The sequence below is a fragment of the Bradyrhizobium sp. Bra64 genome (assembly GCF_024519875.1).
In the GTDB taxonomy this organism is placed as follows: domain Bacteria; phylum Pseudomonadota; class Alphaproteobacteria; order Rhizobiales; family Xanthobacteraceae; genus Bradyrhizobium; species Bradyrhizobium japonicum_G.
Map to the genome: position 1 here is coordinate 115344 of NZ_JALJRD010000001.1, position 113091 is coordinate 228434.

Annotated in this window: 109 protein-coding genes and 1 tRNA gene (2 of these 110 running past the window's edge); 59 read left to right on the top strand and 51 right to left on the bottom strand. The window is 64.2% G+C overall.

The genetic code is table 11. The features are described from left to right. The 4 genes in view from NR187_RS00515 to NR187_RS00530 are tightly spaced (at most 6 nt apart) and all read left to right on the top strand, a layout consistent with a single transcriptional unit that may run on beyond the window. A protein-coding gene (locus tag NR187_RS00515) for a substrate-binding protein (protein ID WP_211386133.1) crosses the window boundary here: on the top strand, positions 1–508 show its end. 710 nt of this gene lie to the left of the window's left edge; 508 of the gene's 1218 nt are visible here — the last part of the coding sequence; its start codon lies off the left edge, out of view; its stop codon occupies positions 506–508. Positions 509–514: 6 nt separating this feature from the next. Continuing rightward, positions 515–1621, top strand: a complete 1107-nt coding sequence (locus NR187_RS00520) for a branched-chain amino acid ABC transporter permease (protein ID WP_211386134.1) — start codon at positions 515–517, stop codon at positions 1619–1621. Continuing rightward, the gene (locus NR187_RS00525; RefSeq protein ID WP_256805465.1) at positions 1608–2342 is read left to right on the top strand and encodes an ATP-binding cassette domain-containing protein; all 735 of its coding nucleotides are present in this window, start codon (positions 1608–1610) and stop codon (positions 2340–2342) included. Before NR187_RS00520 ends, NR187_RS00525 begins: the two co-directional genes overlap by 14 nt. After that, positions 2335–3030 carry an ABC transporter ATP-binding protein gene (locus NR187_RS00530; RefSeq protein ID WP_211386136.1) on the top strand — a complete coding sequence of 232 codons (696 nt, stop codon included), beginning with the start codon at positions 2335–2337 and terminating at the stop codon, positions 3028–3030. The genes NR187_RS00525 and NR187_RS00530 overlap by 8 nt, the downstream gene beginning before the upstream one ends. A 248-nt stretch (positions 3031–3278) precedes the next feature. On the opposite strand, the gene NR187_RS00535 is transcribed toward NR187_RS00530, so the two are convergent. The 4 genes from NR187_RS00535 to NR187_RS00550 form a co-directional block, all read right to left on the bottom strand. Beyond that, on the bottom strand, positions 3279–4802 hold the full coding sequence (locus tag NR187_RS00535) for a murein L,D-transpeptidase family protein (RefSeq protein ID WP_256805466.1): 1524 nt from the start codon (positions 4800–4802) through the stop codon (positions 3279–3281). Positions 4803–5177: 375 nt separating this feature from the next. Next, complete coding sequence (locus NR187_RS00540) at positions 5178–6140, bottom strand: acetyl-CoA carboxylase carboxyltransferase subunit alpha (protein WP_211386138.1); 963 nt, start codon at positions 6138–6140, stop codon at positions 5178–5180. Positions 6141–6449: 309 nt separating this feature from the next. Continuing rightward, positions 6450–7421, bottom strand: a complete 972-nt coding sequence (gene xerD / locus NR187_RS00545; protein ID WP_256805467.1) for a site-specific tyrosine recombinase XerD — start codon at positions 7419–7421, stop codon at positions 6450–6452. A gap of 17 nt (positions 7422–7438) precedes the next feature. Then, positions 7439–7585: a histidine kinase gene (locus tag NR187_RS00550; RefSeq protein ID WP_211386140.1), complete on the bottom strand. Its 147-nt coding sequence runs from the start codon at positions 7583–7585 to the stop codon at positions 7439–7441. 170 nt (positions 7586–7755) lie between these two features. Here NR187_RS00550 and NR187_RS00555 point away from each other — a divergent pair, with 170 nt between their 5' ends. Genes NR187_RS00555 through NR187_RS00565 form a run of 3 tightly spaced genes read left to right on the top strand, consistent with a single transcriptional unit; the run spans position 7756 to position 10873 of the window. Then, a complete protein-coding gene (locus tag NR187_RS00555) occupies positions 7756–8379 on the top strand; it encodes a shikimate kinase (RefSeq protein ID WP_256805468.1) in 624 nt (207 codons plus the stop codon). Next, positions 8376–9524, top strand: coding sequence for a 3-dehydroquinate synthase (gene aroB / locus NR187_RS00560; RefSeq protein ID WP_256805469.1), 1149 nt, complete (start codon positions 8376–8378; stop codon positions 9522–9524). Before NR187_RS00555 ends, aroB begins: the two co-directional genes overlap by 4 nt. 44 nt (positions 9525–9568) lie before the next feature. Next, positions 9569–10873: an HlyC/CorC family transporter gene (locus tag NR187_RS00565; RefSeq protein ID WP_211386143.1), complete on the top strand. Its 1305-nt coding sequence runs from the start codon at positions 9569–9571 to the stop codon at positions 10871–10873. Between the two features lie 29 nt (positions 10874–10902). Here NR187_RS00565 and NR187_RS00570 read toward each other — a convergent pair whose 3' ends face one another. Then, complete coding sequence (locus tag NR187_RS00570; protein ID WP_372702950.1) at positions 10903–11181, bottom strand: BolA family protein; 279 nt, start codon at positions 11179–11181, stop codon at positions 10903–10905. Positions 11182–11361: 180 nt separating this feature from the next. On the opposite strand from NR187_RS00570, the gene NR187_RS00575 reads away from it, so the two are divergent. Next, positions 11362–11997: a J domain-containing protein gene (locus tag NR187_RS00575; RefSeq protein WP_211386145.1), complete on the top strand. Its 636-nt coding sequence runs from the start codon at positions 11362–11364 to the stop codon at positions 11995–11997. 454 nt (positions 11998–12451) lie between these two features. Here the strand turns inward: NR187_RS00575 and NR187_RS00580 are convergent, their stop codons facing one another. Continuing rightward, entirely contained in the window at positions 12452–13546 is a 1095-nt protein-coding gene (locus tag NR187_RS00580; RefSeq protein ID WP_256805471.1) for a citrate synthase/methylcitrate synthase, read from the bottom strand. A gap of 78 nt (positions 13547–13624) precedes the next feature. Between NR187_RS00580 and NR187_RS00585 the strand changes: the two genes are divergently transcribed. After that, positions 13625–14851: a citrate synthase family protein gene (locus tag NR187_RS00585; RefSeq protein ID WP_211386147.1), complete on the top strand. Its 1227-nt coding sequence runs from the start codon at positions 13625–13627 to the stop codon at positions 14849–14851. A 141-nt stretch (positions 14852–14992) separates the two neighbouring features. On the opposite strand, the gene NR187_RS00590 is transcribed toward NR187_RS00585, so the two are convergent. Continuing rightward, positions 14993–15652, bottom strand: coding sequence for a DedA family protein (locus tag NR187_RS00590; RefSeq protein ID WP_256805472.1), 660 nt, complete (start codon positions 15650–15652; stop codon positions 14993–14995). A 322-nt stretch (positions 15653–15974) separates the two neighbouring features. Here NR187_RS00590 and cobS point away from each other — a divergent pair, with 322 nt between their 5' ends. The 6 genes from cobS to NR187_RS00620 all read left to right on the top strand — a co-directional run bounded on the left by cobS (position 15975) and on the right by NR187_RS00620 (position 22229). After that, the gene (gene cobS / locus NR187_RS00595; protein WP_372702951.1) at positions 15975–16958 is read left to right on the top strand and encodes a cobaltochelatase subunit CobS; all 984 of its coding nucleotides are present in this window, start codon (positions 15975–15977) and stop codon (positions 16956–16958) included. Between the two features lie 4 nt (positions 16959–16962). Further along, positions 16963–17373 carry a GNAT family N-acetyltransferase gene (locus tag NR187_RS00600; RefSeq protein WP_211386150.1) on the top strand — a complete coding sequence of 137 codons (411 nt, stop codon included), beginning with the start codon at positions 16963–16965 and terminating at the stop codon, positions 17371–17373. Further along, positions 17370–19277 carry a cobaltochelatase subunit CobT gene (cobT, locus tag NR187_RS00605; RefSeq protein ID WP_211386151.1) on the top strand — a complete coding sequence of 636 codons (1908 nt, stop codon included), beginning with the start codon at positions 17370–17372 and terminating at the stop codon, positions 19275–19277. The genes NR187_RS00600 and cobT overlap by 4 nt, the downstream gene beginning before the upstream one ends. After that, positions 19274–20347: an esterase-like activity of phytase family protein gene (locus tag NR187_RS00610; protein WP_256805473.1), complete on the top strand. Its 1074-nt coding sequence runs from the start codon at positions 19274–19276 to the stop codon at positions 20345–20347. Before cobT ends, NR187_RS00610 begins: the two co-directional genes overlap by 4 nt. A gap of 229 nt (positions 20348–20576) precedes the next feature. Continuing rightward, on the top strand, positions 20577–21689 hold the full coding sequence (locus tag NR187_RS00615; RefSeq protein WP_211386153.1) for an NADH:flavin oxidoreductase/NADH oxidase: 1113 nt from the start codon (positions 20577–20579) through the stop codon (positions 21687–21689). Positions 21690–21821: 132 nt separating this feature from the next. Next, positions 21822–22229: a hypothetical protein gene (locus NR187_RS00620; protein ID WP_211386154.1), complete on the top strand. Its 408-nt coding sequence runs from the start codon at positions 21822–21824 to the stop codon at positions 22227–22229. A 186-nt stretch (positions 22230–22415) separates the two neighbouring features. Here the strand turns inward: NR187_RS00620 and NR187_RS00625 are convergent, their stop codons facing one another. The 3 genes from NR187_RS00625 to NR187_RS00635 form a co-directional block, all read right to left on the bottom strand. Continuing rightward, positions 22416–22661 (bottom strand): PilZ domain-containing protein, encoded by a 246-nt coding sequence (locus NR187_RS00625; RefSeq protein ID WP_211386155.1) that lies wholly within the window; start codon positions 22659–22661, stop codon positions 22416–22418. A gap of 169 nt (positions 22662–22830) precedes the next feature. Next, positions 22831–24192: a DUF2235 domain-containing protein gene (locus NR187_RS00630; RefSeq protein WP_372702952.1), complete on the bottom strand. Its 1362-nt coding sequence runs from the start codon at positions 24190–24192 to the stop codon at positions 22831–22833. A 264-nt stretch (positions 24193–24456) separates the two neighbouring features. Next, complete coding sequence (locus tag NR187_RS00635; RefSeq protein ID WP_256805474.1) at positions 24457–24798, bottom strand: hypothetical protein; 342 nt, start codon at positions 24796–24798, stop codon at positions 24457–24459. 326 nt (positions 24799–25124) lie between these two features. Here NR187_RS00635 and NR187_RS00640 point away from each other — a divergent pair, with 326 nt between their 5' ends. The 3 genes from NR187_RS00640 to NR187_RS00650 all read left to right on the top strand — a co-directional run bounded on the left by NR187_RS00640 (position 25125) and on the right by NR187_RS00650 (position 26160). Continuing rightward, a complete protein-coding gene (locus tag NR187_RS00640) occupies positions 25125–25388 on the top strand; it encodes a hypothetical protein (RefSeq protein WP_256805475.1) in 264 nt (87 codons plus the stop codon). Then, entirely contained in the window at positions 25385–25681 is a 297-nt protein-coding gene (locus NR187_RS00645; protein ID WP_211386158.1) for a hypothetical protein, read from the top strand. The genes NR187_RS00640 and NR187_RS00645 overlap by 4 nt, the downstream gene beginning before the upstream one ends. A 200-nt stretch (positions 25682–25881) precedes the next feature. Beyond that, on the top strand, positions 25882–26160 hold the full coding sequence (locus tag NR187_RS00650) for a DUF1488 family protein (RefSeq protein ID WP_256805476.1): 279 nt from the start codon (positions 25882–25884) through the stop codon (positions 26158–26160). 232 nt (positions 26161–26392) lie between these two features. On the opposite strand, the gene NR187_RS00655 is transcribed toward NR187_RS00650, so the two are convergent. The 6 genes from NR187_RS00655 to rpmB form a co-directional block, all read right to left on the bottom strand. Continuing rightward, positions 26393–27562 carry a hypothetical protein gene (locus NR187_RS00655; RefSeq protein WP_256805477.1) on the bottom strand — a complete coding sequence of 390 codons (1170 nt, stop codon included), beginning with the start codon at positions 27560–27562 and terminating at the stop codon, positions 26393–26395. Next, a complete protein-coding gene (locus tag NR187_RS00660) occupies positions 27563–29482 on the bottom strand; it encodes a hypothetical protein (RefSeq protein ID WP_256805478.1) in 1920 nt (639 codons plus the stop codon). Continuing rightward, a complete protein-coding gene (locus NR187_RS00665) occupies positions 29482–30600 on the bottom strand; it encodes a hypothetical protein (protein WP_256805479.1) in 1119 nt (372 codons plus the stop codon). The genes NR187_RS00660 and NR187_RS00665 overlap by 1 nt, the downstream gene beginning before the upstream one ends. Next, positions 30587–32530 carry an HAD-IIB family hydrolase gene (locus NR187_RS00670; RefSeq protein WP_256805480.1) on the bottom strand — a complete coding sequence of 648 codons (1944 nt, stop codon included), beginning with the start codon at positions 32528–32530 and terminating at the stop codon, positions 30587–30589. The genes NR187_RS00665 and NR187_RS00670 overlap by 14 nt, the downstream gene beginning before the upstream one ends. A gap of 6 nt (positions 32531–32536) precedes the next feature. Beyond that, positions 32537–33136 carry an NADAR family protein gene (locus NR187_RS00675; RefSeq protein ID WP_256805481.1) on the bottom strand — a complete coding sequence of 200 codons (600 nt, stop codon included), beginning with the start codon at positions 33134–33136 and terminating at the stop codon, positions 32537–32539. A gap of 251 nt (positions 33137–33387) precedes the next feature. Continuing rightward, entirely contained in the window at positions 33388–33699 is a 312-nt protein-coding gene (gene rpmB, locus NR187_RS00680) for a 50S ribosomal protein L28 (RefSeq protein ID WP_211386162.1), read from the bottom strand. A gap of 435 nt (positions 33700–34134) precedes the next feature. Between rpmB and NR187_RS00685 the strand changes: the two genes are divergently transcribed. From NR187_RS00685 to NR187_RS00705, 5 genes are all read left to right on the top strand, one after another. Continuing rightward, positions 34135–34998, top strand: a complete 864-nt coding sequence (locus NR187_RS00685) for a DUF3108 domain-containing protein (RefSeq protein WP_211386294.1) — start codon at positions 34135–34137, stop codon at positions 34996–34998. 611 nt (positions 34999–35609) lie between these two features. Continuing rightward, on the top strand, positions 35610–39011 hold the full coding sequence (locus NR187_RS00690; RefSeq protein ID WP_256805482.1) for a helicase-related protein: 3402 nt from the start codon (positions 35610–35612) through the stop codon (positions 39009–39011). Between the two features lie 21 nt (positions 39012–39032). Continuing rightward, positions 39033–39302, top strand: coding sequence for an RNA-binding S4 domain-containing protein (locus tag NR187_RS00695; protein WP_256806189.1), 270 nt, complete (start codon positions 39033–39035; stop codon positions 39300–39302). A 132-nt stretch (positions 39303–39434) separates the two neighbouring features. Further along, entirely contained in the window at positions 39435–39773 is a 339-nt protein-coding gene (fdxA, locus tag NR187_RS00700) for a ferredoxin FdxA (RefSeq protein WP_211386164.1), read from the top strand. Positions 39774–40117: 344 nt separating this feature from the next. Beyond that, positions 40118–40951 carry a CarD family transcriptional regulator gene (locus NR187_RS00705; RefSeq protein WP_256805483.1) on the top strand — a complete coding sequence of 278 codons (834 nt, stop codon included), beginning with the start codon at positions 40118–40120 and terminating at the stop codon, positions 40949–40951. Positions 40952–41255: 304 nt separating this feature from the next. On the opposite strand, the gene NR187_RS00710 is transcribed toward NR187_RS00705, so the two are convergent. From NR187_RS00710 to cyoA, 7 genes are read right to left on the bottom strand one after another with little or no spacing between them, the layout of a single operon-like run. Beyond that, positions 41256–41789, bottom strand: a complete 534-nt coding sequence (locus tag NR187_RS00710; RefSeq protein ID WP_211386166.1) for a response regulator transcription factor — start codon at positions 41787–41789, stop codon at positions 41256–41258. Further along, on the bottom strand, positions 41779–43158 hold the full coding sequence (locus NR187_RS00715; RefSeq protein WP_256805484.1) for an ATP-binding protein: 1380 nt from the start codon (positions 43156–43158) through the stop codon (positions 41779–41781). The genes NR187_RS00710 and NR187_RS00715 overlap by 11 nt, the downstream gene beginning before the upstream one ends. Continuing rightward, a complete protein-coding gene (locus NR187_RS00720) occupies positions 43130–43978 on the bottom strand; it encodes an SURF1 family protein (protein WP_256805485.1) in 849 nt (282 codons plus the stop codon). Before NR187_RS00720 ends, NR187_RS00715 begins: the two co-directional genes overlap by 29 nt. Continuing rightward, positions 43975–44355: a cytochrome o ubiquinol oxidase subunit IV gene (gene cyoD, locus NR187_RS00725; RefSeq protein ID WP_211386169.1), complete on the bottom strand. Its 381-nt coding sequence runs from the start codon at positions 44353–44355 to the stop codon at positions 43975–43977. Before cyoD ends, NR187_RS00720 begins: the two co-directional genes overlap by 4 nt. Further along, positions 44352–44981 carry a cytochrome o ubiquinol oxidase subunit III gene (gene cyoC, locus NR187_RS00730; RefSeq protein WP_256805486.1) on the bottom strand — a complete coding sequence of 210 codons (630 nt, stop codon included), beginning with the start codon at positions 44979–44981 and terminating at the stop codon, positions 44352–44354. Before cyoC ends, cyoD begins: the two co-directional genes overlap by 4 nt. Then, positions 44982–46979 carry a cytochrome o ubiquinol oxidase subunit I gene (gene cyoB, locus NR187_RS00735; protein ID WP_256805487.1) on the bottom strand — a complete coding sequence of 666 codons (1998 nt, stop codon included), beginning with the start codon at positions 46977–46979 and terminating at the stop codon, positions 44982–44984. It abuts the gene before it with no gap. A gap of 39 nt (positions 46980–47018) precedes the next feature. Next, positions 47019–48179 carry a ubiquinol oxidase subunit II gene (cyoA, locus tag NR187_RS00740; protein ID WP_211386172.1) on the bottom strand — a complete coding sequence of 387 codons (1161 nt, stop codon included), beginning with the start codon at positions 48177–48179 and terminating at the stop codon, positions 47019–47021. A gap of 180 nt (positions 48180–48359) precedes the next feature. Between cyoA and NR187_RS00745 the strand changes: the two genes are divergently transcribed. Continuing rightward, the gene (locus tag NR187_RS00745) at positions 48360–49688 is read left to right on the top strand and encodes an MFS transporter (RefSeq protein ID WP_256805488.1); all 1329 of its coding nucleotides are present in this window, start codon (positions 48360–48362) and stop codon (positions 49686–49688) included. A 45-nt stretch (positions 49689–49733) separates the two neighbouring features. Here NR187_RS00745 and NR187_RS00750 read toward each other — a convergent pair whose 3' ends face one another. Further along, entirely contained in the window at positions 49734–50630 is an 897-nt protein-coding gene (locus NR187_RS00750; RefSeq protein WP_211386174.1) for a LysR family transcriptional regulator, read from the bottom strand. Between the two features lie 243 nt (positions 50631–50873). Between NR187_RS00750 and NR187_RS00755 the strand changes: the two genes are divergently transcribed. The 3 genes from NR187_RS00755 to NR187_RS00765 all read left to right on the top strand — a co-directional run bounded on the left by NR187_RS00755 (position 50874) and on the right by NR187_RS00765 (position 54797). Beyond that, entirely contained in the window at positions 50874–51284 is a 411-nt protein-coding gene (locus NR187_RS00755; RefSeq protein ID WP_256805489.1) for a TadE/TadG family type IV pilus assembly protein, read from the top strand. 1 nt (position 51285) lies between these two features. Beyond that, a complete protein-coding gene (locus tag NR187_RS00760; RefSeq protein WP_256805490.1) occupies positions 51286–52947 on the top strand; it encodes a pilus assembly protein TadG-related protein in 1662 nt (553 codons plus the stop codon). 182 nt (positions 52948–53129) lie between these two features. Beyond that, a complete protein-coding gene (locus NR187_RS00765) occupies positions 53130–54797 on the top strand; it encodes a PAS domain-containing methyl-accepting chemotaxis protein (RefSeq protein ID WP_211386177.1) in 1668 nt (555 codons plus the stop codon). 30 nt (positions 54798–54827) lie between these two features. On the opposite strand, the gene NR187_RS00770 is transcribed toward NR187_RS00765, so the two are convergent. Next, the gene (locus NR187_RS00770; RefSeq protein WP_256806190.1) at positions 54828–56219 is read right to left on the bottom strand and encodes a M48 family metalloprotease; all 1392 of its coding nucleotides are present in this window, start codon (positions 56217–56219) and stop codon (positions 54828–54830) included. Between the two features lie 134 nt (positions 56220–56353). After that, on the bottom strand, positions 56354–57205 hold the full coding sequence (locus tag NR187_RS00775) for a thermonuclease family protein (RefSeq protein WP_256805491.1): 852 nt from the start codon (positions 57203–57205) through the stop codon (positions 56354–56356). 251 nt (positions 57206–57456) lie between these two features. Between NR187_RS00775 and NR187_RS00780 the strand changes: the two genes are divergently transcribed. The 4 genes from NR187_RS00780 to NR187_RS00795 all read left to right on the top strand — a co-directional run bounded on the left by NR187_RS00780 (position 57457) and on the right by NR187_RS00795 (position 62549). Further along, positions 57457–58662, top strand: a complete 1206-nt coding sequence (locus NR187_RS00780) for an ABC transporter substrate-binding protein (protein WP_211386179.1) — start codon at positions 57457–57459, stop codon at positions 58660–58662. A gap of 167 nt (positions 58663–58829) precedes the next feature. Further along, positions 58830–59621 carry an enoyl-CoA hydratase gene (locus NR187_RS00785; RefSeq protein WP_211386180.1) on the top strand — a complete coding sequence of 264 codons (792 nt, stop codon included), beginning with the start codon at positions 58830–58832 and terminating at the stop codon, positions 59619–59621. Between the two features lie 2 nt (positions 59622–59623). Continuing rightward, entirely contained in the window at positions 59624–60376 is a 753-nt protein-coding gene (locus NR187_RS00790; RefSeq protein ID WP_256805492.1) for a hypothetical protein, read from the top strand. Between the two features lie 58 nt (positions 60377–60434). Continuing rightward, positions 60435–62549, top strand: a complete 2115-nt coding sequence (locus NR187_RS00795; protein WP_256805493.1) for an acetate--CoA ligase family protein — start codon at positions 60435–60437, stop codon at positions 62547–62549. A 93-nt stretch (positions 62550–62642) separates the two neighbouring features. Here NR187_RS00795 and NR187_RS00800 read toward each other — a convergent pair whose 3' ends face one another. From NR187_RS00800 to NR187_RS00810, 3 genes are read right to left on the bottom strand one after another with little or no spacing between them, the layout of a single operon-like run. Further along, the gene (locus NR187_RS00800) at positions 62643–63455 is read right to left on the bottom strand and encodes an enoyl-CoA hydratase/isomerase family protein (RefSeq protein WP_211386183.1); all 813 of its coding nucleotides are present in this window, start codon (positions 63453–63455) and stop codon (positions 62643–62645) included. 16 nt (positions 63456–63471) lie between these two features. Then, on the bottom strand, positions 63472–64632 hold the full coding sequence (locus NR187_RS00805; protein ID WP_211386184.1) for an acyl-CoA dehydrogenase family protein: 1161 nt from the start codon (positions 64630–64632) through the stop codon (positions 63472–63474). 18 nt (positions 64633–64650) lie between these two features. Continuing rightward, positions 64651–65715, bottom strand: a complete 1065-nt coding sequence (locus tag NR187_RS00810; RefSeq protein WP_256805494.1) for an acyl-CoA dehydrogenase family protein — start codon at positions 65713–65715, stop codon at positions 64651–64653. Positions 65716–65962: 247 nt separating this feature from the next. Here NR187_RS00810 and NR187_RS00815 point away from each other — a divergent pair, with 247 nt between their 5' ends. Then, positions 65963–66748 carry an SDR family NAD(P)-dependent oxidoreductase gene (locus NR187_RS00815; RefSeq protein WP_256805495.1) on the top strand — a complete coding sequence of 262 codons (786 nt, stop codon included), beginning with the start codon at positions 65963–65965 and terminating at the stop codon, positions 66746–66748. Between the two features lie 143 nt (positions 66749–66891). Here the strand turns inward: NR187_RS00815 and NR187_RS00820 are convergent, their stop codons facing one another. Next, positions 66892–67164, bottom strand: coding sequence for a GlsB/YeaQ/YmgE family stress response membrane protein (locus NR187_RS00820; protein WP_211386187.1), 273 nt, complete (start codon positions 67162–67164; stop codon positions 66892–66894). A 42-nt stretch (positions 67165–67206) separates the two neighbouring features. After that, positions 67207–67809 carry a YidB family protein gene (locus NR187_RS00825; RefSeq protein WP_256805496.1) on the bottom strand — a complete coding sequence of 201 codons (603 nt, stop codon included), beginning with the start codon at positions 67807–67809 and terminating at the stop codon, positions 67207–67209. Positions 67810–67953: 144 nt separating this feature from the next. On the opposite strand from NR187_RS00825, the gene NR187_RS00830 reads away from it, so the two are divergent. Then, positions 67954–68955, top strand: coding sequence for a 2-dehydropantoate 2-reductase (locus NR187_RS00830; RefSeq protein ID WP_256805497.1), 1002 nt, complete (start codon positions 67954–67956; stop codon positions 68953–68955). 25 nt (positions 68956–68980) lie between these two features. Beyond that, the gene (locus NR187_RS00835; RefSeq protein WP_211386190.1) at positions 68981–69193 is read left to right on the top strand and encodes a hypothetical protein; all 213 of its coding nucleotides are present in this window, start codon (positions 68981–68983) and stop codon (positions 69191–69193) included. Positions 69194–69313: 120 nt separating this feature from the next. Here the strand turns inward: NR187_RS00835 and NR187_RS00840 are convergent, their stop codons facing one another. Further along, on the bottom strand, positions 69314–69946 hold the full coding sequence (locus NR187_RS00840) for a hypothetical protein (RefSeq protein WP_211386191.1): 633 nt from the start codon (positions 69944–69946) through the stop codon (positions 69314–69316). Between the two features lie 209 nt (positions 69947–70155). On the opposite strand from NR187_RS00840, the gene NR187_RS00845 reads away from it, so the two are divergent. The 7 genes from NR187_RS00845 (at position 70156) to NR187_RS00875 (ending at position 75570) form a co-directional block, all read left to right on the top strand. Continuing rightward, on the top strand, positions 70156–71184 hold the full coding sequence (locus NR187_RS00845; RefSeq protein WP_256805498.1) for an alpha/beta hydrolase: 1029 nt from the start codon (positions 70156–70158) through the stop codon (positions 71182–71184). 156 nt (positions 71185–71340) lie between these two features. Beyond that, the gene (locus NR187_RS00850) at positions 71341–72066 is read left to right on the top strand and encodes an AMP-binding protein (protein ID WP_256805499.1); all 726 of its coding nucleotides are present in this window, start codon (positions 71341–71343) and stop codon (positions 72064–72066) included. A gap of 15 nt (positions 72067–72081) precedes the next feature. Further along, positions 72082–72720, top strand: a complete 639-nt coding sequence (locus NR187_RS00855; protein WP_211386193.1) for an RraA family protein — start codon at positions 72082–72084, stop codon at positions 72718–72720. Between the two features lie 27 nt (positions 72721–72747). Then, entirely contained in the window at positions 72748–73119 is a 372-nt protein-coding gene (locus tag NR187_RS00860) for a dimethylsulfonioproprionate lyase family protein (RefSeq protein WP_211386194.1), read from the top strand. A 47-nt stretch (positions 73120–73166) separates the two neighbouring features. Further along, on the top strand, positions 73167–74123 hold the full coding sequence (locus NR187_RS00865) for a tripartite tricarboxylate transporter substrate-binding protein (protein WP_256805500.1): 957 nt from the start codon (positions 73167–73169) through the stop codon (positions 74121–74123). A 104-nt stretch (positions 74124–74227) separates the two neighbouring features. Further along, positions 74228–74304, top strand: a tRNA-Arg gene (locus NR187_RS00870). A gap of 126 nt (positions 74305–74430) precedes the next feature. Further along, positions 74431–75570, top strand: a complete 1140-nt coding sequence (locus tag NR187_RS00875; RefSeq protein WP_211386196.1) for an amidohydrolase/deacetylase family metallohydrolase — start codon at positions 74431–74433, stop codon at positions 75568–75570. 5 nt (positions 75571–75575) lie between these two features. Here the strand turns inward: NR187_RS00875 and NR187_RS00880 are convergent, their stop codons facing one another. The 3 genes from NR187_RS00880 to NR187_RS00890 are packed head-to-tail and all read right to left on the bottom strand — an operon-like array spanning position 75576 to position 77083. Further along, entirely contained in the window at positions 75576–76154 is a 579-nt protein-coding gene (locus tag NR187_RS00880; RefSeq protein WP_256805501.1) for a TlpA disulfide reductase family protein, read from the bottom strand. Between the two features lie 19 nt (positions 76155–76173). Then, positions 76174–76635 carry a DsrE family protein gene (locus NR187_RS00885; protein ID WP_256805502.1) on the bottom strand — a complete coding sequence of 154 codons (462 nt, stop codon included), beginning with the start codon at positions 76633–76635 and terminating at the stop codon, positions 76174–76176. A 19-nt stretch (positions 76636–76654) separates the two neighbouring features. Beyond that, on the bottom strand, positions 76655–77083 hold the full coding sequence (locus NR187_RS00890; RefSeq protein WP_256805503.1) for a DoxX family protein: 429 nt from the start codon (positions 77081–77083) through the stop codon (positions 76655–76657). A 103-nt stretch (positions 77084–77186) separates the two neighbouring features. On the opposite strand from NR187_RS00890, the gene NR187_RS00895 reads away from it, so the two are divergent. Continuing rightward, on the top strand, positions 77187–78071 hold the full coding sequence (locus tag NR187_RS00895) for a LysR family transcriptional regulator (protein ID WP_256805504.1): 885 nt from the start codon (positions 77187–77189) through the stop codon (positions 78069–78071). Positions 78072–78110: 39 nt separating this feature from the next. On the opposite strand, the gene NR187_RS00900 is transcribed toward NR187_RS00895, so the two are convergent. Further along, complete coding sequence (locus NR187_RS00900) at positions 78111–78836, bottom strand: alpha/beta hydrolase (protein WP_211386201.1); 726 nt, start codon at positions 78834–78836, stop codon at positions 78111–78113. A gap of 145 nt (positions 78837–78981) precedes the next feature. Between NR187_RS00900 and NR187_RS00905 the strand changes: the two genes are divergently transcribed. Then, the gene (locus NR187_RS00905; RefSeq protein ID WP_256805505.1) at positions 78982–79962 is read left to right on the top strand and encodes a helix-turn-helix domain-containing protein; all 981 of its coding nucleotides are present in this window, start codon (positions 78982–78984) and stop codon (positions 79960–79962) included. 21 nt (positions 79963–79983) lie between these two features. Here NR187_RS00905 and NR187_RS00910 read toward each other — a convergent pair whose 3' ends face one another. Further along, positions 79984–81129 carry an acyl-CoA dehydrogenase family protein gene (locus NR187_RS00910; protein ID WP_211386203.1) on the bottom strand — a complete coding sequence of 382 codons (1146 nt, stop codon included), beginning with the start codon at positions 81127–81129 and terminating at the stop codon, positions 79984–79986. Between the two features lie 126 nt (positions 81130–81255). Between NR187_RS00910 and NR187_RS00915 the strand changes: the two genes are divergently transcribed. Continuing rightward, positions 81256–81933 (top strand): alpha/beta family hydrolase, encoded by a 678-nt coding sequence (locus tag NR187_RS00915; RefSeq protein ID WP_256805506.1) that lies wholly within the window; start codon positions 81256–81258, stop codon positions 81931–81933. 58 nt (positions 81934–81991) lie between these two features. Here the strand turns inward: NR187_RS00915 and NR187_RS00920 are convergent, their stop codons facing one another. Next, on the bottom strand, positions 81992–82966 hold the full coding sequence (locus NR187_RS00920) for a ketopantoate reductase family protein (protein WP_256805507.1): 975 nt from the start codon (positions 82964–82966) through the stop codon (positions 81992–81994). 156 nt (positions 82967–83122) lie between these two features. On the opposite strand from NR187_RS00920, the gene NR187_RS00925 reads away from it, so the two are divergent. Beyond that, positions 83123–83926, top strand: a complete 804-nt coding sequence (locus NR187_RS00925; protein WP_211386206.1) for an enoyl-CoA hydratase-related protein — start codon at positions 83123–83125, stop codon at positions 83924–83926. A gap of 3 nt (positions 83927–83929) precedes the next feature. Here the strand turns inward: NR187_RS00925 and NR187_RS00930 are convergent, their stop codons facing one another. Then, positions 83930–84202: a hypothetical protein gene (locus NR187_RS00930; protein ID WP_256805508.1), complete on the bottom strand. Its 273-nt coding sequence runs from the start codon at positions 84200–84202 to the stop codon at positions 83930–83932. 51 nt (positions 84203–84253) lie between these two features. Beyond that, entirely contained in the window at positions 84254–85138 is an 885-nt protein-coding gene (locus NR187_RS00935) for a LysR family transcriptional regulator (protein ID WP_256805509.1), read from the bottom strand. A gap of 112 nt (positions 85139–85250) precedes the next feature. Between NR187_RS00935 and NR187_RS00940 the strand changes: the two genes are divergently transcribed. From NR187_RS00940 to NR187_RS00955, 4 genes are read left to right on the top strand one after another with little or no spacing between them, the layout of a single operon-like run. Next, a complete protein-coding gene (locus NR187_RS00940; protein ID WP_211386209.1) occupies positions 85251–86618 on the top strand; it encodes an FAD-dependent oxidoreductase in 1368 nt (455 codons plus the stop codon). Positions 86619–86660: 42 nt separating this feature from the next. After that, complete coding sequence (locus NR187_RS00945) at positions 86661–87665, top strand: ABC transporter substrate-binding protein (RefSeq protein ID WP_211386210.1); 1005 nt, start codon at positions 86661–86663, stop codon at positions 87663–87665. A 16-nt stretch (positions 87666–87681) separates the two neighbouring features. Then, positions 87682–88455 carry an ABC transporter ATP-binding protein gene (locus NR187_RS00950; RefSeq protein ID WP_211386211.1) on the top strand — a complete coding sequence of 258 codons (774 nt, stop codon included), beginning with the start codon at positions 87682–87684 and terminating at the stop codon, positions 88453–88455. Beyond that, the gene (locus NR187_RS00955; protein WP_211386212.1) at positions 88448–89272 is read left to right on the top strand and encodes an ABC transporter permease; all 825 of its coding nucleotides are present in this window, start codon (positions 88448–88450) and stop codon (positions 89270–89272) included. Before NR187_RS00950 ends, NR187_RS00955 begins: the two co-directional genes overlap by 8 nt. 121 nt (positions 89273–89393) lie before the next feature. Here NR187_RS00955 and gtdA read toward each other — a convergent pair whose 3' ends face one another. After that, complete coding sequence (gene gtdA, locus NR187_RS00960) at positions 89394–90434, bottom strand: gentisate 1,2-dioxygenase (RefSeq protein ID WP_256805510.1); 1041 nt, start codon at positions 90432–90434, stop codon at positions 89394–89396. Positions 90435–90525: 91 nt separating this feature from the next. Between gtdA and maiA the strand changes: the two genes are divergently transcribed. Further along, positions 90526–91158, top strand: coding sequence for a maleylacetoacetate isomerase (gene maiA / locus NR187_RS00965; RefSeq protein WP_256805511.1), 633 nt, complete (start codon positions 90526–90528; stop codon positions 91156–91158). After that, positions 91148–91660: a MarR family winged helix-turn-helix transcriptional regulator gene (locus NR187_RS00970; RefSeq protein WP_211386215.1), complete on the top strand. Its 513-nt coding sequence runs from the start codon at positions 91148–91150 to the stop codon at positions 91658–91660. The genes maiA and NR187_RS00970 overlap by 11 nt, the downstream gene beginning before the upstream one ends. Positions 91661–91690: 30 nt before the next feature. Here the strand turns inward: NR187_RS00970 and NR187_RS00975 are convergent, their stop codons facing one another. From NR187_RS00975 to NR187_RS00995, 5 genes are all read right to left on the bottom strand, one after another. Next, entirely contained in the window at positions 91691–93304 is a 1614-nt protein-coding gene (locus NR187_RS00975) for a benzoate-CoA ligase family protein (protein ID WP_256805512.1), read from the bottom strand. Beyond that, positions 93301–94440, bottom strand: coding sequence for an FAD-dependent monooxygenase (locus NR187_RS00980; protein ID WP_211386217.1), 1140 nt, complete (start codon positions 94438–94440; stop codon positions 93301–93303). Before NR187_RS00980 ends, NR187_RS00975 begins: the two co-directional genes overlap by 4 nt. Positions 94441–94629: 189 nt before the next feature. Next, positions 94630–94845: a hypothetical protein gene (locus NR187_RS00985; RefSeq protein WP_211386218.1), complete on the bottom strand. Its 216-nt coding sequence runs from the start codon at positions 94843–94845 to the stop codon at positions 94630–94632. A gap of 136 nt (positions 94846–94981) precedes the next feature. Continuing rightward, positions 94982–95851: a hypothetical protein gene (locus NR187_RS00990; protein ID WP_256805514.1), complete on the bottom strand. Its 870-nt coding sequence runs from the start codon at positions 95849–95851 to the stop codon at positions 94982–94984. A gap of 155 nt (positions 95852–96006) precedes the next feature. Continuing rightward, positions 96007–97008 (bottom strand): NADP-dependent oxidoreductase, encoded by a 1002-nt coding sequence (locus tag NR187_RS00995; RefSeq protein WP_211386220.1) that lies wholly within the window; start codon positions 97006–97008, stop codon positions 96007–96009. 209 nt (positions 97009–97217) lie between these two features. On the opposite strand from NR187_RS00995, the gene NR187_RS01000 reads away from it, so the two are divergent. Both NR187_RS01000 and NR187_RS01005 read left to right on the top strand, forming a co-directional pair. After that, complete coding sequence (locus tag NR187_RS01000) at positions 97218–98513, top strand: dicarboxylate/amino acid:cation symporter (RefSeq protein WP_211386221.1); 1296 nt, start codon at positions 97218–97220, stop codon at positions 98511–98513. A 12-nt stretch (positions 98514–98525) separates the two neighbouring features. Further along, positions 98526–99446, top strand: coding sequence for an amino acid ABC transporter substrate-binding protein (locus NR187_RS01005; RefSeq protein WP_211386222.1), 921 nt, complete (start codon positions 98526–98528; stop codon positions 99444–99446). A gap of 101 nt (positions 99447–99547) precedes the next feature. Here the strand turns inward: NR187_RS01005 and NR187_RS01010 are convergent, their stop codons facing one another. After that, positions 99548–100351: a RimK family alpha-L-glutamate ligase gene (locus NR187_RS01010; protein WP_256805515.1), complete on the bottom strand. Its 804-nt coding sequence runs from the start codon at positions 100349–100351 to the stop codon at positions 99548–99550. Positions 100352–100738: 387 nt separating this feature from the next. On the opposite strand from NR187_RS01010, the gene NR187_RS01015 reads away from it, so the two are divergent. The 3 genes from NR187_RS01015 to NR187_RS01025 all read left to right on the top strand — a co-directional run bounded on the left by NR187_RS01015 (position 100739) and on the right by NR187_RS01025 (position 103790). Beyond that, positions 100739–101512, top strand: coding sequence for a ferredoxin--NADP reductase (locus tag NR187_RS01015; protein ID WP_256805516.1), 774 nt, complete (start codon positions 100739–100741; stop codon positions 101510–101512). Between the two features lie 224 nt (positions 101513–101736). Beyond that, on the top strand, positions 101737–103449 hold the full coding sequence (locus NR187_RS01020; protein ID WP_211386225.1) for an FMN-binding glutamate synthase family protein: 1713 nt from the start codon (positions 101737–101739) through the stop codon (positions 103447–103449). Positions 103450–103550: 101 nt separating this feature from the next. Then, complete coding sequence (locus NR187_RS01025) at positions 103551–103790, top strand: PilZ domain-containing protein (RefSeq protein ID WP_256805517.1); 240 nt, start codon at positions 103551–103553, stop codon at positions 103788–103790. Positions 103791–103971: 181 nt separating this feature from the next. Here the strand turns inward: NR187_RS01025 and NR187_RS01030 are convergent, their stop codons facing one another. Continuing rightward, on the bottom strand, positions 103972–105267 hold the full coding sequence (locus tag NR187_RS01030) for a hemolysin family protein (protein WP_256805518.1): 1296 nt from the start codon (positions 105265–105267) through the stop codon (positions 103972–103974). A gap of 242 nt (positions 105268–105509) precedes the next feature. On the opposite strand from NR187_RS01030, the gene NR187_RS01035 reads away from it, so the two are divergent. Next, positions 105510–107585, top strand: coding sequence for a methyl-accepting chemotaxis protein (locus NR187_RS01035; protein ID WP_256805519.1), 2076 nt, complete (start codon positions 105510–105512; stop codon positions 107583–107585). A 9-nt stretch (positions 107586–107594) separates the two neighbouring features. Here NR187_RS01035 and NR187_RS01040 read toward each other — a convergent pair whose 3' ends face one another. The 3 genes from NR187_RS01040 to NR187_RS01050 form a co-directional block, all read right to left on the bottom strand. Beyond that, the gene (locus NR187_RS01040; protein ID WP_256805520.1) at positions 107595–109559 is read right to left on the bottom strand and encodes a carbohydrate porin; all 1965 of its coding nucleotides are present in this window, start codon (positions 109557–109559) and stop codon (positions 107595–107597) included. Between the two features lie 399 nt (positions 109560–109958). After that, positions 109959–110222 (bottom strand): hypothetical protein, encoded by a 264-nt coding sequence (locus tag NR187_RS01045; RefSeq protein ID WP_256805521.1) that lies wholly within the window; start codon positions 110220–110222, stop codon positions 109959–109961. A 139-nt stretch (positions 110223–110361) separates the two neighbouring features. After that, positions 110362–111168 carry a creatininase family protein gene (locus NR187_RS01050; protein ID WP_211386231.1) on the bottom strand — a complete coding sequence of 269 codons (807 nt, stop codon included), beginning with the start codon at positions 111166–111168 and terminating at the stop codon, positions 110362–110364. A gap of 162 nt (positions 111169–111330) precedes the next feature. On the opposite strand from NR187_RS01050, the gene NR187_RS01055 reads away from it, so the two are divergent. Both NR187_RS01055 and NR187_RS01060 read left to right on the top strand, forming a co-directional pair. Next, positions 111331–112353, top strand: coding sequence for an ABC transporter substrate-binding protein (locus tag NR187_RS01055; protein ID WP_256805522.1), 1023 nt, complete (start codon positions 111331–111333; stop codon positions 112351–112353). Positions 112354–112363: 10 nt separating this feature from the next. Beyond that, positions 112364–113091: the 5' portion of an ABC transporter ATP-binding protein gene (locus NR187_RS01060; protein ID WP_211386233.1), read on the top strand. It continues 88 nt past the right edge of the window; the window shows 728 of its 816 coding nt (coding positions 1–728); its start codon is at positions 112364–112366; its stop codon lies beyond the right edge, outside the window.

Below are 113091 nucleotides of genomic sequence, written 5' to 3' on the forward strand. Positions count from 1 at the left end.
CAACACCGTCATTCCGCCCGGTGTCGGCCCGTTCTTCAAGCAGCTCTATGAAGCGGGCTTCCTCAAGAACGGCGGCCGGCTCGCCTGCGTCTACTATGACGAGAACACGCTCAACATCAACCAAGCCGCCGAGATCGAGGGCCTCGCCAGCTGCCTCGACTATTTCAAGGTGCTGACCAAGGAGAACCCGTTCGACGCGAAAATCCAGGCGGCCTACGAAAAGGATTTCCCCGGCAACTTCCTGTTCGCCGCCGGCAGTGCTGCGACCGGCACTTACCGCGGCCTCAAGCTGTGGGAAGCCGCGGTGAAAGAAGCCGGCAAGATCGATCGCGAGTCAGTTGCCGCCGCGCTCGACCACGCCAAGATCGCCGAAGGCCCGGGCGGACCCGCCGAGATGGTGCCGGGCAAGCGGCACTGCAAGATGAAAATGTACACCGCGGTCGCCAAGGGCGGGAACTACGAGATCGTCGGCCGCAGCGACGGCCTCGTCGATCCCAAGGAATGCTAGAGTCGAATGCCGAAAGCGATGGGCGTAGTGAATCAGGCCGTCCCCGCCGAGATCGGCGGGGAGCAGAACGTCGTCATGGTTGAACACGGATCAGCAGAGCGAGCCGGTTCGGGGCGAAAAATCCTGCCGATCGTGGAGGGCGTCGTGCTTGTCGCTGCGCTGCTCGCGCCGCTGGTGCTGCAGGACTATCTCACGGTGTTCGCGACGCGCGTGATCATCCTGGCGTTGTTCGCGCTGTCGTTCGACCTGGTGTGGGGCTATGCCGGCATCATGAGCTTCGGCCAGGCCCTGTTCTTCGGCTCGGCCGGCTATGGCGTCGCGCTGCTCGCGCGCGACCTCGACATCACCAACATTTTCCTGGTGCTGCCGGCGGGCACGATCATCGGTCTCACCTTCGCGCTCTTGCTCGGCGGCTTCCTGCTGCTGGGCCGGCATCCCTCCAGCGTGATCTTCGTCTCGCTGGGTACCTTGACCGGCTCCTATGCCGCCGATCGGCTCGCCCGCGGCTGGTATTATCTCGGCGGCCAGAACGGCATCCCCTCGATCGCGCCGATGACGCTCGGCGGCTACGAGTTCACGGAAGGACCGGCGTTCTACTATCTCGTGCTCGGCATCCTCGTCGTGGTCTACCTGCTCTGCCGTTTCCTGGTGCGATCGCAATTCGGGCTGGCGCTCGCGGGCCTGCGCGAGAACGAGCAGCGCATCGCCTTCTTCGGCTACAAGGCGCAGCATCTGAAAGCGATCATCTTCGCGATCGGCGGCGCCGTCGCGGGGATGGCGGGTAGCCTCTATGCCTTCCACGAGGGCTTCGTCTGGCCCAACATGGTCGGCGTCGTCGTTTCGACGCAAGTGGTGCTCTATGTGCTGTTCGGCGGCTCCGGCACGCTGATCGGCGCCGTGATCGGCGCCGTCATCGTCGAGGGTGTCAGCTTCTGGCTGTCGGACAATTATCGCGACATCTGGCCGATCATTCTGGGCTTGCTGCTGCTGCTGGTGATCCTGTTCCGGCCGCTCGGCCTGATCAGCTTCGTGCTCGGCGAGCGCGAGCGGGTCGGAAGCTTCGGTGCGGAGCCAGGGGACACCAACAAGGAGAAGCGCAATGCCGCTCCTTGAAGCCACCGACGTCAAGAAGATCTTCGGCAAGCTCACCGCGCTCGACGGTGCGGCGCTCACCGTCGGCGAGAACGAGTTTCACGGCCTGATCGGGCCGAACGGCTCCGGCAAGAGCACGCTGATGAAGTGCATCGCCGGCGCCGAGGTGCCGACCCAGGGCAAGGTCTCCTTCATCAACACCGACATCACCGCGTTCACGCCGACCGAGCGCGCCCGCGCCGGCATGAGCCTGAAATTCCAGATCACCAGCGTTCTGCCGACGCTGACGCTCTACGACAACATCCTGCTCGCGCTGCAGGCGCAGTCCTCGCTGGTCGACCTCGTGTTCTCGCGGACGCGCAGGCTGCTGCACGACCAGGTCATGACCATGCTGACGCAGTTCCGCCTCGCCGATCGCGCCTTCGATGCGGCAGCGGCCCTGTCGCACGGCCAGCAGCAATGGCTGGAGATCGCGATGGCGCTCGCCGCCAAGCCGAAACTGCTGCTGCTGGACGAGCCGACCGGCGGCATGAGCCTGGAGGAGCGCCGCGTCACCGGCGAATTGCTGCAGCCGATCAAAAAGCATTGCTCGCTGGTCATCGTCGAGCACGACCTCGATTTCATCCGCGACATCTGCGATCGCCTCACCGTGCTCGACCAGGGCAAGGTGCTGGCGTCGGGCACGGTGTCGGAGATCCAGGCCAACAAGGCCGTTCAGGAGATTTATCTGCGCCGTGCCTGAATTTTTGGACATCAAGCATCTCGACGCCGGCTATGGCCGCAGCCAGGTCCTGTTCGACGTCAACCTCGGCATTCCCTGGCGCGGCGGCGTCGCCGTGCTCGGGCGCAACGGTGCCGGCAAGACCACGCTGATGAAGACCATCGTCGGCGAGCTGCCGGCGTGGAAGGGCGAGGTCGCCTTCGACGGCCGCGACATCAGCCGCCGCGCGACCCAAGAGCGTGTCCGCGCCGGCATCGGCTACGTCCCGCAGGAGCATTCGGTGTTCGCGCGCCTGTCGGTGCGCGACAATCTCGCCGTCGGCTCGCTCGCGAGCAAGAAGGCCGACGCCGTCGACCACGTGCTGACCATCTTCCCGAAACTCGGCCAGCGTCTCGATCAGCCCGCCGGCACCCTCTCCGGCGGCGAGCGCAAGATGCTCGCGATCGGCCGCGCCATGCTGGGCGATCCCAAGCTGTTGCTGCTGGACGAGCCGACGGAGGGCGTCTGGATCGGCGTCATCGAGGAGATCACCGAGCGCCTGATCGAGCTCGCGAAGAACATTGCGGTGATCATCGTCGAGCAGCATCTCGATCTCGCGCTGCGTGTTGCGGACTATGCCTATGTGCTGGACCGCGGCCGCGTCGCGCTGCAGGGGGAAGCGGGCCAGGTGCGAGGCAATCCGGAACTGCTGCGATATCTGGCGCCGTAGGGGCGTGTGTCACTACCGCGTGTTTTCCTCGCAGCCTACACGCTTCAGCCCTGTCATCCTGAGGTGCTCGTGGCGCGATGCATAGCATCGCGCCACGAGCCTCGAACGATGCCCGGCCGAGCCGGCCAGCCGGGCCGTCGCCCTTCGAGGGCCGCTCAAGAAGCGGCCGCCTCAGGGTGACGGTGATACGCTGTTGCGAGAAACTACAGCTTCGAACTTGAATTGAATGGGGCGACCGCAGTCGCCCTTTACTTCACCGCCCCAAACCGGCTGTCGAACGAGTTCGACTGCACCACCGGCGCGGCGCCCATGATCTGGGTGGCTTCACTGGCGCCATCCGATACTGACGGCTTCAGTGCGGGGCGCGTCGCGGCAAGCCGCGTATCGGGCTTCGCCGGCTCGACCGGCTTCGCTGCAACGGCCTGCTTCGGGGCATCCTTGGACTTGTCATGGCCCGGCACGAACCGGGTCACCGCAGCCTTCAGCCTCGACGCTGCGGTCGGCGGTGTCGTGGCGGGAGCAACGGACGCCGTGGCTTGCGGCGGCGGCGGCGTGGTTGCCGTGGTGTCGGCGCTGCCCAGGCCCATCTTGCGGCCGAGGTTGGAGAAGAAGCCGGATTTCTCGGCGGGAGCGGCGGTGGCGACGCGGGCGTTGGCGGCGGGCGCGCTGACGGCGACGACGGGCTCTTCCTGCGGCGAGGGCGCGGCCGCATCGAGGTTCGGCTTGGGCGGATTGACGTGGCCGGGGATCGTGCCCGGCGCCTTCGCCATCGCCAGCATCTGCAGGGTCGTGCCTTCGGCGCCCTCCGACAGGCCGGTCGATCCTTCCGGAATCTTCGCGGCGAAGATCTTGTTCATGCCGCCGTCGATGCCGGTGTTCATGCGCGCAACCGGCGTGCCGCGCGAGACCAGCTTGGCGTACTCGGCCTGGTCGCGGGCCTCCTTCTCGCGCACGGCGCTGGCGATGTCCTCGGGGATCACATAGGCCGGGCATTTTGCGGACGCGTCGAACACCGGATCGCGCTTCGCGTCGGGCGCCTTGGCCGCATCGAACACGTACTTCTTCTCGCAGAAATCGACCTTCGGCTCCTGCCGCGTCACCTCGAAATGATCATAGCCTTCCTTGATCATCTTCCAGAACGGCATGTTCGGATTGTTCCGGTGCTTGGCCATGTTCACCGGCGTCATCCTGAACGGATAGGCCTGGAGCTGGAACGCCTTCTGGCCGCCGAAGAAGGATTCGCGCCCGAGCGAATAGATCTCGGCGATCTGCTCGTCCGTCATCGCGTAGCAGCCGCGCGAGGAGCAATCGCCGTGCACCATCAGCTGCGAGCCGCTGCGCCCCAGAGCCTTGTCGAACGCGTTGGGATAGCCGGTGTTGAAGGACAGGTAATAGGCCGATTGCGGATTCATCTGGCTCGGATTGATCGAGTAGAATCCCTCCGGCGCCTGCCGGTCGCCTTCGCGCACTTTCGGTCCGAGGTCGCCCGACCAGCGGCAGATCGGATAGGTCTTGAGCAGCGCAAACTGGCCGTTGCGGGTCTGCTTCCAGACCTCGAGCTCGGCCTCCTGCTTGAACAGGCGGATCAGGATCGGCGATTGCAGGTCCATGTCCTTCTCGACCATCGCGGCGAGAAGCTTTGGCGGCACCGGCTGGTTGGCCTTGGCATTGGTCGCAAGCGAAACCTGGTCGGTGTCGCAGCCGGCCAGCAGAATGCTGGCGGCGAGCGCAACCGGAGCCAAAAGCGCGCGAACAAGCGAACGAGAAATCAAGATGGACCCCACACCGTGCCGGGCAAGCAGCGCGAACCCCAATTCCTTGAAGCATGATCCGACCGGAGAACCGGACCCGTCGTGACGGGCTTTTTCGCAATCACGCTCCAGCGCTTATGCCCTGAAGCCATTGATTAAAATTCTAACCTCTGGGTCATGTGGTCGCAACCCGAGCGGGGATCACGAGCCCGTTGGCCCAGTAGCATGGTCAACAGAGACTAAACTTCAGGCTTTACTTGGGCCCTCGGGCCAAACCACCACTGAGATCGCCGATTTGGGCAAAAAAAGGGTTAACGCGGGGTTACCGGGGGCTCTTCGCCTCCCCCGCCTGCGGGGAGGGGGCGTGCCGCCGTTACGGCACCAAAACCGGTCGAATCAGCTCAGTTTCCGGCCGATATCGAGAAATTTCTGCCGACGATGCTTGCGGACGGCATCCCCGTCGAGGCCCCGGAGCTCGTCAAAAGCCTTGGCGATGGCATCGCCCGTGGTGGCGATCATGGCGGCGGGGTCGCGATGGGCACCGCCGACCGGCTCCTTCAGGATGCTGTCGATCACCCCGAAGCGCAGCATGTCCTGGGCGGTGATCTTCATGTTGTTGGCGGCTTCCTGCGCCTTGGTGCCGTCGCGCCAGAGGATCGAGGAGGCGGCCTCGGGCGAGATCACGCTGTAGATCGCGTGCTCCAGCATCAGGACCTTGTTGGCGGTGGTGATGGCGATGGCGCCGCCCGACATGCCCTCGCCGGTGATGATGGCGACGTTCGGCACGGTCAGCGCCAGGCAGGCATCGGTCGAGCGCGCGATCGCCTCGGCCTGGCCGCGCTCTTCCGCGCCGATGCCGGGATAGGCGCCGGCGGAATCGGCGAGCGACAGCACCGGCAGGCCGAAGCGCTCGGCCATCTCCATCAGCCGCACGCATTTGCGATAGCCCTCGGGCCGCGCCATGCCGAAATTGTGCTTGATGCGGCTCTCCGTGGAATCGCCCTTTTCCTGGCCCATGACGCAGATGGCCTCGCCGCGGAAACGGCCGAAGCCCGCGACCAGCGCCTCGTCCTCGCCGAACTTGCGGTCGCCGGCGAGCGGGGTGAACTCGGTGATCAGGCCCTTGATGAAGTCGTTGAAATGCGGCCGCTGCGGATGCCGCGCGACCAGCGTCTTCTGCCACGGCGTCAGGTTCAGATAGAGGTCGGCCAGCGCCTGCGCTGCCTTGTCCTCGATCCGCCCGATCTCATCACTGATGTCGGTGCCGGAAGCGGCGAGCGTCCGCAGCTCGTCGACCTTGGAATCGAGCTCGGCGACCGGCTTTTCGAAGTCGAGATAGCTGCGCATCTGGTCTGGCATCAACTCAATATAGGGAGGACGGGGCGAAGCGGCGAAGCGGATTTGGACCTGCAAAAAGAAGTGTAGCTTCTTCAATGGGTTGGCTTGTGGGCTCCTGGGCAACCCGCCAAATCATCCGTGAGGCCCCGGCTCTTTCTGCGGAGATGTGGTCGAAGTCAAGGCGGTTGGTTCACCTCTCCCGCTTGCGGGAGAGGTCGGGGGGAAGCGCCGGGTGAGGGTTCTATCCTTTGGGGGATTGTCCCGTTGCGAAGACGCCATCTCCCCGACCCTCTCCCGCAAGCGGGAGAGGGAGCGCACCGTTCGCAAAATCTACTTCTCCGCGAGCGGGTGCAGGTCGCGCACCAGGCTCTTCAGGCGCTCCTCCACCACATGGGTGTAGATCTGGGTGGTCGAGATGTCGGTGTGGCCAAGCAGGGTCTGCACGATGCGCAAGTCGGCGCCGTTGTGCAGCAGGTGGCTGGCAAATGCGTGGCGCAGCACGTGGGGGGAGACCAGCCGGGCCTGCAGCCCGGAGGCAATTGCGAGCTCCTTGAGGTCGCGGGCAAAATGCTGCCGCGTCAGATGCCCGCTCTCGCCGAACGAGGGGAACAGCCATTTCGAGGCGGCGACACTGTTCTTCTTGTCGGCCTTTGCCGCTTCCGTTGCGCTGAGATAATCCGCCATCGCCTGTCGCGAGGCCTCGTTGAGCGGCACCAGCCGCTCCTTGTTGCCCTTGCCGCGCACCAAGATCATGCGGGCGTCGCGCTTGGCCGCCGAACGCGGCAGCGCCACCAGCTCGGAGACGCGCAGGCCCGTGGCGTAGAGCACCTCGAGCAGGCAATAGAGCCGCAAGGCGCGCAGCCCCCTGGCGGGCGAGGCATCCTGCGCTTCGCTCAATTCCTTGGCGCGGCGGAGCATGCGGTCGACGTCCGCGATCGACAGCACCTTCGGCAGGCCGCGGCCGCGCTTGGGGCCGGACAGGATCGCCGCGGGATCGTCGGTTCTGATCCGCTCGTTCAGGAGGAAGCGATAGAGGTGCCGCATCGCCGACAGCCGCCGCGCAACGCTGGTGGATTTGAAACCGCGGGTGTCGAGATCGGCGAGATAGTCGCGCAGGATCTGCGTCTCCGCGTCCGCAAAAGTATGGCCGACGCGGCCGAGGAACTCGGAGAAATCGGTGAGGTCGCGGCGGTAGGCATCGAGCGTGTTGGGTCCGGCGCCCTGTTCCGCCGCGAGCATGTCGAGGAACAGGCCGGCGAGCTTGGCATCCGAGGGCTTGCTGGCGGAAGGTCTGGCGCGCATGCCCCGCAGCCTAGCTCCTATTTCTTGAGAAATTTATCCGCCGGGATCGTCACCGTCATCTCCCGCGGCTTGGGATTGACGAAATTCGCCAGTGCGAAGATCACGCCATAGACGATGCCGGCGATCACGGCGACGACCGTCAGGAAGCGGAACAGGCTGGGCATCGGCAAGATCTCGGAGAGGGTCTCGGTAAGGGGACTTGGCGGGCAAATTAACCAATGAAATCATCCAACATGTTCGCCGTTTCGTGGCAAGAGTCCTCTGGCGAGGGCCCCTGCGGGGTCGTATAGGTGGCCAAAGCATGCCGCCTTTGGCGGCAGATCGAGCGAGATCCATGTCCGACGCCGCGTTGCCGATACAAGCTTCGCCTGAGGCCGACATCCTGTCGGCGCTCGGTGCGCGCTCGATCGTGCTCGTCGGCATGATGGGGGTGGGCAAATCCACCATCGGCCGCCGCATGGCGGCCCGGCTCAAGCTGCCCTTCGTCGACGCCGACACCGAGATCGAGGCCGCGGCCGGCATGACCATACCGGAAATCTTCGAGCGCCACGGCGAGCCGCATTTCCGCGACGGCGAGGCCCGCGTGATCGCGCGTCTGCTCGACGGCGGTCCCATCGTGCTGGCGACCGGCGGCGGCGCCTTCATGCGCGAGGAGACGCGCAGCCGCATCGCGGCGAAGGCGATCTCGATCTGGCTCAAGGCCGACCACGACGTCATCATGCGCCGCGTGCGCCGCCGTGCCGACCGTCCGCTGCTGCAGACCGCCGATCCCGAAGGGACCGTGACGCGCCTCCTCACCGAGCGCGAGCCGGTCTATGGCAGTGCCGACCTCACCATCGCCTCGCGCGAGGTGCCGCACGACAAGATCGTCGAGGAGGCCATCGAGACGCTGCGCGCCCATCTCTGCGGCGACCAGGCATCCCAACCTCCCGCCGACGTCGCGAGTGCCGTACGATGACCGCGCCACTGAAACATTCCGACCCCGTCAATGTCGACGTCGCGCTCGGCGATCGCGCCTATGACATCGTCATCGGCCGCGGCGTGCTGGCCTCGCTCGGCGCGCGGGTCGCAGCTTTGCGGCCCGGCGTGCGCACCGCGATCGTGACCGACCGCACCGTCGCAAAGTACTGGCTCGAGCCGGCCGAGGCCTCGCTCGCGGCCGCCGGCATTCCGACCTCGCGAATCGTGGTCGAGGAAGGCGAGATCTCCAAGACCTATGCGGGCCTCGAAAAGGTCAGCGAAGCCCTGATCGCCGCCAGGATCGAGCGCAACGATCTCGTCATCGCGCTCGGCGGCGGCGTGGTCGGCGATCTCGCCGGCTTTGCCGCCGCGATCCTGCGCCGCGGCGTCGATTTCGTGCAGGTGCCGACCTCGCTGCTGGCGCAGGTCGATTCCAGCGTCGGCGGCAAGACCGGCATCAACTCGCCGCAGGGCAAGAACCTGCTCGGCGCCTTCCACCAGCCGGTGCTGGTCATCGCCGATACCGCCGTGCTCGACACGCTGTCGCCGCGCCAATTCCACGCCGGCTATGCCGAGGTCGCCAAATACGGCGTGCTCGGCGACGAGGCCTTCTTCACCTGGCTGGAAAAGAACCATTCCGACATCTTCAAGGGCGGCTCGGCGCGCGAACACGCGATCGCGACCTCGTGCCGCGCCAAGGCCGGCGTCGTCTCGCGCGACGAGCGCGAGACCGGAGAGCGCGCGCTGCTCAATCTCGGCCACACCTTCGGCCACGCGCTGGAGGCGGCGACCGGTTTCTCCGACCGCCTGTTCCACGGCGAGGGCGTTGCGATCGGCATGACGCTGGCGGCGCAGTTTTCCGCGACGCTCGGCATGATCGGCGAGGCGGACGCGGCGCGCGTCGAGCGTCACCTCATCGAAGCGGGCTTGCCGACGCGCCTGCAGGACATCGCTGGCTTCACGCAGGAAGGTCTTGCCGACGCTGACGCGCTGATGACGCTGATGGCGCAGGACAAGAAGGTCAAGCGCGGCAAGCTCACCTTCATCCTGCTGGAGGCCGTCGGGCGCGCCGTGATCGCGAAGGACGTCGAGCCGGCGCCGGTGCGTGATTTCCTCAAGGACAAGCTCGCGCAAAAGGCCTGACGCGGGGCTGAACGTCGCATCAAATCGAGAAACCAGAGTGGTGCATGGACTGGCTCGGATTCACCATCGTCATTCTCTGCCTGCTCGTCTCGGGCTTCTTTGCCGCGAGCGAGACCGCGCTGACCGGCGCCTCGCGCGCCAGCATGCTGCGGCTCTCCAAGCAGGGTAATCGCGACGCCGACGTGGTCTCGCAGTTGCTCGACATGCGCGAGCGCCTGATCGGCGCGCTGCTGCTCGGCAACAACATCGCCAATATCAGTGCATCCGCGCTGGCCACCAGCATCTTCACCGCATGGTTCGGCGATGTCGGCGTGCTCTATGCCACCGGCGTGATGACCGCGCTGGTCGTGATCTTCGCCGAGGTGCTGCCGAAGACCATCGCCATCAACGCGCCCGATCGCATGGCGCTTGCGGTCGCGCGCCCGATGCGGCTGACGATGTACGTGCTGGGGCCGCTGCTCAAGATCGTGGAAGTCATCGTGCGCCTGCTGATGCGCCTGTTCGGTCTTGCCGGCGAGCACCAGGCGATCCTGTCGCCGACCGAGCGCCTGCGCGGCGCGGTCGACCTGCTGCATCACGAGGGCAAGTTCGAGAAGCAGGACCGCGACATGCTCGGAGGCCTGCTCGACCTGCGCGAGCTCCAGGTCTCCGACGTCATGATCCATCGCACCGAGATGATGATGATCAACGCCGACCTGCCGCCGGAGGAACTGGTGCGCGAGGTGCTGGCGACCGAATACACCCGCATTCCGCTGTGGCGCGAGAAGCCGGAGAACATCATCGGCGTGCTCCATGCCAAGGATCTGCTGCGCGCGATCCGCGCCTCCGACGGCGACACCTCGCGCATCGACGTGTCCACCATCGCGCTGCCGCCCTGGTTCGTGCCGGAGATGCGCCCCGTCTCCGAGCAGCTGAAGGCGTTCCGCCGCCGCAAGACTCATTTCGCGCTCGTCGTCGACGAGTACGGCGAAGTCGAAGGTCTTGTGACGCTGGAAGACATCCTGGAAGAGATCGTCGGCGACATCTCCGACGAGCACGACGTCGTGGTCGCCGGCGTGCGTGCCCAGCCGGACGGCTCGGTCGTGGTTGACGGCTCGGTGCCGATCCGCGACCTCAACCGCGCCATGGACTGGCATCTGCCCGATGAAGAGGCAACCACGGTCGCCGGCCTCGTCATTCACGAGGCGCGCTCGATCCCCGATCGCGGCCAGAGCTTCACCTTCCACGGCTTCCGCTTCCGCGTCCTCCGCCGCGAGCGCAACCGCATCACCGCACTCCGTATTTCACCGGTGCCGCGCGAGGCGGAAATGGAGGAAGCCAAGCCGAGGCGGGCCGGGACGTCGTTTTGATTCCTACCCTCCAGGGGAGGGCAAGTGCATCACCCTTCCCTCGGCGCCTGCGCGTGGATCGCGAGTGCATGCACACCACCCGCAAGTTCCGCGGCCAGCGCAGAATTTATCATGCGGTGGCGGTCGACCCGGCTCTTCCCTTTGAAGGCTTGCGACACGATATAAACGCGAAAGTGCGTCTCGCCGCTCGGCCGATGGCCGGAATGGCCCTCATGCAAATGGGACTCGTCGACGACCTGCAGGCTTTCCGGCGTGAAAGCTTCCTGCAACTTGTTGCTGATAATGTCTTTGGTAGCCATGTGAGCCATTAAGGTACCCGATCGCACTCCGTCAATGCATAGGCCACCTTTAGGTGGCCGTTCTTGAGGACGCCGAAGCGGAGCTTCGGCCGATCTTAAGGACGCCGAAGCGGAGCTTCGGCTATGGGTTCTCACCAAATTGCAATGTCAAGACTTGAAGGTTTTTGCATTGCGTAGTCAAAGTTGGCCATGCCGATCGATTCATCAAAATTCTTCGACTCCATCCGGGTCAAGCCGAAAGGCAAGCAGCCGGACGTGAAGCCGCGCGACACCGTGGTCAATTGCGAATGGACCGGGTGTCAGAACAAGGGCGCCCACCGCGCGCCCAAGGGTCGCGAGAATTCGCGCGAGTACTGGCACTTCTGTCTGAATCACGTGCGCGAGTACAACCAGAACTACAATTTCTTCTCCGGCATGAATGCCGACGCCGTGGCGCGCTACCAGAAGGATGCGCTGACCGGCCACCGTCCGACCTGGAAGATGGGCGCCAATGGCGGCGTCAAGAAGGGTGCGGAGGCCGAGATCGACAGCGCCTTCGATCCGTTCAGCATGTTCGCGGAGCTCAACGGCCGCTCCGGCTGGCGGAAGGGCCCGGAGGCGGCGCCCAAGGCCGAAACGCGCAAGGTGATGAATGCCGAGCGCAAGGCGCTTCAGGTCATGGGTCTCGGCCCCGATTCCACGCTCGCCGACGTCAAGACCAAGTACAAGGCGCTGGTGAAGCAGCACCACCCCGACGCCAATGGCGGCGACCGCTCCACCGAAGACCGCCTGATCGAGATCATCAAGGCGTATAATTATCTGAAGACGGTGGTGCGGGAGGCGTAGGGCCTCACCGCGCGACGATTGGATGCCGCCCGCTCGGAAGCGGACGGCACCTTCAACGTTACCTTCCCCGACAGACACGGACGCGCTTGACGATGCGGCGTCCATGATAGCCGCGCGTGATGACGGTGCGTACGGTGCAGACTCTTCGCGGAGCGTAATGATAGCGTGCGTTCACGACGTCCCCGGAAACCGTTGCGCTGGGGAGAGGGTGAACCGGCAGCGCATTGGCTGGTGCTGCGAGTGACGATAGAGCGAGCAGCGTTCCTGCAGCGAGGGCGTAGGAGAGCTTCTTCATTATCATTCCTTTTCTTGTCCGCCCCCGATGACTTTCGTGGGGGCGAGCTTGAATGCGTGGCCAATACTTTTGTTCCCGCTTGTCGCTGGGTCGCTGGGTCGCATGGGCAAAAAGCCCCACCAAATCCAGCTCTAGCGAGCGCGGCTAGCCCGCACGTGTTCAATCTGCGGGCATGGCCCCCACATACGACGAACTCGGCCGGATCAACCGACCGGTCCGCTGCTGCTCGCGCGCATGTGCGGTCCAGCCCGCGGCGCGCGCGGCAGCGAAGATCGGCGTGAAGGCCTGGCGCGGAATCGCCAGCGCATCGAGCAGGATCGCGGTGAAGAACTCGACATTCGTCTCCAGCGGCCGCTCCGGATTCTTCTTGCGCAGGGCGCTGCGGATATAGGCCTCGACCTCGCCGGCAAACGGCAGGCCGGCGCCGTCTGAGGCCAGCGCCTCGATGGCGGTCTTGAGCACGTCGGCGCGCGGATCGCGCACGCGGTAGACGCGGTGACCAAACCCCATCATCCGCTCGCCGCGCGCCAGCGCCGCGTCCACCCAGGGCTCGATGCGCTCGCGCGAGCCGATCGCATCGAGCATCTCCAGCACCGGCTCCGGCGCGCCGCCATGCAAGGGACCCGTGAGTGCGCAATAGCCGGCAGTGACGGCGGCGAACAGATCGGCCTGCGTCGAGGCGACCACGCGCGTGGTGAAGGTCGAGGCGTTCATGCCGTGGTCGCAGACGGTGACGAGATAGGCGTCGAGCGCGCTGACCTCGCGTGCTTCAGGCGCGCGCCCGTGCAGCATGCGCAGCGTATCGGCGGCGTGGCTCGCGCTCGGATCGGGCGCAACCGGATCGAGCCCCTTGGCGCGGCGGACCAGCGCGCCTGCGATCACCGGAAAGGCGCCGACGATGGTCGCCTCGTGCTCCAGCCCGTGCTCCGCGCGAAGCCCGGCGACCGCCGCGCGAAACCCGTCGACGATGCCCATGCCGCTCGTCACCGGCAGAAGGCCCGGCAATCGCGCGAAGGCGCGCTCGCGCGCCGCCCCCAGGCTCGCCCGCACATTGGCTTCGCTCAAGCTGGTCTGGCTAGCGCCGTTCCAGAGCCGGGCGGTGACGCCTTCGAAGCTCGACTGGCTGGCCAGTCGGCCGACATGCTCGCCGGCGATGATCAGTTCGCCGCGCTCGCCGTCGACATGGCTCAGCACGGTCTCGGCCGCGGCAACGCCGTCCAGCCCGATCTGGCTCTTGGTGAGGTGGATGTTCATGGCCCAAATCTCCTGTTCTACGCAGGGGAAAGGTCGGGCCTCTCGACAGATTGATCAATCTTGATTACATAAATCAATATGAAAAATTCGGAAGGCCTGTACCTGTCCGCGCGGGAGGCCGCCGCCGAGCTCGCGATCTCGCCGGCCACGCTCTACGCCTATGTCAGCCGAGGCCTGATCCGCTCCGAGCCGACGCCGGACTCGCGAAAGAACCGCTACCGCGCCGAGGATGTCCGCTCCCTCAAGGAGCGCCGGGTGCCGTCGCCGGAGCCGCGCGGCCTGCGCAGCTTCGACGCCGATTTGCCCGTGATGGACACGGAAATCTCGACCATCACCGAGGACGGCGCGATCTATCGCGGCGTCAATTGCGTCGATCTCGCCGAGAACGACACGCTGGAGCACACAGCGACGCTGCTGTGGGACGTCTCCGGCGTCGATCCATTCGATCCGGACAATCAGCCCGCGATCTCCGAGGAGATGCGCATGATCGCGGATGCCGCGCGCCGGGCGGCGCCGATCGACCGCGCCATCGCCGTGCTCGCGCTGGCCGCGAGCGCCGACCCCCGCGCTTTCACCCGGGCGCCCGATGGCCGCGCCATGGTTGGCGCGCGCATCGTCCGGTTGCTGGTTGCCACCATGCTCAATGCCGAGCCGTCGGCCGGGGCGCTGCATCAGGAGATCGCAAGAGCCTGGGCGCCCGACAACAAGCACGCGCCCGATCTGATCCGCCGCGCGCTCGTTCTGCTCGCCGATCATGAATTGAACGCCTCGACCTTCACCGCGCGCTGCGCGGCCTCGACCGGCCTCAACCTCTACGACGCCGTCATCGCCGGCCTCGCCGCGCTGAAAGGCCCCAAGCACGGCGGCGCCGGCGTGCTGGCCTCGCAGCTCGTCAAGACGCTGGTCGATCGCGATGTCGCGCCCATGGTCCGCGAGCGCGTCGCGCTCGGCGAGCGCTTTGCCGGCTTCGGCCACGGCGTCTACAAGCGCGGCGATCCCCGCGCGCAGTCGCTGCTGAATGCGCTGGCGCGCGCCGGCGCGCCGCGAAAATTCACGCGCGAAGTGCCGGAGCGGATCGCGGAGGCGACCGGCGAGTTCGTCAACATCGACTATGCGCTCGCCGTGCTCGTGCATGCGTTGCGCTTGCCCGCGGGCAGCGAGCTCGCACTGTTCGCGATGGCCCGCAGCGTCGGCTGGATCGCGCATGCCAGCGAGCAATTGCAGTTCGGCAAGCTGATCCGCCCGCGGGCGCGCTATGTGGGGCCGGCGCCGGGGCGGAGAACGGGGGCTGAGCCGAAGAGCTAAATTTACACCCTCATGGTGAGGAGCGCGCCCTTCGCGCGCGTCTCGAACCATGCAGGCCCGGCTCTCGCCCGCGGCCATCCTTCGAGACGCCCGCCGTTGGCGGGCCCTCAGGATGAGGGCGGTGTGCTCTGATGCAGCCGATCAGACCGGCGGCTTTGCCGCAGCGACACCACCGCTATTCCGGCGGCGGACGAGCCACACGGCCGCGCCCAGCACGATCGCGACCGCGATCACGGTCAGGATCCAGATGTGCTTGCCGACGTGCCCATGGTGGTGCAGGCCGGCATATTCGTGCAGGGCCGACACCGCCAGCACGCCAGGCAGCACGTGCGCCGGCGCCCAGACCAGGATCGCGGGGATGTTGATCGCGTAAAACTTCGCAGGCGCCATCCCGAGCGCACCGGCGGTCACCGGCACGAAGGCGCGGATTGGTGGCACGAAGCGGGCGAAGAACACGGCCCAGGTGCCGAAGCGGTGGAAGAAGCTTTCGCTCTCCTCGACCAGGCGCGGATAATTGGTCAGCGGCCAGGTGTTGAGGATCTCGCGTTGCTGCCGGTGCCCGATCCAGTAGGCGGACCCGTCGCCGAGTACCGCACCGACCACTGCCGCCAGCAGCACCCATTGCAGCTTCAATTCCCCGCCCGGGACCAGGGCGCTCAGTGCCAGGATGATGGTCGAGCCAGGCACCACCGAGCCAACCACCGGAACGGCTTCCAGCAGCGCCGCCAGGAACAGGGTCAGGTAGGCCAGCCACGCATGGGCCGAAACGAACGCGATGAAGGGATCGAGAAAGGACGTCACATGGTCTCTGTGGTGGGTGGGGCCAGGCGGGTTCAGAGCGGGTTCAGACCCTACATAAGTAAGCAGAGGCGGTAAAAGTGCCACTCAGGTGGGCAGGCCGTAGGTCCCGCACGAAATTCGGGCGCGATTCGCAGAGCAGCCTTCCAAAAATCGCGTTCCTTGCCTATCTAAATGAAAAGACAACGGAACTTTGATTGGGGGGCGGGCTTCTGCCGGCACGTTGTCTCTGATAGGTTCGCAGGTGCACCCAGCCGCAGCCACCGTGCAAATAACTGGTCTCGGGATCGCCCGGGACCTCGGAGGATTGATGACGACCGCCGCCATGTCCAAAGTTGAGGAAGTTTCCGGTTTGCCCGACATGAAGGTGTCGGTGCGCCAGGTCTTTGGGATCGACAGCGATCTCGAAGTGCCGGCCTATTCCGCCGTCGATCCTCACGTGCCTGAAGTCGATTCCGATTACCGCTTCGACCGTGCCACCACGCTTGCCATTCTCGCCGGTTTCGCCAGGAACCGCCGCGTGATGGTGACCGGCTATCACGGTACCGGCAAATCCACCCATATCGAGCAGGTCGCCGCCCGCCTGAACTGGCCCTGCGTGCGCGTCAATCTCGACAGCCACATCAGCCGTATCGACCTCGTCGGCAAGGACTCGATCGTGGTCCGCGACGGCAAGCAGGTCACCGAATTCCGCGACGGCATCCTGCCCTGGGCGCTCCAGCACAACGTCGCGCTGGTGTTCGACGAATACGACGCCGGCCGCCCGGACGTGATGTTCGTGATCCAGCGCGTGCTGGAGGTCTCTGGCCGCCTGACGCTGCTCGACCAGAACAAGGTGATCAAGCCGCATCCGTGCTTCCGCCTGTTCGCGACGGCCAACACGGTCGGCCTCGGCGACACTTCGGGCCTCTATCACGGCACCCAGCAGATCAATCAGGGCCAGATGGACCGCTGGTCGATCGTCACCACGCTGAACTATCTCAGCCATGACGAGGAAGTGGAGATCGTGCTGGCGAAGGCCAAGCATTATCGCACCCAGGAGGGCCGCGACATCGTCAACAAGATGGTGCGCCTTGCCGATCTCACCCGTAACGCGTTCGCCAACGGCGATCTGTCGACGGTGATGAGCCCGCGCACGGTGATCACCTGGGCTGAGAACGCCGACATCTTCGGCGATATCGGATTTGCTTTCCGTGTCACCTTCCTCAACAAATGCGACGAGCTCGAGCGTCCCCTGGTCGCCGAGTTCTACCAGCGCTGCTTCAACGCGGAGCTGCCGGAATCCTCGGTGAACGTGGCGCTCAGCTGACCCCATGGCCAACATCACCGTCGAGCGCACCATTGGGACGACCAAGAAGGCTGTGCTCGCCGGGCTCGGCGCCTACAACGACGAGCATTTTGGGAAGCAGAAGTTCAAGAGTGTCGCGGTCTCGCTGAAGGACCGCGGCAAGATCGTCGGCGGCATCGTCGGGCACCTCTGGGCCACGGTTCTGTTCATCCAGTATTTCTGGATCGACCAGAAGCAGCGCGGCAAGGGTTTGGGGACGAAGCTGATCGCGGCGATCGAGGACGAGGCAAGACGGCAGGGCGCGGTCCAGGCCCATGTCGACACCATGAGTTTCCAGGCGCCGGGCTTCTATCGTTCCTGCGGGTACGAGGAATTCGGCACCCTCAAAGGCTATCCCGGCGGCGTGACGCGCCATTCGTTTACGAAGTCGCTATGAGCACATCATCATCCAACTCCAAATTCCGTAACACCAAGGAAGCGCCGACCGAGCCGTTCAAGCGCTCGGTCGCGTCCTGCCTGAAGGCGATCGCGAAATCGCCCGAGCTCGACGTTAGCTTCGCCGCCGAGCGGCCCGGTCTCGCGCCCGGCAAGGCCCGGCTGCCGGAGCCCGCGCGAAAAATGACCAAGCGCGATGCCGCGATCGTGCGCGGCCACGCCGATTCCATCGCGCTCAAGATCGCCTGTCACGATGCCAAGCTGCATCGCAAGCTGATGCCCGGCAATCCGCAGGCGCGCGGCGTGTTCGAGGCGGTGGAGCAGGCGAGGGTCGAGGCGATCGGCGCGCGCCGCATGGCGGGCGTTGCCAAGAACCTCACCGCGATGCTCGACGACCACTTTCACCGCGGCAAGTTCGACGAGATCACCGACCGCGCTGATGCGCCGCTCGCCGACGCGCTGGCGATGCTGGTGCGCGAGCGTCTCACCGGCATGGCGCCGCCGACGGCCGCCAAGAAGATGGTCGATCTCTGGCGTCCCATACTCGAAGACAAGATCGGCAAGCGGCTCGACCGGCTCGATACGCTGGTCGAGGACCAGACCCGGTTCGGCGACGCCGTGCATGATCTGCTGACCGCGCTCGAGCTCGGCGACGAGCGCAGCGCCGACAGCGAAGACAATGACGACGACGAGGAAAATCGCGACGGCGACAACGACCAGTCCGGCGCCGAAGGCTCGCCCGATTCCGATGCCGCGCAGGAGATGAGCGCCGACCAGGCGCAGGCGAGCTCGGAGGAGATGAGCGAGAGCGCGATGGAAAGCGCGCAGGCCTCGACCTCCGACACGTTCGACGATGGCGAGCTCGGCGACGACGAGACGCCGGGCGAGGCGACGCGTCCGAATTCGCACGGCAAGAACGAGCCGCGCGGGCCGGAATATCACGCGTTCGCCCCGAAATTCGACGAAATCATCGCCGCCGAAGACCTCTGCGACCACGACGAGCTGGAGCGCCTGCGCGCCTATCTCGACAAGCAGCTCGCGCATCTGCAGGGCATCGTCGCCCGCCTCGCCAACCGGCTTCAAAGGCGCTTGATGGCGCAGCAGAACCGCGCCTGGGAGTTCGACCTCGAAGAGGGCATTCTCGACCCCGCGCGCCTGTCGCGCGTCGTCACCGATCCCCATCACCCGCTGTCCTTCATGCACGAGAAGGAGGCGACGTTCCGCGACACCGTGGTGACGCTGCTGCTCGACAATTCCGGCTCGATGCGCGGACGCCCCATCACGGTGGCGGCGACCTGCGCCGACATCCTCGCCCGCACGCTGGAGCGTTGCGGCGTCAAGGTCGAGATCCTCGGCTTCACCACGCGCGCCTGGAAGGGCGGGCAGTCGCGCGAGGCGTGGCTTGCCGCCGGCAAGCCGGCCAGTCCCGGCCGCCTCAACGATCTCAGGCACATCATCTACAAGTCGGCGGATGCGCCCTGGCGCCGTGCGCGAAAGAATCTCGGCCTGATGATGCGCGAGGGGCTGCTGAAGGAGAACATCGACGGCGAGGCGCTCGACTGGGCGCACAAGCGCCTGCTCGGACGGCCCGAGCAGCGCAAGATCCTGATGATGATCTCGGACGGTGCGCCGGTCGACGATTCCACGCTGTCGGTCAATCCCGGCAACTATCTCGAGCGGCATCTGCGCCACATCATCGAGGAGATCGAGACCCGCTCGCCGGTCGAGCTGATCGCGATCGGCATCGGCCATGACGTCACCCGCTACTATCGCCGCGCGGTGACGATCGTGGACGCCGAGGAGCTCGGCGGCGCGATCACCGAAAAGCTCGCCGAGCTGTTCAGCGAGACCAACACCGCGCCGACGCAGCCGGCCGGTCGCCCGCGACGCAAATTGCATTCGTGAGCGCACCTCTATCCCGCCGCGGCTTTATCGGCCACGCGGCGGCGGGATTTTCCACTCTCGCGATCCCTCGCCTGGCAAACGCGCAAGGCACGCCCGCGCCGCCGCGACGTGCGGCGCAGATCGAGCACGGCGTCGCCGCGCCGGTCGGCATCGAGGTCAACGCGCGGCCGATTCCGGATTTCGAGCCGCGCGACCGTTCGCGCACGCGCTTCGGCTCGCTGGAATATCGCAGCGGCCTCGTGCTGACCTCGCCGCATCGGCGTTTTGGTGGCCTGTCCGGCTTCCGCTTCCTCGACAGCAAGGGCGAGCGCTTCCTGACGCTGTCCGACCAGGGCACGTGGTTCACCGGCAGCATCCGCTATTCCGGCGGCAAGATGGTCGGCCTCGACGATGTCGAGGCGGCGCCGGTCCTCAATGCGGAGGGACGGCCGATCACCGAGAAGCGGCTGTGGTACGACACCGAGTCGATCGCGCGTGACGGCAACCTCGTCTATGTCGGGCTCGAGCGCGTCAACCAGATCATGCGGTTCGATTTCACCGGCGACGGCACCCGCGCCCGCGGCGAGGTGCTCGCCGTGCCGCCCGCGCTGCGCAAGCTGCCCTACAACAAGGGGCTCGAGGCGCTCGTGTTCGTGCCGAAAGGCGTGCCGCTGGCGGGCACCCTGATCGCGTTCTCCGAGGAGGGGCTGGATGCGAACGGCAATCTGGTGGCGTTCCTGATCGGCGGCCCCACGCCCGGCCAGTTCAGCGTCCGCCGCACCGAAAAATTCGACATCAGCGATGCGGTGCTGCTGCCCTCGGGCGATCTCTTGATCCTCGAACGCAAGTTCTCCTGGTTCACCGGCGTCGACATCCGTATCCGCGCGATCCCGCTGAAGTCGATCGCGCCGAACGCGGTGGTCGACGGCCCCGCGCTGTTCAAGGCCGATCTCGGCCAGGAGATCGACAACATGGAAGGCATCGACGCCCACGTCACCGCCGAGGGCGAGACCGTGCTGACGCTGGTGTCGGACGACAATTTCTCGATGCTCCAGCGCACGCTGCTGCTGCAGTTCGCGCTGGTGGAGTGAGGTACTGTCATCGCGGCGAGATTCTGGATTGCTTCGCTTCCGCCGTCGCTCTTCGAGCTATGGCGGACAAGCCGCTCGCAATGACGAATGGAGACGGATTTCCACTAAACCCTGACCGCAATGCATGCCGTCCCGGTCGGCCATGTCCCTCGCGCAGCTGGCAATTCGCCATCGAGCTACTAAACTTCATGCAATCGCTTCCATCCCTCCATCCCCCGGAACTCCCCGCATGAGCGCCCTGTTTTCCCCGATCAAGCTGCGCGGCCTGACGTTGAAGAACCGCATCGTGGTGTCGCCGATGTGCCAGTATTCGGCCGAGGACGGCGTTCCCACCGACTGGCACTTCACCCACATCAACAATCTCAGCCTGTCGGGCGCGGCGATGTTCTGCATCGAGGCGACCCATGTCGAGGCGATCGGCCGCATCACGCCGGGATGCCTCGGGCTCTACAGCGATGCCGCCGAAGCCGCGCTGAAGCAGATCCTCGCCTCGGTGCGCAAGCATTCCTCGACCGCAGTGGCGATGCAGCTCGCGCATGCGGGCCGGAAAGCGAGCAGCGCGCGGCCCTGGGACGGCGGCCAGTTGATTCCGCTCGACCAGGGCGGCTGGCAGACGGTGGCGCCGTCGGCGCTGCCGCACAAGGAGGGTGAGGCGGCGCCGCTGGCGCTGGATGGCGCCGGCCTCAAGCGCATCCGCGAGGCCTTCGTCGACAGCGCCAGGCGCGCGGCCCGCATCGGCATCGACGCGATCGAGCTGCACGGCGCGCACGGCTATCTCATGCATCAGTTCCTGTCGCCGATCTCCAACAGGCGCACCGACGAATATGGCGGGTCGTTGCAGAACCGCATGCGCTTCCCGTTGGAAGTCTACGACGCGGTGCGCGCCGTGTTCCCGCACGACAAGCCGGTCGGCATGCGGGTGTCGTCGACCGACTGGGTCGAGGGCGGCTGGGACCTGGCGCAGACCATCGAATTCGCGAACGCGCTGAAGGCGCGCGGCGTCGACTGGATCGACGCGTCCTCCGGCGGCGTCTCGCCGCTGCAGAAGATCCCGCTCGGCCCCGGCTACCAGGTGCAGTTCGCGGAGGCCATCAAGCGCGAAACGGGATTGCCCACCATCGCGGTCGGCCTGATCACGGAAGGCAAGCAGGCCGAGGAGATCGTCGCCTCCGGCAAGGCCGACATGGTCGCGCTCGCCCGCGGCATGCTCTACGACCCGCGCTGGGCCTGGCATGCCGCCGCCGAGCTCGGCGGCGAGGTCGAGGCCCCGCCGCAATATTGGCGCTCGCAGCCCTCGACGCAGAAGGCGCTGTTCGGCAAGACGACGTTCGGGGCGCGGTAGGCTTTTGACCTCGCCCGCCTGCGGGGAGAGGGAGGCGACGCGCCGCCCCACGCATCCGTAAATCTCCTCAGCTTCCACCCCCCGCAAATCTGGCCTAACCTCTGCCGCATTAACTCCTCGCGGAGGCCCGCCATGCGATTTCGTGTCCGGAAGGCTGCCCACGTCATCGAGCGCGTGGGACTTGCGATGGCAGGCGCGGCGTGCGGGCTGTTCGTCGGCGCCTATGTGGGATCGGCGATTCCCACGCTGACCACGCAGGGCTTCCTGCTGCTGATGATGGTGCTCGGCTTCGCCGGCTTCTATCTCGGCATCGACACGCCGCAGCTGCCCTTCGACGAGGCCCATGGCGAAATCGACGCCGCGGAGCTGCTGAGCTCGGCCGGTACGCTCTGCGCCACGCTCACGGCGTTTGCCTCCGTCGCCGTCATCGTGCTCCGCCTGGAGCCGCACATGGCCTGGACCTGGCTCGCCTTGTTCGGCTGGATCGCCGGTGTGGCGATGCAGATCGTCGCGGGCGCGAAAGCGCGGATGCGGAAGTAGCTCGCTTCCTTCTCCCCTTGTGGGAGAAGGTGGCGCGAAGCGCCGGATGAGGGGTGTGCCACCGCGAATTCAGCTGTGAAAGATGAGATTGCGGAGGCACACCCCTCACCCGTCTCGCCGCTAAGCGGCGAGCCACCCTCTCCCACAAGGCCCACAACGGGAGAGGGTAAGCAAGCTAACCCATTTCTAGAACACCACGCCGACCCGCGTGCCGCGCTTCCAGGCGATGCGGCAGCGCTTCCTGGTGTTGACGTGCAGCAGCTCGAACCTGTCGGGGATATTCACCTGGCCGCCGAGATCGACGCAGGCGCCGCCGGGCGAATAGTCGATCAGCGTGCAGACGATCACCGGCGCGCTCTTGTCGGTGATGATCTTGGCCTGGCGGGACACCAGGCCTGCAGGCTTCACGCGGGCATGTCGGCGCGGATGCATTGGCACTCTCCTCCAATTCCGCAGGTCTCGCGGCGGGCTTGCCGGCCATGATGAACGGGAGAGGATGCGAACCGGCTAAGGCCAGGCCGAGAATTTTAACGAAAAGTGGCGGCGAATGGAGAAAGCGGCGGTAACGGGGTGCCCCCTCCAGGGGAGGGTGGCAGTGGGTTCACCCCGTCACGATCTCCCCCGACGCCTCCACCCCCGTATGCGGCTGTACCGGCATCGGCACCGTCTCGTACGCTTTCGGCAGGTTCACCGGCCGGTAGCCCGGCTCCACCGCCATCCGCTTCAGCACGCTCTCGTGCACATGCGCGCCTTCGGGGATCGGGCGCGGCTCGCTATCGGGGATGTAGAAGCCGAGGAACACCTTCCGCTCCGGCCATTCCTTGTACTTCGCGCTCTTCGGCAGATATTCCAGCACGCGCCAGAGCGCGGTCATGGAATCGTGCAGCATGCCCGTCTTGCCGGTATAGGCGGGCGCGACGTACTGGAACGGCGAGTTCTTGCGCTGGATGCCCCAGGCGAGCTGGTTCACGGTGCGCGGGTTGAAGTTCAGCCCGGCCTTCGCGGCTTCCTCGATCATCCAGATCAGCGGATATTTGGACTCGCCGCTCTCGGCCTCCGCATAGCCGCCGCCGACGTCGCTGTGCACGCCGGCGAACCACACCTGCATGATGTCCTGCGGCTCCTTCTTCTCGTCGGGCACGTAGCGGTTGCGCCAATAATCCTGCGGCTCCTCATACTGCTTGAGGCGGAACATGCAGCGACGCTCGTCGATGGCGATCGCCTGGCGGAAGATGTTGACGCTGGGATTGCGCAGCGTGAAGGCGAGCTCCTCCAGGCTGAACACGAAGAAGAAATTGTCGCGCCGCGGCACGATCACGCTCGCCACCGTGTCCCAGACGCCGATGAAGTGGATGGTCGCCCAGCGCGTCGAGGTGATGCGCGCGAACTGCGCGGCGAGGTCGAATTCGTCCTTCGGCAGCGGCCCGCTCTCGTCGGTCGCGACGTCCTTGAGATCCTCGAAATCGTTGCCGCGCCCGGTGCCGGAATATTGCTTGTAGGCGACCAGGCCACTGCCTGCGAGGTTGGCCTGCTCCGGCGAGATCAGCCCGATCTTGTGGATCAGCCCCGCCAGCACGCGGACCGTGTAGGCACCGCGCGAAAAACCGAACAGATGGATATTGTCGCCCGGCGCGTAGTGCTCGACCAGGAAGCAATAGGCCGACAGCACGTTGTCATCGAGCCCGTAGCCGGTGGCGAGCCCCAGCACCAGATTGACGTCGGCCTTGATGCGGTGCCACGTCGACGGCTCCGTCACCGTGCCGACCCCGGGATCGTAGAACACCATCTGCCGCGGCCGCGTTTTGTCGGTCTTGCGCAGGCAGCGATACAGCTTCAGGACGTTGGAGATGTTCTCCGAGATCTCGTTGCCGGTGCCGTCGCAGCAGATGACGAGGTTTTTCGGCTCGGCCTTGGGTTCGGCCTTGGGCTCGGCCTTGTGGTCGGTGTTGCGCTCGGACTCCACAGGTCGGCCCCTCCCGGTGATGCTACCGGGACGAGTATAGCAAGAAAGCGCGACGGCGAGGAGACGATGGTGCTTCTCACCCTCTCCCCTTGTGGGAGAGGTGGATCAATCGCGCTAAGCGCGACTGAGACGGGTGAGGGGTTTCTCTCTGCGCGCTAATCTGTCGCGTGGGAATTCCCGGACACAACCCCTCATCCGCCTTGCCTTCGGCAAGGCACCTTCTCCCACAAGGGGAGAAGGGAAGGTAGTGCTCGTCTCCGCCCGCTACTTCTTCTTCGCGGGCCCGAAATCCGGCTGCCAGTTGGCGTCCTTGCGGGTCGGTGCCGCGGCGATCACCTTGGTCTTGTCCTTCTTCGGCTTCTTGATCTCGCGATTGCTGCGTTGCTGGCCCTTGCTCATGTCGCTCTCCGGTGGTTTGAGGTCGTCGAGTTCGTCCGATTGCAGCACGCGGCCGCGCGGGGTGCAGACGCGCACGTCCATGTAGCCGTCGCGCAGCAGTTTTCGCGCGAGGCGCAGTGCGACCGCGGCGCTGCCGCGGCCGAGATTGGCGCTGCCATATTCGTTGGTCCCGCTGACCAGATAAGGCACGCGCATGGCCCTAGCCATTGAGGATCGCGGCTCCACGCAGCAGAAGAAGCAGGAACAGCGGCATGACCGCCAGCGGCACGATCCATTCCAGGATGCGACGGCGCGACATCGAACGTTCCCTGCGGGTCTGTCGGCGGGAGCGCAACTGACCCCAGTCACCGGTCGAAGCCGTCGGATGTCGCGGTGATGCGGCGAGCCTACGCCTGCGGCCCGCCAATAGCGAGACCTAAAGCGCGCCGCGCTGCAGCGCGGCCGCGATAATGCTGGCTATTGCCGCGCAACAAGCGCATGGTCTGGCTACGTCGGCGTCGGTTGGGGCCCCTCTTTGCGAAAGGCAGGCGCGCATGACCATCCGCTCGCGGCGAGAAACAATCACCTTCAGGCATCCGTTCCACATCCGCGGCGTCGAGCGCGAATTGCCCGCTGGCGCCTATGAGGTCGTCACCGACGAGGAGATGATCGAGGGCCTGTCGTTCGCGTCATATCGCCGCGTCGCCACCATGATCACGGTGCCGTCCGAACGCGTGCAAGGCGCGACGGAGTTGCTGTCGATCGGCTCGGTCGACCTTGCCGATGCGCAGCGCCTCGATGCGAGTGCCGCCCCATGAGCGACTACCCCGTGGATCTCGACAAGCATCGCGGCATGGCCGCACAGAAGGCGACCGATCTGCGCCGCGCGCTGGCCGACGTCGAATCCCAGGTTCGGGAGCTGCGCGAGCGCGAGGCCGATCTCGAACACCGCATGATGACGGTGCCGGCGATGTCGTGGCCCGAGGCCGCGGTGAAGGCGCGCCATCTGCTCAACCTCTACGCCGCCAGCCTGCCCGTCGAGGACACCAAGCACCGCGCGCTGGTGACGGCGCTGCTGGACGATTTCGTGCGGCTCGGCGGCGAAGGCTGAAACTGGCCGCGGTCGCGGTCTCGCTCCACCTCTCCCGCGAGCGGGAGAGGTCGGCGCGTCCGGGCGATGCGAAGCATCGTCCCCGCGCGCCGGGAGAGGGCTCTCTCCTCGTTGGGGCTCTCGCCTGCGGAGACACCCTCACCCCAACCCTCTCCCGCAAGCGGGAGAGGGAGCACACCCATCTCGCAAAGGAACGCCCCATGACCCTCACCACCAGCCGCTTCATCGGCCACGACCAGGACCGCGGCATCGTCCAGTTCTCAATGCAGGACGGACCGAAGGAGATCGCCTGCGCGATCTCGACCTCCGCCATGGACGACCTCGAGCGCGGCCCGCGCGCCAGGCCCAACGAGCGCGAAGCCCAGTTCACCCGCCTGCGCGAGCGCATAGAAGCCTGCACCGGACGCAAATATCAGGCGACGGAGTTCGAGGGCACCCCGCCGGGGATCGTGCTGCGGAGCATTGATTTTCGGGGGTAGGGGGAGGGAGACCGACGTTGACGAACGCCATCCGCTGCGGCGATGTTCTGCTCGTTTTGTGTAAGTAACGAAAGAACCGACAAAACGCTTCAGACGTTCTTGCTGATCTCGTCGCCGATACCTCACGTCAGATTATAAGCCTCGGAGTTCAGTCCTTGTGGTTGAGGTGTGCTACTTCTCGATGATTCCACCAGTGTGAATACACCGGAATCAATGCCACAGCCTTAGTGAGCTACCCATATGCGTCGCCAGTAAGCAACAGAGCTGAAATCTCCGGACGCGACGCTAGCAACGAATCGATGTTGGCAACGTATCGTCTTGGCTCCGCATAAGGGATAGCTACGCTGGATACTCGATCCGCAGAGATCATCTTCATCTCAAAGCACGCAAGCGCGCTTCCAATGGTCATCAATTTGCTCGCCAAGGGCGTGACAACTAAGCGACAACCTCCGACTATCTTTAGCGTGTTTCTATACCGTTCCATCGCTCCAAGCAGTTGCCTATACATTTGGAAAGGATGGGCCTCGTTAGCATACATGATGTTCGATAACGGCGTTTCTCGTCGTGCAAAGAGTATGCTGTCATATTCTACCAACAGCATATCGCCCCTTCTTGGATTCTTCGATGGATAAGGCAGTACTGGACATATTTCCGCGTCAGACGGAATCACTTCTTCAATCTTTCGAACCTGAGCTAGGCGATTCTCACCAAGAATGGGTAACCACACCAGCGGTAGATCTCGTAGAGCTTCCGATTGCAGTGCTTCGGAGTATCCAGGGATCAAGACAAGGTCGTTGCTTGGATCCTCAGAACTTATAAGGCTGTCGAGCGCGGCGTCTTCGCCCACGAGGACTTGAAGCGAGGTGCCGTTCGCAGCCAACTCGGATCCGTCCTTGAAGGTAGGCAATAATTTTGCAAGGAGACTGAGTAGAACGGTGAGATATGCGATACGAGGTAGAGAGCTTACATCAAGGACAATATCTGTTTGGCTGTCCACGAACCTTAGAACGTCGTCAGCTACTTGTCTCAAGCTGATCGTCGCACTGACTTCATCTTCTCCTAAGGAGGACCGACCGAAAGTTATCGAATGGCAGCTCCCGATTTCCGAAAAGCATTCTTCCAGCTCGGACTTATTTTTTCTAGTTTGGGCCTTCAACTCCTCGGACATCTGATAGCTTGAAAAGCCAATTAGAAGAAGTTGGGCATTCTGAACTTCGCACCCGGATTCGCGAATTCTTTCGACATATTTGGACATCACAATAGCCGCCCTAGCATCAAAGCCGGCGCCCGAGATATAGAGTAGGTTGAACTTCCTGCTGCTCTTCTTTCGGTCCGCGAGAACTTGGTCCCAAAGATCTTCCACTTCAGGTCCGCGCCTAAACACGTAGTTTTTCCAGATCATTTAGGCGACCTCTAAACCGAGACCACGTGAAGGCTGCAGGCCAAACTCCATCCATTCAACTAAGGCCTGAGCTGATGTGTCTTGCCAACCGCCATACTGGAGCGGCAGGTCGTAGTGCGCACATAGCGTTCTGTTTAAGTAAAAGACTGTGCCCCCTTCACGAGATGTGCTCGCGCTGCTCTCGCGCGGTACGAGAAGATTTTCGGCAACGCATTCAAATAAGACTTGGCGGAGTGTGCCAAATAGAAAATCCGAAGAATCTGGAGTTCGTTTGAGTCTGGAAATCTCGCTATTGGAGAGGCGAACGCCCGTGACGCCCGGCGCGTAAGGGGCATTGATGGAATAAGTCTTCTCTCGGCAAAAAACCCCAATCGCGTCAAGGAGCCGTTGAGCTAAAGTGCCTTCACTGTGGCTTTGTGGAATGAAATCTCTCTTCTTGCTCGCCGCGTCTCTCAGCCTCTTTTCTTGCTCTCGGGGTTGCAACTGAGGCTGAGTCTGGCGTCTCAAAACTTGCTTCGCTTTCATGCCCTCATACAGCGCAGCTGCCAAGTTGAGAAGTTCCTCAGGATTGTTCGTTGCCATGGCACAGAGTCGGTCTACGCCGTAATAGTAGGGAAGCTTGACTTCTCGGTGAATGAATATCTCGGCGGCGGATTGCACTGACGAACTGTCGCGCTCGTCTAGTTCATCTTCAGATAAGGGGACCAGTTCGAAGGAAAGCTGCTTATTGGCTTCGTCCCGAGCCACTAGAATCCGCGTAATGTAAAGATCCGTCAAAGCTTGTGGGTTGATGGAGCTCGGCCGTTGCGAAGCTCTTGCCAGCCATTCCCTATAGCGGAGATTGTCACGCAGTCGATTCATGTTCGATTCGAAAATCGCTTTGGCTTGAGCGTAGGCTTCTTCAATCTCCGACGAATTAAGGTTGTCCGATAGATACTGAGCAAACGAGCCGGCGGGCACGGTCGTTTGCTGGGCGAATCTTCGATCAAGAATGTTTTGTGCGAAGGCCGCGAACTGTTGGCCGCTTCGTCCTCCCCAAAGTTCCTCCAGGGGATAGTCACGTATGTCGCGGCCTTCGCGCGCGCCTTGGGAAAGAAACGAATCGACGAACGCTATGCTTCTGCTCGCAACCCAGATCGGAATGGACGGTCTGATGTTTACTAGTTCATCCAGCAAGAGCGTGCGTTGGCTCTTCCGCAGCTTCTGTGTGTCGTCGATCATTAATAAGCGCTTTGGCGCAATTGTTCTTCCATTATGGATGAACTGAACTGCCTGGAGCCACAAGACGGCTTCAAAGCGAACCTGGGACGGAGTTCTGATGTTGGGCGATGAGATTATCGAATCTAGCAAGCTGTAGATCTCGCGCTCGCGCTGCTCGGCCCAAGCGATCATCTCAAGCGCAGTACCATGGAGTGGAATTGAACTAAGTTCGATTGCTGAATGCTGGTATTCGAGGCGGATGTCCTGCAAGACGTCGCCTGCTACTCCCTCGATGAGATCAGGTAAGCTACGCAGAGTTCTCAAAACAATGCGCGTGTCGAGTAGTGCTCGAAACATGCCTTCTTTGACAGAGGAGACACCAGGCGGAATATCTGCATAACCCGCGGCGCAGGAGAGATAGACGCCAAGCAGTTGAGGGCCCCTTTCTTCATCTAGGACCCCCCATTCAATCAGTTGGCGATAGGACTCGGCTTGCGTGGGGCGCGCATGCCAAAAGGCTCTCAGCGCGTTTGGAGTGAATGCTCTTAGAATCGTAGTCTTCCCGCCCCCCGGCGGACTTCTGAAAACGTGGACGGCGCCCTCTAGACAATCCTCCTCAAGCTTCTCAAGGACTTTGGGGGAAAAAAGATGCACGAATTCCTGATCCGAGGTCGTCCGCTCGGACATTCGCTCTAGAAAAGGGTTTGCGCGATATGCCATTAGGTTTGCCGATGGCGGCTTACTCTGGGAAACAATCCAAAGAATTGGTAGTCTTCTGGACCCCAGAGAGCATAGACTGAATTGTTTGGCGTATTGTGTGACAAGACTAGAGGAAGAGAGCAGTTAGCGAATCCAAGCCGCGCGCTCTCTGTCCCTCCGACTGAGATGTGCCGATCCGACGCCCTGTCGTCATAGTACTTAGATTTCGAAAGCATGCTCATTAAAGCTGGATCGGTTGATTGGGAAAGAGCGATACTCTTCTCAATAGGGCAAAGGACGTGAAGCTTTAGCGGCTTGAACCCTTGTTCAGACGTGAAACGTTCGGACCAATATTCGATATGATCGATTGCTTGGCGGGTCGCGACGTATAGTAACAGATACACTTCGTAGTAATCGGGATCTATCAGGTCTCCGCTATAAATGCGTTCGTAGATTTTCTTGATTTTGCCCTTGAATCTTCTGTCTTTGGTGTCGAAGCGAATGTAGGTATTGCCGCTTCCGGAGAAGTCATCCACTAGCCAAATCAAACTGAAACGCGGTGGGATATGGGCACCGGGATGAAAGACCGAGGATGATTTTAAGGAGGCCTTTAGTTCCTCCAACATATCTTCGGCTTTGGCTTCTCCCAACTCGTATGCCTGCCAGATCTGTTCATTGCTAATCGCTCCGTTGCTGGCACGGCGCAGATCGTTGGTGTGCGCTCCGTCACTCAGACCAAGATACAGTGATTGTATGCGCAATTGCTCGAAACGTGGCAGGCTCATTAGCTGCCCAACACGGTAGGGTGGAATGCCGCTCTCTTCGGCGATTAGCTTCAGGCGCTCCTGGACAATTACGTCGGGGTAGGCAAGCTGAACGAGATGCGCAATTTCTTGTTCGGATATGAACACTAACCGATCGCGGACAAATGAGAGTGCTTCGGCGCGATCCTCATGGTCGAATTGCTGAAGCCAAAGCGCGAGGCTTTCAATAAACTGCTTTCCCGGGCCAAATTGTTGATACTGATTGTACTTGTGGTCGGCGAGTAGTTGCAATACGGGGACATTGCGTCCGACCTCTTCTGGGTCGCTCCAGCGCATGATCTGCGCGAGGAGAACTTGGGCGTTAACGTCTTTCAACGTCGTTCTCCAAAAAGTCAAAACGAAACGTTTGGTCGTTGTTCAGTTTTAGCCGGTCAAGATACCAAAGTGTTGCGTCTAGATCGCGCTTATAACGAGGCGCGAGTTTCCAGCCTCGATCAATGCGTCTTGATGGCAGGTCCACACTCAGTGAAAAGCGATGTTGTAGCAATGAAGAGTCGTTGCCTGGCCAAGCTCCAAGGTCGCCCATTGTTACGACTTCGTACGGGTCCATCCGATGGGTTTGGACTATGTGCGCGACTATGTGAGATTTACTTACGCCTCGCGATAGGATGTCAACCGAGTGCTTGCTTTTCAAAATCGTGCCAGATTCTAATCCCGCCTGCTTCAATGCATCGGCAATAACGAACCACATGTTGTCCGCGCTGACGCCGTTTTCGAAGCGAATGCTGAGTTGATGCGGCGCATTAGCTCTGATTCGTGATATAGGAACGCCTTGAGACCGCAAATTGAGTACGATACGTCTGGCATGGATCAAGAACTCGCTCAGTTCTGTAACGCGCTGTATCTCATCCGATAAAGCTCCAATCCAGCCGCCGTTATATAGAGCCAGCCGAAACATTGGCCATAGCTCTTCATCAACCGTGTCTCTCAGGTGATCTCGAACTGAGTCGCCTCGGCCAGATGCGATACCCACAATCATACCCGCCTTAGTGATGCGGCTCAGGTGTTGCAAAATTTCCGGCCCCGGAGGGAGATCAACCTTATTGGAGCTACAGAGTGTGCCATCATAATCGAAAACTATTGCCCGGAAGTCCCTCGTAGAAAATTCTTGTTCAATCTCTTCCAACGCCCTTCGAATCTTGCCGCTGCTACGGGGCGAAGGCCAATGCGCGCCAAGGACTTCATACTTTGATTGCTCACCTCTAATTCCAGTTTCTTGCGGCGGCGGGATTAGCGATGATAACTCAGCATAGTAGAGTTGGCGGCCCAGGGGGGAAACGTTGGGCTTCGCAATGTTTCTCTTCGCCTCATTTGCTATTCTTGAAACTAGATGCATTCCCGCAACGAGACCCGCAATCAGATCATTGGGAGTCGAACCGGGCATTGGAATCGTGAAGATGGGCACTGCGTCTGGTATTTGCGGTTTCATATCGAGCCAGAGGGCTTCGGTGCTCGGTTCAGTTAGGACAAGCAGAGCACAGTCTTGCGTTCTCTCAGTCAACCAAAGGTGTCTGCCATGCGCGAAGGAACGGAAGTCGGCTAGCTGCGAAAATAGCAGCGCAGATTCAGAAAACTTTGATTCCAGATCTTCCGCGATTGGGCGAAGCTTGGGCGAAAATACGATGATGAGGCCGCGCTTATTTGCCGTCTTCGTAACAAACTCCTTGGCGGTATAAAGAAATTTATCGAGAGGCTGGCCCGAGTAGTGAATGCTTTGTAGGTCCAAAGAGGCAGGCTTTTGTCGGTCTAATTCTGAAAAAGCGCGAGCGACTAACGATGCGTCCAAGATCAAGCTGTTAGTTGCTAGGTATCCGTCCTTGTCACTTAGCTCAAAGACGTGTGACGTCACGTCGTTCAGCGTAGCCGCGAGCTCCATCAGGGGGCTGGTGTGTCGATTGGTAATGACGTGGACTGCTCGCGAGCTGTGTTCGCGGGCTCGTTTCAATGCTTCTAATATGTCGGGATTTTTGCCCTCTGCGGAGATAATGAATATAGGGCTCGTCGCTGCCAAGGTCGGATTGCAAATCAATTCGAGCGGGGTAATCGAACGAGAAACCCGGCCGGTATAGGCTTCGTGTAAACTGCATAGCAGTGAAGCGACTGTAAACGAGCCGCCTGAGCCGACCGCGATTAGGCTAAACTGACTAGCTCCCGCGATAGCGGACTTGAGCTTTGTGAGTTCAGCTGATGCCGATCGATTTAGACTGGTTTGTAGTTTGGATAACTCTTCCTCGTAGGGTGTCATGATGTTTTATTTTGTTTTGCGCTGTTGACCTGAACCCCGTTTATTCTTCCGCTTGTTATCTGCAGCCTTTGTTTCTTTCGATCGAACCTTCGAGGGGGTGCCTCGTGCCGAGAGTTCGGCCCTTAACTCCATCAGCATTAAGCCGAGCATATTCTGCCCCTGTCCGTTGACCTCGCCCCACAGCCGATTGACGGCGTTGTTTACACGCCCGGCCTCGACCAGCCGAGCAGAACCAGTCGAGAGGAGGACTGAGGCAATATCCGGATGTTGAAGGAATTTGGCCCGTAGGACTGCTCTCATTCGATCAAACTTAATCGACTGCCAATTGGGCACGACATCCCAAACGTATAAGCCGTGAGCAGCCATTGCTGCCAACGACGGTGTTGGTGCAGCCAGAATCCAATCGCGAACTGCCGGCTTCAGAGCCTTGCCGGCTTGATAAGCGTGTTCAGCGGTTGGGTATGTCTTCCCTTCGAATTCTATCTCGCAACGAAACAAATTGCTGAAAATTCCATAGGGACGTTCGTTGGCGCGATAGAACTTTATCGCTTCTTCGTTCGTAGCCGATGTAACCTTCGATTTCTTTCCAGAAGACAGGCTTCGCACTTCGAATCTCTACTCAGCTGTGAGTTTGCAACTATACAGCAGCGATCGTGGCGACGGAGGGCAGGCCTCTGAGATACTCGTCGATGTTGTGGATACCGCGAACCGGCATTTTTTTGGGGGGCTGGCGTAGTCGAAGTGTGGCTGCCCCAAAACAAAAACGGCCGGATCTTCCGATCCGGCCGTCGCGCAAAACTTGATCCGGCCAAGCCTACGCCGCCCGACGCAAGCCCTTGCCCTATTCGAAAACTCGCTTAGCTCGCCTTCTTCTCCGGCGCGGGGGTCGGGCCGACCTTCTTCTGGATGGCGCGCTTCAGCTCGAGGGCGCGCGGCGACAGCACGTCGGCCTTGGCCTTGAGCAGATAGGGGTCGAGGCCGCCATTGTGGTCGACGCTCTTGACCGCGTTGGTGGAGACGCGCAGGCGCACGTTGCGGCCGAGCGCTTCGCTGATGAAGGTCACGTTGACCAGGTTCGGCAGGAAGCGGCGCTTGGTCTTGATGTTGGAGTGGCTGACCTTGTGGCCGACGAGGGGGCCCTTGGCCGTCAGTTCGCAGCGGCGAGACATGGCAAAAATCCTTGGTTCGAGCCCCCAACGAGTGCGGCCGCCATCCGGGGCGCCACGGGGGCTAATTCTTTCGTCCTTGCAGGGAGCGGCGGACGTATAGGGGGGAAGGGACGGGCCGTCAAGGTTTTGGGGCGGGTTTTGGCGGCCCGAGCCGGCGGCGGTGTGCCTCCTCTCGCGCGTCCGCCTTCGCCGAAACTTCGGCGGACGAGAGCGGGAGAGGTGTTCGCGCCCGCGGCGCCCGCCGATCACCAAAACGGCAATGTTTAAAACCCCTTACCATCACATAAAGGGCGTATTCGCACCCGAAATATCAGGTGGAGTTCCGCGCCTGACATGCCCGGATACATTGTGTGCCGCGGTTTTTGGCTTAAGTAACAACCGTTCGCGCCTCGATTGGATTGTTTCGTGCTCACAACGCCCCATCCTGCGCCCGGCCTGCGCTCAACGGAGCCGCGCGCGGCCGGTCCGCGCTCTGCCGGCCGGCTGGCCACGGCCGCCCTTTGCGGGCTGGCGCTGGCGTGGGTGGCCGATCCCGTGGCGGCGCAGGGCAAGCTCGAGGCGCAGTACGAGGCGACGCTGGCGGGCATTCCCGTCGGCAAGGGCGCCTGGAACATCGACATCCAGGACGACGTGTTCGCGGCCGCGGCCAGCGGCGGCACCACGGGGCTTTTGAAATCGTTCGCGGGCGGGTCCGGCACCGGCGCCTCGCAGGGGCGCGTCGTCAACGGCGCGCTGGTCGCGACCGGCTACCAGGCCTCCACCACCACCTCGAAGAAGACGGAAAATATCCACATCACCCTCGACAAGGGCAATGTGAAGGAGTTCGGCATCGAGCCGGAGCCGCCGGTCGATCCCGACCGCATCCTCGTCACCGACGCGCATCGCCGCGGCGTCTGGGACCCGATGACGGCCTCGCTGCTGCGCGTGCCCGGCACCGGCGATCCCGTGGGGCCGGATGCCTGCCACAATTCCGCGCCGGTGTTCGACGGCCGCATGCGCTACGAGCTGAAGCTCGATTTCAAGCGCATGGAGACCGTGAAGGCGGAGAAGGGCTATCGCGGCCCCGTCGTGGTCTGCTCGATGTATTTCGTGCCCGTCGCCGGCTACATCCCCGACCGCCCCGTGATCAAATACCTCGCCGCCCAGCGCAACATCGAGGTCGCCTTCGCGCCGATCGCGGGCACGCGCATCCTGGTGCCGTTCTGGCTGAAGGTGCCGACACCGCTTGGCCCGGCCATGCTGGAAGCCACCAGCTTCATCACCTCGGCGCAGCCGCCCAGGGTCGCCAAGACGCAGTGACTTTAACCTCCCTCTCCAAGGGATGGTAAAAAAGACATCTACATCAATACGTTATACAAGATCGCCCGGTCCCCCGCGGCGGACCCGTTTCTACTGTGCATGGGGTTGTTTTCGCAGTTTTGTCTTGGAGGGGCCCGGTGCCGGGAATCCATTTGACTCCTCCCCGATTCTGATTCGACTCCGCGCCGTCCCCAGCTTTAACGAATCCGCCATCGAAACGTCGCTTGTGCGGCAGCCCAAAACTCCATCTAGTGCACACCCAATAAGCCTCCCGCGACATGTTGAGTGAACGGAACAGGACTCTGGCCGGAGTCAGCGATTCGGCCGCGATTCGTTCTAGAGTCGTTCCGAAGTTTAAGGACACAGGGAAAAGCGTCGCAAAGTGAGACAGTTGCGCGGGATTTGGGGAGCGGCGCCACGCACTCCGCTGTTTGATCCCCTCACCCCGAGGAGGCCGCGCAAGCGGCTGTCTCGAAGGGCGAGGGGCCCGGCTCCCTCCATGGCACCATCCGGGCCTTCATCCTTCGAGACGCGCTGACGCGCTCCTCAGGATGAGGGTCGGCACAACGGCACTGACATTCGCCCCAATCCGCCATTACCTAATCTCCCAGATGCCCTTTTCTTCCTCCCCCTTCGCTTCCGAGCGGCTCCCCGGCGCCGGCGTCACTGCGGTGCTCGGCCCCACCAACACCGGCAAGACCCATCTCGCCATCGAGCGGATGCTCGCGCATCCCTCCGGCATGATCGGCCTGCCGCTGCGCCTGCTCGCGCGCGAGGTCTACAACAAGATCGCCGCGCGGGTCGGCAGCGAAGCCGTCGCGCTTGTGACCGGCGAGGAGAAGATCAAGCCGAAGAGCCCGCGCTATTGGGTCTCGACCGTCGAGGCGATGCCTAGGGATCTCGACGTCTCGTTCCTCGCCGTCGACGAGGTCCAGATCGCCTCCGATCTCGAACGCGGCCACGTCTTCACCGACCGCATCCTCAACCGCCGCGGCCGCGACGAGACGCTGCTGCTGGGCGCCGCCACGATGCGCCCGATCATCGAGCGGCTGCTGCCCGGCGTGTCCATGATCACGCGGCCGCGGCTGTCGCAGCTCGAATTCGCCGGCGACCGAAAGATCACGCGGCAGCCGCGCCGCACCGCCATCGTCGCCTTCTCCGCCGACGAGGTCTACGCCATCGCCGAGCTGATCCGCCGCCAGCACGGCGGCGCCGCCGTGGTGCTGGGCTCGCTCTCGCCGCGCACGCGCAACGCGCAGGTCGAGATGTTCCAGAACGGCGAGGTCGACTATCTCGTCGCCACCGACGCCGTCGGCATGGGCCTCAATCTCGACGTCGACCACGTCGCCTTCGCCTCCGACCGCAAGTTCGACGGCTACCAGTTCCGCCGGCTGACGCCGTCCGAATTCGCGCAGATCGCCGGCCGCGCCGGCCGCGCCACCCGCAACGGCACCTTCGGCACCACCGGCCGCTGCGCGCCGTTCGAGCCCGAGCTCGTCAACGCGCTGCAGAACCACACCTTCGATCCCGTGAAGATGCTGCAATGGCGCAATTCGAGGCTGGATTTCACCTCGCTGGGCGCGCTCCAGGTCTCGCTGAACCAGTCGCCCGGCCACGAGGCGCTGACGCGCGCGCCGATCGCCGAGGACATGCGCGTGCTCGACCACGCCGCCCGCGACGTCGAGGTGCGCGACACCGCACATGGCAAGGAAGCGGTGGAACGGCTGTGGGAGGCCTGCCAGGTCCCCGACTACCGAAAACTGTCGCCGGCGGCCCATGCCGAGCTGGTGACGACGCTCTACGGCTTCCTGATGAAGAAGGGATGCATTCCCGATGCCTGGTTCGCGGCCCAGATCGACCAGGCCGACCGCGTCGACGGCGACATCGACACGCTGTCGGCCCGGATCGCGCAGATTCGCACCTGGACCTTCGTTGCCAACCGCCCGGACTGGCTCAAAGACCCCGAACGCTGGCAGGGGATCGCGCGGGAGGTCGAAAATAAATTATCGGATGCGCTCCATGAACGCTTGACTGAGCGTTTCGTTGATCGCCGGACCAGTGTATTGATGCGCCGCCTGCGGGAGAACACGAGCTTGAATACGGAAATCGGCAAGACCGGCGAAGTCATCGTCGAAGGCCATGTCATCGGCCGTCTCGATGGCTTCACCTTTGCACCGGATGCGGCGGAAGCCGGCTCCGATGCGAAAGCCTTGCAGGCTGCCGCGCAAGCGGTGCTCGCCGGCGAAATCAACGCGCGCGCCGAAAAACTGGGCAACGCGCCGGACGATCAGTTCGTGCTGACCTCAGAAGGCACCATCCGCTGGACCGGCGATGCCGTGGCGCGGCTGTCCGCCGCAGAGGATGCGCTGCATCCGCGTATCCGCATCATCTCGGACGAGCGTCTCACGGGCGGCCCACGCGACAAGGTGCAGGCCCGGCTCGAGCTCTGGCTCAAGACGCATATCGAAAAGCTGCTCGGTCCGATGTTCGAGCTGTCCAAGGCCGAGGACGTCACCGGCATCGCCCGCGGCATCGCCTATCAGCTCGTCGAGGCGCTCGGCGTGCTCGAACGGCCCAAGATCGCCAACGAGCTGAAGGATCTCGACCAGCCCTCGCGCGCGACCTTGCGCAAATACGGCGTCCGCTTCGGCGCCTATCACCTCTATTTCCCCGGCCTCTTGAAGCCCGCCGCGCGTGCGCTGGCCGCGCTGCTCTGGGCGCTGAAGCAGGACAATGTCGATCTGTCGTCGCTGTCGGGCGCGCAGCATCTGGCATCTTCCGGCCGCACCTCGTTCCCGGTCGACAAGCAGCTGCCGCGCGATGCCTATCGCGTGCTCGGCTACAAGCAGGCCGGCGAGCGCGCCGTGCGCGTCGACATTCTGGAGCGCCTGGCCGATCTGATCCGCCCGGCGCTGGCCTGGCGCGACAATTCGCCCGGCGAAAAGCCCGCCGGCGCGTTCGACGGCCGCTGCTTTGTCGTGACGCAGGCGATGACCTCGCTCACGGGCTCGGCCGGCGAGGATTTCGCCTCCGTGCTGCGCGCACTCGGCTACCGCATGGAGAAGCGTCCGCCGCTGCCGCAGAAGCCGGTCGTGGCCGAGACGGTCGCCGCAGAGACGCCGCCCGCGGAGGGCAGCGCCGACGCATCGAGCGAGACCGCGGCCGAGGCCGTTGCCGGCCTGCCTGAAGAGGCAGCCGCATCGATCGAAGCCGCATCAGCAGAGCCGGTCACCGTCGAAGACGCGCCCGGCATGGAGCTGCACGACGAGCCCGCGCATGAGGAGCCGGTCCTCGAAGCGTCGGCCGAAGCTCCCGTCACGCCGGAAGATGCCCCCGGCATCGCACCGCCGGCAGAAGAAGTTGCGGCCCCCGTTGAAGCTGCCGAAGAGATCGCGCCCGCCGAGACCGCTGCTACGGAAGCTGCCGCATCCGCCGATGCCGCTGCGCCTGCGGAGGCTGCAGCTGCGCTCGCCGAGCCTGAGCTCGTCGAGGTCTGGCGTCCCGGCGGCCGTCACGAGGACCGCAAGCCGCGCCACGAGCGCCATCGCCACCAGCGTCATCACCAGCGTCCGCAGACCGGTGCCGAAGCCGGCGCCGCGCCCGCCGAGGCTGCGCCCGGCGAAGCTGCCGAAGGCGCGAAGCCGGGCGAGCGCCATCGTCATGGTGGTCATCGCAGAGATGGCGGCAGGGATTTCCGCAAGCCGCGCGAAGGTGGTGGCGAAGCTGCGCCGCGTCCCGAGGGACGTGACGACAAGAACCGCCGCTTCGAGGGCAAGGACCGCGACAACAAGGATCGCGATCGCAACAAGGGCAAGTTTGGCGGCGATCGCGACAAGGGCCGCGACAATCGCGGCCGCGACCGCGACAAGGGCCGCGACCGCCAGGGCGGGCCGTCGCTGCGGCCCTACGCCTCGAGCGCGACCCCGCGCGAGCGCGATCGTCCGGTCGATCCGAACTCGCCCTTCGCAAAACTCGCTGCGCTGAAAGAGCAGCTGTCCGGTCGTAAGGAGTGACCCACGACCGAGCGGCAGCGCATCGACAAATGGCTGTGGCACGCGCGGGTGGTGAAGGCGCGCACCTCCGCCGCTGAACTCGTCGAATCCGGCCACGTCCGCGTCAACGGCGCGCGCGAGAGATCGCCGGGACATGCGATCAAGATCGGTGACGTCCTCACCATCGCGCTCGATCGCACCGTGCGGGTCCTGAAAGTCACCGCCTTCAACGAGCGCCGCGGCGATGCAGCCTCGGCGCGCGTGCTCTACGAAGAGGTCGGCGACGGTGATCCAAACTCTCGGCGCAATTAATTGCGCTTTGAGTTCATTTCTTGGTCGATCGAGCACATAAAGCCGTCATGATCGACCGTTCCCGACCTTGCAGCGCCGGGCCATCCGCGCTACGCAAGCCGCGACTTTTGAAAGAGCTTTTCGGAGCGTTGGATGACTTACGTCGTCACTGAAGCCTGCATCAAGTGCAAGTACACCGACTGCGTCGAGGTCTGCCCGGTCGACTGTTTCTACGAGGGCGAGAACATGCTCGTCATCCATCCTGACGAGTGCATCGACTGTGGTGTGTGCGAGCCGGAATGTCCCGCCGACGCCATCAAGCCGGACACGGAACCTGGCCTGGAAAAATGGCTCACCGTCAATGCCGACTACGCCAAGAGCTGGCCGAACATCACCCAGAAGAAAGAATCACCTGCCGACGCGAAGGATTTCGACGGCCAGGAAGGCAAGTTCGAGAAATATTTTTCTCCGAACCCCGGCTCAGGCGACTAATTCGGGCTTAAACTTAACCCTAATAGCGGCGTTGCCGCCGAAAACCAGCCCTCATCACCCCTAAATCATTGATTTTTGCGGGAAATGTGCTATATTGGGCACATTAAGCCGAACCCTGTCAGCCCCGTTGGCCCCGCTGGGTTCCCGTGAAACCAAATGTCGAACAGGGGCGTGGCAGTTTCCGCGCGCAGGCTGTGTCACAGAAAACGCGTAAAAAGAGTACTTCAGCGAGGGCCTCCCATAAGGAGCCCAAAAAAGTCGCCGCGGCCAGCCGTAGCGCATCCAAGGGTCGGACCGCGACGAAGGCACCGGCTGCAAAGTCCTCGAAGAACAAAAGAAGCGCAATGCCTAACAAGACTGCCAAACCGGCCGCGAAAGCGACCGTTGCCAAGCCTGCTGCTGCCAGGCCTGCTGCTGCCAAGCCTGCCGTTGCCAAGGCCCCTGCTGCCAAGCCCGCTGCGCCGAAGGCCCCTGTTGCTGCTGCTCCTGCCAAAGCCCCCGTTGCCGCCGCCAAGCCGGCCGTGAAGCCCGCCGCTGCTGCGCCGAAGGTCGAGGAAAAGAAGGTCGTGACCCAGCGTCAGGGCTTCAAGGCCAACGAATTCGTCGTCTATCCCGCTCACGGTGTCGGCCAGATCCTGGCCATCGAGGAGCAGGAGATCGCCGGCGCGAAGCTCGAGCTGTTCGTCATCAACTTCATCAAGGACAAGATGACCCTGCGCGTGCCGACCGCCAAGGTCGCCAATGTCGGCATGCGCAAGCTGTCCGAGCCTGCGCTGGTGAAGAAGGCGCTCGAGACGCTCAAGGGCCGCGCCCGGGTCAAGCGCACCATGTGGTCGCGCCGCGCCCAGGAATACGAAGCGAAGATCAATTCGGGCGACATCGTCGCGATCGCGGAAGTCGTGCGCGACCTCTATCGTTCCGAGTCGCAGCCCGAGCAGTCCTACAGCGAACGCCAGCTCTACGAAGCGGCGCTCGACCGTCTCTCCCGCGAGATCGCGGTGGTGCAGCACTCGACCGAGACCGAAGCGGTCAAGGAGATCGAAGCCCAGCTCGCCAAGAGCCCGCGCCGCACCGGTGCCAAGTCCGAAGCCGCCGAAGGCGAGGGTGACACGGATGCCGAGGGCGATAGCGACGATACCGAGGGCGACGGCACCACGGTCGCCGACGAGGCGGCGTAAGCGTCTCGCGCGTCGATCGCAACAGATCAAAAGCCCGGCCTTGCGGCCGGGCTTTTTGTTTTCGGATCAGCTATGGCCGTGGTCGATTGTTTGACGAGCTGGTCTCGGTTCTGCCCTGGCTGCTGCCGGCCTATACCAAGCGATATTTGCCGGAGACGGTCACCACCCGACCTGTGCGCGGAGAGGCACCCACGCTCGACCTCGTTGTCGCCCACCACAAGGCGAACAAGTCTCCGGTCCGGAAGCTGCTGAGCATGATCTTTTCGGAAAACCGCTTCGCACTTTTCCGGATCATGCTCCAGGCCTACTTCACCGGCCTCTTTTCCAGTTTCCGTGCCAGCGTGCGGCGGTGCATCCCGAGCCGCCGCGCGGCTTCCGAGATGTTGAAATCCGTCTCGATCAGCGTCTGGTGGATACGTTCCCATTCCAGCGTCTTGATCGAGGTCGGCCGCGCATCGAGCGCGACTTCGGTGTTGCCTTCGGCCTTGTTGAAGGCGGCTTCGATGTCGTCTGTGTTCGACGGCTTTGCCAGATAGTGGCAGGCGCCGAGCTTGATCGCTTCGACGGCGGTCGAGATGCTGGCAAAGCCCGTCAGCACCACGATCAGCATGTCGGGATCGTGCGTGTGCAAAAGCTCGACGCAGGCGAGGCCCGAGGCGCCGCCAAGCTTGAGGTCGACCACGGCATGTCCGAACGAGCGCTCCTCCAGCACCTTGCGGACGTCCTCGATCGAGGCGGCCAGCACGACGTCGTAGCCGCGGCGTTCGAACGAGCGTTTCAGCGTGCGCGCGAAGCCGGCATCGTCCTCGACGACGATGAGCGAACGGTCAGGCGTCAAAGCTGCCTCCGATCGCAAGCGTAGCCAGTGGCAGCGTGAGGCGGACCGTGGCGCCGCGCTTCCTGTGGTTCTCGGCGGTCACGCTGCCGCCCAGCTTGCGCACCACGTTCACCACCAGGAACAGGCCAAGCCCGCCGCCGGTGCGGCCCTTGCTCGACTGATAGGGCTTTCCGAGCTGCGCCAGCATTTCCGGCGCAAAGCCGGGACCGCGGTCGCTGATCGACAGCACGAGGTTGTCGCCCTCGCGCTCGGCAACGAGCTCGACCCAGTCGCGCGATACCTCGTAGGCGTTGTCGAGCACGTTGAAGATCACCTGCTTCAGCGCGACGTCGGAGACGATCGCGACGTCCTCGCCGAAGGTGTTGACGAAATAGAGCGTGCGGGCCGAGCGCGCGTCGCGCCACTCTTCCACCAGCGCGATGACGAAGGCCGTCACCGTCGTCGGCGATGAGCCCTCGCCGCGCGCTTCGCCGGCCGACACCAGGATGCCCGTGACGATGGACTTGCAGCGTTGCAGCGAGGTCTCCATCTCGGCGAGATCCTCGGCGAGCTCCTGGTCGGCGGCGAGATCCGGCATGCGGCGCCAGTCGCTCAGGATCACCGAGAGCGAAGCGAGCGGCGTGCCGAGCTCATGCGCCGCACCGGAGGCGAGCAGGCCCATGCGCACGATATGGTCCTGCTCGGCGGCATGCTGGCGCAGCGCCGCCAGATGCGCATCCCGTTCGCGCAGGTTGCGATTGATGCGGGTGACGAACACCACCAGCAGCACGGCGTTGAGCATGAAGCCCAGCAGCATGCCGGCCACGGTGAGGCTGTAAGTCTCGCTCAGCGGATTCGGCGGCAGCTCGAGCGGCCGGTGGGCCAGGGTCAGCCAGATGAAGCTCGCGCAGGTCAACGCGACCAGCGACCAGGTCGAGCGACCATCGAGCAGCACCGCGCCCAGCGTCACCTGAAGCAGGAACAGCGAGGTGAAAGGATTGGTGGCGCCGCCGCTGAGGTAGAGCTGCGCAGTCAGCGCCGCGACGTCCAGCATCAGGGCGACCAGCAGCTCGTTGTTGGTGATCGCGGCGCGATGACGCACCCAGACGAGGCTGGAGACGTTGAGAAAGACCAGCGCGCCGATCACCGCGCCCATGCGGGTGAGGGGCAGGGGAATGCCGAGCCAGAAATGCACGCCGCCGATGGTCACGATCTGGCCGACCACCGCGGTCCAGCGCAGCTGGATCAGCAGCGCCATGTTCTTGCGGTTGGTCTCGTCGTCGGTGGGCGCGGCGCCGATCAGCTCGCTGCGCGCGTCCGCCTGCGATTGCAGCGTGACGACGCCGTGCGTTCTTCCGTCGTCAGGTCGGCTCGACGATCGTTCCAGCATCTGATCCCGTCCTGCGGGCGACGGTATCGGACCCGCCGGCCGGTTCGTGGACGAAGCGCCTGCGACGGAACAGCCCGCCGCCGAAGGTGACGAAGAGTCTACCCGCCAGCATGAATGCCAGGGCAAACCACGTCAGCGCGTAGATCAGGTGGTTATTGGGAAAGCGGACCACGGTCAATCCGCCGATTGGCCCGCCGCCGGATTGTGATCCGGCGTCGGCATCGACGAAGAAGGGCGCGACGTGATCGAGGCCGCGTGCCGCAGCAATCGCGGCGACATCCCGCGAGTACCAGCGGTTGTGCTGAGGCACGTTGTTCCGGAGGAATCCGCCCTTCGGCTCCGTGATGCGCAAGAGCCCGGTGATTGCGACCGCACCTTCGGGATTGCCGTCCCGGCGGGTCGATGCGTCGCGTCGCTCGGACGGCACGAAGCCGCGATTGACCAGGACCATCGTGCCGTCGCTGCGCTGAAGTGGGGTTAGGACCCAATAGCCGGCGCCTTCCTCGGTGACGGCCTGAACCAGCGTCTCGCGGTCATGCAGGAAGCGGCCTGCGGCGCTGACGTGCCTGTACTCGTCATTCGCGGAGGAGACGGCAAGCCATGACGTGGGCGAGGGGACCGGCTGGGCCCGTGCATGAATGCGCTGCTCGACGCGGTCGATCAGCGCCAGCTTCCAGGCGCGGCGCTCGATCTGCCAGACGCCGAGCGCGATCAGAAGCACGAAGGCCGTGAGCGAGAGGACCGTGAGCCACAAGGACGGACGCCCGGCCTTGCGGCCAGCGCCCGTTGCCTTGCCTGTCACGGTCCCCAACTCGCTCATTTCATCCCGGTCATTTCGTGCATCGGCATCATGTTGCTGTTGAGGTGGTTCATTACCCACAGCGAACCGGACAGCGCGATCACCACCATGACGATGGTGAAGATCAGCGCCATCATGCTCCAGCCGTTCTCGGACGTCGTGTTCATGTGCAGGAAGTAGATCATGTGCACGACGATCTGCACGACCGCGAAGGCCATGATGACCAGCGCGGTGATCTGCTTGCTCGGAAGCGCGCCGCTCATCACAAGCCAGAACGGGATCGCGGTCAGCACGACCGAGAGCACGAAGCCGAGCATATAGGTCGAGAACGAGCCGTGGGCGTGGCCGTCGCCGTGGTGATGGTCGTCCGCGTGGGCGGCATGGGTGTCGGTGTTCATCGCAGAACTCCCAGGAGATAGACGAAGGTGAAGACGCCGATCCAGACCACGTCGAGGAAGTGCCAGAACATCGACAGGCACATCAGGCGGCGGCGGTTGGCCTCGATCAGGCCGAATTTCCCGACCTGCACCATCAGGGTCACCAGCCAGATCAGGCCGCAGGAGACGTGCAGGCCATGGGTGCCGACCAGGGTGAAGAAGGCGGACAGGAAGGCGCTGCGCTGCGGCGTGGCGCCTTCATGGATCATGTGGGCGAACTCGGTGAGCTCGATGCCGATGAAGGCGAGGCCGAACAGGCCGGTGATCGCCAGCCACATCTGGGTCTGGGCGATCTTGTTCTGCTGCATCGTCAACATGGCGAAGCCATAGGTGATCGAGGATAGCAGCAGCATAGAGGTGTTCACCGCGACCAGGTCGAGGTCGAACAGGTCCTTCGGCGCGGGGCCGGCGGCGTAATTGGCGCCGAGCACGCCGAACGTGGCGAACAGCATCGCGAAGATGAGACAGTCGCTCATCAGGTAGATCCAGAAGCCGAGCGAGGTGCTGTAGCCTTCCGGATGCGGGTGTTCGTCGGCGAGATAGAAGACCGGCTCGCCGGTTTGCGAGGGATTGACAGCGACAGTCATTTACTTGGCTCCGGCGAGCAGTTTGGTGCGCGCGTCCTCGGTCCGGATGACGTCGTCAGCCGGAATGTGGAAGTCGCGGTGATAGTTGAAGGTGTGGCCGATACCGACGACGAGCATCGCGATGAAGCTCGCAGCCGCCAGCCACCAGATGTACCAGATCAGGCCGAACCCCATCGCGGTGGCGAAGCCGGCGAGGATGATGCCGGTGCCGGTGCTGCTCGGCATGTGGATCGGCTTGAACCCGGTGAGCGGACGCTGGTAGCCCCGGCGCTTCATGTCCCACCACGCGTCATTGTCGTGAACGACGGGCGTGAAGGCGAAGTTGTAGTCCGGCGGCGGCGAAGAGGTCGCCCATTCCAGCGTGCGCGCATCCCAGGGATCGCCGGTGACGTCCTCGAGCTGCTCGCGCTTGAGGAACGAGACCGCGAACTGCATCAGCATGCTGAGAATGCCGAGGAAGACCAAGCCAGCCCCGATCGCGGCGATGACGAACCAGATCTGCAGGCTCGGGTCATCGAACACGCGCAGGCGGCGGGTCACGCCCATCAGACCGAGCACGTAGAGCGGCATGAAGGCGAGGTAGAAGCCGGTGACCCAGAACCAGAACGACAGCTTGCCCCAGAACGGATCGAGCTTGAAGCCGAACGCCTTCGGGAACCAGTAGTTGATGCCGGCGAACGCGCCGAACACCACGCCGCCGATGATCACGTTGTGGAAGTGCGCGATCAGGAACAGGCTGTTGTGCAGGACGAAATCGGCCGGCGGCACTGCGAGCAGCACGCCGGTCATGCCGCCGAGCACGAAGGTCAGCATGAACGCGATGGTCCACATCATCGGCAGCTCGAAGCGGATGCGGCCGCGATACATCGTGAACAGCCAGTTGAACATCTTCGCGCCCGTCGGGATCGAGATGATCATCGTGGTGATGCCGAAGAACGAGTTGACGCTGGCGCCCGAGCCCATCGTGAAGAAGTGGTGCAGCCAGACCAGGTACGACAGGATGGTGATGACGACGGTGGCGTAGACCATCGAGGTGTAGCCGAACAGGCGCTTGCCGGAGAAGGTCGAGGTGACTTCCGAGAAGATGCCGAAGGCGGGGAGAACCAGGATGTAGACCTCGGGATGGCCCCAGATCCAGATCAGGTTCACATACATCATCGGGCTGCCGCCGAAATCGTTCGTGAAGAAGTTGGTGCCGACGTAGCGGTCGAGCGAGAGCAGCGCGAGCACGACGGTCAGGACCGGGAAGGAGGCGACGATCAGGATGTTGGTGCAGAGCGAGGTCCAGGTGAAGACCGGCATCCGCATCATGGTCATGCCGGGGCACCGCAGCTTGACGATGGTACAGATCAGGTTGATGCCGGACAGCGTCGTGCCGACGCCCGCGACCTGCAGCGCCCAGATGTAATAGTCGACGCCGACATCGGGACTGTAACCGATGTTCGACAGCGGCGGGTAAGCCAGCCAGCCGGTGCGGGCGAATTCGCCGATGAACAGCGAAGCCATCACCAGCACCGCGCCGCCGACCGTCATCCAGAAGCTGAAATTGTTCAGGAACGGGAACGACACGTCGCGCGCGCCGATCTGGAGCGGCACGACATAGTTCATCAGGCCGGTGACCAGCGGCATCGCCACGAAGAAGATCATGATCACGCCGTGGGCGGTGAAGACCTGGTCGTAGTGATGGGCGGGCAGAAAACCCTCGGAGCCACCGAATGCGAGCGCCTGTTGCGCGCGCATCATCAGTGCGTCGGCGAAGCCGCGCAGCAGCATCACGATGCCGAGGATCATGTACATGATGCCGATGCGCTTGTGGTCGACGGTGGTGAACCACTCGCGCCACAGATAGCCCCAGAGGCGGAAATAGGTCACGCCGGCGAACAGCGTGATGCCGCCGAGCGCGACCATCACGAAGGTACCGACGAGGATCGGCTCGTGCAGCGGCAGCGAATCGATGCCGAGACGGCCGAAGATGAGCTTGAGAAGATCAGGAGACATGCGAGCTCTCTTTAGGAGGCTGACTTCAGGAGTCTGACTTCAGGAGTCTGACTTGGGACGTTGTCCGAGGAAGAAGGACGAGGCCTTCAGCGGCGTGAAGGTCGGCCGCTTCAGGCCGGCGCCGAGCAGTGGCGTGGTGTCGATGGGCGCCGTGATGGACGCGGTGGTCTTGCCCTGCGGGGCCTCAGGCGTGCAGGTGCCGGCGACGAAGGTCGGCTCGGGCCCAAGCGCGGTGCCGCGGCGGGCATACTTGTCGTAGGCCAGCGGCAGGGTGTTGTTCAGGCCCTCATGGCCGCGCCCGCCCTTGGCGTCGATCGCCATCATCTCGCTCTGACACATCTTGCCGGTCTCGACGCACATGTTGAGGATCAGGCGGTAGAGATCGGAGTCGATCGTGCCGTAGCGGCGCACCGGCTCGTTCTGGCTCGGCTTCTCGAGCTGGAGGTATTCGGCGCGGCCAAGCGAGCCGCCCGCGGATTTGGCGCTGGCGATCCAGGCATCGAAGCCCTTGTCGTCGAGCCCCTGGAAGTTGAAGTGCATGCCGGAGAAGCCGGCGCCGCTGTAGTTCGCCGAGAAGCCCTTGTAGGTGCCGGCGTGGTTCACGACGGCGTGGAGCTTGGTTTCCATGCCCGGCATCGCGTAGATCTGGCCGGCCAGCGCCGGGATGTAGAACGAGTTCATCACCGAGGACGCCGTGATGCGGAAATTGATCGGACGATCGACCGGAGCCGCGAGGTCGTTGACGGTGGCGATGCCGTAGTCCGGATAGATAAAGAGCCACTTCCAGTCGAGCGCGACGACGTCGACCTCGAGCGGTGCCTTGGACTGGTCCACGGCACGATCGGCATGGATGCGGCCGAGCGTGCGATAGGGATCGAGCAGATGCGTGCCCATCCAGGTCAGCGCGCCCAGGCAAACGATGATCAAAAGCGGCGCCGACCAGATCACCAGCTCGAGGCTGGTCGAGTGGTCCCATTCCGGCTCGTAGCGGGCTTCGGTGTTGGACTGGCGATAGCGCCAGGCGAACAGCACCGTCAGCGCCATCACGGGGACGACGATCAGGAGCATCAGGACGGTGGAGATGATGACGAGGTCGCGCTGCTGCGCGGCGATATCGCCGGCCGGCGCCAGCACGACGTAGTTGCAGCCACTGAGCGCAACCGCCAGGGGTAGCAGCGCCAGGATCTTGAGACGGGACACGGGCCGAGCCTTTGAGAATGAGTTTCCTTTGCGAGGCCAACGGGTAGCTGCGGCGCAGCAATCCGGACATTGGACAATTTGTCCAATGTTGCAGTGCGGAATGTTGGGCCAGACAGGTCGAGATTGCCTGGCGCCCGCCGGGCGGTCGGCTTTGGTTTTCAGGACGTTAAGGGCACACGAATGGCGACGGCACAGACCCCCGCAATGGCAGACCTCCACTCGGGCGAGCACGGCCACGACCAGGCCAGTCCCGGCGAGATCGCCATCGGCGTCATCATCGGCCGCACCTCGGAATTCTTCGACTTCTTCGTCTTCGCGATCGCCTCGGTGATCGTGTTCCCGCGCCTGGTGTTCCCGTTCGCGAGCGAACTGACCGGCACCCTGTATTCCTTCATGATCTTCGCGCTGGCCTTCATGGCCCGGCCGATCGGCACCGTCATTTTCATGACGGTCGACCGCGAGTACGGCAAGACGGCCAAGCTGATCTCGGCGCTGTTCCTGCTCGGCACCGCCACCGTCGCGATTGCGTTCCTGCCCGGCTATCACGAGATCGGCGTTGCCGCGATCTGGCTGCTGGCGCTGGCGCGCGTTGCGCAGGGTCTGGCCTGGGGCGGCGCCTGGGACGGCATGGCTTCGCTGCTGGCGCTGAATGCGCCGTCCTCCAAGCGCGGCTGGTACGCGATGGTGCCGCAACTCGGCGCCCCGCTCGGGCTGATCGTGGCGAGCGCGCTGTTCGCCTATTTCGCCGGCAATTTGTCGGCCGACGATTTCTTCGACTGGGGCTGGCGCTATCCGTTCTTCGTCGCCTTCGCCATCAACGTCGTGGCGCTGTTCGCCCGCCTGCGCATGGTGACGACGGAGGAATATGCCTCGCTGTTCGAGACCCGCGAATTGCAGCCCTCGCGCATCTCCGAGACGGTCGCGCGCGAAGGCCAGAACATCATGCTCGGCGCGTTCGCGCCGCTGGCCAGCTTCGCGCTGTTCCACATGGTCACGGTGTTTCCGCTGTCCTGGGTGTTCCTGTTCACCCGCGAAAGCCCGGTGCGCTTCCTGATCATCGAGATCGTCGCCGCCGTGTTCGGTGTCGTTGCGATCGTGCTCTCCGGCGTCATCGCCGACCGCGTCGGCCGCAAGTCGCTGCTGATGGGATCGGCGATCGCGATCGCGATCTACAGCGGCTTCGCCCCGCAACTGCTCGACGCCGGCGCGTTCGGCGAGACCATCTACATGGTGATCGGCTTCATCCTGCTCGGCCTGTCGTTCGGCCAGTCGTCGGGCGCGATCGCCTCCAACTTCAGGCAGACGTATCGCTACACCGCCTCGGCGCTGACCTCGGACATGGCCTGGCTGTTCGGTGCCGGCTTTGCGCCGCTCGTCGCTCTGTTGCTTGCGACCAATCTCGGCGTCATCGCCTCGGGTGCGTACCTGCTCTCCGGCGCGTTCTGGACCCTGCTCGCGCTCTGGCTCAGCGGCCAGCGCGAGGCCGGCGACATGGACGCGGGCGGTTGAGCCCATTCGCCGGCGGTCGACTGGCGTGCAGCCGGTTGGGAAGACTCATCCGCTTGAGCTGGCCTGATGCCCAGCTGCAGGTGAGTTGCCACTCAGGCCCACGAGAAGCGAGGAAAGTCGTCTGGCCAGCTGCTTGACGTCGGTGGTCGTCAAACCTTCGCGAACGCACACGACGCCACGAGACGGTGCGAGAGCGGGAAGATAGTAATCTCTCGATTTTACTATGCCTGAAGGCGCCAGCACGCCAGGCATGGCCGATATGCCCAAGCCGGCCATGATGGCTCTTTCGCGAACCGCCGAATCGGAACTTCGAAGCACGATGCGGTATGCAATTCCGCTCCGATCCAGCGGGCCAAGCATCCAGCTGTCCTCCGGGGGACTGACGATCGGCACCGGCGCGCCGGGCCTCGTGACGAAGTCCTGAGACTTGACCCAGGTTGTTTCGAACACGACTTCGTCGACGATTAAGCGTTCGATGTCCGGGTCGGAGCCGTCATGCAGGAACAGGCACGCGACGTCGATAAATCCCTCGCAGAGACCCCGTCGGATCTCGCTGGAATGCTCCGCCAGAACGAAGACGGTAGAGAGATCCTCCCGGTTGAAGTCATCGAAGAGCGCCTTTGCAAATAGCTGGCTCACGCCGAGGCGGCGCGCGGAGGCCTTGTCCGATCCCCCCAGCCTGAGGAGCTGGTCATTGGCGTCGATGATTCGACGGGCCTGCAGAAGTGCGAGCTTGCCGAGTTCGGTCAGGACCGTTCCGTTTGCGGTCCGCGTGAACAGTTCGCCGCCGACGAGCCCCTGGAGCCGCTTCACCTGAGCGCTGATCGCGGGCTGGCTGAGATACAGCCTCTCGGCCGCCTTCGACATGCTGCCCGTTTCAGCAATGGCGACGACCGTCCGCACAATTTCCATGGGGATATTGAGGGGCTGGTGTCGAAGCATCCGGTCTCCTGCAATCGAGCTTGATCGCGACTTGTCTCTCAACTCGATGGTGCGCTGTCCATTTTGTACAATTTTCGTAGCTCTTTGGTTAAACTTGCTGCGCTCGCCGATGGCGCCGCCTGAGCCGAATCTATGGCTCTATAAGTATCTATACATCCCTCAACCTCCGCGTGCTTCAATTATACGCTTCGTAAAAACGCCTTCCGTCAAGCTGCGGAGAATTCGAGCAGAGAGGCGGGTCGAATGCGTTTTCTTTCAAATCAGAGCGGTGCATCGGCTGTCGAGTTCGCCATTTTGCTTCCGGCGTTTTTGACAATCATCTTCGGTATCGTGGTATTCGGATCCTATCTCACGATGGTCCACGGTGTTCAGCAGCTCGCAGCCGAGGCGGCGAGAACATCGATAGCAGGCTTGACCAACAGCGAGCGCAATAACCTTGCGACTTCCTACGTCACGACCAACGTCGCCGGCTATCCTCTGCTTGAACCTGCGAAAGTCAATGTGATTGCTGCCCCATCCGGGTCGGACCCGAATGTCTATGTCGTGACGGTCCAATACGACGCGTCGTCCAACTTTATATTCACGCTACCGTTCACACCGCCGATGCCCTTCCCGATCACACGGTCGGCGGTAATTCCTTACGGAGGGTTCTAGAATGAGACGCGAGTCGGTCGTTCGTCGCTTTGGTGCCGATAGCTCGGGCAACTTCACGATCATGGCTGCGGGGCTCATGACACTCGTCATCGGCTGCACCGCCCTCGGCGTCGACGTTGGCGCAATCTTCGCCGACAGGCGAAAGGCGCAGAGTGCGGCCGATCTCGCCGCGATCGTTGCGGCCAGCAATCTCAGCAATGCCTATAATGCGGCATCCGCAACCGTCGTGAAGAACAAATATTCGGCCAGTTCGCTCGTTGCCGTGGACCTCGGCACCTATACTCCGAATTCTGCCGCATTACCGCAGGCTCGCTTCGTGACGCCCGCGACCGGATCGGCAAACGCAGCGCGGGTCACGCTGAAGACCCAGACGCCGCTCTATTTTGCGCGCTATTTCACCGGCCGTGACCAATTCACGATCAATACGACGGCGACAGCTTCCAGCACTGCGCTGGCCTCATTCGCAATCGGCTCGCGGCTGGCCTCGATCAATGGCGGTCTTCTGAACGCCATGCTTGGCAGCATGCTCGGTACCAGCCTCTCGCTGTCGGCGATGGACTACCAGTCGTTGATCAATGCCAGGGTCGACGCCTTCGACTTCATGTCCGCGCTGGCGACACGCTTGAGCCTGACGGGCGTGACGTACAACAGCATTCTATCGGACAACATCAGGATGTCTGACGCGATCGCAGCAGCGCTTGCCGCGCAGCAGAACACGAATGGGGCGAGCCAGGCGACGATTGCGCTATCGACCATATCGCAGGCTGTGTCCAGCCTCTCGACCAAGGTCAACCTCGCCTCGCTGATCGATCTCGGCCCCTATAGCGGCCTCACCGTCGGCCAGAAGCCGAAGGTCGGCGTCAGCGTCTCGGTGTACAGCCTGCTGTCAGCGATCGCGGAAGTGGCCAATGGCACGCATCAGATCGCAACATCGGTCAATCTCGGACTGCCCGGGATCTTGAACGCCAGCCTGGTTGCGACGATCGGGGAAAGGCCCGTCGGGTCGGGGTGGGTTGCGGTCGGCGCCCAAGGCGCGAGCGTTCACACCGCCCAGACCAGAATCCTGCTCACGGTGCAGGTCGGAGGAAGCGGCATCGTTCCGGCGGTCAATCTTCCGCTCTACGTCGAGATTGCCCAGGGAACGGCCACGCTGAACAATATTTCCTGCAGTCATCCGGACGTCAGCAATTCGACGGTCACGCTCGGCGTGACGCCCGGCATTGTCGATGCCTGGATCGGGAATGTATCCATGGCCGACATGACGAACTTCACCAGCAAGCCGAACCCGCCGGCTGCGGTTCTGGTCAGCGTAGGTGGACTGAACGTATCCGGCCGCGCGCATGCGGCGATGGGCAATACGTCGGCGACGCCGGTGACCTTCACCTATGTCGACATCCAGTCTCAGTTGGCGAAGACGGTCTCGACGCAAAACTTCACGTCGTCGTTGACGTCCAGCCTGTTGGGCGACCTCTCGCTCAGCGTCAATGGCGTCGGCCTTCCGATTCCGGGCCTGACGTCGGCGGTCAGCGGCACCCTGGCCGGAGCCACCGGTTCGATCGATCAACTCATCGTCTCCACCTTGTCGACGCTCGGCGTCGGAGTCGGTCAAGCCGATGTCTGGGTTTCCGGAATCCGTTGCGACGGCGCGGTGCTCGTCAACTAGCTCGTTCGCAGGGCTGTGCTCGACCTGGTCGCGCGCCATGTTGATGCGGCGCACCTCACGGTCGACGATTTCACGCGATCTGAATGGGGCATAACGGATGATGATGAAGCCCTGCGCATAGTCGTTAGCTTCTGTTTGCAACGATGATTGCAATGACATGACGGCCATGGGGGATAAGTCGGATGCTGGGAATGCGCAAGCGGAGCGACGTCGATCATGCGTTCGCGCAGGTCGAAGCCATCAACAAGTCGCAGGCAGTGATCGAATTCAAGCTCGACGGGACGATCATCACCGCAAACGAGAACTTCCTCCAGGCGACGGGGTACGGTCTCGACGAGATCCGGGGGAAGCATCACAGCATCTTCTTGCCTGCAGCGGAGCGTGACACGGCGGAGTATCGCGAGTTCTGGTCGCGGCTGAAGCGGGGCGAATTCCAGTCGGCGCAATACAGGCGTGTCAGGAAGGACGGCACGCCGATCTGGATCCAGGCGAGCTACAATCCCGTTTTCGATAAGTCCGGAAAGCCGGTCTCCGTGATCAAATTTGCCACAAACATCACGGCGGGAAAGATCAAGGCGATGGAGGACGCCGGAAAAATTGCGGCCATCGACCGTGCCCAGGCCGTGATCGAGTTCAACCTCGACGGAACGATCATTGCGGCAAACGGCAATTTCCTGAAGACGATGGGATATGGCCTCGACGAAATCATCGGCAAGCATCACAGCATCTTCGTCGACGCGGGCCAGGCTGCAAGCCCCGCCTATCGCGAATTCTGGGCGACGCTGAACAGGGGTGAACACCTTTCGGCCGAATACAAGCGATTCGGCAAGGGTGGGAGGGAGATATGGATCCTCGCATCCTACAACCCGATCCTCGACGAGACCGGCAAGCCCTTCAAGGTGGTCAAGTTCGCGACCGATATTACCGAGCAGAAGTTGAGAGCGGCCGATACCAACGGCCAGATCGAAGCCATCAAGAAATCCCAGGCGGTGATCGAATTCGATATCGACGGCACCATTCGCTGGGCGAACCAGAATTTCCTCGCCGCGATGGGGTATGGGCTGTCCGAGATTCAGGGACGGCATCACGGCATGTTTGTCGAAGCCGCCTACCGCAACTCGCCCGAGTACGCGGAATTCTGGCGGAAGCTCAATAGCGGCGAGTTCCAGGCCGCCGAGTACAAGAGACTTGCCAAGGGAGAGCGGGAGATCTGGATCCAGGCGTCTTACAATCCCATCATGGATCTCAATGGAAAGCCCTTCAAAATCGTGAAGTATGCAAGCGATGTCACCGCGCAGGCGGTCGCACGAATGAAGGCCGAGCGGGCGCGAGAACTGATCGACTCGGTTGCTGCGGGTAGCGAGGAAATGAACGCGTCCATCCGGGAGATATCGGAGACCATGGTGAAGTCGCGGCAGACCACGACGAACGTCGTCAATCAGGTGGAGGCGGCCGACACGCAGGCGAGGCGGCTGAGTTCCGCCGCCGAATCGATGAGCGGTATCGTCGACCTGATCGGCAACATCACCGGGCAGATCAACCTGCTGGCGCTGAATGCCACGATCGAATCGGCAAGGGCCGGCGATGCGGGCAGGGGTTTTGCGGTCGTCGCGTCCGAGGTGAAGGGATTGGCCAGCCAGGCCAAGCAGGCCACCGAGAAGATCACGAGCGAGATCGAGGCTCTGAACGCCGTCTCCGGCGACGTTGCGGGCTCGCTGGCGGCGATCCGCTCCGCCATCGGGCATGTGAGCGAGTATGTCGCGAATACCGCGGCGGCGGTCGAGGAGCAGAGTGCGGTCACCAACGACATCGCGTCGAACATGCAGCGAGCTGCGGCCGAGTTGGCGTGAGATCGTGCGGGCGGGCGGTGCGCTACATCGTCAATCCGCCACGACCTTCACGCGATCGCGCACCTTCACCTGCGCGTTGCGATCGAGGCCGTTGAGCACGCGGAAACGCTCGGCGGGGTGATCAACGCCAGCCATGCGGTGGGAGAGCGATTCCACGGTGTCGCCGGGCTGCACGGTGATGACCTTGATGCGCAGCGGGCGCGCGGCCTGGATCTCGTCGAGGGTCAGGCGGCGGAACGAGTTGACGGTCTCGCGCGCGTTGCGCTCGCTTTCGGTCGACTTCTGCCGTGTCGCGAAGATGAAGCGGTAGACGTCGCTGCCGAAGCGCAGCGCATAGACCTTGAACTGCCACTGGTCGCCCTTGGCGGTCGCGGACGCTGCCGGGAAGCCGTTGATGGTGATGTCTTCGGTGGACGCCTTCTCGACGCCTTCCATCCAGCCGGAGTTGAGGTAGTCGCCGAGCGACTGCTCGGCCGGCACCCGCACCACGTCGAAGCGCATCGCCTGCGAGCCGCCGTCGCGCACGCCGATCACCGCCTGCGCGGTATTGTCGAGCGTGAAATTGTCCGGCGCCTGGAAGGTGAAGCCGAGCTTGGGGTGCAGGAAACGCCGGCCGCGGACAAAACCTTCGCTGGGGTCTTCGCCATAGACGAGGTTGTCGACCGCGGCGAGATAGCTCTCGCGATCGCGCTCGCCACCTTCCGGGGCGACGTACTGCCGCGCGATGGTCTGCGCGTTCTGCACGCGCTCCGGGGTTGCCGGATGCGACGAGGTGAAATCCTGCGCGCGCGGATCGAGCGAGGACTTGCCGACCTTCAGCTCGGCATTGCGCTCCATCGCCGAAAGGAAGCGGGCGGCGCCATACGGGTCGAAATGCGCGCGCGCGGAAATGGCGACGCCGATGCCGTCGGCCTCGAACTCCTGGTTGCGCGAAAAGCTCGCCATGGTGAGCTTGGTCTTGGCGAGCGCGAGCGCGGTGAGGTCGGGGTCGTTGCTCATGTCGGTGACGACACGGGTGACGATAGCGGCCTGGCGCGCCTGATCCTCGCGCATCGCGGCGTGCTTGGACAGCACGTGCGCCATCTCGTGGCTGAGCACGGAGGACAATTCCGAGGTGTCGCTCGCAAGCGCAAGAAGTCCGCGCGTGACATAGAGCTGGCCGTTCGGTAGCGCGAAAGCGTTCACCGCGCCGGAATTGAGGATCGTGACCCTGTAGCCCTGGTCGGGACGGTCCGAGGCGGCAACCAGCCGGTCGACGGTTTTGCTGACGAGCGATTCGAGCCGGGGATCGTCATAGGTGCCGCCATAGCTCGCCAGGATGCGCTCGTGCTCCTTCTCGGTCGCGGGGGTCTGCGCCACGGCCGGCTTCGGCTTCGGCATGGCGACGGTCGGCGGGGTCGCCGCGGCCTGGAACCGGCCCATATCGCCGCAACCGGCAAGGGCTGAACCCAGCACGAGGCATAGCACGGCCGACGCAGCCCGCAGGCGGCGACCTTCACCCTTCCAGTGCTGTTCTGGCACCCCATTCACGTCGCTTAACCCGTGCCCAGCCTGCTTTAAGGCCTTACCCCAATAGGCTCGTTTGCGCCCAGCAATTCAACCTGTCCCAAGAGACGCAGGTCGATTCGCGGCCCCGTGTTCCCCTCAACCCAGCCCCGAACACGAATACGTCTATTTTCCAGGGACTTAAGGTTGATGCCCACGCTTTCGAACGCCGGTAACGTGCGTCTTGAAATAGTCACGGCAAAGCCGCGTGTCCAGTTCCGTCCGAAGTTGAGGTAGGTCATTGCCCCAGCTTGCCGGACCGACAGGACTTTACCCTCGACCACCGTAAAACGCCCGATCCCCGCCAAAATATCGTCCGGACTTTCCGCGTTTTTTATGGCCGACGGGTCAGCCCAGTTGCCCTTTTTTTGACGCCGTGCCTCGGCCTCCGACGACATCAGGGCGGCCGCACAGTCCTTGTCGGTGACTTCGGCGGAGACGATGGCGTCGCCTTGGGCCAACAGCATCGCCTGTACCGAAGTCTCGCTTTCGCCGATGAAGACCAGCGCCCCCTGCCGGCCGTAGCGGTCTGGTGTGTCGTCAGCGCTCCTCAGAATCACGTCGCGGCCGCCGAGCAGCAAGGTCAGTGCCGGCTTCGTCCCCGCCGTGGACTCGATGCCGGTGAGGCGGATTTCGCGGCCGTCGTCGAGACGGACACTGCGTGCGTCGACGATGGCTGCGACACGGCCTTCGCCTTGGGACTCGAACTGGCACGGGCTCGCGAAGGCGCTGTGCCCCGCGACGAGAAAAATTGCGATGATGAGGTGAGGCCGTTGCGTCACGTGACCCGGAGAGGTTGCGTTGAGCGTCACTTTTAACTCAAGCGTGGCTGCGCGCGAAGGGGCTTCGTCGCACTCCGTCATTGCGAGTGCAGCGAAAGACCGTCTCCGTGGAAGGACTCTGGATTGTTTCGCTGCGCTCGCAATGACGTGGAAACATTTATCCGCACCAAGCCATTCCGTTTTGCGGAAAACGCGTGATGCAAGGGCGACCTGCGTCGCAGCTCGCGCTTGCTGCCCTCCCGCGCATGCGGCATGATCGCGGCAACAAGTTCAACCAAGAGCAATAACCAAGCCGCCATCAGAGTACGGCGCGATAAGGGAGGTCTTTTTCGATGAAGCATATTTTGTCGGGCATTTTTGCCGCAGCGTTTGCCCTGAGTGCGAGCGCCGTGCAGGCCCAGGACAAGCCGCCGCTGAAGATCGGCGGCATCCTCGACATGTCGAGCCTCTATGCCGACATCACCGGCCCCGGCAGCGAGACCGCCGCCAAGATGGCCGTTGAAGACTTTGGCGGCGAGGTGCTCGGCCGCAAGATCCAGGTGCTGGCCGCCGACCATCAGAACAAGGCCGATCTCTCCGCCAACATCGCCCGCGACATGCTCGATAACCAGGGCGTCGAGATGATCTACGACGTCGCGGCTTCCGCGACGGCGCTGGCCGCCGGCGAGATCGCGAAGGCGCGCAACAAGATCATCATGTTCAACGGCCCGGGCTCGATCCGTCTCACCAACGAGGCCTGCGGTCCCTACACCGTCCACTACGTGTTCGACACCTACGGCCAGGCCAACGTGACCGGCCTTGCCGCCGTGAAGTCGGGCCTCGACACCTGGTTCTTCCTCACCGCCGACTACGCCTTCGGCCAGGATCTGGAGAAGGACACCAGCGCCGTCGTCACCAAGACCGGCGGCAAGGTGCTCGGCAGCGTGCGCCATCCGCTCAACACGTCGGACTTCTCGTCGTTCCTGCTTCAGGCCCAGGCCTCCAAGGCCAAGGTGATCGGGCTGGCCAACGCCGGCGGCGACACCGTCAACGCCATCAAGCAGGCGGCCGAGTTCGGCATCACCAAGGGCGGCCAGAAGGTCTCGCCGCTGCTCGCCTTCGTCACCGACATCGACTCGATCGGGCTGGAGACGGCGCAGGGCCTGTTGCTGGCGGAAGCCTTCTACTGGGATCTCAATGACGACACCCGCGCATTCTCGAAGCGCTTTCAGGAGCGCATGAAGCGGCCGCCGACCTCCGCGCAGGCCGGCGTCTACTCCTCCGTGACTCATTACCTGAAGGCGGTGAAGGCGGCCGGCACGACGGACTCCGCAGCCGTCATGAAAGTGATGAAGGAGACGCCGATCAACGACTTCTTCGCCAAGAACGGCAAGATCCGCGAGGACGGCCGCATGGTCCACGACATGTACCTGTTCGAGGTGAAGAAGCCGTCGGAATCCAAGGGCCGCTGGGACGATTACAAGCTTCTCGCCACTGTGCCCGGCAGCGAAGCGTTCCAGTCGCTGGAGCAGTCGCGCTGTCCGCTGGTGAAGAAATAAAGACCGTCATTGCGAGCAGCGAAGCGACGAAGCAATCCGGACTGTCTCCGCGGAAACATCTCTGGATTGTTCGCTTCCGCCTCCGCTCTTCGAGCTTCGGCGGACAAGTCGCTCGCAATGACCAGTGTGGCGATAGACCGAACAAAACAACGAAGGGAGACGCCTCCATGAGTAACGACATGGTCCTGCAAAAGCTCGAAGGCGGGCTGCTTACCATCACCATGAATCGCCCGGAGCGGAAGAACGCGCTCAACCCCGAGATGGTCGCCGGATTGGTCGAGGCGGCGCGGCGCGCCGCAGACGATCCGGAGGTGCGCGCGGTGCTGTTCAAGGGCGCCGGCGGCTCCTTCTGCGTCGGCGGCGACGTCAAGTCGATGGCGGCAGGGCGCGCGCCGCTGCCGTTCGAGCAGAAGCTTGCGAATTTGCGCCGCGGCATGGAGGTCTCGCGCATCCTGCACCAGATGCCGAAACCCGTGGTGGCGCAGCTCGACGGCGCGGCGGCCGGCGCCGGCCTCTCTATGGCGCTGTCCTGTGACCTGCGCATCGCCTCCGAATCCTGCAAGATCACGACCGCCTTCGCCAAAGTCGGCTTCTCAGGCGATTACGGCGGCACCTATTTCCTCACCCAGCTGCTCGGCAGCGCGCGGGCACGCGAGCTCTATCTGATGTCGCCGGTGCTCACGGCGAAGGAGGCCCATGCGATCGGCATGGTGACGAAGGTCGTACCCGACGCCGAGATCGACGCCGCCGCGCACGAGCTCGCGCTGTCGCTGGCGCAGGGGCCCTCGATCGCGCTCGGCTTCATCAAGCGCAACATCAACAATGCCGAGCATCTGGCGCTGGAGGATTGCTTCGACGGCGAGGCGATCCACCACACCCGCTGCAGCGACACCGAGGACCACAAGGAGGCTGCAAAAGCCTTCGTCGAGAAACGCAAGCCGGCCTTCAAGGGCGCATGACGATGGCGCCCTATATCCGGCTGCGGCAGATCTGTCTGGTCGCGCCGCAGCTCGCACCCGTGATCTCCGATATCGCGGAAATCATGGGCCTCGCCGTCTGCTACCGCGACGGCAACGTTGCGAAATACGGCCTGGAGAACGCGCTGCTCCCGGTCGACACGATCCTGCTGGAGGTGGTGGCACCGTTCAAGGACGGCACCACGGCCGGCCGCTTCATCGAGAAGTCCGGCGGCCGCGGCGGTTACATAGCGATCTTCTGCTGCAATGATCCTGACGAACGCGGCCGCAACGCCAATGCGATGGGCGTGCGCACCGCGAACGTCGTCGACCACGCGCCCTATCACGGCGTGCAGCTCCACCCCCGTGACTGCCGCGCCGCCTTCATCGAGTTCAACCACACCGAAGGCAGTGACGACATTCTGGGTGCTTATCCTCCTGCGGGACCCGATTGGCAGAAGTTCATTCGCAAGGACGTGACGCAGGCGCTGATCTGCGTTGAGATGCAGAGTCCGGATCCGCAAGGGCTGGCTGAGCATTGGGGCAGGATCATCGGCGTTGCGCCGAGCCACGATGCCGAATTGAAGCTGCCCAACGCGACCTTCCGTTTCGTCAAGGGCGCCAGCGAGATCATGAGCGCGCTTGAGTTTCGGGTGGCCGATGTCGCGCGCGTGCTGCATGCGGCGAGGGCGAAGGGGCTCGCGGTTGCGGGGAGCGAGTTCCTGCTCGGCGGTGTGACGTTCCGGATCGCGGCTTGAGCTCTTGACTTCGTCGCTGCGCAGGGATGGCGGATAAACATAAGAGCAGGGATTCAACATGCCGCATCCGCTCGACAGCTTCTTCGCACCCGCCAGCATCGCGTTGATCGGCGCCTCGCGCGATCACGAGAAGATTCCGGGCCGGCTGCTCGCGATGCTGCGAAAGAACGAATATCCCGGCAGAATCTACCCGGTAAACCCCAACTACGCGGAGATCGACGGGCTCACCTGCTTCAAGTCGGTCGCCGAGATCGGCGTGCCGATCGATCTCGCCGTCATCGTCATCCCCGCCCGCGCGGTCCTTCCCGCGCTCGAGCAATGCGCCGCCGCCCGCGTGAAGAACGCCGTGATCATCTCCTCCGGCTTTGCCGAGGAGGGCGGCGACAGCGCAGCGATGCAGGATTCGATCGCAACGCTGGCCAAACGCACGGGCATGCGAATTTCCGGTCCGAACGCCGAGGGCTTTTTCAGCCAGATGCAGCGCGTGGCGGCAACGTTCAGTCCTGCCGTGGACGTCAAGCCGGGCGTGGTGCCGCTCGTCGCGACGGCGAAGCGGATCGGCATCGTCGCGCAGAGCGGCGGCATCGGCTTTGCTTATTATCACCGTGCGAGGGCGATCGGCGTCGCCGTGAGCTATGTCGTCAGCACCGGCAATGAATCCGATCTCGGCGCCGGCGAATTTCTGGATTATCTGGTGCAGGACGCTTCGACGGATGTGATCCTGCTCTTCATCGAAGGCATCCGCGACGTCGACAAATTCCTTGCCGCTGCACGGCGGGCAGCTGAGCTGAAGAAGCCTGTCATCGTCACCAAGGTCGGGCGCTCCGGCGCAGGTCAGCGCGCGGCGGCGTCGCACACCGCTAGCATGGCCGGCTGGTCGGCGGCCTATGATGCGGTGTTTGCCAAATATGGCCTGATTGTTTCCAACGATCTCGACGAAGCGCTGACGATCGCCGCGGTGCTCGCCAGCAATCCCCTGCCGAAGGGCGATCGCGTTGCCGTCGTCACGGTCTCCGGCGGTGCGGGCATCTGGGGCGCGGATGCTGTGGCCCTTCAAGGCTTGCGGGTGCCGGAGCTCTCAGAGCCGATCCAGGCGGGGATCAAGCAGCTGATGCCGTCCTACGGCACCGCGCGCAATCCGATCGACGTGACCGCACAGGGCGTGACCTCGGGTGGCCTGCAGAAGAGCGTCGATCTGCTCACCGCCTGCGACGAAGTCGACGCGATCCTGGTCGTGCTGTCGCTCTCGAGCGAGGTGCGCAAGCCGTTCAAAGAGGAAGAGCTGACGCCGGCGCTGGCAGCGCAGCACAAGCCGGTGGTGTTCTATTCCTACACCGTGCCGTCCGATTTCGCGCGGCGCGAGCTCGCCAGATCCGGCGTGTTGGTGCTCACGGGCCTGACTCATGTCGGAGTCGCGATGCGGCAACTCGTCGATTATGCCAGCTTCAAGCTGCCGAGGCCCGCGGACGAGGCGCGGCCGCCGGCGCACGATCTTTCGGCATATTTCAAGTCGCCCGCGCTGTCCGAGGCCGACAGCAAGGCGTTGCTCCGCACCGCCGGCATCACGCTGCCGGATGAGGTGCTGGTGGAGGACAAGGGCGGGCTCGACGAAGCCGTCGCCCGCGTCGGCTTTCCGCTGGTGATGAAGATCCAGTCGCCGGATATCGCGCACAAGAGCGAGGTAGGCGGCGTGCGCGTCAACATCACGACGAAGGGCGAGGTGTTCCTGGCCTTTGAGGCCCTGCTCGACAATGCGCGCAAGCATCGGCCGGAGGCCGCGATCCAGGGCGTGCTGGTCGGTCCGATGGCGAGGCGGGGTGTCGAGATCATCGTCGGCACGATGACGGACGGGACGTTCGGGCCGATGGTGATGGTTGGCCTCGGCGGCATCACCACGGAACTGTTCCGCGATGTCGTCTACCGCCCGGCGCCGGTAAGCGCGGAGGAGGCGGACGCGATGCTAAACGCCTTGAAGGCCGCGCCGCTGCTGAGCGGCTTTCGCGGGGCGGCCAAGGCGGATGTCGCGGCACTGGCGCAACTGATCGCCGACGTCTCGGTGCTGGCAGCCCGCCATGCGGCCGAGATCGCGGAGATCGAGCTCAATCCAGTGCTGGTGCATCCGGAGGGGCAGGGTGTGACGATCGTGGATGCGCTGGTGGTGGGGCGGAAATAGCGAGCAACAAGCAAAACTGTCAACCCGGCGAAGGCCGGGACGACCCCAGAGTATGCGGCGATGGCGGAGCCACGCGGCGAAGCGCAAACTAAATCACCGTCCCTTGAAATTCGCCGCGCGCCGCTCTTCCGTGGCTTTCACGCCTTCCTTGAAATCTTCCGTCGCGCGCAGGCGGGTCTGTTCGGCGAGCTCGTGGTTGGTTGCTGCCATGACGCGGTCGGCGAGGCCGGCGCGCATCGTGGCACGGGTGGAGAGGAGGCCGAGCGGGGAGCATTCGGCGATCTCGCCCGCGAGCTTCATCGCGGCTGATTTCACCTGGTCCTGCGGCACCAGCTCGTTGGCGAGGCCCCATTTGACGGCTTCTTCGCCGGTGACGCGGCGGCTTGTGTAGAACATCAGCTCGGCGTTGTTCTTGCCGATCAGTTCCGGCAGCGTCGTCGTCAGGCCGAAGCCGGGATGAAAGCCGAGCTTGGTGAAATTCGCGGAGAAGCGCGCTTCTGGGCAGGTGACGCGGAAGTCCGCGGAGACCGCAAGCCCGAGGCCACCGCCGATGGCCGCGCCCTGCACGGCGGCGACGATCGGCTTCTTGGCGCGGAAGATACGCACGGCCTGGATGTAGAGATGGTTGATCGGGCCGAGATTGTCGGCTGGATCGCCCTTCTTCTCGGCTTCGCGCGCCTCCTGCGCCTGCCGCGCCGGATCACCGAAATTGGCGCCGGCGCAGAACGCCTTGCCTTGTGCCGAAAGCACTGAGCTGCGGATCTCGATGTCGCGGTCGAATTCGTCGAGCGCGTCCGCGATCTGGTTGATCAGCGAGATGTCGAAGAAGTTGAGCGGCGGGCGACGGATCTCGATGGTGCCGACGTGGCCGACTTTCTCGACGCCGATATCTTGATAGGTGCTCATGATGTCCTCGATTGAATTAGCGCAAACCAAGCCCGCGGGCGATGATACCGCGCAGCACTTCGGTGGTGCCGCCCTGGATCGTGAGTTTAGGCGCGGTCTTGATGGCGAAATCGAGCTGCCGCTCCAGCGTCTCGCGGTTGGTCGCGGTCTCCTCGACGAACGCCGCCAGATCGCGGACGCGGTGCGGAAGCTGCTGCTCCCAGACCGTGCCGATGTCCTTGACGATGGAGGCTTCCACCACCGGCTCCTTGCCGGCCTGCAGCATGCCGGCGACCGAGACCGACATGCGGCGCATGGTGTGGAGCTGCGCGACCAGGCGGCCGATGCCTTCGGCGCTGCGCGTGTCCGGATTGGGGCCGACCGCGCGGACCAGCTCGGTCAGCACGTAATAGGTCTCCAGAAAACGCTCGGGACCCGAACGCTCATAGGCAAGCTCGCTCGTCGCCTGCTTCCAGGCGCCGTCGACCTCGCCGAGCACGTGATCGTCGGGCACGAAGAAGTCGGTGAAGACGACCTCGTTGAACTCGTACTGGCCGGTGATCTGGCCGATCGGGTTCACCTGGATGCCCGGCTGCTTCATCTTGACCAGGAACTGCGTCAGGCCGTGACGGCGGTTCTCCTTGGTCGGCGGCGAGGTGCGGAAGATCGCGATCATGTAGTCGGCGATGTGCGCCGACGACGTCCAGATCTTGGTGCCGTTGATGAGATAGCCGCCGTCGGTCTTGGTCGCGCGCGTTTTTGCCGCGAACAGGTCCGAGCCGGAGTTCGGCTCGCTCATGCCGATCGCAAAGCAGATCTCGCCGCGGCAGATGCGCGGCAGGATGTCCATCTTGATGTGCTCAGGCGCGTATTTGATCAGCACCGGTCCGCTCTGGCGGTCGGCGACGAAGAACCGTCGCGTCGGTGCATTGGCGACGCGCATCTCCTCGGTCACGACGTAACGCTCGAGGAACGAGCGCTCCTGGCCGCCATACTTCTTCGGCCAGGTCATGCCGAGCCAGCCCTTGGCGCCGACCCGGCGGGAAAATTCCGGCGCGTCGGTGTCCTCGCGGTTGGGCTTGTGCGGATCGAAGGTGCCGGCGGCGATCTCCTCGGCAAGGAACGCGCGCACCTCCTTGCGCAATTGCTCGCACTTCTCGGGCAGGCGGATCGGATCGAAACGAAGGGCAGCGGTCATTGTTGTCTCGTCCCCTGATCAGCGCGAAGCCACGAGCGGCCACAATTCGTCGGCGCCGCGATTGGCAATGAGCTTGCCGAGCTCGACGGCCCAGTGGCTCTCCGAACCGAAATCGTCGCGCCAGGCCAGCGCCCGCAACGAATAGCGGTGCAGGATGTGCTCCAAGGTGAAGCCGATCGCGCCATGCACCTGATGCGCGATGGCGCCGCCTTTTTCGGCCGCTTCCGCGCAGCGGATCTTGGCCGAAGCGGCTTCGAGATAGACCTCGTCGTCGAACGTCCTTGCGTTGGCAATGGCGTCGGCGGCGGAGGTCGCGGCGGCAAGCGCGGCGGCGGACTCACCGGCAAGACGGGCGAGATTGTGCTGCACCGCCTGGAACTTCGAGATCTTCTTCTCGAACGCGACGCGCTCGTTGGAGTAGCGCACGGAGATGTCGAGCATCGCTTCCAGCGCGCCCGCGATCTGAAGGCTGCGCGCGACGCCGCCCATCAGCATCATTGTGGTCTGGTCAAAACCCTTCGGCGCGGGCCTGAGGGTGACGGGCTGGACCTTGTCGAGCGTGACGGTGTCGCTGTGGTCGTAGCCGACATTGAGTCCGGATTCGATCCGGCCCTTGCTCGCGTCGACCAGTGCGATCGAGGCGCCGTCCCTGCCGTGCGCCAGCACAGCAAAGTGCTTGGCCGCTTTCGCAAACGGCACGCCGCGGGCGCGGCCGGAGAGCGAGCCGTCGGCGGCGAGCGTGATGCGATCCTTCGGGGATGCCGGCAGCACCGTCATCTCGCACTCGGGAGAAGCAATTTTCGCCTGCGCCAGCAGCCAGCCCGCTAGCATGGTCTCGGCCAGGGGAACCGCGACCGCGAAGCGGCCGGCGGCGTTGAGAAGCGCAAAGCCGTCGGCAAGGCTCGCGCCGGAGCCGCCGAGATCGTCGGGCACCCAGGACAATGGCAGGCCGGCTTCGCTCAGCGCCTGCCACAACGGCGCCTGCCACGAATCCTTCCTGTCGTTGTTGATGGTTTGCGGATCGGCGAGATCGGCGAAGATTTTCTCCGCGGTCTCGACGACGATATTGTCACTCTCCGCCACAGCGTTCCCCGTGTTTTGCCATTGGCGCGTCCGGCCCGGCGGGCGAGGCGCGCAGGTTCTTCTTGCGCCCGATGATCCGAAAAAGCCATGGCCCTGACAAGCGTTGATCGCAGGTCAACCTGCGGCGCGGGCATGGGCGCAACAACCGATCTGGACTAATTCCGCTTAGCGGAGTTTGCTCGATTTGCAGGGCGCGGCAAACTCGCTAAACAGGGCCAGCAACTTAATAACGGGGAAGGAAATCCGGATGGCAAAAGACAGTCTGTGCGCAATCGTGACGGGGTCCGCCTCCGGCCTGGGCGCTGCGACCGCGGAAATTCTCGCACGAAGCGGGGCGCGGCTCGTGATCAACTATTCGTCCAGCCAGAAGGAGGCCGAGGCGACGGCAGAGCTCTGCCGCAAGGCGGGCGCGGCCGAGGTGCTGGTCGCCCAGGGCGACGTCTCGAAGGATGACGATTGCCGCAGGATCGTTGCGGCCGCAAGCGGCTGGGGCAGGCTCGACGTGCTCGTCAACAATGCCGGTACGACCAAGCATGTCGCTCATGCCGATCTCGACGGATTGTCGGCAGACGATTTCCAGCGTCTCTACGGCGTCAACACCATCGGCCCGTTTCAGATGGTGCGCGCCGCCCGCAGCCTGCTCGAGGCGGGTGCGAAGGCTTCGGAGCGGCCGTCCGCCGTGGTCAACATATCCTCGGTTGCCGGCATCAGCGGCGTCGGCTCGTCGATCGCCTATGCCGCTAGCAAGGGCGCGCTCAACACCATGACGCTGTCGCTGTCGCGCGCGCTGGCGCCGCTGATCCGCGTCAACACCGTGTGTCCCGGCTATATCGATACGCCCTGGTTCACCAAGGGCCGCGGCGAGGCACAGGCCAAGCAGGTCCGCGACAGCGTGGTGGCGAAGGTGCCGCTGAAGGTTGCGTCATCCGCTGGAGACATCGCCCAGCTGGTCTGCTTCCTGGCGATGCCGGCCTCCAGCAACATGACCGGCGAGGTCGTGCGCATGGACGCGGGGATGCATTTGGTTACGTGAACTCGTCATTGCGAGCAAAGCGAAGCAATCCAGGCTGCCTCCAAGGCAACATTCAAGGCAACATTCTGGATCGCTTCGTCGCTTCGCTCCTCGCGATGACGATGAGGAGGCAGATGAGCCTCCTCACGCGACGGTTAGCGCCGTCACCCCTTGATCACGCCGCTGGCCACCAGGCGGTGCCAGATGAACAGCACCACCACCGCGCCGATCGTGGCCATGATGAAACCGGCGCCCTGGTCCGGGCCGTAATGCCCGATCGCCTGGCCGATGAAAGTTGCGAGAAACGCCCCGCCGATGCCGAGGATGGTGGTGAGGATGAAGCCGCTCGGGTTGTTCGGTCCCGGCGCGAGCCAGCGCGCGATGAGGCCGGCGATGAAGCCGACGACGATGATCCACAACAGGCCGCCGAAACTCATGACAGTGCTTCCCTTCCCGAGAACGCGTAGATCACAATTTGACTAGATTCTGCCCGAGATCTCGTTCTCGGTCGGCAGCCGCCCGTCCGGCGTCAGATGGTCGACCACCTGCGGCAGGTACTGGCTGAGGCCGGAGAGCAGCTCCTCGCGCGACAGGCCGCTCTGGGCGGACAGGCTCTCGATCTGGTCGGCGCCGAGCGCCTTGGCGAGATCGCCGGGCGCGATCGCCTTGTTCTCACCCTTGCCGACCCAGGTGCTTGCGGTCTCGCCATGGCCGCCCTGCTGGAGCTGGTTGAGGAGATCACCGAGCCCGCCGCTGAGCACGCTGCCGGCCGCGCCGCCCGCGAGCAGGCCGCCAAGGCCGCCCTTCAAGAGGTCACCGAGGCCGCCGCTTCCGCCAAGTGCTCCTCCGAGGTCACCACCTGGGCCTGCATTCACCGGCGGGGGGAGCTGCGTCGGCGTCGGGGACGGCTGTGGCGCGCTGCCGGACTGGTTGGCTGTCAGATGCTTGAAAGCCTTCCAGGCGAGCAGGCCGAGGAGCGCCATGGTCATCGGCGACATGCCGCTGGAGGATTTCTCAGAACTTGGCGTGCTCGGGCCGCGCGGGCCGTTCTGCATTCCGTTGAGGACGTCGAGCAAACCCATGGCGTTCTCCTGCCGATAACAAGCCCCGTTCAAAAACATATGAGGCTCTCATGACGGTTACAAGGCGATTGCACCGCAACCGTTCCATGGGCAGGCGGCCTCGCCTCTGCTATCGAAGGCGGGTCGTTCAGGGAGCAAGGTCTGGTGGTTACGGATCGATCGATCGTGGTGGCCGGCGCGGGCGCCATCGGCTGTTTCGCCGGCGGCATGCTGGCGGCCGGCGGCCGCCGCGTCGCGCTGCTGGTGCGGCCGCGGGTCAAGACCGAGATCGAGCGGTTCGGCCTGCTTCTGACCGATTTCGACGGCTCCGGGAAGAAGCTGGAGGCGGGCCAGTTCGCGCTGTCGGAAGATCCCGCGATCTTCCACAGCGCCGGCATCGTGCTGGTCACGGTGAAGAGCGCCGACACCGCCGAAGTGGCGGATCAGATCGCGCAGCATGCGCCGCAGGACGCCGTCATCGTCTCCCTGCAAAACGGTGTCGGCAATGTCGCGGTGCTGCGCGAACGCCTCGGCGACCGGCGCGTGCTCGCCGGCATGGTGCCTTTCAACGTCATCGCGATGGGCGAGGGCCGTTTCCACCGTTCGACCTCCGGCGACATCCATATTGGCGAGGACGCGGACAATACGGCTGCCGCGCTGTCGGTGCCGGGGCTCACCCTGCGCGCGAGCCGCGACATCGCCGGCGTGCAATGGGGCAAGCTGATCATCAACCTGAACAACGCGCTCAGCGCCTTGTCCGACATGCCGCTCGCCGCGCAACTGGCGAACCGCGACTGGCGAAAGCTGTTCGCCGACCAGATGGCGGAGGGGCTGGCTGCGATGAAGGCCGCCGGCATCAATCCGGTTTCGGCGACGCCGATCCCGATGAGGTGGACGCCGACCTTGCTGCGGCTGCCCGACATGATCTTCAACGCGATCCTGGGACGCACGATGAAGATCGATCCGGAGGCGCGCTCCTCGATGTGGCAGGATCTGAAGCAGGGCCGCAGGACCGAAATCGACTATCTCCAGGGCGCAGTCATCGCGCTCGCGGAGCAGAACAACATCGACGTGCCGCTGATGCGCCGCATTGTTGCGCTGATCAAGGAAGCTGAAGTCGCGGGCAAGGGTCCGCCCGGGCTGACACCGCAACAGATACGCGGGTAGCGCATGAGTGCGAGGGAGGAACGCGATGAGGCGTTGTTTGATGATCGGGCTCGCGCTGGCCGGGCTCTGCTGCGGATCGACGCTCGCCTTTGCGAGGCCGCCGACGGTCATGAATTCTCCCGGCTATGACAGGCGATTGCAGGAGAGCAGGTCGCAGTTGGGCAGTTCACCGGCGACGGCGCCAACGAATGCGCCGGTCGTGACTCCCAAGCGCAGCAAGAAGAAGCATCCGAACTGAGAATGTAGGTGCGAATCTACATCCAACCCGTCATTGCGAGCGCAGCGACGCAATCCAGAATCCCTCCGCGGAAAAAATCTGGATTGCTTCGCTGCGCTCGCAATGACGGTTGTGGCTGGCTCAGCCCTTCTTCGCGGGCTTGCTCGGCGTCGGGTTGAACAGCTTCTTCAGCTCGTTCAATCCATCCGAAAGCCGCGGCCATTCGCAGGAGAACGAGCCCTTGATGCAGGGCGCGCCCTTCGGCCGCGGCCGCGTCTCGCCGACCGCAGCCTGCAGCACCTTCGGCCGCTCGACCGGGACCGGCACGCGCGCGACCTCGGTGCGCAGCGCGATCTGCTGGAGCTGCTGCGCCTGTTGTTCCTGCTGCTCGCGCTGCTGGCGCGCGGTGGCCCGGGCCGCCTCATTGCTGCGGCGCTGATTGGCGAGATAGGCGGTATAGGATTCGTCGATCTTCTTCTGCTCCTCCGGCGTCGGATTGGGGCCGGCGATGTCGAAGGTGCGGTCCTGGAGGAAGTCGTAATAGGAATAGCCGCCGCCTGTCTTGCGCCGGCCGGCGAACTTCGCGTTGCAGTCGGCGAGCGCGGATGTCTTTTCGGCCTTGGTCGCGGCCTTCTCGGCGGCGTCGGCGCATTCCTCGAAATCGACCGGCGCGCGCTTCCACCATTGCGCATGGGCATGCGACGTCGTCAGCAGGGAAAATCCTGCTGCGGCAACGACAAGCGCCGCACGACGCGATGCAACTGCGTTCGACATTCTACGAGAGCATTCCTTGCAAAACTCAACCCGAACTGAGTCGAGCCGGATTTTTGCCCCTTTATCGCCGGCTTGTCACCCATGGAACCCGGGAATTTCATGGCTGCAATGCTGACATTTTTTGCTTGACGTGGCCCGGGAGTCACAGCCGAGCGGCATGGGATGCGCTTAGACTTTTATCGATTTGAATTCGAAGGGGAATGTTCGTCATGAGAGCGCTGGCCTGTCTCGCTGCAATCGCGCTGACGCTCGTGTCCAGCCATGCGTTCGCAGCCGACGAGGATGCGCCCAACCGCAAGCCCGTGAGAGCGATCGCCGACGCGCGGCTCCCGGTCGGCGGCCAGGGCATGCTGCCGCTCTATCTCTCCAGCGACTGGTCGCTGCCGCTGCCGGCGATCTCGCGCGCGATCATCGTGCTGCACGGGCGCCTGCGCAATGCCGATGAATATTATATCTCGGCCCATTCCGCGCAGATCGCAGCGGGCGACGACGGCAAGAGCGCGCTCATGATCGTGCCGCAGTTCCTGGCAGAGATCGATGTCGTCGCGCACAAGCTGCCTGCGGACACGCTGCGCTGGTCGCTGGAGGGATGGGAGGGTGGCGATGCCGCGCTGGCGCCGAACCCGGTGTCGTCCTTCGAGGCGCTCGATGCGATCCTGGCAAAACTCTCGGACCGGCGCATTTTCCCGAACCTGAAACAGGTCGTTGTCGCCGGCCATTCCGGCGGCGGCCAGGTCGCGCAGCGCTACGCCATCGCCGGCAAGGGCGAGGCGGCGCTGTCGCGCCAGCACATCGAAGTGCGCTACGTCGTCGCCAATCCTTCGTCCTACGCCTATTTCAGCAATGTGCGGCCCGTACCGGCCATCGCCGCATCCTGCGCGGGCTTCAACAATTGGAAATACGGCATGGACGCGCGCCCGCCCTATCTCGCGGACGCGACACCGGCCGCGCTCGAGCAGCGATATGTCGATCGCGAGGTGATCTACCTGCTTGGCACCCTCGACACCAATCCGAAACATTCCGCGCTGGACAAGAGCTGCATGGCCGAAGCGCAGGGGCCGTATCGCTACGCCCGCGGCCATGCCTATGTCGATGCGATGGCCAAGCGCGACCACGGCACGCCCAATCACAAGGTATGGGACGTGGCCGGCGTCGGGCATGACGGCGACAAGATGCTGACGTCCAAATGCGGCCTTGCGGCGCTGTTCGATAGTCCGGGTTGCGGTGCAGAGCATTGATGCGGATGTCTTGAAGGTCTCCGTCTCGAAGGCTTGGTTCTCGAAGGCTTGCGTCTTGAAGGCTTGCGTCTTGAAGGGTTGGCCCCGGCTGTTACACTTCATCCCGTGATCGCCTCGCCCTGGGGCGACGCCAAGAAGACGAAGTGGAAACGCCTGATGCTGCTGCCCCTGTCCGATGTGCCGCGCTGGTACGCCGAGCGCAAGCCGCAAGGCACGATCGCCGTCCGTCACGGGCAGGACACGCTGACATGGGACGAGCTCGAGCGCGGCGCCAACCGGCGCGCGCGGGCGTTTGCCGCCAAGGGCGTCAAGCCCGGCGACTTCGTCGCGATCGGTTTGCCCAACGGCAATGCGGTCTTCGAGACATATTTCCTCAACAATGACGGCCAGGACGCCACCTATCACTATCTCGGCGCCGAGCCGAAGCGCCGCGCCAACGGCTGGGAATCGCTCGGCGATATCGGCAGGCTGGATGCGGAAGGCTATCTCTATGTCGGCGACCGGCTCGCCGACATGGTGCTGCGCGGCGGCGCCAACATCTATCCGGCCGAGGTCGAGGCCGCGGTCTCCGAGTGTCCCGGCGTGCGCTCCTGCGTGGTGGTCGGACTGCCCGATCCGGAATTGGGCCAGCGCGTGCATGCCATCATCGAGCCGGAGCCCGGCGCGGACGGTCAGGCCATCGCCGACGGCATGGCGGACTTTTTGAAGGACAGGCTCAGCCGCTACAAGCACCCGGAGAGTTTCGAGATCGTCAGCGGCCCGCCGCGTGATGATTCCGGAAAAGTCCGCCGCACGCTGTTGCGCGACGAGCGCGCAGCGTGGATGAAGGAAGGGCGCGCCTTCCGGATCATGCCGGCGAAGGCGCGGGCGCACGCCGAATAATAAGGATTCCTGGATATGACGATCACGATCGCAACGAACAGCGTGCCGAAGCCGCCCGCCGAGATCATCGAGGGCTTTCGCGGTGCGCCAACCTCGGTCATTTCAGACAATCTCGCCCGGCTGCCGGGCGCGGTGGGGCTGAAGCCCTATCATCGCGGCGGCAAGCTGGTGGGCACGGCCTTCACCGTGCGCACCCGTCCCGGCGACAATCTCGCCATCCACCGTGCGCTCGAGCTGGTCGGTCCGGGTGACGTCATCGTGGTCGATGGCGGCGGCGACGAGACGCGGGCGCTGGTCGGCGAGATCATGAAGAACATCGCGCAATGGCGCAAAGCGGAAGGCTATGTGATTGATGGCGCGATCCGCGACGTCGCGGCCTTCGCCGGCGACGATTTTCCCTGCTACGCCCGCGCGGTGATCCACCGCGGGCCGTACAAGAACGGCCCCGGCGAGATCAACGTGCCGGTCTCTGTCGGTGGTAGCGTGATCTCGCCCGGCGACATCGTGGTCGGCGACGAGGATGGCGTGGTGTCGTTTCCCGCGGCCGGCGCGGCGGCGCTGCTGGAAGCGGTCCGCGCCCAGGTCGCGCGTGAGGAAGAGACGCTGAAGGCGATCCGCGAGGGCCGCTACCAGGGCTCGTATGGAAAATCCTGACAAGACCGAAACGAAGGGGAGAGTAGCGTGAGCCAGAAGGACGAATTCCACAATATCGATAATCCCGGCGACGGGCTGTTTCGCGAACTCGCCGCGGGGGTGACCACGCGCATCTTCTCCGGCGAGCAGGCGATGCTGTCGGTGGTGACGCTGGCGCCGCATGCGCAGGGCACCCTGCATCATCATCCCGAGGAGCAATGGGGCGTGCTCCTCGACGGCTCCGCCATCCGCGTCCAGGGCGAGGAGGAGATTGCCGTGAAGAAGGGCGATTTCTGGCGCACGCCCGGCAACGTGCCGCACACCATGCGCGCCGGGCCCGACGGCGCCCGCGTGCTGGACATCTTCAGTCCGCCGCGGCCAGAATACAAAAAAGCGGGGTCGGGTTTCGGGACGACCTAAGCGCCAAAGAGCAAAAGCCGGGCGCAGCACACCCAAGGGAGGGGACCATGACGATCACACGACGCACGCTGCTGGCCGCGCCGGCCATCCTCGCAATCGCACCGGCGGCGGCGCAAGCCGGCAAGATCACGCTGGTGGTGCCGTTTCCACCAGGGGGATCGACCGATGCGATGGCGCGGTTGCTCCAGAGCCATCTGCAAACGAAGCTCAACCGCATCGTCATTGTCGAGAACAAGTCGGGCGCCGCCGGCGCGCTCGGCGCGGCGCAAGTCGCCAAGAGCCCGCCGGACGGCTCGACGTTCCTGGTGACCTTCGATTCCCACGCGGTGATCCCGTCCATCCTCGACAAGCCGCCCGTCGATGTCGAGCGCGAGCTGATGCCGGTCTTGCTGATCGGTACCGCGCCTTACGTGATCGCGGCGGGTGCGGGCCGTCCCTACAAGAGCTTTGCCGACGTGGTGGCAGCCTGCAAGGCAATCCCGGGTGCGGTGAAATACGCCTCTGTCGGTATCGGCACGCTCGGCCATCTCGCCATGACCGTGCTCGGCAACAAGGCCGGCGTCGAGATCATGCACGTGCCTTATCGCGGCGGCGGCCCGGCCATGAACGACGTGCTCGGCGGCCATGTCGACCTGATCGCGGGATCGGCGGCGCTGGTCGCAGCCCAGCTCGGCACCAACATGCTCCGTCCGATCCTGCAGCTCGGCCGCGAGCGGCTGCCGGGCCTGCCGGATACGCAGACCGCGATCGAGGCGGGCTTTCCGGACTTCGAGACACTGGCCTGGTGGGGCATCTTCGCCCCCGCAGGCACACCGCCCGACATCGTCTCCGCCATGGCGACGGCGTCCAGGGAGATCCTGAGCGAGCCCGCGACCGCCGCCCAGCTCAAGGAGACGCAGCAGATGACGTTGCTGCTCGAGGACGGCCCCGCCTTCAAGACGTTCTTCGACAAGCAGGTCGCCACTTGGGGCAAGGTGGTGAAGGACAACAATATCAAGGCGTAGAGGCCGCCGGCAGATATCCGCATTCGGCCGAGCGAAGGGCTTCCGGTCCCGCTACCGCTTTGGTATGTACAGCTCCAGGTAACCTGCCAGCCGGCGGGTTCCGCGGTCCCGTAGCTCAGCCGGATAGAGCGGCGGTTTCCTAAACCGTAGGTCGCATGTTCGAGTCATGCCGGGATCGCCATTTTGTCATGGGTAATGGCCGCCATTTGGCAGGCCCTCCGGCGCAGGAATTGCTAGAAGCAACAGACTTCCTTCCTGGCCTCGCCGACCTGTCGGCCGTGCCTCACTGCCCCATCCGGAGACCATGATGCCTTTCGACCTGATCCTGCGCGGCGGCCGTGTGGTCGACCCGTCCCAGAAGCTCGACGCCGTGACGGATGTCGCATTCTCGGGCGGCAAGGTGGCTGCCGTGGGCGCCGGGCTCAAGGCGGATCCGGGCACCGACGTGCGCGATGTCTCGCAGCTCATCGTGACGCCGGGACTGATCGATCTTCACACCCATGTCTATTGGGGCGGCACCTCGCTCGGAATCGACGCCGAGGAATTCTGCCGTCTCTCCGGTGTCACTACCGCGGTGGACACCGGCAGCGCGGGACCGGGCAATTTCGCCGGCTTCCGCAAGCATGTGATCGAGCCGAGCCAGGTCCGCATCCTCGCTTACCTACATGTCTCGCATGCCGGCATCTTCGGCTTCTCGCACCGGATCATGGTCGGCGAGAGCGAGGAGCTGCGGCTGATGAATCCGATCGAGGCGGCCAAGGTCGCGGATGCCAATCGCGACCTCATCGTCGGCATCAAGGTCCGCGTGGGCTTGCATTCCTCGGGCACGTCGGGGGCCGTGCCGCTCGACATCGCACTGGAAGTCGCGAACGAGGTCGGCATGCCGCTGATGGCGCATATCGACCATCCGCCGCCGAGCTATGAGGAGGTGCTGGCGCGCCTGCGTCCCGGCGACGTGCTCACCCATGCGTTCCGCCCCTTCCCCAACACGCCCGCGACCGCGCAGGGCACGGTGAAGCGTGCGGTGCTGGACGCGCGCGAGCGCGGCGTGCTGTTCGACATCGGCCACGGCAAGGGCTCGTTCGCCTTCAAGACCGCGCGCGCCATGCTCGCCAACGGCTTCTATCCGGACACCATCTCCTCCGACATCCATCAGCTCTGCATCGACGGTCCGGCCTTCGACCAGGTGACGACCATGTCGAAGTTCCTGTGCATGGGCATGGAGCTGTCCGACGTGGTCGCCGCCTCGACGGTGAACGCGGCAATGGCGCTGCGGCGTCCCGAGCTCGGCAGCCTCAAGCCGGGCAGCGTCGGCGACGCCACGCTGATCTCGGTCAGCCGAGGCCAGTTCGACTATGAGGACGTCGTCGGCGAGCACCTGATCGGTGACCGCAAGATCGTCTCCGAGGGCGTCGTCATCGGCGGCCGCTGGTGGCACCCGAATTGAGCGGATCAGGCTTGCTCGAGATAGAATTGCAGCAGCCGCGCGCCCGCTGGCGAGAGCCAGTCGGGGGCGCCGGTGATGTAACCCTCGACGTGATTGCTTGCACCGACCAGATAGGTCACGGGCATGCCGACGAGCGTGAAGACCGAGGCTGAGGCTTCCGCCGTCGTGCCATACGCATCGACGTAGCAGGTCAGGGTTTGCACGGCGAGACCGCCGAGGAACGCGCGGATCTTGTGCAGGTCCTTCGTGTCGGTGCAGATCGCGACGACATCGAGCCGGTCCGGCCGCGATCCCGCCAGGCTTGCTAGCACAGGCAGATCGAGCCGGCAGGCCGCGCACCACGTGGCCCAGAAATTGACGAGCGTGATCCGCCCCTGCCGCGCCGTCAGCACGACGTCTTTTCCATGCAGGTCCTGTAGCCTGAGCTGCGGCATCGTTGCGCGAGGCCGCACGACGGTAAACTGGCTGCGGCCGGCCTCGAACACCGGCGGCCAGGCGGGATCGCCGCCCTGCGCGCGGCTTGGACATGGAGGGGCGAGGATCGCCGGCGCCGCCATCAGCAGCGTTCGCCTGGACAGTGTCATGCCGGGTGCACGAGGCCTCTCACGCATGGATACAGGCCCAGCCCTCGAGTTGCAGATCGACCACGCGGCCGATACCGAAGGGGACGAGGCTGGCACCAGATATCAGCGGAATCGAGACCCGCTCCTTGGCTTCCGCGATCGCCTTTGACGACGCGCACATGCTGTAGCTGAGGTTGGGCAGCGACTGCCGCAGCGTCGCGAGCGGCTCGACCAGCGGGGTCTTGTCCGCCCGGAAGACGTCGATGCCCTTGCCGTTGGCGACGACCTCGATCAGCAGTCTCGCACCCCTGTCGGCAAAATGCCTTGCGAGGTTGGCCGAGTAGCTGATCGCATGCCCCATGACATAGGGCTCGTTGCTGTCGATCAGGATCACGACGCCCTCAATGAGGCGATCCTCCTTGGCCGCGGCGATGCCGCCGGCCGTGAGGATCGACGCGCCGGCGAGCAGGCCTCTGCGGGACCATCCGTTGGCGGAGGTCATGGCCGGGCTGTCCTGCCGCTCAAAATTGCCGAGCCGCGATCGGCGCCTTGCGGCCGCGTCCCCACAGCACGAACAGGCTGAGCGCGAGCAAGACGACGTTGAGCGGCGTGACCGGCGCTTCGCCGCGCGAGATGTGGAAGACGAGCGCAAGCACCTGCAACACCGTGCAGCCCAGCGCGGCCAGCACCGTCAGCCGCGGCAGGATCCGCGTCAGCGCGGGAAGCAGGATGCCGATCCCGCCGGCAAGGTCGATCAGCCCGATGCATCGGACGAACGTTTCGGAATACTGCCCGGCCCAGGGCATCATCGCGGCAAGCTCGGGAATGGGCGTCAGCAGCTTCACCAGCCCGGCCGAGGTGAAGACCAGGAAGATCAGGCCCTGTGCGCTCCAGAGGCCGATGCGAAGGGTGCGGTCGGGTGAGGCAGTCTCGAAGGCGGTGGTGGACACGTTGGTTCTCCAAAATTTGAGGGTTGCCACCATTTGATAGTTTCCTCGCATTTGATCATTATGCGCTCCGGGATTGGTTCATTTCCGTGGTGTTGATGATCTCATGGATTCTCTCGTCAGTATGAGGGTGTTTTGCCTGGTCGCCGAGCTGAAGAGCTTCGCGACCGCGGCACAGCGCCTGCGCATCTCGCCTGCCATGGCGAGCAAGCATGTGATGCAACTCGAGAAGCGGCTGGGGACGCGGCTGCTCAACCGCACCAGCCGGCGCGTCAGCCTGAGCGAGAGCGGGGTGCTCTATTTCGAGCAGGCGCGGCAGATGCTCGACTCGCTCGATGAGGTCGAGGCTGCCGTCAGCAATGCGACCGTCGTTCCGCACGGCACGCTGCGGCTGACAGCGCCGGTGTGGATGGCGAATGCGATGTTCGCGGGCGTGCTGGCGGACTACCAGGCCCGCTATCCGGACGTGCGGCTCGACGTCGATCTCGGCGGGCGGATGGTCAATCTGGTCGAGGAGGGATACGATCTCGCCCTGCGGGCGACCGGCGCACCCGACGAGGCGCTGATCGCGCGTCCCATCACCAAGGTGGCCTTCCATATGGTCGGTGCGCCGGCCTATCTCGATCGCGCGGGGCGCCCGACCAAGCCCGCCGATCTCGCCGGCCGATCCCTGCTGCACTATGCACTTTACCCGAGCGAAAGCTTTTCCTTTGCAGGCGAGCACGGCACCGAGACCGTCAAGCTCAATCCGGTGCTGCGCAGTGGCAACGAAACGCTGCTGCACATGGCTGCGCTGGAAGGCATGGGCCTCGCCTTCCTGCCGAAATGGCTGGTCGCCGAAGACATTGCCGCTGGCCGCCTCGAGCATGTCATGCCCGGGCAGGTCCTTTTCGAAGGAAAGCTTTTCGCGGTCTATCCCAGCCGCAAATATCTCTCCGCGAAGGTGCGGACTTTCATCGACTTCGTCGCCGCCGACAGGCGGATGAGGTGAGTGGCGACGGCGGCCGCGCGATCAATCGCCTGGAACGGCTCAGTCGCGGCCTGCTTCCATGATCGCCTTGGCGAGGCGCGCCGGATCCGAGAAGCACAGTTCGTGGCTGCCCGGCACCTGCACCAGGCGGAACAGGCCGAGCTTCTCCGACAGGCGTGGGTGCCACGGGTAGCCGTGCGGCAGCGCGGTGTCTTCCGTGCAGTTGATGTAGGATTTTGCCGGCTGCATCCCGGCCGGATTGGTCTTCAGCGCGATCTTGTCACTGAAGGTCTTCAGCGGATGCGGATTGAGGATGTCATAAGCGCGCTGCGCCAGCTCGAGATCGGCGTCGTTGATGAAGGCCTCGCGCCAGATCGGGAAGGGCAGCACCACCGAGCCGTCGCCGCGCTCGGCCGCGATCATGTCGAACAGTCCGACATAGTGCGGCGGCACCATGTCGTTGAGCGATTCGCCATCGTTGGGCACGAAGGCGTTCCAGTAGACTAGCCGGCGGATACGCTCGGGCACGAGGTCGGCTACGCCGGTGATGACCATGCCGCCATAGGAGTGACCGAGCAGGATCACTTCCGTCAGATTGTTCTCGGCGAGATAGTCGGCGATGGACTGGATCGCCTCCTTCAGTCCCGTCGTCTTGGCATCGCCCGGGCGGTTGCCCTTGATCGTCGGGAGGTAGACCTGATGGCCGGCGGCCCGGATCGGCGCTGCGACCGGTTCGAGCTCGGCACCGGTGTGCCAGGCGCCGTGAACGAGAACGTAGGTCGACATGTTGTGGCTCCCTCGGAAGGCTGGTTAGATCGGCGGGGCGATGGCCTTGCCGACTGAGCGTCGGTCGTTGGTGCCGCCATATTGAACCGGTCGCGATGCCGCGCGCTTGTCTGGCGCTGAACCGGATTGGTCTCGGAGCGAACTGATGGAACAGGTCAATTCCACAAGCCGGCCGCGGCACGTCATCTGGAACACCGCGGAGACGCGGCCGGACGAGCAGTTTTCCTATTACCGCGAGGCGATCTGCCAGGCATTCATGAACCTGACCCCGGAATCGGCGACGACGTCGCGCTTCCCGGCCAAGGTGGAGACGATCGGGCTCGGCACCGGCGCAATCAACCGGGTGCTGTTTCCCGAGCACACCGTCAATCGTTCGCGTGCCGATATCGCGGCATCGCGCGAGAGCTGCTTCTATCTCAACTTCAAGCTCGCCGGGCGCTGCCGCATGCTCCAGGACGGTCGCGAGGTCAGCCTGTCGCGCGGTCAGGTCGGCATCGTCGACAGCGACCGCGAGGTGACGCTGCTGCACGATCGCGGTCCGACCCTGGAGGTCGCTTCGTTCTGGGTGCCGTCGCGCGCCCTGCGCGACCGGCTGCCGCCGTCGTTCGATTTCAGGGCCGAGCGCGTGTCCGACGATCCTCATGTCGGTCATCTCATCGTCGAGACCGCGCGCTCCCTGAATGCCGGCGCATTGCGGATGGCGCAGGAGGACGGCGTTCGGCTGTTCGACGTGCTGCTCGATCTCGTTGCGCTCAGCCTGTCGCGCCGCTCGCGGGCGCAGACGGCGGAAGCCGCAAGTTTTGCCGACGCCACCGCGCTGGCGCTGCGCCGCGCCATTCACGAGCGGCTGTGCGAGCCGGGACTGACGGTCGCAATGGTCGCCGGCGCCGTCGGCATCAGCGAGCGCTACGTCCACAAGCTGTTCGAGCGCTCGGGCACGACGTTTTCGGACTATGTGATGGACCGCCGCCTCGTAGGCGCGGCGGCCGACCTGAAGGATCCGGCTCTGGGCGGCCGTGCGATCGGCACCATTGCGTTCGACTGGGGCTTCTCGGACCTGTCCCACTTCACGCGGCGCTTCAAGCAGCGTTTCGGCTGCCGGCCGCGCGACTGGCGCGCGCGATGAACTGAGCTACAACGACACGATTCATAAAGATCTGGCGATCAGCAGCTTCATGATCTCATTGGTGCCGCCGTAGATCTTCTGGATGCGGGAATCGATGAAGATGCGCGAGATCGGGTATTCCTGCATGTAGCCGTAGCCGCCGAACAGCTGCAGGCATTCGTCGGCGGTCTGGACCTGCTTGTCCGAGCACCAGTATTTCGCCATCGAGGCCGTGACGGTGTCGAGGTCTTTTGCGACCAGGCGCTCGATGCACCAGTCGACGAAAACGCGCGCGATCATCGCCTCGGTCTTGCGCTCGGCGAGCGTGAACGCGGTGTTCTGGAAGTCCATCAGCGGCTTGCCGAACGCCTTGCGTTCCTTGGTGTACTCGGTGGTGAGCTTGACCGCTCGCTCCATCGAGGCGACGGCGCCGACCGCAAGCGCGAGGCGCTCCTGCGGCAATTGCTGCATCAGCTGCACGAAGCCTTGCCCTTCCTCATTGCCGAGCAGGTTTTCCGGCGGCACCGCGACGTTGTCGAAGAACAGTTCGGACGTGTCGGAGGCGTGCAGACCGATCTTGTCGAGGTTGCGCCCGCGCTTGTAGCCGTCCGCGCCTGCGGTCTCGACCACGATCAGCGAAATGCCCTTGGCGCCGACATCGCCGGTGCGCGCGACCACGATGACGAGGTCGGCGGCCTGGCCGTTGGTGATGAACGTCTTCTGGCCGTTGATGACGTAGGCATTGCCCTGTTTCCTGGCGGTGGTCTTGACGGCCTGCAGGTCCGAGCCGGTGCCGGGCTCGGTCATGGCGATGGCGCCGACCATCTCGCCGGAGGCCATCTTCGGCAGCCAGCGCTTCCTCTGCTCCTCCGAGCCGTAGTTGAGGATGTAGTGCGCGACGATGGCGCTGTGCACGGAGACGCCGGTCGTCAGCTCCGGCACCGTGCTTTCGAGGTCGTCGAGCACCGCGGCGTCATAGGCGAAGGTCGCACCCAGGCCGCCATATTCCTCCGGCACGCTTGCGAGCAGCGCGCCCATCTCGCCGAGCCCGCGCCAGGCAAAGCGATCGACCATCTTCTGCTCGCGCCATTTTTCGGCATGCGGCGCCAGGTCCTTGGCAAGATATTTCCGGAACTGGTCGCGGAAGATTTCGAGATCTTCGGTCATCCAGGAGGAGCGGTAGGACATGGTCACCTCGGTCGATGCGGCTTTCCGGCTTGGTAGGCCAGCTTTTGGCGGCAATTATTGTGTTTTCAGGCTGCGCCGGTGACGCTACCAAGGCGGCCGGAGGCGCGTCTGTCAGGATTGCTGATTGTGGCTGTCAAAACCAAAGAGCTCAAGCTCGACATCGAGCGCATCGGCGCGGTCTCGGCGATCGCGACGCAGCCAGACAATGCGCGTGCCTGCTACGTGCTGGCGCATGGTGCCGGTGCCGACATGCAGCATGCGTTCATGGAGAAGGTCGCCGCGGGTCTCGCAGACCGCGGCATTGCGACGTTCCGCTTCAATTTTCCCTACATGGAGAAGAAGCAGGGACGCCCCGACCAGCCGGCGGTCGCGCACGCTGCGATCCGCACGGCGGTCGCGGAGGCGGCGCGGCTGTGCCCCGGATTGAAGCTCGTCGCCGGCGGAAAGTCCTTTGGCGGGCGCATGACGTCGCAGGCGCAGTCCAAGGCGGCGTTGCCGGGCGTAAGAGGGCTCGCGTTCCTCGGCTTTCCCCTGCACGCCGACAAGAAGCCGTCGGCCGAGCGCGCCGAGCACCTCGCCGGCATCGCAATCCCCATGCTGTTCCTGCAAGGCACGCGCGATGGGCTCGCCGATCTCGGCATCCTCAAGCCCGTCATCGCGGCGCTCGGGGCGAAGGCGACGCTGCATGAGGTCGAGGGTGGCGATCACTCCTTCGCGGTGCTGAAAAAGTCGGGCCGCAGCAACGAGCAGGCGCTTACCGAGGTGCTCGACACGCTTGCGGCCTGGATCGACGGCCTCGGCTGAGGCTAGAGCATGATCCGGAAAAGTGTGCAGCGGCTTTCCGAAAAGATCACGCCCAGAATTAAGCCGAATAGAGCCCCTTGTCCCGCGCCTTCTGGATCGCCAGCGCGGCGATCAGGTCGAGCGTCGGCGTCGACAGGCCGGCGGCGCGCGCGAAGGCGGCGGGCGCCTTGACGAGCACGTCGATCTCCATGGCGCGGCCGAGCTCGTAATCCTGCAGCAGCGACGGCTTGTGGTTGGGAGCGGGGCCGCTGCGGGTCACGCGCTTGACCTCGGGGATGAAATGCTGCGCGATGTTGTTGGCCTCGTTCAGCATGCGCGGAATGACGTCCGTGAAGGCGGGATCGTCGCGCACGCCGCGCGCGGTCTGGCCGGTGAGCAGGCACAGCACCGACAGCGACATGTTGGTCAGCAGCTTTGACCAGATCGCCTCGCGGATCTCGGCAACCGGCGGCGAGTCCAGCCGGGAATCGTTCAGGACGCCGCGGAGTTTCGTGATACGCTCGCAATTGCGGTCGTCGCATTCGCCGATCAGCAGGCGATTGCGGTCCGGCGTGAGGTTATGCACCACGCCGGGTGCGGTCACCTCGTTGGAGGAGAACACCACACCGCCGATGATCCGCTCCTTCGGGATGCAGGCGCGCAAGCGCCCGCCCGGGTCGAGGAACGAAATGTCCGGCGGGGTCGGATGCCGCGGCGGCAGGCCGATGCCATACCACCAGGGAATGCCGTTTTGCACGAACACGATCGCGGTGTCGTCTTGCAGCAGCGGCTTGATGCTGGAGACCAGCCCGGTCAGCGCGGTCGCCTTCAGCGTCGAGATCACGACGTCCTGGGGGCCGAGTTGGGCCGGATCGCCGGAAGCGTTCACCTTGGCGCTGACCTCGGAATCGCCGACGCGGAGCTTCAGGCCATTGGCCCGGACGGCTTCCAGATGCGCGCCGCGCATCACGCAACTGACCTCGTGGCCGGCGCGGGCCAGCCGAACCGCGATATGGCTGCCGACGGCGCCCGCGCCGAAAATGCAGATGCGCATATATATGTCCCGTCCCTGATTTCTCGGTACCGCCCGGCGCCAGCATGACACAAGCCGCCATGCGATGGACGCGGCCGCCCTACGCCGGAAAGATATGGATCAACGCGTAGAGCCTCGGCCATAGTGCGCGCCAAACAAATGAGCGGAGGAGCACCGATGACCGACAGTCCCGTCCTGTGGACCCTGGATGAGCGTGGGGTCGCGACCGTCACGTTGAACCGGCCGGAGGTCAACAATGCCTATGACGGCGCTTTGATCGCGGGCGTGCTCGCGGCCATGGACGATCTCGGCAAGAAGCCCAATTTGCGCGTCGTCGTGCTCCGGGGCAACGGCAAGCATTTCCAGGCCGGTGCCGACCTCAAATGGATCAACGGCGTGCGGCCGCAATCGGCTGATGCCAACGAGGCGGCGTCGCGTGCGACCTTCGAGGCGGTGCAGCGGCTCAACACGCTGCCGATCCCGACGGTCGCACTGGTGCAGGGCGGCTGCTTTGGCGGCGGCACCGGCGTGATCGCGGCCTGCGACGTCGTGATCGCGGCGGACAACGCCCTGTTCTCCATCACCGAGGTGCGCTGGGGCCTGACCGCCGCGATCATCATACCGCAGCTCTGTGATGCCATCGGTGTGCGGCAAGTCCGCCGCTACGCGCTGACTGGCGAACGCTTCGGTGCGGAGGACGCCCGCCGCATCGGTCTCGTGCATGAGGTGGTGCCGCTCGCCGATCTCGAGGCCGCCGGGGCCAAGGTGGTCGAGCAATTGCTCGCCAACGGACCGGAGGCGATGGCCGAGACCAAGCGCCTCGCGCTCGAGAGCTCGTTCGGCGGGATGGCGGTGGATGACGCCGCCTATACGCGGCTCGTGCACCTGCATTCGGTCAAGCGCCAGAGCGCGGAGGCGGCCGAGGGACTGGCGTCGTTCGCCGAGAAGCGGGCGGCGAATTGGGGCGACGGAAAAGGCTGAGGGTCAGCAGCCGCGGCAGATGTTGTTGATGCTGCGGTAAACGGCGTCGTCGTCCTGCCGCATCTGCTGCAGCGACTGGAGCGTCTTGCTCTCGCCGGCCGGCGCCGCGGGCTTGCGCTTCGCCGCGAGTTCTTCCTCCTGCCGTCTGTAGCAGGCCTCGCGATCGGCCTTGGCCTGGATGAAGCGGCAGTTCTGCTCGACGGCTGCGGCGGGAGTCGCCGACAGCGCGAGGACGGTCAAGACGGGCAGGGCGAATTTCACGGCTATCGAATCCATGGCGGCCCTTCTCTCAGGTTCGCGCTGCGGGAGCAACCGCCGCGACACAGCCTACAGCGACGATACGAGGGACGTTTTCAGCAGGGTGAGCAGCGCCTGAACCGCCGCGGCGTTGCGCCGCCGCTCGGGGATTGCTGCCTTGACCCACAATTCCGGAATCGGAAAGTCGCGCAGCACGGGCTTGAGCGTGCCGTCGCGCAAGGCATCGGCGACGAGGTAATGCGACATCAACGCGATGCCGTTGCCGGCAATGGCGCTGCGCGCCAGCACGTGTCCCTCGTTGGAGGAAAGCAGCGGGCTGACCTGGATGCTGATGCGGCCGCGCGGTCCGTCGAAGATCCATTCCGGGCCGGTCGGCAGAAAACTCAGGCAGCGGTGCTCGACGAGGTCGCGCGGATGTTTTGGTGTGCCGTGCTTCTTCAGATAGGCCGGCGAAGCGCAGAGCAGCCGCTTCAGCGCGCAGAGCGGCTCGTCGATGACGCCGCCGAAGGAATGCGGGAAGGCGCCGATGGCGATGTCGAAACCCTCGGTGACGGGATCGACCGGGCGATCGATCAGCACGATCTCGAGTTTTAGTCGCGGGTTCTGGGTCTGGAACGCGCTGAAGGCGTCGGCGAGGCGCGCCACCGTCAGCGAGGTCGGCGCCTTGATTCGGAGGTGATCGACGAGATCGTGGCCCTTCTCGCCCATGCGCGACAGCAGATCGGTGGCGTCGGTTACGACGCCGCGGGCGCGATGGACGTAGCGCTGTCCGGCTTCGGTCAGCCGCAATTGCCGGGTCGAACGGTGAAACAGCGGCGTGCCGATCCGTGCCTCCAGCTGCGTGACGCGCTTGGCCACGACCGAGGTCGAGACATTGAGCTTTCGCGCGGCGGCGGAGAAGCCGGCCGCATCCGCGGTGGCGAGGAAGGCCTGGAGGTTCACGAGGATGTCCATGTCGACTTTTCTCGATTCGCGAAAGCTGATCGCCTATTTTGGTGGATTGTAGCTCGGGCCGCGTTAATTCATAGTCGGGCCCAAGCAAGGATTTTCAGGGATAGGACGCGCCATGCGGGCCATGACGATCGAAGAACCAGCGCGCCAGGTGCCGCTTTACGGCGAATATGAAGTCGTCGTGCTCGGCGGCGGGCCGGCCGGCATCGTGGCAGCGGCGTCAGCCGCGCGGGCAGGGCGGAAGACGCTGCTGATCGAGCGTTACGGCTTCCTCGGCGGCATGGGCACTGCCGCCGGCGTTACCAATTTTTGCGGCCTGCACGGCAATGTCTACGGCGAGGCGCATCGGCTGGTTCAGGGCATGGCGTCCGAGTTGCTGGCGCGGATCGATCGCCTGAACGGGCTGAACGCGCCACATCTGATCCTCGGCAAGGTTTTCGCCCAGGCCTATGACACCGCGGCCTACAAGATCGCGGCCGACGAACTGCTCGCCAGCCACAAGGTGCACATCCTCTTCCATGCCCTTGGTGCCGGCGTGGTGATGGGCGACGACCGCCGCATCGATGCGCTGATGGTCGAGACCAAGGCCGGCCGGCAGGCGGTTCGCTCGGAGATCTTCATCGACTGCTCGGGTGACGGTGATCTCGCCGTCTGGGCCGGCGCGCCGTTCGAACTCGGCGACGAGCACGGCCATCCGATGTACCCCTCGATGATGCTGCGCCTGAACGGCATCGATCCCGAGAGGGCTGGCGATGCGTGGCGGACCATTCCGCAATTGATGGAGAAGGCGCTTGCCGCGGGCACGCACAAATTCCCGCGCAAGAGCGCGATCGTGCGACCGCAGAAATCCGGCATCGAATGGCGGGTGAATTTCACGCAGGTCGCGCGCGAGGATGGCCATGCCATCAACGGTATCGAGCCCGACGACCTCACCCGCGGCGAGATCGAGGGCCGCAAGCAGGCACTCGCCGCCTTCGAATTCCTGCGCAGCACTGTGCCGGGGTTTGAAAAGTCCTACATCGTCGATTTGCCGCCGCAGCTCGGCATCCGCGAGACCCGCCGCATCAAGGGCGGCTACCAGCTCAGCGGCGAGGACGTGCTCGGATGCGCCTCGTTCGAGGATTCCATCGGCGTCAATGGCTGGCCGATCGAGGCTCATGTTCCCGGCGATGTCGTCTTCACCTTCCCGCCGATCCCGGAATCGCGCGGCTATAACGAGCTGCCCTATCGGATGCTGGTGCCCGAGGGCGTCGACAACCTCCTGGTCGCCGGCCGCTGCGCCTCGATGACCCATGAGGGCCAGTCGGCGGCCCGGGTCTCCGGTGCCTGTTTCGCGATGGGGGAGGCCGCCGGTTCCGCGGCAGCGCTGGCGCTCTCCGGAAACCGGATACCCCGTGACATCCCCATTGAAAAATTGCAGGAAACATTGAAACAACAGGGCGCCTTTATCGGACGGGACCAGCCCGTCCCCGGGGGCCTGTAACGGACTGCAAGAACGACCAAAAGAACCATTGGAGGAAACGGGATGATCGGGATGATGCGGCTTGCGCTTGCGGGCCTTTTGGCAATCATGGCGACGAGCACGGTCCGGGCCGAGGACGCGCTGAAGGCCAGGATCGGCGTGCTCCGCCTGTCGTCCTCCGCGCCGGTGTTCATCGCGCAGGACAAGGGCTATTTCCGCGAGGCCGGCCTCGACGTCGAGCTGAAGTTTTTTGACGCTGCCCAGCCGATCGCGGTCGCGACGACGTCGGGCGACATCGATTTCGGCGTCACCGCCTTCACGGCCGGTCTCTATAATCTCGCCGGCAAGGGCACGTTGAAGGTGATCGGCGGCATGAGCCGCGAGAAGGCCGGCTATCCCCTGATCGGCTATTTCGCCAGCAACAATGCTTATGCGGCCGGACTGAAGACGCCGAAGGATCTCGCGGGCAAGCGCGTGGCGATGACGCAGGTCGGATCGAGCTTTCACTATTCGCTTGGCCTGCTCGCCGACAAATACGGCTTCAAGCTCGCCGACGTGAAGATCGTGCCGCTGCAATCGCTGTCGAACGCGGCGGCCGCGCTGAAGGGCGAGACCGTCGATGCGGCGCTGCTGCCGATTTCCACCGCGCGAAAGCTGATCGACGACGGCGGCGCGAAATTCCTGGGCTGGGTCGGCGACGAGACGCCCTGGCAATTGGGCGCGGTGTTCGCCTCGCCGAAGACGCTGACCAACAAGGTTCTGGTGACGAAGCTGCTCGGCGCATTGGCGAAAGCCGATCGCGAATATCACGACGTCATCCTCGCCGCGATGAAGAACGGCGTGGCGCCGATCAACGACAAGACAAAGCCGCTGCTGGAGATCATCGCAAAGTACACCAATCTGCCGGTCGAGCAGGTGGTCGGCAATTGCGCCTATATCGATCCCGACGGCAAGCTCGACGTGAAGAACGTCGACAACCAGATCAAATGGCTCCAGGAGCAGGGCTTTGCCGACAAGGGTTTTGACGCGGATGCGATCATCGCCAAGGAATATGTGAAGGCGGATTGAGAGTAGAACGTACCTTATGGACCTGATCTCCAACCACATCAGCCATCGCTTCGGCGATCTCGCCGTGCTCGACGACGTCTCGTTCACGGTCAGCGCCGGCGAGGTGGTGGCGATCGTCGGGCCGTCGGGCTGCGGCAAGAGCACGCTGCTGTCGATCCTTGGCGGCTTGCTGCAGCCGACGTCCGGTGCGCCGGAGCTGCGCGGATCGCCGCCGGCGGACAGTCTCAATCCGCTGACCTTCGTGTTTCAGGATTTTGCGCTGCTGCCCTGGGCGACGGTGGAGGAGAACGTCGAATTTTCGTTGCTGCACACCCCACTCTCGGCCACCCAGCGCCGCGCGCTGGTCGAGGATGCGCTGCGCCGCACCGGCCTGACCGATTTCCGCAAAACCTATCCAAAGCAGCTCTCCGGCGGCATGCGCCAGCGCGTCGGCATTTCGCGCGCGCTCGCGGTCAGGCCGGCCATTCTCCTGATGGACGAGCCGCTCTCGGCGCTGGATTCGCAGACCCGCGAGCTCCTGATGGAGGATTTCGTCCGCCTGCTCGCCGATGGCGGCATGGGCGCGGTCTACGTCACGCATAATCTCGAAGAGGCGGCGCGGCTTGCCGACCGCATCGTGGTGCTGTCGCGGCGTCCCGGCCGCATCCGCGAGGTCGTGAGCGTGCCGATGACGCGCGCCGAACGCGGTGAAATCGCAGCCCGCGAAAAGCTGCTCGCGCTTCAGAACCAGATCTGGTCGCTGATCCGCAACGAGGCGATCGATGCCGAGCGCGAGGTGCAGCATGCTTGATCGCGCTCCGGCGGGAACATCTGTGAAAGATGAAGCAGCCCGGCGCGTCCGGTTCCGCGGCGCGGGCTTCGTGCCCGCCAGCAGCCGTTTTGGCGGCTGGATCGCGCTCGCGCTCGTCATCGCGATCTGGCAGGCGGCCGGCAGCACCGGTCTCGTCAATCCGTTGTTCTTGCCGGCGCCATCCGCGATCGCGCGGGCCATCTACCAGCTCGCCGTTTCCGGCGCGCTTTGGCAGCATCTCTCGGCGTCACTGCTGAGGATCGGCGTGGGCTGGCTGCTGGGAACCGCGGCCGGCGTGGTCGTCGGCTTTGCCATCGGCCTGTCGCGGCTTGCGCGCAGCGTCGGCATCACCTTCATCTCGGCGCTGTTTCCGATCCCGAAGATCGCGTTGCTGCCGCTGCTGATCCTCTGGCTCGGCATCGGCGAAGAGCCGAAGATCGCGACCATTGCGCTCGGGGTCTTTTTCTCGACCGCGATCTCGGTCTATAGCGGCGTCGATGCCGTGCCGCGCAACCTCATCCGCATGGCGCAGAGCTTCAATGTCCCCTTCGCCACCATCGTGCGCAAGGTGATCTGGCCCGGCGCGCTGCCCGCGATCCTCGCCGGCTTCCGCATCACCGCTTCGGTGGCGCTGCTGCTCGTCGTCAGCGCCGAGATGATCGGCGCGCAATACGGCATCGGCGCATTCGTGCTCCAGGCCGGCAATCTGATGCAGACGGATCAACTGCTCGCGGGCGTGGTGATCCTGTCGGTGTTTGGATTGGCGGTGGGGAAGGTGATCGGTTGGCTGGAGACCAGGTTGCTGCACTGGCGGTAGCCAAAATCACCGCTGCCGTAGGGTAGGCAAAGCGAAGCGTGCCCACCATCCTCTCATCACTCGCGAAGGCGTGGTGGGCACGGCGCAAGAGGGCCTTTGCCCACCCTACGAGAGCGGTGCCTCACGCATTCCCGCGATCCTCGCGAAACAGATCCAGCTTCTGCTGCACGGGCCGATCCGAGAAGCTGAACAGCACGGCATCATCGTCCGCCTCGTGCGTCACCCACTGCCAGCTCGGCACCACGAACAGATCGCGCGGGCCCCATTCGAAAACAGCGTCCCCGATGCGGCTGCGGCCGCGTCCCTCGATCGGACAGAACACGGTCGCATCGGTCGCGCGATAGCGCGCGGTCTTGAAGCCCTTTGGCAGCAGCTGGATGAAGGTGCCGATGGTGGGCATCGCGAAATCGCCGGTCTCGGGATTGCTGAACTTCAGCTTCAGTCCATGACAGGCGTCCCATTCCTGGCTCGCGCGGGCTTTCTCCAGCGCCTCGCGGGTATAGGCATAGGGATAGCTGAAGATCGGCGAGGTCTTCGAGCTTCGCTTCACGTCGACCGGCAGCAGATTGTGGCCGTAGCGCGCAAAGCTGTCGCCGGCGGGCTTGGTGATCCTCTGCTGGTCTTCCTTCGATCCTTCCGCGAAGGAGCAGTCGAAGAACTGCACCAGCGGAATATCGAGGCCGTCGAGCCAGAACATCGGCTCGCTGGTCTCGTTGGAATGATCATGCCAGGTCATCGACGGCGTGATGATGAAGTCGCCGGGCTCCATCGCGGTGCGCTCGCCGTCCACCGCGGTGTGGGCGCCCTTGCCTTCGAGCACGAAGCGCAGTGCCGACTGGCTATGGCGGTGCGCGGGCGCGACGTCGCCGGGGACAACCATCTGCACGCCGGCATAGAGCGAGGTCGTGATCTTCGATTGGCCGCGCAGGCCGGGATTCTCGAGCACCAGCACGCGCCGCTCGGCCTCCTTGGCGGTGATCAGCTTGCCGGCCTCCGTCATGTAGTCCCGGATGACGTCGAATTTCCACAGATGCGGCCGGCAGGCGCTTTTCGGCTCCGGCGTGATCAGATCGCCCATCACCGTCCACAGCGCGGTGAGATTTTCGCCGTCGATCTTCTTGTAGAAGGCCTCGCGTTCGGGCGTCTTGGTCACGGCTTCCATGGTGCGGCTCCCGTTCGTTTTGTTGATTGACAGTATACTGACGATCTAGGTAGCGTCAACTTGACGAACAAGAATGACAGGGAGGCTTCCCATGAAGCTGCACGGCTATTTCCGCTCCAGCGCCGCCTATCGGGTACGGATCGCGCTGAACCTGAAGGGCCTCGGTGCCGAGCATCTGCCGCATCACCTTCGCAAGGGCGAGCAGTGCGCGCCCGCCTATCTGGCCATCAATCCGCAAGGCCTGGTGCCGGCGCTGGAGGATGATACGGGTACTGTGCTGACCCAATCGGTCGCGATCATCGAATGGCTCGACGAGACCCATCCCAATCCGCCGTTGCTGCCGAAGGATGCGCTGCAACGCGCGAAGGTCAGGGCGTTCGCGCTGGCGATCGCCTGCGACACCCATCCGGTGCAGAATTTGAAGGTGCTGGCGCGCCTGCGCGAGCTCGGCCTTGCCGAGGAGAAGGTCCAGGAGTGGGCGGCGTGGGTCAACCGCGAGGGGCTCTCGGCCTGCGAGACGCTGATCAGGGACGAGCCGGGACCGTTCTGCTTCGGTGAAGCCCCGACGCTCGCCGATCTCTGCCTGGTGCCGCAGCTCGCGAACGCCCGCCGCTTCGGCGTCGACGTCTCGGCCTATCCACGGCTGCTCAGGGCGGAAGCCGCAGCCAAGGCGCTTGCGGCGTTCGCCAACGCCGCGCCGGAAAAGCAGGCCGATGCCGAGTAAGCCTGCACCGCCCATCACGATAGACGCGGTCTATGCTGCGCCGGGCTATTTGTTCCGGCGCATGCAGCAGATCGCGGTCTCGATCTTCATGGAGGAGTGCAAGGCGTTCGATCTCACGCCGGTGCAATACGCGGCGCTGATCGCGATCCATACCCATCCCGGCATCGACGCGACGCGGCTATCCGCGGTGATCGCCTTCGACCGCTCGACGCTCGGCAGCGTGATCGAGCGGCTTCAGGCCAAGGATTTTGTCGAGCGCAAACCGGCACCCGAGGACAAGCGGATCAAGCTGCTCTATCTGACCAAGTCCGGCGCGACGATCCTGCGCGAGATCATTCCCGCGGTCGAACGCGCGCAGGCGCGGATGCTGGAGCCGCTGAAGCCCGCTGAGCGCAAGGCGCTGATGGGGCTGCTGGTCCAGCTCGTCGATCTCAACAACGAGGCGTCACGCGTGCCGCTACGCGCGGAGGATGCGCTGGAGCATCTGGGAAAGGCGGGGTGAGGGCGGTGTGAGTGAGGCTGTGCAGTCGCCTCACATCCGCAGCAGCGCCTGCCGGTCGATCTTTCCCGTCCCCGTCTTCGGCAACTCGTCGATGAAGATCACCTCGCGCGGATATTTGTAAGGCAGCAGCTTGCCCTTCACATAGTCCTGCAACCGCCGCGTCGCTTCGCGCTGGTCGGCGGCGCGGCTGTTCATCACAACCACCGCCTTCAGCGTCATGCGACGGTCGGGCAGCTCGGCCGCGAACACCGCGCATTCGCGGATGTCGGGGTGATCGGCGAGGCAGAGCTCGACCTCGAGCGGGTAGACCCATTGGCCGGAGATCTTGATGAGATCGTCGGCACGGCCGCGGAAGAAGTGGAATCCGTCGGCATCGCGGACGAAACGGTCGCCGGTGTAGATCCAGCCGCCGTCACGGATGGTCTCGGCGGATTTGTCCGGCCGGTTCCAGTACAGCGGCGTGTTGGAATCGCCGCGGACCCACAAGATGCCTTCCTCGTCGTCGGCGACGTCGCGGCCGTCCTTGTCGCGCAGCGCGACCTCGTAGCCGGGCACGCGCAGACCAGCGGCGCCGAGCTTCTTCCGCTCGGGGCGGTTGGAGAGGTAGATGTGCAGCACCTCGGTCGAGCCGAGTCCTTCGACGATCTCCAGGCCCGTGAGCGTCTTCCAGCCATTGAAGACGTCGGCCGAGAGCACCTCGGCGGCAGAGAGCGCGATGCGCAGCGAGGCGAAGTCGGTCTCGTGCGCGCCCTCGGCCTTGGTCAGCGACGTGTAGAGCGTCGGCAGGCCGAAGAAGACCGTCGGCTTGTACTGCTCGATCGCCGAGAAGATCGATGCGGGCTTCGGCTGGCCCGGCAGCAGCAATGTCGCCGCGCCGGCCGAGAACGGGAAGGTGACGGAGTTGCCGAAGCCGTAGGCGAAGAAGATCTTCGGCACCGAGAAGCAGATGTCGCCGGGCGCCAGCTTCAACACGTTCTGCGCAAAGGCCGCCTCGCTGTAGGCCATGTCGTGCTGGAGATGCACGATGCCCTTGGGCCGACCGGTCGAGCCGGAGGAGTACATCCAGAACGCCATCTCGTCGCGATGCGTGTCGGCTTCCGTCAGCTCGGCCGGAAATTGCGCGAGCCAGCCGGCGGCAGCAACGGCGCTCGGCGCGGCGTGATCGCCCGCCGCGCCGTTGACGACGATCAGGGTACGCAGATTCGTGTCCTTGCAGGCTTCCGCATTGAACCGCGCACAGAACTCGGCGTCCGCCACCGCAACAGCGGCGCCGGAATCGGTGAGATAGAATTGCAGCAGATCCGGCGGCGTCAGCGTGTTGATCAGCAGCGGCACGAAGCCGGCGCGCACGGCGCCGAAGAACGCTGCCGGGTAGGCCGGCGTATCGTCGAGGAATAGCAGCACGCGATCGCCGCGCTTCAGGCCGAGCGATGCAAAGCCGTTGCCCCAGCGGCAAGCCTCTGCACACAGCTCGGCATAGGTCCGCCTGCCCGCGGGACCGATCAGCGCGGGCTTGTCGCCGCGGCCCTTGCCGAGATTGTCGAACAGCACGCGGCTGGCGTTGTAGACCAGTGGAACGGAAAAGCCGATCTCGCGCGCGCCCGGACTGTCGGCGGGCACCTGATCGCAAATCTGGTTGCTCATGCCTCGTCTCCGCCGTTCTTTGCGGCTTCGTAGCGCGCCATGAAGGCCGGCGACATCGCGCGCAGGCGGGAGTCGTCGATGCGGCCGGAGCGGGTGATGTAGCTGTAGGCGAAGTCCATCAGGCCCTGCTGCATATGCTGGGCAAAGTGCTCGTACCAGAACGCGCTGGTGCGCGCAGCATTGACGAGCTTCTGCACCACCGGCTTGCGCGCCGCCTGGTAGCGATGCAGCGCGGTCGAAAGATGCGCGTCCGATTCGAGCGCCTTGACCAGCGCAATGGCGTCCTCGATCGCGAGCCGCGTGCCCGAGCCGATCGAGAAATGCGCCGAGTGCAGGGCGTCGCCGAGCAGCACCATGTTCTTGAACGACCAATGCTCGTTCCAGACCCACGGAAAGTTGCGCCAGAGCGATTTGTTGGAGACGAGACAATGGCCGCCGAGCGTGTCCGCGAACACCTCCTCGCAGACGCCCTTGGACTGCTCGACGTCCTTGTAGGCAAAACCATAGGCCTGCCATGTCGCGTGGTCGCATTCGACCAGGAAGGTGCTCATGGTCGGCGAGTAGCGGTAGTGGTGGGCGTTGAAGGCGCCGCGGTCGGTCTTGACGAACGTCTGCGACAGCGTGTCAAAGCGCTTCGAGGTCCCGTACCAGACGAACTTGTTGGAGGAGTAGGACAGCGAGGTGCCGAAATCGCCCTCGAAGGCGCGGCGCACCAGCGAGTTCAATCCGTCCGCGGCGACGATCAGGTCATGCCCGTTGAGCTGGTCGATCGTGTGGATCTGGGTGTCGAAGCGCGGGGTGACGCCTGCATCGAGCGCGCGCTGCTGCAGGAACCTGAGCAGCTCGAGCCGCCCGATCGAGGAGAAGCCGACCCCGTCGATGGCGACGCTGTCGCCGCTCAGGTTCAGAGTGATGTTCTCCCAGCTCTCCATATGCGGCGCGATTGCGTCGACCGTCTCGGGGTCGTCGGCGCGCAAAAATTCCAGCGCCTGGTCGGAGAACACGACGCCAAACCCCCAGGTCGCGTCGGCCGGGTTCTGTTCGAACAGGTCGACTTGATCCTCGGGGTGACGCTTCTTCCACAGATAGGCGAAGTAGAGCCCACCGGGCCCCCCGCCAATCACGGCGATCCGCAACGTCTGCCTCCCTATTTGACAGTATACTTACTATCTAGGGGTAGACTAATGGGCTCCGGCTTCCCGCGCCAGCGGAATTATCAGCAAGGCAAGGCGCGCCGAAACTCGCTCCAAACACACGTTTGGCGCGTGTCCGAAACCATTACGTTCGGAGCATAGCCAAACCGCAACGGCTTGGCTATCCGCGCATCAGACGCAGCGCTTCACGTAGACCCCGTTCACCAGCACCCGGGTGCAGCGGACCACCGGAACCGGCTTGCGGACCACCACGGCCGCGTTCGGCCCGGCGCAGCCGGCGCGATAGACGCCGCGCGCGCACACCACCGCGTTGGCATCGGTGGCCTCGATCGTCATGGTTGCCGCGAAGGCGAGGAGTGCGGAAGCGATAAGCAGCAATGAACGCATGTTGTTCTCCTGATCTTGTCGTGATCGAAATCGATTGTCGGCAAATTCCGCGATTGTCGTCGTAGGCGTGCGAAGCTCCTTCACGCACGCCGCCAAGCGCTATCCGCGCTTCCGTGCGCGCAGTCGCGTGTCGATCCTATCGCGCCGCGAACGGCGCCAGCACGTCCTTGCAGGCGGGCGACAGCGACGCGGCATTGCCGGCGATGCATTGCACGATGCGGCCGCCGCCGGGCGCGACGCCAGCGCACAGCGTGCGGATGTCGGCGCCGCAGGCCGAGCGGACGATGAACAGCTCTTCGCGCGGACGCAGCGGGCGCAGAACGATCACGGCTGGCGCGGCCGCCGGTGTTGCCGCCGCTGCAGGAGCTGCGCCCGCGGGCGCTGCCGTTGCTGCCGTTGCTGCCGCGCCGCCGCCGGCCGCGGCGCTGAGGGCCTTCCCACAGGCGGGAGAAACTTTTGCCTTGTTCTTCTCCAGGCATTCGAGCGCGGGCGCGCCGCCCGGCGGCACGCTGGCGCAGACCTTGGGATAGTCGGAGCGGCATGCGCTCTTGACCGCTGCAACCTGCGCGCTGCTCGGCTGCTTGGCGGCCGCTGCGGCGGCCGGCTTGGTCGGGGGGGGCGATTCAGCCTTCGGCGCGGCAGGCGCCGACTCAGCCTTGGGTGCAGCTTCCGTCTTCGGTGCGGCTGGCGCCGCTTCGGTCTTTGCCGGTTCGGATTTGGCGGGAGCGGCTTCGGTCTTCGGAGCTGCAGCGGGTTCGACCGCGCGAACCGCGGTCTGGCATCCGGGTGACAGGCTGGACATGTTCTTCGCCAGACATTGATACGCTTCCACGCCACCGGGGGTAACGCTCGAGCAGTGCGCCATGAAGTCCGAGCGACATGCGGACCGGATCGCGCTCTTCTGCGCGTCGGTCGGCGCTTGCGCGAACGCGCCTGTTGCAGTTGCGAAGAGCGCTGCCGCGAGCAACGCCGTGCGCGTTGATGCGTGTTTCAACGTGTTGAACATCTGAGTGAATTCCTGCCCTGCCGGTAACGACGACGTTTTTCAAATGTGATGCAAGCGCAATCGTCGCGAGTGATGCCTCGCGAGCGGTATCTTTGGCCGCTTTGGCCTCTACCGCAAGTAGATTATGCCTGCGCAAATGCGACGTAACTACGTCGTCAGAGCTTGACCATGCGCTTGCCGCGGTTCTCGCCGGCGAGCAATCCGATTAGCGCCTTCGGCGTGTTCTCGAGGCCGTCGATGATGTCCTCCTGCACCTTCAGCTTGCCGGATTTCACCCAGCCCTGGAGATCGGCGAGCGCGCGCTGGCTCTCCTTCATGTAGTCCATCACGATGAAGCCCTGCATGACCAGCCGCTTCACCACGATCAGGCCCGGCACGCCGCGCGGACCGTGCGCGGACGGTGCGCTGTCATATTGCGAGATCGCGCCGCAGCAGGCGATGCGGCCGTAATTGTTCATCTGCGGCAGGCAGGCTTCCAGAATGTCGCCGCCGACATTGTCGAAATAGACGTCGATGCCCTTTGGCGCAGCCGCGCGCAGCGCCTTGAAGACAGCACCATCTTTGTAATCGACGGCGGCATCGAAGCCGAGTTCGGAGGTCAGCCAGTTGCACTTGTCGGCGCCGCCGGCGATGCCGATCACGCGGCATCCCTGGATCCTGGCGATCTGCCCGACGATCGAGCCGACCGAGCCCGCGGCTGCCGAGACCACGACCGTCTCGCCGTCGCGCGGCTTGCCGATTTCCAGCAGGCCGAAATAGGCGGTGAGGCCGGCGATGCCGAACACGCTGAGCAGATGCGTCATCGGCTCGAGCTTCGGCATCTTGGTGAGATGCTTGGCCGGCACTGCGGCATATTCCTGCCAGCCGGTGTCGCCGAACACGATGTCGCCTGCTGAAAGGCCCGGCGCCTTCGAGCTGACCACTTCGGCGATGGCGCCGCCGGCCATCACGCTGTTGGCTTCGACCGCCGAGCGATAGGTCGCGCCGTGCATCCAGGCGCGGTTGGCCGCGTCGAGCGAGATGTAACGCACGTGCAGCAAGGCCTCGCCGTCCTTCGGCTCCGGCAGCGCGCCTTCGACCATCTTGAAGTGCTCGGGGCCGAGCTTGCCGCTGGGCTTTTCCACCAGAAGAATCTGGCGATTGACGCTGCCGCTCATGGCGTTTCCTCTTCGCTTGGTTGACGATTATTGATGCAGCAGCCGCAAAGAAAACGTGCAGGCCGCATTCGTTGTGCGCTGCATGAAGGCTAGATCGCGGCCGCCAGCTTCGCAACGGGAACATCCGCCCTGGCGCCTGCACGCCAAGCGTGTTGCGTCATCGTCATATCTGCGACATCATGAAGCGGCCGGTGTAGCGGGGGTCGTCTATGTCGAACAGGTTTACGCAATACATCTTGGTGGCGATGGTGCTGGGCATCATCATGGGCGCGGCGATCTACAATTTCCTGCCCGACACGCGGGGCGACTGGGCCTCGTCCATCAATCTGATTGCGGTGATTTTCCTGCGCCTGATCAAGATGATCATCGCGCCTTTGGTGTTTGCGACCCTGGTCGGCGGCATCGCTCATATGGGCTCGGGCTCCAAGCTCGGACGCATCTTCGCCAAGACCATGGGCTGGTTCGTCAGTGCTTCCTTCGTCTCGCTGATGCTCGGCCTCGTGATGGTCAATCTGCTCCAGCCCGGCGCGAACTTCCCCGGCACGCTACCTGACAAGGCGCAGTCGACCGGCCTGCCGGTGTCCGCCTTCTCGATCGAGAAATTCCTCACCCATCTGATCCCGACCTCGATCGCGGACGCGATGGCGCAGAACGAGATCCTGCAGATCGTGATCTTCGCCGTGTTCTTCTCGGTGGCGATGGGCTCGATGCCCGAGCGCTCCAAGCCGATCCTGGCGCTGATCGACGATATCGGCCACATCATGCTCAAGGTGACCGGCTATGTGATGCTGTTCGCGCCGTTCGCGGTCTGGGCCGCCATCACCGCGACCGTCGCCAAGAACGGCCTGCTGGTGCTCTGGAAGCTCATCGTCTTCATGGGCGGCTTCTATCTCTCGCTGATGATCCTGTGGGGCATTCTGGTTGTCGTGGGCTTCATCGTGATCGGGCCGCGCTACAGTCATCTGTTGAAGCTGATCCGCGAGCCGCTGATGATCGCGTTCTCGACCGCGAGCTCGGAAGCGGCCTATCCAAAGACGCTGGAGGGCCTCAACCGCTTCGGCGCCTCGTCGCGGATCTCGAGCTTCGTGCTGCCGCTCGGCTATTCCTTCAACCTCGACGGCACGATGATGTACTGCACCTTCGCGAGCGTCTTCATCGCGCAGAGCTATCACATCGACATGCCGCTCGGCACGCAGCTCGCGATGCTGGCAACGCTGATGATCACCTCGAAGGGCGTCGCCGGCGTGCCGCGCGCCTCCCTCGTGGTGATCGCCTCGACGCTGTCGCAGTTCGGCATCCCCGAGGCGGGCCTGCTCATGATCATGGGCATCGACACCTTCCTCGACATGGGCCGCAGCGCCACCAACGTGATCGGCAACACGCTCGCGACCTCGGTCGTTGCGAAATGGGAAGGCGAGCTCGGGCCGGAGCATGCGATGGGCCCCGGCGACGCCGTGCCCGAAGACATGGTTCCTGGCGAAGTACCCGCGATGGCCGGCCATTGAAGGGAAATCGACATGCGCCTTTCAACGGCGATTTCGGGCGGCCTGTTGCTGGCAGCGTGCCTGCTGGCAACAGGTGCCTCCGGCCAGACCGGCGGCAGCGAAGGGCTTAGCCCGACGCTGCTGGCCATCAAGAACGCGCATACCGTGCGGCTCGGCTATCGCGAGAGCTCGCCGCCGTTCTCGTTCCTCGACCAGGCCAATCGCGCGATCGGCTACAGCCTCGAGCTCTGCGAGGCCATCGTCGAGGAGATCGGTGTCGAGGTCGACGATCCCAACTTGAAGATCGACTACGTCAAGGTCACCTCGGACGACCGCATCGACGCCGTGCTCCAGAACAAGATCGACCTGGAATGCGGCTCGACCACTGCCAATGCCGAGCGCGCCAGGCGGGTGGCATTTTCGCCGCTGATGTTTGTCGCCGGCACCAAGCTGATGGTGCCGAAGGCGTCGAGCGTCCAGTCGCTGACCGATCTGAAGGGCAAGACCATCGTGGTGACGAAGGGCACCACAAACGAGCAGGCGATCCAGGCGGCCGACAAGAAGTTTTCGCTGGGGCTGAACATCGCTGTTGGCGCCGACCACGAGCAGTCGTTCCAGATGCTCGCCGACGGCAAGGCCGATGCGTTCGCGACCGACGACATCCTGCTCTTCGGTCTGATCGTGCGCCACAAGGCCCAGGACAAGTTCCGCGTCACCGGCGATTACCTGTCCTACGATCCCTACGGCATCATGTTCCGCAAGGGCGAGCCGCAACTGTCGGCCGTGGTCGAGCGAACCTTCCGCAGGCTAGGCTCCAACCACGACCTCGTCCCGCTCTACAACAAATGGTTCACCGCAAGGCTTCCCACCGGCGAACGGATGAACGTGCCGATCTCGCTGCAGCTCGAGGAAGCCTTCAAGGCGATGGACGATTCGGCGAGCGCGAATAATTAGTGCTTTCTTCCTTCTCCCCTGCCGTCTTCAGCTCCAAAAGCCAATAGCGCAACAGGCCCCTTGTGGGAGAAGGTGGCGCGTATTTCGCGGCAAGAATTCAATCAACGTGCTTCGCCAAACACCCGATCCAGCGCCGCATCGTACGTCTTCTGAACCAGCTCCGGATGCAGCTTTGCCAGCGCTTCCATCATCACGCCGGAGTTGATTTCCAGCACCTGCCAGGCGCCATCCACGCGCACCACGTCGATCGACGCGAAGGCAATGCCGATGGCGCGCGCGGCATCGACCGCGAGCTTGACGCAGGCCGTGTGAACCTCGCCGTCCTCCATGAGTACCGGCTTTGCGCCGGCATCGAGATTGTGCCGCCAATCCGAGCCACGCTGCTTGCTGTAGACGACGAGGGGCTCATCATCGAGCAGCACCACACGGACCTCGCTCTCGATCGCGACATAGGGCGAGATCACGAGCCCTGCGTTCATCGAAAAGACCTCGCCGACCGCGTGGTCGAGCTCCGCCTCCGTCGTCACCTTGAAGACGGATCGTCCCGACGTCCCCTCGTTCGGCTTGACGACCACGCCTTTCGGATTGTCGTGAAGCAGCACCAGCATTGCCTCTCGCCAGGCGGCACCAACAACATTCCGGCCCAGCTTCGGATTCAGGAAGAGGCGATGCGGAATGTAAGGCACGCCCTCGAGCGCCAGCACCTCGGCGGTGGCCGATTTGTCGTTGGCGAGGCGGTGCGCGATGGCGCTGTTGAGGCCGATGTCATAGCCGAAGGCGAAATGGCGCGTTTCGCCCCGGCGCATCGCGAGCAGCCAGCCATCGGCGCGGACACCGAGCCTGATGCCGTGGTTCGCGCAATAGCGCTCGATCGCCTGGACGAAGATCCGATCACCGCTCGCCATGTGCCTTTGTCGCCAGTTCCAGACGCTCCTGGCGCCAAAAGCCGCAAAAATGCGGGAAACGGCGCCGAACCGGGGTGGAAATCAGAGCTATTCTTAATGAAATTCTCGCGAGCGCCACGGAAATTAAGTGCTGTATTCGAGCCCCGGCGGGAAAAGAAATTGCCCTCCGCATGCGCCAGACAGCAGATCCATTAATGATGTGACCATTTCCGCCGCAAATGCCGGTTTGACCGGCATCAATTGCATCCGGAACGAGGTTGATTATTGGTCTCAATGGCGTAGATCACACACGCGAAATCCTCCGCCATGGCAATGGTGTCCGCCCCGTTTCAGGGGCCGGGCAACGCTTTTGCCCTAAAACCGCAATTATTCGGAATATCGAAAATCATGAGCGCGTTTTACCGAGAGAAGGTTCTTTCCGTCCAGCACTGGACCGACACGCTGTTCAGCTTCCGCGCCACGCGCGATACCGGCTTCCGCTTCCAGAACGGCCAGTTCGCGATGATCGGCCTCGAGATCGACGGCCGTCCGCTGCTGCGCGCTTACAGCATGGCGAGCGCCAATCACGAGGAAGAGCTCGAGTTCTTCTCGATCAAGGTTCAGGACGGTCCGCTGACCTCGCGTCTGCAGAGGATCAAGGAAGGCGACACCATCCTGGTCGGCCGCAAGGCGACCGGCACGCTGATCACCGACAACCTCATTCCCGGCAAGCGGCTGATGCTGCTCTCGACCGGCACGGGCCTCGCGCCGTTCGCCAGCCTGATCAAGGACCCCGAGGTCTACGACCAGTTCGAGTCCATCGTGCTGGTGCACGGCTGCCGCCAGGTCTCCGAACTCGCCTATGGCGAGAAGCTCGTCGCTTCCTTGCGCGAAGACGAGCTGTTCGGGGAGCTGCTTGCGGACAAGCTCGTCTACTACCCGACCGTGACGCGCGAGCCGTTCAAGAATCGCGGCCGCATCACCGACCTGATCAACTCCGAGCAGATCTTCAACGACATCGGACAGGGCCCGCTCGACATCGCAACCGACCGCATCATGATGTGCGGCAGCCCGGCGATGCTGGAAGAGCTGAAGGTGATGTTCGAGGGCCGCGACTTCGTCGAGGGAAGCGGCAACAAGCCCGGCCATTTCGTGATCGAGAAGGCGTTCGTCGAGCGGTAGGCCCTCTCGGTGTCGTCCCGGTTTTCGCCAGGACGACGGCTGTGGGTAAAGCGCCCTGACCGGTTAATGCCACGTCATCCTCAACCATTTCATATTGCACCGCAGCAGCCCGCCCATCGGGCTGATTGATTTGTCTCGGCCGAATTCGCTAGCCTGAAACAAGGGCCGCGTCATATCCGTATGACAGGCGCGGGCGTATCGTGCCGCCTCATGCTGGCGAGAGGATGGGAATCGTGGCCGACGACAACAAGACGCAGGAATCTCCGATAGCCGCAGCGCCCAAACGGCTGCCGCTGGCGGAAGAGGGGATCATGGAAACCCTGCTGCTGCCATTCTCCCCGCGTTTCATCGTGCTGACCATCTGCGCGGTCGTCACCGCGCTGCTGATCGGCATCGGCATCGCCGACCGCAAGATCTTCGACATCCTGCTGATCCCTACCCTGATCTTCGGCGCGCTGACGCTGCTCGGCGTCCGCGATCTCATGCAGAAGGGCCATGCCGTTCTGCGCAACTATCCGATCTCGGCACATATCCGCTTCCTGCTCGAAGAGATTCGTCCGGAGATGCGGCAGTATTTCTTCGAGAGCGAGAAGGACGGCATGCCGTTCTCGCGCGACATCCGCGCGCTGGTCTATCAGCGCGCCAAGATGCAACTCGACAAGCGTCCGTTCGGTACCCAGGAGGACGTCTACCGCGACGGCTATGAATGGATGCATCATTCGGTCTCGCCGAAGATGCATGCCGAGGAGAAATTCCGCGTCACCATCGGCGGATCGGAGTGCACGAAGCCGTATTCGGCCTCGGTTTTCAATATCTCCGCGATGAGCTTCGGCGCGCTCAGCCCGAACGCGGTGCGCGCGCTGAATGCCGGCGCCAGGAAGGGCGGCTTCGCACACGATACCGGCGAGGGCGGCTTCAGCCCCTATCACGCAGAGATGGGCGGCGACATCATCTGGGAGATCGGCTCGGGTTATTTCGGCTGCCGCCATCTCGACGGCAGCTTCGATCCGGAGGCGTTCGCGCGCGTCGCAAACCACGACCAGATCAAGATGGTCGAGCTGAAGATCAGCCAGGGCGCCAAACCCGGCCATGGCGGCGTGCTGCCGGCGGCGAAGGTTTCCGAGGAGATTTCCAAGATCCGCGGAGTCTCGATGGGCGAGGACTGCATCTCGCCGGCCTCGCACCGTGCCTTCTCGACACCTGTTGGCATGATGCAGTTCATCGCCGAGATGCGCCGCCTCTCCGGCGGCAAGCCGGCGGGGTTCAAGCTGTGCATCGGCCATCCCTGGGAATTCCTGGCGATCTGCAAGGCGATGATCGAGACCGGAATCTATCCCGACTTCATCGTCGTCGACGGCAACGAGGGCGGCACCGGCGCGGCGCCGCTGGAGTTCATGGATCATCTGGGCATGCCGATGCGCGAGGGCGTCAATTTCGTCCACAACGCGCTGATCGGCATCAACGCCCGCGACCGCATCAAGATCGGCGCGTCCGGCAAGATCGCCACCGCCTTCGACATGGCGCGGGCGATGGCGATCGGCGCCGACTGGTGCAATTCGGCGCGCGGCTTCATGTTCTCGCTCGGCTGCATCCAGTCGCTGAGCTGCCACACCGACCGCTGCCCGACCGGGGTCGCGACCCAGGATCCGACCCGCGCGCGCGCGCTCTATGTGCCGCTCAAGATCGACCGCGTGCACAATTATCACCATGCGACGCTGCACTCGCTGACCGAGCTGATCGCCGCGGCCGGCCTCGAGCACCCCCAGCAGCTGCGCCCGATCCATTTCAGCCAGCGCACCTCGACGACCGACGTGAAGTCCTTCGCGCAGCTCTACCCGGCGCTGCGTCCGGGCGAGCTGCTCGAAGGTACCGAGGACCCGCGCTTCCGCGACGCCTGGCGGATGGCGCGGGCGGAGACGTTCCAGCCGGCGCTGTAGGCGCCGGTCCACCTTGCAAGGCCGCAGCACCTGACGCGAGAATGCGTCGCGACCAGGGCTGCGTTTAACGCTTGGTTCAACTTTGGGTGTAGATTGTCCCCATGGACGAGCGGCGCGACAAGGCAAGGCATCGCGTGTTGAAGGCCGGAACGATCGAGTTCGGCGGCGGCGCGATCGACTGCACCATCCGCAACCTCTCCGATACAGGCGCCGCGCTCGACGTCACCAGCCCCGTTGGCATCCCCGACCATTTCATCCTGGTCGTCCAGGCCGGCGGAACCCATCTGTCCTGCACCGTGGTCTGGCGCAAGGAAAAGCGGATCGGGGTGAGGTTTGGATAGGGGCTCTGCGTCCGACGCGAGCTCGTGACCCTTGCTCCCGCGGTCGTCCCGGCGAAGGCCGGGGCGCATACCGCGTGACTTATCGCCAATGCGCAGGCAGCAGCACCGCGTAACTCTCAGTCTTCGCCAAACTCAATTGTATGGTTATGGGTCCGGCCTTCGCCGGGTCGACGAGACCAGCTCACGCCGCCGCCTGCTCGCCCCGCCTGCTCGCCAAAATCTTGTCGATCCTTCGCCCGTCGAGATCGATGACCTCGATGTGCCAGCCGGCGAAGTCGAACGCATCGCCGACATTGGGCAGCACGTTGAACTGCTGCAGCACCAGCCCCGCCACCGTGTTGTAGCGGTGCGGCGGCAGCTCGACGCCGAGCAGCTCGCCGAATTCGTCGACCGGCATCCAGCCGGAGATCAGAAGTGAATCATCGGCACGCCTGACATAGGCCGGCTCCGGCGGTCCCTCTTCGGAATGGAACGCGCCGACGATCGACTCGAGGATGTCGGCAGTGGTCACCATGCCTTCGAAGCCGCCGTATTCGTCGTAGACGAGACCGACGTGAACCGGCGCGGCTTTCAGGATGGCCAGCACGTCGCGGGCATCCGCCGACGCCGGAATGCCGGGCGCCTCGCGCACGAGCGCGCGCAGGTCGGGCGTGCGTTCGTTCATATAAGCGATCAGCAGGTCCTTGGCCTGGAGCACGCCGATCGGCTTGTCGCGATCGCCGTCGGAGACCGGAAAGCGCGAATGCGGGCTCTTCACGATGATCTCGTGAATGGCCTCCGGCGTATCGTTCAGGTCGATCTCGTTGACCTCCGTGCGCGGCGTCATGATCGCGCCGACCGGACGGTCGCCGAGCCGCATCACGCCGGCGATCATCTCCTTTTCGCCTGATTCGAGCACGCCCGCGCTTTCGGCCTCGCTGACGAGATGATGGATCTCGTCCTCGGACACCTTCTCCTCGGCCTTGCCACCGCGGCCGAGCAGCGAGAGGATCAGCTTGCCGGAGAGATCGAGCAGGAAAACCAGTGGCAGCGATATCCGCGCCAGAACGTGCATCGCGGGGGCGACCATGACCGCGACGCTCTCGGGGTCGCGCAGCGCCACCTGCTTCGGCACCAGCTCGCCGACGATCAACGTCGCGTAGGTGATGAGCGTGACGACGATGCCGACGCCGACGATGTCGGCGATCCCTGCGGACAGGCCAAGCTCGACCAGGGATTGAGTCAGCCGTTGTCCGAGCGTCGCGCCGGAGAACGCGCCCGAGAGCACGCCGACCAGCGTGATCCCGATCTGCACCGTCGAGAGGAATTTTCCGGGATCGGCCGCCAGCGTCAGCGCGCGCTCGGCGCCGCGCACGCCCTTGGCCGCGAGCAGCGACAGCCGGGCCGGGCGCGACGAGACCACGGCCAGCTCGGACATGGACAAAAGGCCGTTGATGACGATCAGGACGACGACGATGACGAGTTCGACCGAGAGCATTGACGTTCCGAGGTAAGGGAGTGTGGCGCAGATGGCGGCGCAGGCCTTGATATAGTTATTCCGGGGACGAAATGCCGGTGATTCTGTCGCATCCTTTGCTCCGAGGGAACCTCGGGTCCCAACTGTTCCGGAAGGCACTCGACGCCGACCCCCGCGGAACTACAGGCATGCCGTGCTTAACGGGCTCTTAGTGGCCACCCGCTAGGTTCTCGACATTTGCAGGAATGTATTCGGGGATCAGGATGCGGATCGGGAAGCTCTTTGCGCTGTCGATGCTGACGGTGACGGTATTTGCAGTCATCCTAGGCGCCGAGGTGCTGATACCCCAGGCGCGCATCTTCACGAACCGCTCCGACGCGATCAAGACGGTCGATGCTTTTGGTGCGACCCTGATGGTCAGCCAGCAGGTCGCCGGCCTTCGTGCCCCCTACATCTCCCCGATCTTCCAGGAGAACCCTGCGACACAGGCCCAGATCGAAGCCGCCGCGAAGGCCTCGAAGGCGGCCGATGCCGCATTCGAGGGGGCACGGCGCGCCATCATGGTGCTGGACGACGCCGGAGCGATGATCGAGAACCTGGACCGTGCCGCGCGGCGGCTCAAGGATATCTACACCGCGGCAGATCGCGCGATGAGCGTTCCGCTGGCGTCGCGCGACGGGGCTGTGATCAAGGGCTTCCTTCCGGGCGTTGCCGAGGTCATCGGCGATATCGAGCCGATCATGAACAGGCTCGAAGCGAAGGTCATCAATGCCGATTCCTCGCTTGCCGCGCTGTTGAGCCTGGCGCGAACGGCGCAGGATCTGCGCGTCTCGGCCGGCAGCCGCGCCGCGACGCTGTCGCCGGCGCTGAGCGCACGCCGCCCGATCACGGCGGCCGAATTCTCGCTGATGGATCGTATGCAGGGGCGTGTCGAGGCCGACCGCGAGCGCATCGAGGCCGGCATCGACCAACTCGGAAGCCCGCCTCGCATCGCCACCGCGCTGAAGGCGGCGACGGACTCCTATTTCGGCAAAGCGGCTGCTGCCGTGGACAAGGAGATGCCCGCGGCCCGTGGCGACGGCAAGTACGGCATCAACGCCGAGGAGCTGGCGAAGGTCATCGTGCCGGCCATCCAGATGTTCTACGCCGTGCGCGACGCCGCGCTGGCCGAAGCTGCCGAGCGCGCCGCGGCCGCGCGCGATGGTGCGCTGGCCATGCTCGCGCTTGCGGGCGTGGCGGTGCTGGCGCTGCTCGGGACGCTCGGTGGGGTGACCATGATGCTGCGCAGCCGCGTGGTGACGCCGCTGAGCCGGCTCGCTGACGTGATCGGAACGCTCGCCGCCGGACGGCACGAGGTCGAGATCCCCGCGACGGGGCGCAATGACGAGATCGGCCAGGTGGCGGGCTCGCTCCGGCACTTCAAGGATTCGCTCTCCGCCAAGAAGGCCGCCGACGAGGCGGCCGCGGCCGAAGCCGAGGCGAAGCTCCGTCGCAGCCAGCGCATGGACCAGATCGCGCGCGACTTCGAAGCCATGATCGGGGACGTCATCAACACCGTCGCGTCGGCATCTTCGGAGCTGGAGGCCTCAGCGGGAACGCTGACGAGCACGGCCGATCGATCGGAAAAGGTCACCGCGACCGTCGCCGCCGCGTCCGAGCAGGCCTCCACCAACGTGCAGACCGTTGCCGCTGCCGCGGAGGAAATGGCGTCCTCGGTCGACGAGATCAGCCGGCAGGTCCAGGACTCCGCGCGCGTCGCCGGCGAGGCGGTGCAGCAGGCGGGGCGAACGAACGAGCATGTCGGCGAGCTCGCCAAGGCCGCCGGCCGGATCGGGGACGTCGTCGAGCTCATCAGCCAGATCGCGGGCCAGACCAATCTTCTGGCGCTGAACGCCACCATCGAGGCGGCGCGCGCCGGCGAGGCCGGGCGCGGCTTCGCCGTCGTCGCCTCCGAGGTCAAGGCGCTGGCCGAGCAGACCGCCAAGGCCACCGGCGAGATCAGCCAGCAGATCGCGGGAATCCAGACGGCGACCGAGGATTCGGTCGGCGCGATCAAGGCGATCGGCGACACCATCACCCGCATGTCCGAGATCGCGTCTGCGATCGCCTCGGCGGTCGAGGAGCAGGGCGCGGCGACGCGGGAGATTTCCCGCAACGTGCAGCAGGCGGCGCGCGGCACCCAGCAGGTCTCCGCCAGCATCGTCGACGTGCAGCGCGGCGCGAGCCAGACCGGATCGGCATCCTCGAACGTGCTTGCGTCAGCCAAGTCGCTGTCTGGCGAGAGCAGCCGCCTCAAGGTCGAGGTCGGGAAGTTTCTCGACGCGATCCGGGCCGCGTAAGGGGCGCGATCAGAACTCGCCGTGGAGGCGGCCTGAGAACACCGACACCGGGCCACGATCCGCGTTGTAGGCGGGATTGACGATGAGCTGGTAGTCGGCGGTGAAGGTCAGCGCCTTGTTCAGTGCGTAGGCGTAATAGGTCTCCAGCACGCGTTCGCGGCGGTAGTTGAGCTGGCCGTCGCCGATCAGCGGACCGAGACCGCCGGCGGCGATGAAGTCGCGATGGTCCTGCGAGAGGCCGTTGATGGCGCCGGCAATGGCGACGACGTCGTCGGGCCGGCCCCATTTCGCTCCCTTCACCGAGACGCCGCCGGACAGGCTGCGGTCGATGTCCGTGAACGCCATGATCTCGTTGCGGCCGTCGTTCCAGCTCCAGCGGCCGAACACGCCGATGTCGTCGGTCATCGCCTGTTCGAGGTTGAGCGCGTAGCCGTATTTGAGGCGGCCGCGGCGGGTCTGGCTGATGTCGAGGTTGAGCAGGGGATTGTCCAGCGTCTCGCGATAGCTGCCGGAATAGGCGCTGTTGACGAAGCCGAGCGTGCGCAGCTTGCCGGGCAGGCCGAACAGCGAATAGCGCGTCTCCAGCTCCATCACATATTCGCCGCGGCGGCCGATGTTCATGTCGAAATTGCTCGAGTTGGACTGGGCGTCCATCAGGAAGTAGCCGGCGCGCAGCGCCCATTGCTTCTGGTTCAATTCGGCCGTGGCGCCATAGCCGAGGCCGAGCTTGTCGGCGGCATAGTCGAAGGCGCCGGACGCCCAGATCGACCAGTTCATGAAATCCTTGCGCGGGTCGTGCGCGTAGGAATTGCCGTCGAATACGTCGACCACGGAGAATTTGCCGACCTGCAAGGTCAGGCGCGACACGTCAACCTTGCTCGCGAGCTGAAGCTGGCCGCTGGCAAGCTCTTCCTGCTCGCCGCCGAAGCCGAAGGTCTGGCGCACGAACAGGCGAGAGGCGTTGAAGTGCGGATAGGGAAAGCCGGATTTTTGCGCTTCGCCGTTGGGAAAGCCGGCGGCGCCCGTCGTGTTGTTGAAGCCGAAACCCTGCAGCAGCTCGGGATTGAAATAGACCTCGCCGCCGTCCCACAGCCGCGCATTCAGATACAGCGAATTGCTCCATGTCTGCTGGAAATCCGGGGAGGGGAGCAGGCTGTTCGGTCCGGTATAGGGCGCGTGGAACGCGGGGTAGCCCTGCCCCAGCACGGTCGACTGGCCGTGAATCTCCCAGCGGCTAGACTCGGTGTCCGTCACATCCGACTTCGGGTTGTAGGTCGGCACGCCCGGCCAATCGATCTTGCGATTGAGGCCGATGCGCAGGCTCTGGAAATCCATCGACGACGAATACTGCGCGCCGGAGGGGAAGGTGATGTTGGCGTTGTCGAACTTGCTGTAGAGATATTCGAGCCGCGCGCTCCAGTGCGGCGCGAAGGCATATTCGACTCCGCCGCCGGCAGTCCAGCCGAACCGCGTGTGCAGTACCTTCTCTTCATTGCCGCCGGTCGGTGTCGAAAGAAAACGCTCGCCGGTGAAGGCCGCGCCGCCGGTTGCGTAAAACAGCCAGTTGCCGCTGGTGTAGCCGAGCCGGGCGCGCAGGCTTGCGACATAGTCCCAGCGCTCCTCCGTGCTCGACAGCACGGTCGCCGCCGATGACACGACGTGGTTGGACGGCAGATAGTTCGGAAACGAGATGTCGCCTTCGACGCCGAGCAGGAGCCCTGAGTTGAGGCGCCAGTTATAGCCCGCCTGCACGCCGCCGGTCGCGCCGGTGAACACGTGATTGTTGGTCGCGAGCGTGGGATCGGTCAGTGTCGCCGAGGACGTGCCGCGGGTGGCACCGAAATGCGCGCCGATATAGAGGCCGGTCCAATCGTAGACCGCCTTCAAGGCCGGTGCCTTCAGCGGCAGGTCGGCCGCACGGCCGGTGGCGGGAAGAGCCAGCACGCCCGAGGCAATTGCCGCGGCCGTCCGCAAATACCGGTGTCGGTGATTTCTCAACGTCAAAACGCACGCCCCCAAAAGCGAATGTGTCCCACCCGCCGCGATGTATCCCTGCCGATTCGCGGCGGCCCTGTCATCAGGCCTCGGTTGCTGCCGGGATCGAGCGAGATGACCTCGATCCGACCCGACTTCTTCCAAGCCCCTGAGCTTGTTGCGAACCTTATTGCGATTAATTCGCAATAGCAACTAGTGCGGATTGCCGCAGGTGATGGTTCGCACCTCGGTGTGACGGGACTGCAACAATTTCCCGGGCCCCAAAACGGATGACCCCGCCCGGGGGGACATCCGGGCGGGGTCGGGGGCACGACACGGGGTGGATGAGGCGCCCGTGTCGGACGCGGATCCACTTGAGATCGGCCTCAGGTACTCAAATCAGTAGCAGCTGCGAACGCGGCCGATGTACTGGCCGAAAGCGTTGTACTGGGCGACCCAGCCGCAGCGGTGATAGCCGTAGTAATAGGGGTCGTTGCTGGCGGCGATCGCGGAGCCGACGACGGCGGCGGTGGCAATGCCCAGGCCGACACCGACACCCCAGCCGAGCGGCTTGGCTTGCGCCTGCGAGGTGGTGGCCACGACGCTGCCGGTCAGGGTGAGCGCGGCGAGGGCAACAGCGAAAATCTTGGTCTTCATCGACATTGGAAACTCCATCCGGGTTGAGGCGGTCCGTTGTGGCCCGCGTGCCCAGTTGGACGGAGGCTCCCCGCGTCCGGTTCGAAACCGGCAAAAGCGGGGGTGGAATCCGGCTCTTTCCCGAACGATTCCAGGAGGATGGGAGCTAGCCGAGGGGGCCCTTGGCGAGCCTGTTCACGTCGAAGTTATCGACCTCGGCCAGCAGCTCGCAAAAGGCGCGGGCGCCCTGGTCGATCAGCTGCTCGCCCTTCGCGGCCACGGCCAGCGTCGCATTGCCGACCGCGCCGCTTGGGTTGAGGTCCTGCGCCTGCCAGGCGAACGGCGCCGGCCGCTGCGTCGACAGCCAGCGATATTGCTGCTCCATCGCGATGCTGCTCGCGGGAAAATCCGCGATCGCATCCATGCGCACCTGATCGGGATAGCGTGCCAGCATGATCGAGGTCTCGACCGCGCCGCCGTGGATGCCGTGGCGCACTTCATCAGCCGGGAACAATGTGTCAGCTCCCGACAGCCGCGACCACGACGTCGTCACCACAAAGAGTTTGTGATGCGCGCGCAGATCCTGCGCGACCAGCATCATGGCCGCGCTGTTGCCGCCATGGCTGGTGATGATGACGAGCTTCTTCACGCCGCGCCCGGCGACGTCCTCGCCGATCCCCGTCCATCTCTTCAGCGCAATGTCAGTCGGCAGCGTCTGCGTGCCCGGATAATCGAGATGCTCGGTGGAAATCCCGACCGTTTCAACGGGGAGGAACGTCGCCGGAATGTCCGCGGGCAAAAGCTCGCGCACGCGCGCCAGATAGGCGTCCGCGATCAGCACGTCGGTTGCGAGCGGCAGATGCGGGCCGTGCTGCTCGGTCGCCGCCAGCGGCAGCACCGCGATCCAGCGTGACGCGTCCGCTGGGCCGGTATCGGCCCAGTGGATCTCGGTCCAGTCGCGGGACGGCATCATCAAGTTTTCCTTGGAATTTTTCTTGGAGGTTTCTTTGCCCGAATTTGTCACGTAATTTGGGGTATCAGGGGACGCGGGCCCGGCCGGCTCGCGTCCCCGAACTTCTTGCGGTTTTATCGCGTTGGTTCGACATCGACCAGCCACGATCGACGGAGTCCCATCATGAGCCCCTCTCATCTGCGGCGAACGTTAACAGCGGGCTTGATGGCCGCTTTGGTTTCGATCGTCGCGGCGCGCGCCGAGACCCTGGACAAGGTCAGCTTCGGCACCAACTGGGTCGCCGAGGCCGAGCATGGCGGCTTCTTCCAGGCGGTCGCCGACGGCACCTACAAGAAATACGGCCTCGACGTCACCATCGTTCCCGGCGGGCCGAACGAGAACAACCGGATGCTGCTGATCGCCGGGAAGATCGATTTCTTCATGGCCGCGAACACGCTGATGTCGTTCGACGCGGTCGCCAACAACGTCCCGGTCGTCACCATCGCCGCGGTCTTCCAGAAGGATCCGCAGGTGATGCTGACGCAGCCCGACGCCAAGGTCGCCAAGATCGAGGACCTCAAGCCGCTGACGCTGTTCGTCTCCAAGGAAGGCATGACCAGCTATTTCCAGTGGCTGAAGTCCGAATACGGCTTCAGCGAGAAGAACGTCCGTCCGTATAATTTCAATCCGCAGCCTTTCATTGCCAATCCGAAGAGCGCGATGCAGGGCTACGTCACCTCCGAGCCCTTCGCGGTCGAGAAGGCTGCCGGCTTCAAGCCCAACGTTCTGCTGCTCGCCGATTACGGCTTCAACACCTATTCGACCCTGATCGAGACCCGCCGCGACGTGGTCGAGAAGAAGCCGGACCTGGTGCAGCGCTTCGTCGATGCCTCCATGGTCGGCTGGTACAATTACATCTACCGCGACAATTCCGCCGGCAACGCCATGATCAAGAAGCTCAATCCGGAGATGACCGACGAACTGCTCGCCTATTCCGTCGCCAAGATGAAGCAATACGGCATCGTCGATTCCGGCGACAGCTTGAAGGACGGCATCGGCGCCATGAGCGACGAGCGCTACACCTCCTTCTTCAACAAGATGGTGAAGGCGGGCGTGGTGAAGGCGGACCTCGATTTCCGCAAATCCTATACGCTGCGCTTCGTCAACAAAGGCGTCGGCGCCGAACTGCGCCCCGGCAAGCCGTAGCGCAAGGTCGATGTCGTCAGCCAAGACTTCGACGGGGGTCGAGACCGGCCTGACGGCCCTGGCCGTCAGCCTGCGCGGCGTGACCAAGACCTATGACAACGGCATCATGGCGCTCGGCCCGCTCGATCTTGCCGTGCGCAAGGGCGAGTTCATCTCGCTGCTGGGTCCGTCCGGTTGCGGCAAGTCGACCGCGCTGCGGCTGATCGCGGAGCTCAGCGCGCCGTCGTCGGGAATCGTGAGGCTGGGGCGTCACGAGGGCGTACCGCAGCCGGGCCACGGCATCGGCTTCGTGTTTCAGGAACCGACCCTGATGCCCTGGACCAGCGTACGCGAGAACGTGCGATTGCCGCTGAGGCTCGCAGGCGTGGCGAAGGCGGACGCGCGCGCGCGTGCCGATGTGGCGCTCGCCAGCGTCGGGCTTGCCGATTTCGCCGACGCGTTTCCGCGCGAACTCTCCGGCGGGATGAAGATGCGGGTGTCGCTGGCGCGCGCGCTCGTCACCGATCCCGACATCCTGCTGATGGATGAGCCGTTCGCCGCGCTCGACGAGATCACGCGCTTCCGCCTCAACAACGATTTGCTCGCGCTGTGGCGCAGCCTTGGCAAGACCGTCATCTTCGTGACCCATTCGGTGTTCGAATCCGTCTACCTGTCGCAGCGCGTGGTGGTCATGACGGCGCGGCCCGGCCGCATCCAGGCCGACATCCGCATCGAGACGGTCGAGCCGCGCGGCGAGGA

Coding starts and splice junctions, on each gene's coding strand:
- NR187_RS00930 (WP_256805508.1), bottom strand. CDS start 84,202: ATGGATTCGATAGCCGTGAAATTCGCCCTGCCCGTCTTGACCGTCCTC.
- NR187_RS00770 (WP_256806190.1), bottom strand. CDS start 56,219: ATGGGCCGGTTCCAGGCCGCGGCGACCCCGCCGACCGTCGCCATGCCG.
- NR187_RS00600 (WP_211386150.1), top strand. CDS start 16,963: ATGGCCAACATCACCGTCGAGCGCACCATTGGGACGACCAAGAAGGCT.
- NR187_RS00775 (WP_256805491.1), bottom strand. CDS start 57,205: ATGACGGAGTGCGACGAAGCCCCTTCGCGCGCAGCCACGCTTGAGTTA.
- NR187_RS00750 (WP_211386174.1), bottom strand. CDS start 50,630: ATGCTTCGACACCAGCCCCTCAATATCCCCATGGAAATTGTGCGGACG.
- NR187_RS00790 (WP_256805492.1), top strand. CDS start 59,624: ATGGCGCCCTATATCCGGCTGCGGCAGATCTGTCTGGTCGCGCCGCAG.
- NR187_RS01025 (WP_256805517.1), top strand. CDS start 103,551: ATGGACGAGCGGCGCGACAAGGCAAGGCATCGCGTGTTGAAGGCCGGA.
- NR187_RS00705 (WP_256805483.1), top strand. CDS start 40,118: ATGCCTAACAAGACTGCCAAACCGGCCGCGAAAGCGACCGTTGCCAAG.
- NR187_RS00935 (WP_256805509.1), bottom strand. CDS start 85,138: ATGGACATCCTCGTGAACCTCCAGGCCTTCCTCGCCACCGCGGATGCG.
- NR187_RS00975 (WP_256805512.1), bottom strand. CDS start 93,304: ATGAGCAACCAGATTTGCGATCAGGTGCCCGCCGACAGTCCGGGCGCG.
- NR187_RS00795 (WP_256805493.1), top strand. CDS start 60,435: ATGCCGCATCCGCTCGACAGCTTCTTCGCACCCGCCAGCATCGCGTTG.
- NR187_RS00520 (WP_211386134.1), top strand. CDS start 515: ATGCCGAAAGCGATGGGCGTAGTGAATCAGGCCGTCCCCGCCGAGATC.
- NR187_RS00985 (WP_211386218.1), bottom strand. CDS start 94,845: ATGCGTTCATTGCTGCTTATCGCTTCCGCACTCCTCGCCTTCGCGGCA.
- xerD (WP_256805467.1), bottom strand. CDS start 7,421: ATGCGCGCCAGACCTTCCGCCAGCAAGCCCTCGGATGCCAAGCTCGCC.
- NR187_RS00995 (WP_211386220.1), bottom strand. CDS start 97,008: ATGAGCGGCAGCGTCAATCGCCAGATTCTTCTGGTGGAAAAGCCCAGC.
- NR187_RS00690 (WP_256805482.1), top strand. CDS start 35,610: ATGCCCTTTTCTTCCTCCCCCTTCGCTTCCGAGCGGCTCCCCGGCGCC.
- cobT (WP_211386151.1), top strand. CDS start 17,370: ATGAGCACATCATCATCCAACTCCAAATTCCGTAACACCAAGGAAGCG.
- NR187_RS00585 (WP_211386147.1), top strand. CDS start 13,625: ATGAAAAATTCGGAAGGCCTGTACCTGTCCGCGCGGGAGGCCGCCGCC.
- NR187_RS00570 (WP_372702950.1), bottom strand. CDS start 11,181: ATGGCTCACATGGCTACCAAAGACATTATCAGCAACAAGTTGCAGGAA.
- NR187_RS01000 (WP_211386221.1), top strand. CDS start 97,218: ATGTCGAACAGGTTTACGCAATACATCTTGGTGGCGATGGTGCTGGGC.
- NR187_RS00635 (WP_256805474.1), bottom strand. CDS start 24,798: ATGGCTAGGGCCATGCGCGTGCCTTATCTGGTCAGCGGGACCAACGAA.
- NR187_RS00955 (WP_211386212.1), top strand. CDS start 88,448: ATGCTTGATCGCGCTCCGGCGGGAACATCTGTGAAAGATGAAGCAGCC.
- NR187_RS00940 (WP_211386209.1), top strand. CDS start 85,251: ATGCGGGCCATGACGATCGAAGAACCAGCGCGCCAGGTGCCGCTTTAC.
- NR187_RS00720 (WP_256805485.1), bottom strand. CDS start 43,978: ATGAGCGAGTTGGGGACCGTGACAGGCAAGGCAACGGGCGCTGGCCGC.
- NR187_RS01035 (WP_256805519.1), top strand. CDS start 105,510: ATGCGGATCGGGAAGCTCTTTGCGCTGTCGATGCTGACGGTGACGGTA.
- NR187_RS00670 (WP_256805480.1), bottom strand. CDS start 32,530: ATGACACCCTACGAGGAAGAGTTATCCAAACTACAAACCAGTCTAAAT.
- NR187_RS00655 (WP_256805477.1), bottom strand. CDS start 27,562: ATGATCTGGAAAAACTACGTGTTTAGGCGCGGACCTGAAGTGGAAGAT.
- NR187_RS00760 (WP_256805490.1), top strand. CDS start 51,286: ATGAGACGCGAGTCGGTCGTTCGTCGCTTTGGTGCCGATAGCTCGGGC.
- NR187_RS00620 (WP_211386154.1), top strand. CDS start 21,822: ATGCGATTTCGTGTCCGGAAGGCTGCCCACGTCATCGAGCGCGTGGGA.
- NR187_RS01015 (WP_256805516.1), top strand. CDS start 100,739: ATGAGCGCGTTTTACCGAGAGAAGGTTCTTTCCGTCCAGCACTGGACC.
- NR187_RS01055 (WP_256805522.1), top strand. CDS start 111,331: ATGAGCCCCTCTCATCTGCGGCGAACGTTAACAGCGGGCTTGATGGCC.
- NR187_RS00660 (WP_256805478.1), bottom strand. CDS start 29,482: ATGGCATATCGCGCAAACCCTTTTCTAGAGCGAATGTCCGAGCGGACG.
- NR187_RS00825 (WP_256805496.1), bottom strand. CDS start 67,809: ATGGGTTTGCTCGACGTCCTCAACGGAATGCAGAACGGCCCGCGCGGC.
- NR187_RS00970 (WP_211386215.1), top strand. CDS start 91,148: ATGCCGAGTAAGCCTGCACCGCCCATCACGATAGACGCGGTCTATGCT.
- NR187_RS00815 (WP_256805495.1), top strand. CDS start 65,963: ATGGCAAAAGACAGTCTGTGCGCAATCGTGACGGGGTCCGCCTCCGGC.
- NR187_RS00945 (WP_211386210.1), top strand. CDS start 86,661: ATGATCGGGATGATGCGGCTTGCGCTTGCGGGCCTTTTGGCAATCATG.
- NR187_RS00550 (WP_211386140.1), bottom strand. CDS start 7,585: ATGCCCAGCCTGTTCCGCTTCCTGACGGTCGTCGCCGTGATCGCCGGC.
- NR187_RS00625 (WP_211386155.1), bottom strand. CDS start 22,661: ATGCATCCGCGCCGACATGCCCGCGTGAAGCCTGCAGGCCTGGTGTCC.
- NR187_RS00855 (WP_211386193.1), top strand. CDS start 72,082: ATGACGATCACGATCGCAACGAACAGCGTGCCGAAGCCGCCCGCCGAG.
- rpmB (WP_211386162.1), bottom strand. CDS start 33,699: ATGTCTCGCCGCTGCGAACTGACGGCCAAGGGCCCCCTCGTCGGCCAC.
- NR187_RS00745 (WP_256805488.1), top strand. CDS start 48,360: ATGGCGACGGCACAGACCCCCGCAATGGCAGACCTCCACTCGGGCGAG.
- NR187_RS00765 (WP_211386177.1), top strand. CDS start 53,130: ATGCTGGGAATGCGCAAGCGGAGCGACGTCGATCATGCGTTCGCGCAG.
- NR187_RS00785 (WP_211386180.1), top strand. CDS start 58,830: ATGAGTAACGACATGGTCCTGCAAAAGCTCGAAGGCGGGCTGCTTACC.
- NR187_RS00580 (WP_256805471.1), bottom strand. CDS start 13,546: ATGAACATCCACCTCACCAAGAGCCAGATCGGGCTGGACGGCGTTGCC.
- NR187_RS00850 (WP_256805499.1), top strand. CDS start 71,341: ATGCTGCTGCCCCTGTCCGATGTGCCGCGCTGGTACGCCGAGCGCAAG.
- NR187_RS00640 (WP_256805475.1), top strand. CDS start 25,125: ATGACCATCCGCTCGCGGCGAGAAACAATCACCTTCAGGCATCCGTTC.
- NR187_RS01020 (WP_211386225.1), top strand. CDS start 101,737: ATGGGAATCGTGGCCGACGACAACAAGACGCAGGAATCTCCGATAGCC.
- cyoC (WP_256805486.1), bottom strand. CDS start 44,981: ATGACTGTCGCTGTCAATCCCTCGCAAACCGGCGAGCCGGTCTTCTAT.
- NR187_RS01010 (WP_256805515.1), bottom strand. CDS start 100,351: ATGGCGAGCGGTGATCGGATCTTCGTCCAGGCGATCGAGCGCTATTGC.
- NR187_RS00950 (WP_211386211.1), top strand. CDS start 87,682: ATGGACCTGATCTCCAACCACATCAGCCATCGCTTCGGCGATCTCGCC.
- NR187_RS00925 (WP_211386206.1), top strand. CDS start 83,123: ATGACCGACAGTCCCGTCCTGTGGACCCTGGATGAGCGTGGGGTCGCG.
- NR187_RS00780 (WP_211386179.1), top strand. CDS start 57,457: ATGAAGCATATTTTGTCGGGCATTTTTGCCGCAGCGTTTGCCCTGAGT.
- NR187_RS00650 (WP_256805476.1), top strand. CDS start 25,882: ATGACCCTCACCACCAGCCGCTTCATCGGCCACGACCAGGACCGCGGC.
- NR187_RS00565 (WP_211386143.1), top strand. CDS start 9,569: ATGGACTGGCTCGGATTCACCATCGTCATTCTCTGCCTGCTCGTCTCG.
- NR187_RS01050 (WP_211386231.1), bottom strand. CDS start 111,168: ATGATGCCGTCCCGCGACTGGACCGAGATCCACTGGGCCGATACCGGC.
- NR187_RS00755 (WP_256805489.1), top strand. CDS start 50,874: ATGCGTTTTCTTTCAAATCAGAGCGGTGCATCGGCTGTCGAGTTCGCC.
- NR187_RS00990 (WP_256805514.1), bottom strand. CDS start 95,851: ATGTTCAACACGTTGAAACACGCATCAACGCGCACGGCGTTGCTCGCG.
- NR187_RS00840 (WP_211386191.1), bottom strand. CDS start 69,946: ATGTCGAACGCAGTTGCATCGCGTCGTGCGGCGCTTGTCGTTGCCGCA.
- NR187_RS00615 (WP_211386153.1), top strand. CDS start 20,577: ATGAGCGCCCTGTTTTCCCCGATCAAGCTGCGCGGCCTGACGTTGAAG.
- cyoD (WP_211386169.1), bottom strand. CDS start 44,355: ATGAACACCGACACCCATGCCGCCCACGCGGACGACCATCACCACGGC.
- NR187_RS00885 (WP_256805502.1), bottom strand. CDS start 76,635: ATGACCTCCGCCAACGGATGGTCCCGCAGAGGCCTGCTCGCCGGCGCG.
- NR187_RS00835 (WP_211386190.1), top strand. CDS start 68,981: ATGAGGCGTTGTTTGATGATCGGGCTCGCGCTGGCCGGGCTCTGCTGC.
- NR187_RS00905 (WP_256805505.1), top strand. CDS start 78,982: ATGGAACAGGTCAATTCCACAAGCCGGCCGCGGCACGTCATCTGGAAC.
- gtdA (WP_256805510.1), bottom strand. CDS start 90,434: ATGGAAGCCGTGACCAAGACGCCCGAACGCGAGGCCTTCTACAAGAAG.
- NR187_RS00875 (WP_211386196.1), top strand. CDS start 74,431: ATGCCTTTCGACCTGATCCTGCGCGGCGGCCGTGTGGTCGACCCGTCC.
- NR187_RS01030 (WP_256805518.1), bottom strand. CDS start 105,267: ATGCTCTCGGTCGAACTCGTCATCGTCGTCGTCCTGATCGTCATCAAC.
- NR187_RS00845 (WP_256805498.1), top strand. CDS start 70,156: ATGAGAGCGCTGGCCTGTCTCGCTGCAATCGCGCTGACGCTCGTGTCC.
- NR187_RS00865 (WP_256805500.1), top strand. CDS start 73,167: ATGACGATCACACGACGCACGCTGCTGGCCGCGCCGGCCATCCTCGCA.
- NR187_RS00715 (WP_256805484.1), bottom strand. CDS start 43,158: ATGCTGGAACGATCGTCGAGCCGACCTGACGACGGAAGAACGCACGGC.
- NR187_RS00525 (WP_256805465.1), top strand. CDS start 1,608: ATGCCGCTCCTTGAAGCCACCGACGTCAAGAAGATCTTCGGCAAGCTC.
- aroB (WP_256805469.1), top strand. CDS start 8,376: ATGACCGCGCCACTGAAACATTCCGACCCCGTCAATGTCGACGTCGCG.
- NR187_RS00910 (WP_211386203.1), bottom strand. CDS start 81,129: ATGTCCTACCGCTCCTCCTGGATGACCGAAGATCTCGAAATCTTCCGC.
- NR187_RS01005 (WP_211386222.1), top strand. CDS start 98,526: ATGCGCCTTTCAACGGCGATTTCGGGCGGCCTGTTGCTGGCAGCGTGC.
- NR187_RS00900 (WP_211386201.1), bottom strand. CDS start 78,836: ATGTCGACCTACGTTCTCGTTCACGGCGCCTGGCACACCGGTGCCGAG.
- NR187_RS00645 (WP_211386158.1), top strand. CDS start 25,385: ATGAGCGACTACCCCGTGGATCTCGACAAGCATCGCGGCATGGCCGCA.
- NR187_RS00800 (WP_211386183.1), bottom strand. CDS start 63,455: ATGAGCACCTATCAAGATATCGGCGTCGAGAAAGTCGGCCACGTCGGC.
- NR187_RS00895 (WP_256805504.1), top strand. CDS start 77,187: ATGGATTCTCTCGTCAGTATGAGGGTGTTTTGCCTGGTCGCCGAGCTG.
- NR187_RS00540 (WP_211386138.1), bottom strand. CDS start 6,140: ATGCCAGACCAGATGCGCAGCTATCTCGACTTCGAAAAGCCGGTCGCC.
- fdxA (WP_211386164.1), top strand. CDS start 39,435: ATGACTTACGTCGTCACTGAAGCCTGCATCAAGTGCAAGTACACCGAC.
- cobS (WP_372702951.1), top strand. CDS start 15,975: ATGTCCAAAGTTGAGGAAGTTTCCGGTTTGCCCGACATGAAGGTGTCG.
- NR187_RS00555 (WP_256805468.1), top strand. CDS start 7,756: ATGTCCGACGCCGCGTTGCCGATACAAGCTTCGCCTGAGGCCGACATC.
- NR187_RS00920 (WP_256805507.1), bottom strand. CDS start 82,966: ATGCGCATCTGCATTTTCGGCGCGGGCGCCGTCGGCAGCCATATCGCG.
- cyoB (WP_256805487.1), bottom strand. CDS start 46,979: ATGTCTCCTGATCTTCTCAAGCTCATCTTCGGCCGTCTCGGCATCGAT.
- NR187_RS01045 (WP_256805521.1), bottom strand. CDS start 110,222: ATGTCGATGAAGACCAAGATTTTCGCTGTTGCCCTCGCCGCGCTCACC.
- maiA (WP_256805511.1), top strand. CDS start 90,526: ATGAAGCTGCACGGCTATTTCCGCTCCAGCGCCGCCTATCGGGTACGG.
- NR187_RS00575 (WP_211386145.1), top strand. CDS start 11,362: ATGCCGATCGATTCATCAAAATTCTTCGACTCCATCCGGGTCAAGCCG.
- NR187_RS00880 (WP_256805501.1), bottom strand. CDS start 76,154: ATGACACTGTCCAGGCGAACGCTGCTGATGGCGGCGCCGGCGATCCTC.
- NR187_RS00820 (WP_211386187.1), bottom strand. CDS start 67,164: ATGAGTTTCGGCGGCCTGTTGTGGATCATCGTCGTCGGCTTCATCGCC.
- NR187_RS00805 (WP_211386184.1), bottom strand. CDS start 64,632: ATGACCGCTGCCCTTCGTTTCGATCCGATCCGCCTGCCCGAGAAGTGC.